Origin of the sequence: Klebsiella sp. 141161 (assembly GCF_050600815.1) — a bacterium.
GTDB lineage: Bacteria > Pseudomonadota > Gammaproteobacteria > Enterobacterales > Enterobacteriaceae > Klebsiella > Klebsiella aerogenes.
In genome coordinates, this window is sequence record NZ_JAQIRN010000003.1 from 632,199 (window position 1) to 733,428 (window position 101,230).

At 53.4% G+C, this 101,230-nt stretch carries 92 protein-coding genes and 5 pseudogenes (1 of these 97 running past the window's edge); 52 read left to right on the forward strand and 45 right to left on the reverse strand.

Features of this window, described 5'->3' with window-relative positions:
• The 3 genes from PGR79_RS11355 to moeA all read right to left on the reverse strand — a co-directional run.
• Nucleotides 1-37, reverse strand: partial view of a glycyl-radical enzyme activating protein gene (locus PGR79_RS11355; protein WP_430921687.1) — the 5' end (the start) only. It extends 863 nt beyond the left edge of the window; 37 of the gene's 900 nt are visible here — the first part of the coding sequence; its start codon is at nucleotides 35-37; its stop codon lies beyond the left edge, outside the window.
• Nucleotides 38-193: 156 nt separating this feature from the next.
• Entirely contained in the window at nucleotides 194-949 is a 756-nt protein-coding gene (moeB, locus tag PGR79_RS11360) for a molybdopterin-synthase adenylyltransferase MoeB (RefSeq protein ID WP_430917228.1), read from the reverse strand.
• Complete coding sequence (moeA, locus tag PGR79_RS11365; RefSeq protein ID WP_213794643.1) at nucleotides 949-2,184, reverse strand: molybdopterin molybdotransferase MoeA; 1,236 nt, start codon at nucleotides 2,182-2,184, stop codon at nucleotides 949-951. The genes moeB and moeA overlap by 1 nt, the downstream gene beginning before the upstream one ends.
• A 179-nt stretch (nucleotides 2,185-2,363) precedes the next feature.
• On the opposite strand from moeA, the gene iaaA reads away from it, so the two are divergent.
• From iaaA to gsiD, 5 genes are read left to right on the forward strand one after another with little or no spacing between them, the layout of a single operon-like run.
• Entirely contained in the window at nucleotides 2,364-3,305 is a 942-nt protein-coding gene (iaaA, locus tag PGR79_RS11370; protein ID WP_430921689.1) for a beta-aspartyl-peptidase, read from the forward strand.
• A 14-nt stretch (nucleotides 3,306-3,319) separates the two neighbouring features.
• A complete protein-coding gene (gene gsiA, locus PGR79_RS11375; protein WP_430921691.1) occupies nucleotides 3,320-5,173 on the forward strand; it encodes a glutathione ABC transporter ATP-binding protein GsiA in 1,854 nt (617 codons plus the stop codon).
• Nucleotides 5,174-5,206: 33 nt separating this feature from the next.
• Complete coding sequence (gsiB, locus tag PGR79_RS11380; RefSeq protein WP_430921693.1) at nucleotides 5,207-6,748, forward strand: glutathione ABC transporter substrate-binding protein GsiB; 1,542 nt, start codon at nucleotides 5,207-5,209, stop codon at nucleotides 6,746-6,748.
• A 46-nt stretch (nucleotides 6,749-6,794) separates the two neighbouring features.
• Entirely contained in the window at nucleotides 6,795-7,715 is a 921-nt protein-coding gene (gsiC, locus tag PGR79_RS11385; protein WP_020079290.1) for a glutathione ABC transporter permease GsiC, read from the forward strand.
• 1 nt (nucleotide 7,716) lies between these two features.
• Nucleotides 7,717-8,628 carry a glutathione ABC transporter permease GsiD gene (gsiD, locus tag PGR79_RS11390; protein WP_087860000.1) on the forward strand — a complete coding sequence of 304 codons (912 nt, stop codon included), beginning with the start codon at nucleotides 7,717-7,719 and terminating at the stop codon, nucleotides 8,626-8,628.
• Between the two features lie 121 nt (nucleotides 8,629-8,749).
• Here gsiD and rimO read toward each other — a convergent pair whose 3' ends face one another.
• The 4 genes and pseudogenes from rimO to PGR79_RS11410 all read right to left on the reverse strand — a co-directional run bounded on the left by rimO (nucleotide 8,750) and on the right by PGR79_RS11410 (nucleotide 13,207).
• Complete coding sequence (gene rimO / locus PGR79_RS11395; RefSeq protein ID WP_047049075.1) at nucleotides 8,750-10,075, reverse strand: 30S ribosomal protein S12 methylthiotransferase RimO; 1,326 nt, start codon at nucleotides 10,073-10,075, stop codon at nucleotides 8,750-8,752.
• A gap of 422 nt (nucleotides 10,076-10,497) precedes the next feature.
• A complete protein-coding gene (locus PGR79_RS11400; RefSeq protein ID WP_430921695.1) occupies nucleotides 10,498-11,202 on the reverse strand; it encodes a hypothetical protein in 705 nt (234 codons plus the stop codon).
• 171 nt (nucleotides 11,203-11,373) lie between these two features.
• The gene (locus tag PGR79_RS11405; RefSeq protein WP_113374845.1) at nucleotides 11,374-11,829 is read right to left on the reverse strand and encodes a hypothetical protein; all 456 of its coding nucleotides are present in this window, start codon (nucleotides 11,827-11,829) and stop codon (nucleotides 11,374-11,376) included.
• Nucleotides 11,830-12,096: 267 nt separating this feature from the next.
• Nucleotides 12,097-13,207 (reverse strand): annotated as a pseudogene (locus PGR79_RS11410) (IS3 family transposase).
• Nucleotides 13,208-13,557: 350 nt separating this feature from the next.
• Here PGR79_RS11410 and PGR79_RS11415 point away from each other — a divergent pair.
• From PGR79_RS11415 to PGR79_RS11435, 5 genes are all read left to right on the forward strand, one after another.
• Nucleotides 13,558-14,616 (forward strand): RelA/SpoT domain-containing protein, encoded by a 1,059-nt coding sequence (locus PGR79_RS11415; protein ID WP_113374846.1) that lies wholly within the window; start codon nucleotides 13,558-13,560, stop codon nucleotides 14,614-14,616.
• Nucleotides 14,617-14,927: 311 nt separating this feature from the next.
• The gene (locus PGR79_RS11420; RefSeq protein WP_113374847.1) at nucleotides 14,928-15,149 is read left to right on the forward strand and encodes a DUF2188 domain-containing protein; all 222 of its coding nucleotides are present in this window, start codon (nucleotides 14,928-14,930) and stop codon (nucleotides 15,147-15,149) included.
• Nucleotides 15,150-15,539: 390 nt separating this feature from the next.
• A complete protein-coding gene (locus PGR79_RS11425) occupies nucleotides 15,540-16,430 on the forward strand; it encodes a Kdo hydroxylase family protein (RefSeq protein ID WP_087859999.1) in 891 nt (296 codons plus the stop codon).
• Nucleotides 16,431-16,566: 136 nt separating this feature from the next.
• Nucleotides 16,567-16,950: a biofilm formation regulator BssR gene (gene bssR / locus PGR79_RS11430; RefSeq protein WP_045364588.1), complete on the forward strand. Its 384-nt coding sequence runs from the start codon at nucleotides 16,567-16,569 to the stop codon at nucleotides 16,948-16,950.
• A gap of 104 nt (nucleotides 16,951-17,054) precedes the next feature.
• Nucleotides 17,055-18,158 carry a PQQ-dependent sugar dehydrogenase gene (locus tag PGR79_RS11435; RefSeq protein ID WP_271032240.1) on the forward strand — a complete coding sequence of 368 codons (1,104 nt, stop codon included), beginning with the start codon at nucleotides 17,055-17,057 and terminating at the stop codon, nucleotides 18,156-18,158.
• A gap of 5 nt (nucleotides 18,159-18,163) precedes the next feature.
• On the opposite strand, the gene PGR79_RS11440 is transcribed toward PGR79_RS11435, so the two are convergent.
• Nucleotides 18,164-18,790 (reverse strand): glutathione S-transferase family protein, encoded by a 627-nt coding sequence (locus PGR79_RS11440; RefSeq protein WP_087859996.1) that lies wholly within the window; start codon nucleotides 18,788-18,790, stop codon nucleotides 18,164-18,166.
• A gap of 256 nt (nucleotides 18,791-19,046) precedes the next feature.
• On the opposite strand from PGR79_RS11440, the gene dacC reads away from it, so the two are divergent.
• Nucleotides 19,047-20,249, forward strand: a complete 1,203-nt coding sequence (gene dacC / locus PGR79_RS11445) for a serine-type D-Ala-D-Ala carboxypeptidase (protein WP_271032343.1) — start codon at nucleotides 19,047-19,049, stop codon at nucleotides 20,247-20,249.
• A 28-nt stretch (nucleotides 20,250-20,277) separates the two neighbouring features.
• Here dacC and deoR read toward each other — a convergent pair whose 3' ends face one another.
• Complete coding sequence (deoR, locus tag PGR79_RS11450; RefSeq protein ID WP_015367546.1) at nucleotides 20,278-21,036, reverse strand: DNA-binding transcriptional repressor DeoR; 759 nt, start codon at nucleotides 21,034-21,036, stop codon at nucleotides 20,278-20,280.
• An 86-nt stretch (nucleotides 21,037-21,122) separates the two neighbouring features.
• Complete coding sequence (ybjG, locus tag PGR79_RS11455; protein WP_271032241.1) at nucleotides 21,123-21,716, reverse strand: undecaprenyl-diphosphate phosphatase; 594 nt, start codon at nucleotides 21,714-21,716, stop codon at nucleotides 21,123-21,125.
• A gap of 303 nt (nucleotides 21,717-22,019) precedes the next feature.
• Between ybjG and kdeA the strand changes: the two genes are divergently transcribed.
• Complete coding sequence (gene kdeA, locus PGR79_RS11460; protein ID WP_015367543.1) at nucleotides 22,020-23,252, forward strand: multidrug efflux MFS transporter KdeA; 1,233 nt, start codon at nucleotides 22,020-22,022, stop codon at nucleotides 23,250-23,252.
• A gap of 40 nt (nucleotides 23,253-23,292) precedes the next feature.
• On the opposite strand, the gene PGR79_RS11465 is transcribed toward kdeA, so the two are convergent.
• Both PGR79_RS11465 and PGR79_RS11470 read right to left on the reverse strand, forming a co-directional pair.
• Nucleotides 23,293-24,105, reverse strand: a complete 813-nt coding sequence (locus PGR79_RS11465) for a Cof-type HAD-IIB family hydrolase (RefSeq protein ID WP_271032242.1) — start codon at nucleotides 24,103-24,105, stop codon at nucleotides 23,293-23,295.
• Nucleotides 24,105-25,307 carry an MFS transporter gene (locus PGR79_RS11470; RefSeq protein WP_271032243.1) on the reverse strand — a complete coding sequence of 401 codons (1,203 nt, stop codon included), beginning with the start codon at nucleotides 25,305-25,307 and terminating at the stop codon, nucleotides 24,105-24,107. The genes PGR79_RS11465 and PGR79_RS11470 overlap by 1 nt, the downstream gene beginning before the upstream one ends.
• Before the next feature lie 113 nt (nucleotides 25,308-25,420).
• Here PGR79_RS11470 and PGR79_RS11475 point away from each other — a divergent pair, with 113 nt between their 5' ends.
• Nucleotides 25,421-25,975, forward strand: coding sequence for a TetR/AcrR family transcriptional regulator (locus PGR79_RS11475; protein WP_271032244.1), 555 nt, complete (start codon nucleotides 25,421-25,423; stop codon nucleotides 25,973-25,975).
• On the opposite strand, the gene PGR79_RS11480 is transcribed toward PGR79_RS11475, so the two are convergent.
• Entirely contained in the window at nucleotides 25,968-26,765 is a 798-nt protein-coding gene (locus PGR79_RS11480; RefSeq protein WP_271032245.1) for an SDR family NAD(P)-dependent oxidoreductase, read from the reverse strand. The two genes, PGR79_RS11475 and PGR79_RS11480, sit on opposite strands and share 8 nt — an antisense overlap.
• A 210-nt stretch (nucleotides 26,766-26,975) precedes the next feature.
• On the opposite strand from PGR79_RS11480, the gene PGR79_RS11485 reads away from it, so the two are divergent.
• Nucleotides 26,976-27,197: a hypothetical protein gene (locus PGR79_RS11485; RefSeq protein WP_271032246.1), complete on the forward strand. Its 222-nt coding sequence runs from the start codon at nucleotides 26,976-26,978 to the stop codon at nucleotides 27,195-27,197.
• A gap of 75 nt (nucleotides 27,198-27,272) precedes the next feature.
• Here PGR79_RS11485 and PGR79_RS11490 read toward each other — a convergent pair whose 3' ends face one another.
• The 6 genes and pseudogenes from PGR79_RS11490 to PGR79_RS11515 all read right to left on the reverse strand — a co-directional run bounded on the left by PGR79_RS11490 (nucleotide 27,273) and on the right by PGR79_RS11515 (nucleotide 32,393).
• Complete coding sequence (locus PGR79_RS11490; protein WP_271032247.1) at nucleotides 27,273-27,608, reverse strand: hypothetical protein; 336 nt, start codon at nucleotides 27,606-27,608, stop codon at nucleotides 27,273-27,275.
• Nucleotides 27,609-27,781: 173 nt separating this feature from the next.
• A complete protein-coding gene (locus PGR79_RS11495; protein WP_430921700.1) occupies nucleotides 27,782-28,480 on the reverse strand; it encodes a DUF6216 family protein in 699 nt (232 codons plus the stop codon).
• Nucleotides 28,481-28,856: 376 nt separating this feature from the next.
• Nucleotides 28,857-29,126 carry a hypothetical protein gene (locus PGR79_RS11500; RefSeq protein WP_024554048.1) on the reverse strand — a complete coding sequence of 90 codons (270 nt, stop codon included), beginning with the start codon at nucleotides 29,124-29,126 and terminating at the stop codon, nucleotides 28,857-28,859.
• Between the two features lie 49 nt (nucleotides 29,127-29,175).
• Nucleotides 29,176-30,209 (reverse strand): annotated as a pseudogene (locus PGR79_RS11505) (phage integrase).
• 84 nt (nucleotides 30,210-30,293) lie between these two features.
• The gene (locus PGR79_RS11510) at nucleotides 30,294-31,808 is read right to left on the reverse strand and encodes a P-loop NTPase fold protein (RefSeq protein WP_113374855.1); all 1,515 of its coding nucleotides are present in this window, start codon (nucleotides 31,806-31,808) and stop codon (nucleotides 30,294-30,296) included.
• A gap of 24 nt (nucleotides 31,809-31,832) precedes the next feature.
• Nucleotides 31,833-32,393: a phage repressor protein CI gene (locus PGR79_RS11515; RefSeq protein WP_113374878.1), complete on the reverse strand. Its 561-nt coding sequence runs from the start codon at nucleotides 32,391-32,393 to the stop codon at nucleotides 31,833-31,835.
• 146 nt (nucleotides 32,394-32,539) lie between these two features.
• Here PGR79_RS11515 and PGR79_RS11520 point away from each other — a divergent pair, with 146 nt between their 5' ends.
• The 4 genes and pseudogenes from PGR79_RS11520 to PGR79_RS11535 all read left to right on the forward strand — a co-directional run bounded on the left by PGR79_RS11520 (nucleotide 32,540) and on the right by PGR79_RS11535 (nucleotide 35,517).
• Nucleotides 32,540-32,743, forward strand: a complete 204-nt coding sequence (locus PGR79_RS11520) for a regulator (RefSeq protein ID WP_105659529.1) — start codon at nucleotides 32,540-32,542, stop codon at nucleotides 32,741-32,743.
• Between the two features lie 65 nt (nucleotides 32,744-32,808).
• Nucleotides 32,809-33,156 (forward strand): annotated as a pseudogene (locus PGR79_RS11525) (phage regulatory CII family protein); the annotation flags it as partial.
• 160 nt (nucleotides 33,157-33,316) lie between these two features.
• Nucleotides 33,317-33,501, forward strand: a pseudogene (locus PGR79_RS11530) (hypothetical protein).
• A 276-nt stretch (nucleotides 33,502-33,777) separates the two neighbouring features.
• Nucleotides 33,778-35,517, forward strand: coding sequence for a DUF262 domain-containing HNH endonuclease family protein (locus PGR79_RS11535; protein WP_162750239.1), 1,740 nt, complete (start codon nucleotides 33,778-33,780; stop codon nucleotides 35,515-35,517).
• A gap of 45 nt (nucleotides 35,518-35,562) precedes the next feature.
• On the opposite strand, the gene PGR79_RS11540 is transcribed toward PGR79_RS11535, so the two are convergent.
• Nucleotides 35,563-36,597, reverse strand: a complete 1,035-nt coding sequence (locus tag PGR79_RS11540; protein WP_113374857.1) for a phage portal protein — start codon at nucleotides 36,595-36,597, stop codon at nucleotides 35,563-35,565.
• Between the two features lie 356 nt (nucleotides 36,598-36,953).
• Between PGR79_RS11540 and PGR79_RS11545 the strand changes: the two genes are divergently transcribed.
• From PGR79_RS11545 to PGR79_RS11565, 5 genes and pseudogenes are all read left to right on the forward strand, one after another.
• Entirely contained in the window at nucleotides 36,954-37,157 is a 204-nt protein-coding gene (locus PGR79_RS11545) for a hypothetical protein (RefSeq protein WP_162750240.1), read from the forward strand.
• A gap of 32 nt (nucleotides 37,158-37,189) precedes the next feature.
• Entirely contained in the window at nucleotides 37,190-38,185 is a 996-nt protein-coding gene (locus tag PGR79_RS11550; protein WP_113374879.1) for a hypothetical protein, read from the forward strand.
• Between the two features lie 272 nt (nucleotides 38,186-38,457).
• Nucleotides 38,458-38,862: pseudogene (locus PGR79_RS11555) on the forward strand (phage tail protein); the annotation flags it as partial.
• Nucleotides 38,859-39,956 (forward strand): phage late control D family protein, encoded by a 1,098-nt coding sequence (locus PGR79_RS11560; RefSeq protein ID WP_113374859.1) that lies wholly within the window; start codon nucleotides 38,859-38,861, stop codon nucleotides 39,954-39,956. The pseudogene PGR79_RS11555 and the gene PGR79_RS11560, both read left to right, overlap by 4 nt.
• Nucleotides 39,957-40,023: 67 nt before the next feature.
• The gene (locus PGR79_RS11565) at nucleotides 40,024-40,239 is read left to right on the forward strand and encodes an ogr/Delta-like zinc finger family protein (protein ID WP_113374860.1); all 216 of its coding nucleotides are present in this window, start codon (nucleotides 40,024-40,026) and stop codon (nucleotides 40,237-40,239) included.
• Between the two features lie 104 nt (nucleotides 40,240-40,343).
• Here PGR79_RS11565 and PGR79_RS11570 read toward each other — a convergent pair whose 3' ends face one another.
• Both PGR79_RS11570 and PGR79_RS11575 read right to left on the reverse strand, forming a co-directional pair.
• Nucleotides 40,344-40,865: a hypothetical protein gene (locus tag PGR79_RS11570; RefSeq protein WP_162750241.1), complete on the reverse strand. Its 522-nt coding sequence runs from the start codon at nucleotides 40,863-40,865 to the stop codon at nucleotides 40,344-40,346.
• A 254-nt stretch (nucleotides 40,866-41,119) separates the two neighbouring features.
• Nucleotides 41,120-42,805, reverse strand: a complete 1,686-nt coding sequence (locus PGR79_RS11575; protein WP_101704156.1) for an aspartate:alanine antiporter — start codon at nucleotides 42,803-42,805, stop codon at nucleotides 41,120-41,122.
• Nucleotides 42,806-43,071: 266 nt separating this feature from the next.
• Here PGR79_RS11575 and PGR79_RS11580 point away from each other — a divergent pair, with 266 nt between their 5' ends.
• Nucleotides 43,072-43,455 (forward strand): inner membrane protein YbjM, encoded by a 384-nt coding sequence (locus tag PGR79_RS11580; RefSeq protein WP_047065001.1) that lies wholly within the window; start codon nucleotides 43,072-43,074, stop codon nucleotides 43,453-43,455.
• Nucleotides 43,456-43,461: 6 nt separating this feature from the next.
• Here the strand turns inward: PGR79_RS11580 and PGR79_RS11585 are convergent, their stop codons facing one another.
• Nucleotides 43,462-43,725: a GrxA family glutaredoxin gene (locus PGR79_RS11585; RefSeq protein WP_015367533.1), complete on the reverse strand. Its 264-nt coding sequence runs from the start codon at nucleotides 43,723-43,725 to the stop codon at nucleotides 43,462-43,464.
• A 186-nt stretch (nucleotides 43,726-43,911) separates the two neighbouring features.
• Between PGR79_RS11585 and PGR79_RS11590 the strand changes: the two genes are divergently transcribed.
• The 12 genes from PGR79_RS11590 (at nucleotide 43,912) to PGR79_RS11645 (ending at nucleotide 54,937) form a co-directional block, all read left to right on the forward strand.
• Nucleotides 43,912-44,202, forward strand: coding sequence for a YbjC family protein (locus tag PGR79_RS11590; RefSeq protein ID WP_047065002.1), 291 nt, complete (start codon nucleotides 43,912-43,914; stop codon nucleotides 44,200-44,202).
• Nucleotides 44,186-44,908: a nitroreductase NfsA gene (gene nfsA / locus PGR79_RS11595; RefSeq protein WP_087859984.1), complete on the forward strand. Its 723-nt coding sequence runs from the start codon at nucleotides 44,186-44,188 to the stop codon at nucleotides 44,906-44,908. The genes PGR79_RS11590 and nfsA overlap by 17 nt, the downstream gene beginning before the upstream one ends.
• A 66-nt stretch (nucleotides 44,909-44,974) precedes the next feature.
• Entirely contained in the window at nucleotides 44,975-45,877 is a 903-nt protein-coding gene (gene rimK / locus PGR79_RS11600; protein ID WP_015367529.1) for a 30S ribosomal protein S6--L-glutamate ligase, read from the forward strand.
• Between the two features lie 88 nt (nucleotides 45,878-45,965).
• Complete coding sequence (locus PGR79_RS11605) at nucleotides 45,966-46,451, forward strand: YbjN domain-containing protein (RefSeq protein WP_015367528.1); 486 nt, start codon at nucleotides 45,966-45,968, stop codon at nucleotides 46,449-46,451.
• A gap of 330 nt (nucleotides 46,452-46,781) precedes the next feature.
• Nucleotides 46,782-47,894 (forward strand): spermidine/putrescine ABC transporter substrate-binding protein PotF, encoded by a 1,113-nt coding sequence (gene potF / locus PGR79_RS11610; protein ID WP_032711260.1) that lies wholly within the window; start codon nucleotides 46,782-46,784, stop codon nucleotides 47,892-47,894.
• 123 nt (nucleotides 47,895-48,017) lie between these two features.
• Nucleotides 48,018-49,151, forward strand: a complete 1,134-nt coding sequence (gene potG / locus PGR79_RS11615; protein WP_015367526.1) for a putrescine ABC transporter ATP-binding subunit PotG — start codon at nucleotides 48,018-48,020, stop codon at nucleotides 49,149-49,151.
• Between the two features lie 10 nt (nucleotides 49,152-49,161).
• Nucleotides 49,162-50,115 (forward strand): putrescine ABC transporter permease PotH, encoded by a 954-nt coding sequence (gene potH, locus PGR79_RS11620; protein ID WP_430921706.1) that lies wholly within the window; start codon nucleotides 49,162-49,164, stop codon nucleotides 50,113-50,115.
• Nucleotides 50,112-50,957 carry a putrescine ABC transporter permease PotI gene (potI, locus tag PGR79_RS11625; protein WP_015367524.1) on the forward strand — a complete coding sequence of 282 codons (846 nt, stop codon included), beginning with the start codon at nucleotides 50,112-50,114 and terminating at the stop codon, nucleotides 50,955-50,957. The genes potH and potI overlap by 4 nt, the downstream gene beginning before the upstream one ends.
• Before the next feature lie 58 nt (nucleotides 50,958-51,015).
• Nucleotides 51,016-51,504, forward strand: coding sequence for a YbjO family protein (locus tag PGR79_RS11630; protein WP_430921708.1), 489 nt, complete (start codon nucleotides 51,016-51,018; stop codon nucleotides 51,502-51,504).
• 42 nt (nucleotides 51,505-51,546) lie between these two features.
• A complete protein-coding gene (gene rlmC / locus PGR79_RS11635; RefSeq protein ID WP_430921710.1) occupies nucleotides 51,547-52,674 on the forward strand; it encodes a 23S rRNA (uracil(747)-C(5))-methyltransferase RlmC in 1,128 nt (375 codons plus the stop codon).
• A gap of 77 nt (nucleotides 52,675-52,751) precedes the next feature.
• A complete protein-coding gene (locus PGR79_RS11640) occupies nucleotides 52,752-53,468 on the forward strand; it encodes a response regulator transcription factor (protein ID WP_430921712.1) in 717 nt (238 codons plus the stop codon).
• A complete protein-coding gene (locus tag PGR79_RS11645; RefSeq protein WP_113374863.1) occupies nucleotides 53,465-54,937 on the forward strand; it encodes a sensor histidine kinase in 1,473 nt (490 codons plus the stop codon). The genes PGR79_RS11640 and PGR79_RS11645 overlap by 4 nt, the downstream gene beginning before the upstream one ends.
• A 62-nt stretch (nucleotides 54,938-54,999) precedes the next feature.
• Here PGR79_RS11645 and artJ read toward each other — a convergent pair whose 3' ends face one another.
• From artJ to yahO, 8 genes are all read right to left on the reverse strand, one after another.
• Nucleotides 55,000-55,731, reverse strand: a complete 732-nt coding sequence (gene artJ / locus PGR79_RS11650) for an arginine ABC transporter substrate-binding protein ArtJ (protein ID WP_015367519.1) — start codon at nucleotides 55,729-55,731, stop codon at nucleotides 55,000-55,002.
• A gap of 179 nt (nucleotides 55,732-55,910) precedes the next feature.
• On the reverse strand, nucleotides 55,911-56,579 hold the full coding sequence (artM, locus tag PGR79_RS11655; RefSeq protein ID WP_015704859.1) for an arginine ABC transporter permease ArtM: 669 nt from the start codon (nucleotides 56,577-56,579) through the stop codon (nucleotides 55,911-55,913).
• Nucleotides 56,579-57,295, reverse strand: a complete 717-nt coding sequence (artQ, locus tag PGR79_RS11660; protein WP_015367517.1) for an arginine ABC transporter permease ArtQ — start codon at nucleotides 57,293-57,295, stop codon at nucleotides 56,579-56,581. Before artQ ends, artM begins: the two co-directional genes overlap by 1 nt.
• A gap of 6 nt (nucleotides 57,296-57,301) precedes the next feature.
• Nucleotides 57,302-58,033 (reverse strand): arginine ABC transporter substrate-binding protein ArtI, encoded by a 732-nt coding sequence (gene artI, locus PGR79_RS11665; RefSeq protein WP_015367516.1) that lies wholly within the window; start codon nucleotides 58,031-58,033, stop codon nucleotides 57,302-57,304.
• A gap of 19 nt (nucleotides 58,034-58,052) precedes the next feature.
• Entirely contained in the window at nucleotides 58,053-58,781 is a 729-nt protein-coding gene (artP, locus tag PGR79_RS11670) for an arginine ABC transporter ATP-binding protein ArtP (RefSeq protein ID WP_015367515.1), read from the reverse strand.
• A gap of 226 nt (nucleotides 58,782-59,007) precedes the next feature.
• Nucleotides 59,008-59,523, reverse strand: a complete 516-nt coding sequence (locus tag PGR79_RS11675; protein ID WP_015367514.1) for a lipoprotein — start codon at nucleotides 59,521-59,523, stop codon at nucleotides 59,008-59,010.
• A 145-nt stretch (nucleotides 59,524-59,668) separates the two neighbouring features.
• Nucleotides 59,669-60,856, reverse strand: coding sequence for an outer membrane protein transport protein (locus PGR79_RS11680; protein ID WP_113374864.1), 1,188 nt, complete (start codon nucleotides 60,854-60,856; stop codon nucleotides 59,669-59,671).
• Between the two features lie 302 nt (nucleotides 60,857-61,158).
• The gene (yahO, locus tag PGR79_RS11685; RefSeq protein ID WP_045396302.1) at nucleotides 61,159-61,431 is read right to left on the reverse strand and encodes a DUF1471 family periplasmic protein YahO; all 273 of its coding nucleotides are present in this window, start codon (nucleotides 61,429-61,431) and stop codon (nucleotides 61,159-61,161) included.
• Nucleotides 61,432-61,795: 364 nt separating this feature from the next.
• Here yahO and PGR79_RS11690 point away from each other — a divergent pair, with 364 nt between their 5' ends.
• Nucleotides 61,796-62,935, forward strand: coding sequence for a sensor domain-containing diguanylate cyclase (locus PGR79_RS11690; protein ID WP_113374865.1), 1,140 nt, complete (start codon nucleotides 61,796-61,798; stop codon nucleotides 62,933-62,935).
• A complete protein-coding gene (locus PGR79_RS11695) occupies nucleotides 62,923-63,765 on the forward strand; it encodes an N-acetylmuramoyl-L-alanine amidase (protein ID WP_087859979.1) in 843 nt (280 codons plus the stop codon). Before PGR79_RS11690 ends, PGR79_RS11695 begins: the two co-directional genes overlap by 13 nt.
• 45 nt (nucleotides 63,766-63,810) lie before the next feature.
• Here the strand turns inward: PGR79_RS11695 and PGR79_RS11700 are convergent, their stop codons facing one another.
• From PGR79_RS11700 to poxB, 4 genes are all read right to left on the reverse strand, one after another.
• Nucleotides 63,811-64,824: an NAD-dependent epimerase/dehydratase family protein gene (locus tag PGR79_RS11700; protein WP_015367508.1), complete on the reverse strand. Its 1,014-nt coding sequence runs from the start codon at nucleotides 64,822-64,824 to the stop codon at nucleotides 63,811-63,813.
• An 87-nt stretch (nucleotides 64,825-64,911) separates the two neighbouring features.
• On the reverse strand, nucleotides 64,912-66,354 hold the full coding sequence (locus PGR79_RS11705; protein ID WP_113374866.1) for an SDR family oxidoreductase: 1,443 nt from the start codon (nucleotides 66,352-66,354) through the stop codon (nucleotides 64,912-64,914).
• A 10-nt stretch (nucleotides 66,355-66,364) separates the two neighbouring features.
• Complete coding sequence (gene ltaE / locus PGR79_RS11710; RefSeq protein WP_087859976.1) at nucleotides 66,365-67,366, reverse strand: low-specificity L-threonine aldolase; 1,002 nt, start codon at nucleotides 67,364-67,366, stop codon at nucleotides 66,365-66,367.
• 38 nt (nucleotides 67,367-67,404) lie between these two features.
• Nucleotides 67,405-69,123 (reverse strand): ubiquinone-dependent pyruvate dehydrogenase, encoded by a 1,719-nt coding sequence (gene poxB / locus PGR79_RS11715; protein WP_113374867.1) that lies wholly within the window; start codon nucleotides 69,121-69,123, stop codon nucleotides 67,405-67,407.
• 152 nt (nucleotides 69,124-69,275) lie between these two features.
• On the opposite strand from poxB, the gene PGR79_RS11720 reads away from it, so the two are divergent.
• Entirely contained in the window at nucleotides 69,276-69,710 is a 435-nt protein-coding gene (locus PGR79_RS11720) for a DoxX family protein (RefSeq protein ID WP_113374868.1), read from the forward strand.
• Between the two features lie 467 nt (nucleotides 69,711-70,177).
• On the opposite strand, the gene hcr is transcribed toward PGR79_RS11720, so the two are convergent.
• The 4 genes from hcr to aqpZ form a co-directional block, all read right to left on the reverse strand.
• Nucleotides 70,178-71,146, reverse strand: coding sequence for an NADH oxidoreductase (hcr, locus tag PGR79_RS11725; RefSeq protein ID WP_087859972.1), 969 nt, complete (start codon nucleotides 71,144-71,146; stop codon nucleotides 70,178-70,180).
• 11 nt (nucleotides 71,147-71,157) lie between these two features.
• Nucleotides 71,158-72,810, reverse strand: coding sequence for a hydroxylamine reductase (gene hcp, locus PGR79_RS11730; protein WP_087859971.1), 1,653 nt, complete (start codon nucleotides 72,808-72,810; stop codon nucleotides 71,158-71,160).
• Nucleotides 72,811-72,954: 144 nt separating this feature from the next.
• Complete coding sequence (locus PGR79_RS11735) at nucleotides 72,955-73,854, reverse strand: lysine exporter LysO family protein (RefSeq protein ID WP_047065549.1); 900 nt, start codon at nucleotides 73,852-73,854, stop codon at nucleotides 72,955-72,957.
• A gap of 117 nt (nucleotides 73,855-73,971) precedes the next feature.
• Complete coding sequence (aqpZ, locus tag PGR79_RS11740) at nucleotides 73,972-74,667, reverse strand: aquaporin Z (protein ID WP_015367500.1); 696 nt, start codon at nucleotides 74,665-74,667, stop codon at nucleotides 73,972-73,974.
• A 395-nt stretch (nucleotides 74,668-75,062) separates the two neighbouring features.
• On the opposite strand from aqpZ, the gene PGR79_RS11745 reads away from it, so the two are divergent.
• The 3 genes from PGR79_RS11745 to macB all read left to right on the forward strand — a co-directional run bounded on the left by PGR79_RS11745 (nucleotide 75,063) and on the right by macB (nucleotide 79,934).
• Nucleotides 75,063-76,721: an ATP-dependent endonuclease gene (locus PGR79_RS11745; protein ID WP_087859969.1), complete on the forward strand. Its 1,659-nt coding sequence runs from the start codon at nucleotides 75,063-75,065 to the stop codon at nucleotides 76,719-76,721.
• Between the two features lie 154 nt (nucleotides 76,722-76,875).
• The gene (gene macA, locus PGR79_RS11750; protein ID WP_087859968.1) at nucleotides 76,876-77,991 is read left to right on the forward strand and encodes a macrolide transporter subunit MacA; all 1,116 of its coding nucleotides are present in this window, start codon (nucleotides 76,876-76,878) and stop codon (nucleotides 77,989-77,991) included.
• Nucleotides 77,988-79,934: a macrolide ABC transporter ATP-binding protein/permease MacB gene (gene macB / locus PGR79_RS11755; protein ID WP_213317966.1), complete on the forward strand. Its 1,947-nt coding sequence runs from the start codon at nucleotides 77,988-77,990 to the stop codon at nucleotides 79,932-79,934. The genes macA and macB overlap by 4 nt, the downstream gene beginning before the upstream one ends.
• 68 nt (nucleotides 79,935-80,002) lie before the next feature.
• On the opposite strand, the gene cspD is transcribed toward macB, so the two are convergent.
• Complete coding sequence (cspD, locus tag PGR79_RS11760; RefSeq protein ID WP_015367495.1) at nucleotides 80,003-80,224, reverse strand: cold shock-like protein CspD; 222 nt, start codon at nucleotides 80,222-80,224, stop codon at nucleotides 80,003-80,005.
• 325 nt (nucleotides 80,225-80,549) lie between these two features.
• Here cspD and clpS point away from each other — a divergent pair, with 325 nt between their 5' ends.
• The 3 genes from clpS (at nucleotide 80,550) to PGR79_RS11775 (ending at nucleotide 83,756) form a co-directional block, all read left to right on the forward strand.
• Entirely contained in the window at nucleotides 80,550-80,867 is a 318-nt protein-coding gene (gene clpS / locus PGR79_RS11765) for an ATP-dependent Clp protease adapter ClpS (RefSeq protein WP_015367494.1), read from the forward strand.
• A gap of 30 nt (nucleotides 80,868-80,897) precedes the next feature.
• Nucleotides 80,898-83,177, forward strand: coding sequence for an ATP-dependent Clp protease ATP-binding subunit ClpA (clpA, locus tag PGR79_RS11770; protein WP_015367493.1), 2,280 nt, complete (start codon nucleotides 80,898-80,900; stop codon nucleotides 83,175-83,177).
• 99 nt (nucleotides 83,178-83,276) lie between these two features.
• Nucleotides 83,277-83,756, forward strand: a complete 480-nt coding sequence (locus PGR79_RS11775; protein WP_087859966.1) for a hypothetical protein — start codon at nucleotides 83,277-83,279, stop codon at nucleotides 83,754-83,756.
• A gap of 78 nt (nucleotides 83,757-83,834) precedes the next feature.
• Here PGR79_RS11775 and infA read toward each other — a convergent pair whose 3' ends face one another.
• The 5 genes from infA to trxB all read right to left on the reverse strand — a co-directional run bounded on the left by infA (nucleotide 83,835) and on the right by trxB (nucleotide 89,731).
• Nucleotides 83,835-84,053: a translation initiation factor IF-1 gene (infA, locus tag PGR79_RS11780; protein ID WP_001040187.1), complete on the reverse strand. Its 219-nt coding sequence runs from the start codon at nucleotides 84,051-84,053 to the stop codon at nucleotides 83,835-83,837.
• A gap of 359 nt (nucleotides 84,054-84,412) precedes the next feature.
• Complete coding sequence (aat, locus tag PGR79_RS11785) at nucleotides 84,413-85,117, reverse strand: leucyl/phenylalanyl-tRNA--protein transferase (RefSeq protein ID WP_045396250.1); 705 nt, start codon at nucleotides 85,115-85,117, stop codon at nucleotides 84,413-84,415.
• A gap of 42 nt (nucleotides 85,118-85,159) precedes the next feature.
• The gene (cydC, locus tag PGR79_RS11790) at nucleotides 85,160-86,881 is read right to left on the reverse strand and encodes a heme ABC transporter ATP-binding protein/permease CydC (RefSeq protein WP_113374872.1); all 1,722 of its coding nucleotides are present in this window, start codon (nucleotides 86,879-86,881) and stop codon (nucleotides 85,160-85,162) included.
• Nucleotides 86,882-88,648: a heme ABC transporter permease/ATP-binding protein CydD gene (cydD, locus tag PGR79_RS11795; RefSeq protein WP_087859963.1), complete on the reverse strand. Its 1,767-nt coding sequence runs from the start codon at nucleotides 88,646-88,648 to the stop codon at nucleotides 86,882-86,884.
• A 114-nt stretch (nucleotides 88,649-88,762) separates the two neighbouring features.
• Entirely contained in the window at nucleotides 88,763-89,731 is a 969-nt protein-coding gene (trxB, locus tag PGR79_RS11800) for a thioredoxin-disulfide reductase (protein WP_045374041.1), read from the reverse strand.
• Nucleotides 89,732-90,263: 532 nt separating this feature from the next.
• On the opposite strand from trxB, the gene lrp reads away from it, so the two are divergent.
• The 7 genes from lrp to PGR79_RS11835 all read left to right on the forward strand — a co-directional run.
• Nucleotides 90,264-90,758, forward strand: coding sequence for a leucine-responsive transcriptional regulator Lrp (gene lrp, locus PGR79_RS11805; protein WP_000228469.1), 495 nt, complete (start codon nucleotides 90,264-90,266; stop codon nucleotides 90,756-90,758).
• A gap of 135 nt (nucleotides 90,759-90,893) precedes the next feature.
• A complete protein-coding gene (gene ftsK, locus PGR79_RS11810; RefSeq protein WP_430921716.1) occupies nucleotides 90,894-94,973 on the forward strand; it encodes a DNA translocase FtsK in 4,080 nt (1,359 codons plus the stop codon).
• A 122-nt stretch (nucleotides 94,974-95,095) separates the two neighbouring features.
• The gene (gene lolA, locus PGR79_RS11815; protein WP_430921718.1) at nucleotides 95,096-95,707 is read left to right on the forward strand and encodes an outer membrane lipoprotein chaperone LolA; all 612 of its coding nucleotides are present in this window, start codon (nucleotides 95,096-95,098) and stop codon (nucleotides 95,705-95,707) included.
• An 8-nt stretch (nucleotides 95,708-95,715) separates the two neighbouring features.
• Complete coding sequence (gene rarA, locus PGR79_RS11820; protein WP_113374875.1) at nucleotides 95,716-97,059, forward strand: replication-associated recombination protein RarA; 1,344 nt, start codon at nucleotides 95,716-95,718, stop codon at nucleotides 97,057-97,059.
• A 92-nt stretch (nucleotides 97,060-97,151) separates the two neighbouring features.
• On the forward strand, nucleotides 97,152-98,444 hold the full coding sequence (gene serS, locus PGR79_RS11825) for a serine--tRNA ligase (RefSeq protein WP_015704878.1): 1,293 nt from the start codon (nucleotides 97,152-97,154) through the stop codon (nucleotides 98,442-98,444).
• A 194-nt stretch (nucleotides 98,445-98,638) separates the two neighbouring features.
• Complete coding sequence (dmsA, locus tag PGR79_RS11830; protein ID WP_271032262.1) at nucleotides 98,639-101,077, forward strand: dimethylsulfoxide reductase subunit A; 2,439 nt, start codon at nucleotides 98,639-98,641, stop codon at nucleotides 101,075-101,077.
• Between the two features lie 10 nt (nucleotides 101,078-101,087).
• Nucleotides 101,088-101,230: 4Fe-4S binding protein (locus PGR79_RS11835; RefSeq protein ID WP_048481461.1), on the forward strand; the 143-nt coding region annotated here is incomplete at its 3' end.

Below are 101,230 nucleotides of genomic sequence, written 5' to 3' on the forward strand. Positions count from 1 at the left end.
CGTCATGGGTGGAGTAGCGCTGGATGTTGAAGATCATGTTTTACCCTCTTATTTGCATATGAAGATTAAATAACTTTCGAATGAAAGTTATATTGATGCAAATCAACAATCAGAGTGGGTAAAAGAGACGGGAAGAAAAAGAACGGCGTGGTTCACAAAATAACCGGCGACCTGGCTCGCCGGCGGCGGGAAATTAGCGCGAACCGCACACCTCGCACTGCGGGTGGCGCATCAGCTTCATTTCGCGAAACTGGCAGCTCATCGCGTCATACATCACGATTTTGCCCCTGGCGGGGGTGCCGTAACCGGTCAGCAGTTTAATCGCCTCCATGGCCTGCAGTGAACCGATAGTGCCGACCAGCGGCGCCATCACCCCGGCTTCGACGCAGGTGAGGGCGTTTTCGCCGAACAGGCGGCTCAGGCAGCGATAGCAGGGCTCGCCGTCCTGATAGGTAAAGACGCTGATTTGCCCTTCCATACGAATCGCCGCGCCGGAGACCAGCGGGGTTTTGTGCTGGAAGCAGCCGGCGTTAAGCTGATTGCGAACAGCAACGTTGTCGGTACAGTCCAGCACCAGATGGTGGTCGGCAATCTGCGTTGCCAGCGCCGCGTCATCCAGCATTGCATCGATGGTGACCAGCCGGACGTGCGGGTTAATGCGCGCCAGCGCATCGCGGGCAGAATCGACCTTCGGCTGGCCGATGGTCGCGTCGCTGTGCAGCGTCTGACGTTGTAGATTGGATAACGAAACGGTATCGAAATCCAGCAGGGTGAGCTGACCCACCCCGGCTGCCGCCAGGTATTGAGCGGCGGCGCAGCCGAGCCCGCCGAGGCCGACGACCAGTACGCGAGCGGCTTTTAACCGCTCCTGACCGTCGAAATCAAACCCTCGCAGTACGATCTGCCGGTTATAACGCAGCATCTCCTCGTCGCTCAGCTCAACGGCCATTACAGCCCCCCAAACAGGTGATTAAAGGGCTCGACTTCGACCCATTCGCCCGCTTCGACGTTGCCGCGTTCGCGCTCCAGTACGATAAAGCAGTTACCGAGGCTGAATGAGCTGAAAATGTGCGAGCCCTGATGGCCGGTGGTGCTCACCACCAGTTCGCCTTCCGGATTGCGCTGCAGCACGCCGCGCTGGAAGTCGAGGCGGCCCGGCGATTTTTTCAGCCGGCTGGCGGCGCGCACGCGCAGACGCATCGGCTGGGTTTGACCGCGGTTGCCGGAGAGCTTGGCCAGCAGCGGCTGTACCAGTTGATAGAAGGTTAAGGTGGCGGAAACCGGATTGCCCGGCAGGCCGCAGAACCAGCTGTTGCTGAGCTTGCCGAAGGCGAACGGTTTACCCGGCTTAATCGCCAGCTTCCAGAAGCCGATCTCGCCCAGTTCTTCGAGGATAGTTTTGGTGTAATCGGCTTCGCCCACGGAGACGCCGCCGGAACTAATCACTACATCGGCCTGCTGGTCGGCGGCGATAAAGGCGTCGCGCAGCTTCGCCGGATCGTCAGGAATAATACCGAGGTTGATGACCTCGCAGCCCAGCTGTTCGAGCATCAGATGTACCGCCAGGCGGTTAGTGTCATAAATCTGGCCGTCGCCGAGCGGTTGGCCCGGCAACTGGAGTTCATCCCCGGTCGAGAAGACCGCGACGCGCACTTTACGGACTACCTCGACGTCGGCAATACCCAGCGATGCCAGCACCGGCAGTTCCGCAACGGTAAGACGAGTCCCTGCCGGGAATACTACCGCGCCGTTGGCGATATCTTCGCCGCGACGGCGTATATTTTGCCCGGCTTTCACCGGCGCGATGAAGCGCACGCCCGCATCGCTTTGTTCCGTTTCTTCCTGCATGACCACCGCGTCGCAGCCTTCAGGCACCGGCGCGCCGGTCATGATGCGGATACAGGTGCCCGCCGGCCAGGCGTCGTGGAACGGTTGGCCGGCAAAGGCCTTACCGGCAACCGGCAGCGACGCGCCGTCGGTGAGGTCGGCCAGGCGCACGGCATAGCCGTCCATCGCTGAGTTATCAAAACCGGGGACGTCCAGCGGCGAAACGACATCATGGGCGGTCACGCGCGAAAAGGCCTGCAGCAGCGGCAGGGTTTCCGTAGCCTGCAGCGGCGAAATACGGTCGAGCATCTGAGTCAGGGCTGTGTCGAGCGGCATCAGTCCGGCGGTAAAATCCATGGGTTACTCCTGCTGGCAAAACGTCGAAAACGCCTATTATGGCAGAAAAGCGCCGGCGACTGTATGCCACTGCGGTACGAGGCTTTACATCACCGGATGCTCTTTCTATATTCAAAAAATGTATAAAAGGTTAGTCAGTATAATGATATCTATACAGTTTATGGCAAAGGAAAGATCGAATGGGTAAGGCGGTAATAGCAATCCACGGCGGCGCCGGCGCGATTAGCCGAGCGCAGATGTCGCCGGAGCGCGAACGCGAGTTTGTAGCCGCGCTGTCGGCCATCGTCGACAGTGGGCAAAAAATGTTGGCAGCAGGCGCCAGCGCGCTGGATGCGGTGACAGAAGCGGTACGTCTGCTGGAAGAGTGCCCGCTGTTTAACGCCGGGATAGGCTCGGTATTTACCCACGATCAAACGCACGAACTGGATGCCTGCGTGATGGATGGCTATAGCCTGCAGGCCGGCGCGGTGGCTGGCGTAAAGCATCTGCGTAACCCGGTGCTGGCGGCGCGTCTGGTGCTGGAAGAGAGCCCGCACGTGCTGCTCATCGGCGAAGGGGCGGAAAAGTTTGCCGCCTCGCGCGGGATGACGCTTGTTGAAAACGAGTTATTTTCTACCACCGAGCGGCTTCTGCAGTTACAGCAGGCGAAAGAGGGCGGCGAGATTATTCTCGACCACCATGCCGCGCCGCTCGACGAACGCCACAAAATGGGCACCGTTGGCGCGGTGGCGCTGGATCTGGCCGGTAATCTGGCGGCAGCGACCTCCACCGGCGGAATGACTAATAAACTGCCCGGTCGCGTCGGCGATAGCCCGCTGCCGGGCGCCGGCTGCTATGCCAATAATGCCAGCGTCGCGGTCTCCTGCACTGGCACTGGCGAAGTGTTCATGCGCACGCTCGCCGCTTACGACATTTCGGCGTTGATGGAGTACGGCAATCTCAGCCTGTTTGAGGCCTGCGAGCGGGTGGTGCAGGAAAAACTGCCGGCGGTGGGCGGCAGCGGGGGTCTTATCGCCGTGGACCGCGAGGGGAATGTCGTGCTGCCTTTCAATAGCGAAGGTATGTACCGGGCGTGGTGTTATGCGGGCGATACGCCGACGATTGGAATTTATCGCGAATAAAAGGAGAAGCGAGCTTGCCGCAAAGTCATGAAATTGATGAAGACGATGTGCTGGTGGTACGCGATCTTAACGTCGCCTTTAGCCAGCAGCGGCAGCGCGTTTCCGCGGTGCGTAACCTGTCGTTCAGCCTTCGCCGCGGCGAGACGCTAGCTATCGTCGGCGAGTCCGGTTCCGGAAAATCAGTGACCGCCCTGGCGCTGATGCGCCTGCTCGACGAGGCGGTCAGCGAGGTCAGCAGCGAGGCGTTGCTGCTACGTCGACGCAACCGTCAGGTGATTGATATTAATGCACAAACGGCGGGGCAGATGCGTCAGGTTCGCGGCGCGGACGTGGCGATGATTTTTCAGGAGCCGATGACCTCGCTGAATCCGGTATTCACCATCGGCGAACAGATTGCCGAATCTATCCGTCTCCATCAGGGACTGCGCCATGACGAGGCGCTGCGGGAAGCTAAAAAGATGCTCGAACGGGTGCGTATTCCGGAAGCGGAAGCGATGCTTTCACGTTACCCGCATCAGCTTTCCGGCGGCATGCGCCAGCGGGTGATGATCGCCATGGCGTTATCGTGTCGACCGGCGGTACTGATTGCCGATGAACCTACCACCGCGCTGGACGTCACTATTCAGGCGCAGATCCTGCAGCTTATCGCCGCATTGCAAAAAGAGATGGCGATGGGGGTGATGTTTATCACTCACGATATGGGCGTGGTGGCGGAGATCGCCGATCGTGTGCTGGTGATGTATCGCGGCGAAGCGGTTGAAAGCGGGCGCGTCGACGATATTTTTCGCGCCCCGCAGCACCCTTATACCCAGGCGCTACTGGCGGCGGTACCGAAGCTCGGCTCAATGCGCGGCAGCGATTTACCGCGGCGCTTCCCGCTGCTCAACGACGGTGTGACCCAGCAGCCGGAACAGAATACCGTGGTCGCCGGCAAACCGATTTTACAGGTGCGCGATTTGGTCGCGCGTTTCCCGATCCGCGGCGGTATTCTCAACCGCGTCACCCGCGAAGTGCACGCGGTGGAAAAAGTGAGTTTCGATCTGTGGCCGGGCGAAACGCTGTCGCTGGTCGGCGAATCAGGCTGCGGTAAATCGACTACCGGGCGGGCGCTGCTGCGGCTGGTGGAAGCGCAGGGCGGCAGTATCACCTTTAACGGCCAGCGTATTGATGCGCTGTCCGGCGGCAAGCTGCAGACGCTGCGCCGTGACATTCAGTTTATTTTTCAGGATCCTTACGCCTCGCTCGATCCGCGGCAGACGGTCGGTTATTCCATTATGGAGCCGCTGCGCGTGCATGGTTTGCTGGAAGGGGATGCGGCTCGCGAACGCGTCGCCTGGCTGTTGCAGCGCGTGGGGCTGGAGGCGGAACACGCGTGGCGTTATCCGCATGAGTTTTCCGGCGGCCAGCGGCAGCGTATCTGTATCGCCCGCGCACTGGCGCTCAATCCGAAAGTGGTGATTGCCGATGAGTCGGTGTCGGCGCTGGACGTGTCGATTCGCGCGCAGATTATTAATCTGCTGCTCGATTTACAGCGTGAAATGGGCATCGCATTTCTGTTTATTTCCCATGACATGGCGGTGGTGGAGCGCATCAGCCACCGCGTGGCGGTAATGTATCGCGGGCGGATCGTGGAGATTGGCCCGCGTCGCGCCGTGTTTGAAAACCCGCAGCATCCTTACACCCGTAAACTGATGGCGGCGGTGCCGGTCGCCGACCCGGCGCATCGTCAACCGCAGCGCGTATTACTCTCTGACGAGCTGCCGGGGAATATCTATAAACCGGGAGAAGAAATCGACAGCGCGCCGTTACAGCTGGTAGCGCCGGGACATTATGTCGCCCGCGAGCCCGCCGATGTACTGAGCCGATAACAACCTAACGCACTCTTGCAGGAGCATAACAACATGACTCAACCTGTTACACGCAAATGGCTACTGGCGCTTGGCATCGCCTCGGCGCTGGCGGCGACGCCGGCCTTCGCCGCGAAAGATGTGGTGGTCGCGGTCGGTTCCAACTTCACGACCCTCGATCCCTATGACGCGAACGATACCTTATCGCAGGCGGTGGCGAAGTCGTTTTATCAAGGCCTGTTCGGCCTTGATAAAGAGATGAAGCTGCAAAACGTACTGGCGGAGAGCTATACCGTCTCGGCGGATGGGCTGGTGTATACCATCAAGCTACACAGCGGGGTGAAATTCCAGGATGGCACCGATTTTAACGCCGAAGCGGTGAAAGCGAATCTCGACCGCGCCAGCAATCCGGATAACCATCTCAAACGCTATAACCTGTATAAGGATATCGCCAGCACCGAGGCGGTGGATCCGACGACGGTCAAAATCACGCTCAAACAACCGTTCTCGGCGTTTATCAATATTCTTGCCCATCCGGCGACGGCGATGATTTCGCCGGCGGCGCTGAAAAAATATGGCAAGGAGATCGGCTTCCACCCGGTAGGTACCGGGCCGTATAAGCTCGACACCTGGAATCAGACCGATTTCGTCAAGGTCAGCAAGTTTGATGGTTACTGGCAGCCGGGGCTGCCGAAGCTGGATTCCATTACCTGGCGCCCGGTGGTCGATAACAACACCCGTGCGGCGATGCTGCAAACCGGCGAGGCGCAGTTCGCTTTCCCGATCCCTTACGAGCAGGCGCCGCTGCTGGCGAAAAACAGCAAGCTGGAGCTGGTGGCCAGCCCGTCGATTATGCAGCGCTATATCAGCATGAACGTAACGCAGAAGCCGTTCGATAATCCGAAGGTGCGGGAAGCCATCAACTACGCGATTAACCGTCAGGCGCTGGTTAAGGTCGCGTTTGCCGGATACGCCACCCCGGCGACCGGCGTCGTGCCGCCTTCTATTGCCTACGCCCAGACCTACAGCGCATGGCCTTACGACCCGGCGAAGGCCCGTCAGTTGCTGAAAGAAGCCGGTTTCCCTAACGGCTTCAGCACCACGCTGTGGTCATCGCATAATCACAGCACCGCGCAGAAGGTGCTGCAGTTTACCCAGCAGCAGCTGGCGCAGGTGGGTATTAAAGCGCAGGTGACGGCGATGGATGCCGGACAGCGTGCGGCGCAGGTTGAAGGCAAGGGGCAGAAAGAGAGCGGGGTACGGATGTTCTACACCGGCTGGTCAGCGTCGACTGGCGAAGCCGACTGGGCGCTGTCGCCGCTATTCGCCTCACAAAACTGGCCGCCGACCCTGTTTAACACCGCCTTTTACAGCAACCCTCAGGTCGATAAAGACCTGAGCGAGGCGCTGAAAACGACCGATGCGCAACAGAAGACCAAACTCTATAAAGATGCGCAGGACATTATCTGGAAAGAGTCGCCGTGGGTGCCGCTGGTGGTTGAAAAGCTGGTATCGGCGCATAGCAAAAACCTGACCGGGTTTTATATTCAGCCGGATACCGGTTTTAGCTTCGAGCAGGCGGAATTAACGCAGTGATAATGCTTATGCTCACGCGTTCCCTCTGCCGAAATAGGAGGGGGCGATGCTGAATTACGTTCTGAAGCGCCTGCTGGGGCTCATTCCGACGCTGTTTATCGTCGCCGTGCTGGTGTTCCTGTTTGTGCATATGCTGCCGGGCGATCCGGCGCGGCTGATTGCCGGGCCGGAAGCCGATGCGCAGGTGGTGGCAATGGTACGCCAGCAGCTGGGGCTCGACCAGCCGCTGCATGTCCAGTTCTGGCACTACATCACCAATGTATTGCAGGGTGATTTCGGTATCTCGATGGCTTCGCGCCGCCCGGTGACCAGCGAAATCGCCAGCCGCTTCATGCCGACGCTATGGTTAACGCTTGCCAGCATGAGCTGGGCGGTGCTGTTCGGCATGGCGGCGGGGATTGCCGCGGCGGTGTGGCGCAATCGCTGGCCGGATCGGCTGGGGATGGCGCTGGCGGTAACCGGTATCTCCTTCCCGGCGTTCGCTCTCGGTATGCTGCTGATGCAGGTCTTTTCCGTGGAGCTTGGCTGGCTGCCGACGGTCGGCGCCGACAGCTGGCGGCACTATATTCTGCCGTCGTTGACCCTTGGCGCCGCGGTGGCATCGGTGATGGCGCGCTTCACCCGCGCGTCGTTCGTTGACGTGCTCCATGAGGATTACATGCGTACCGCGCGGGCCAAAGGGGTGAGCGAAACGCTGGTGGTGTTGAAGCACGGCCTGCGCAACGCGATGATCCCGGTAGTGACCATGATGGGGCTACAGTTCGGTTTTTTGCTCGGCGGCTCCATTGTGGTGGAGAAGGTCTTCAACTGGCCGGGGCTTGGGCGACTGCTGGTGGACTCCGTGGAGATGCGCGATTACCCGGTGATTCAGGCGGAAGTGCTGCTGTTTTCGCTGGAGTTCATTCTTATCAACTTAGTGGTGGACGTGCTGTATGCCGCCATTAACCCGGCTATCAGGTACAAGTAAGGTGAGATTGCTCAACTGGAGAAGGGAAGCGGTTATCAACGCCATGCCGGGCGTTAAGCCCGGACAGATCCGCACGCCGTGGCATGAGTTCTGGCGGCGTTTTCGTCGCCAGCCGGTGGCGATGGCGGCGGGCATATTTGTGCTGTTGCTGATTGTTGTCGCGATTATCGCGCCGTGGATAGCGCCGTATGACGCGGAAAACTATTTCGATTACGACCGCCTGAACGAAGGGCCGTCAATGGTGCACTGGTTCGGCGTTGATTCGCTGGGGCGCGATATCTTCAGTAGGGTGCTGGTCGGCGCGCAGATTTCGCTGGCCGCTGGGGTACTGGCGGTACTGATTGGCGCGCTGATTGGCACCGTGCTCGGCCTGCTGGCCGGGTACTACGAAGGCTGGTGGGACCGTATCACCATGCGCATCTGCGACGTGCTGTTTGCCTTCCCCGGCATTCTGCTGGCGATTGCGGTGGTGGCGGTGATGGGCAGCGGGATGGCCAACGTGATTATCGCGGTGGCGATTTTTTCAATTCCGGCGTTCGCCCGCCTGGTGCGTGGCAATACGCTGGTTCTGAAGCAGCAGACGTTTATTGAGTCGGCGCGCAGTATTGGCGCCAGCGATTCGACTATTCTGTTCAACCATATTTTGCCCGGTACGGTGTCGTCGATAGTGGTCTATTTTACCATGCGCATCGGCGTGTCGATTATCTCCGCCGCCAGCCTGTCGTTCCTTGGCCTTGGCGCGCAGCCGCCGACGCCGGAATGGGGGGCGATGTTGAACGAAGCGCGCGCGGATATGGTGATGGCGCCGCATGTGGCGTTATTCCCGGCGATCGCCATTTTCCTGACGGTGCTGGCGTTTAATCTGTTGGGCGACGGCCTGCGCGATGCGCTGGATCCGAAGATAAAGGGATAGGAGACAAGTACGGCGGTAGCAAAGTTGGTAGGTTAGCCCAGCCTGCGCTACGCCTGGCTGGGCTACGGGGTTGAGCGGTGGTAGCCCGGATAAGGCGCAAGCCGCTATCCGGGAAGCGGGATTAGACCCGGGTACCCCACAGGTCGTATTCGTCGGCGTGCTCGACTTTCACCCGCAGCACGTCGCCCGGTTTAACGTTGGTTTCACCGTTCAGATAGACCGCGCCGTCGATTTCCGGAGCATCGGCCATACTGCGGCCAATCGCGCCTTCTTCATCGACTTCATCGACCAGCACCATAATTTCGCGGCCCACTTTTTCCTGCAGACGCTCGGCGGAAATCTGCTGTTGCAGTTGCATAAAGCGGTTCCAGCGCTCTTCTTTCACCTCTTCCGGTACCTGATCCGCCAGTTCGTTGGCGGTGGCGCCTTCAACCGGGCTGTACTTGAAGCAGCCAACGCGGTCCAGACGCGCCTCTTTCAGGAAGTCGAGCAGCATCTGGAAGTCTTCTTCCGTTTCGCCCGGGAAACCGACAATAAAGGTGGAACGCAGAGTCAGATCCGGGCAGATCTCGCGCCACTGTTTAATACGCGCCAACTGACGGTCTGCGGAACCTGGGCGCTTCATCAGTTTCAGGATGCGCGGGCTGGCGTGCTGCAGCGGAATGTCGAGATACGGCAGGATTTTGCCTTCCGCCATCAGCGGGATCACATCGTCAACGTGAGGATACGGGTAGACGTAGTGCAGACGTACCCAAATACCGAGTTTCGCCAGCTCTTCACACAGGCTGACCATACTGGTTTTCACCGGCATGCCGTTGTGGAAACCGGTGCGGTGCTTGACGTCAACGCCATAGGCGGAGGTGTCCTGCGAAATCACCAGCAGTTCTTTCACCCCGGCATCGGCCAGGCGTTTGGCTTCCGCCAGCACTTCGCCAATTGGGCGGCTCACCAGATCGCCGCGCATTGACGGGATAATGCAGAAGGTGCAGCGATGGTTGCAGCCTTCCGAGATTTTCAAGTACGCGTAGTGACGCGGCGTCAGCTTGACGCCCTGTTCCGGCACCAGGCTGAGGAACGGGTTATGCTTCGGCTTCGGCGTATAGTGGTGAACGTGCTCCAGCACCTGCTCGTAGCTATGCGGACCGGTAATTTCCAGCACCTTCGGATGCACCTCGCGGATTTGATCTTCTTTCGCGCCGAGGCAGCCGGTAACGATCACTTTTCCGTTTTCTTTTAAGGCTTCGCCGATCGCTTCAAGCGATTCCTGCACGGCGCTGTCGATAAAGCCGCAGGTGTTGACGATAACCATATCGGCGTTGTCGTAGCTGGGAACCACGTCATACCCTTCGGTACGCAGTTCGGTGAGGATACGTTCTGAGTCTACCAGGTTTTTCGGGCAGCCCAGGGAGACGAAGCCGATTTTCGGCTGGTGCGTGACATTGCTCATAGCTTAAAAAATGTTCATTTATTGGAATGGTCAGGGCAGGAATTCTACAGATCTTTGCGAAAAAGAGTATAGCCAGGGGACGATGAATGATGAAAAAGCGTTAGCGCAGCGGAGGGTTTAAGCCGCGTTGTTGGCCGTCGAAGCTAGAACGCTCTCTGCCGGGATTGACGATGAATATTCATATTTTGGATAACACAGCGCCAATTGCCCACGCCTGAATCCAGGGGGGAGGCGACTCCCCTTGTTAAAGTTTTGCAGTGGAATGGCGAAACGGGAAATATGAAGAAAAACTTGACCTTCCTCCTGTAAACGGTATCAGTCTAATCTTGGGGCAGATCAAGGTGACTAAGGAGGCGATTATTCGAACGAGGAAGCCGATCCCCATTCAAGTCCAACCCACAACTAGCAGTAGTTTTGACTTCTTAATTTTGGGCGTTTTTCCATAGTATATTTTTATTTTCTTGCACGGATCTTTGAATTTGTGGATTTAATCGTTCTTCTAACAATTTAATATCTTTAAGATATTTCTCAATGTCTTTAAAATATAATGATTTGATTGTGCTAATTTCTTTTTTTAATTCAAATGCTTCTAGATTACTGTCTATACAGTCTAAATTGTTAACACTATCTATGCTTGAAAAAGCATCTTTCATTACTTTCAAAAATTTGTAAAGTCTATTGAAGTCATTATCAAGGTTTAATCTTATATTGTATCTTTCATCATTATCTCTTGTTAAGTTTTTAATATTATTTAAAAGTATTTGCTCTTTGTTTTTGAGGTTTTTTAATCTTAACTCTTTTCTATGCTTTATTAATTCGATAGCTGTATTATGTCTAACTTCCTTTATTGCCCTATCAATTTCATATTGGCGCTCAAGTAATTTAAGGCCATTAATGCTAGCAACACGTTCTTTATCACGTTTTGATGAAAGATAGCAATGAAAACGATCTGAGAGTAAATGGCACCATTCGATACCACGAGATAGGAACGGCATAGCTATAGTCATACCTATTCCACAGAGTATAGGTTCCCAAAAGTGAATGCCTTCCATCTGTACTATAGACATGCGGGTATCTATCGTTCCCTCACCAAACGCTACATACAAGATTTTATCCCAGTTTTCCACGCAGAATGCGGTGATAACATATAGATACAATGGAGTACTGAACCGTTGGATTAAATTACTCTTAATATTGTCGAAGAATGATTCTTCTGATGCGGTTTCGTTGCTCATATATTTTGGTGTATATACTCAGTTTAAGGATTGACGTTATAAAATCTAAGCATTAAGAACAAACTATAACTTATCATGAAATTTCAACCTTGTGAGATAACGATAGAAATCCCCTATCTGATTATTAATCTCAGCACTATAACTTTCATCTTTTGCGTTAACCCATACCTTTAAACAACACGTTTTGAACGCTATATATCGTTTCGTCAATTCTTCCTGAACTGCATCGTTAAGGAAAAATTTTATTACTGCAATCTGATTACCTTCCGGATAAAATAAAGGAACATAAAGAGCGAGTTCTCCATAGCTATAACCATTATCAACAATGTCTCTACATAATTCAGTATTAACCCTTGTCATAATTTTGAAGAAGTTCTTCACCTCTTCATGATTTGATTTAGATAGCCACTCTGGTAATGAACGGTATACTTTGAATGCAATATATAATGTAGATAAACTGCAGGTTGGCCCTATATAATCAGTTATAGCACTAAGAATAGTAATCCAAATATTACTCATATATTATTGCTTAATCATAAGAAAATCCTGAGATTATACACTCTTGAACATAATAGCGGTAAACCTTAAGTGTTATTGATTTGTGCAATGAAATGAATTACTTGTATTTATTAAATGTATGCTCAACTATGAGGTAAAAATGGAGATCTACTCAAATGCGGCACTCTATGATCTCACTTTTTATAACTGGAAGAAATTCACCGGTCTGGGCGTAACGAACCTGCGGCGTCTGTGTAAGTATTCCTGCTTTATGTAAGCACCCCAGCTTTAGTTCCACGCACTTTTTGAGAGTTCCGGTTTTTCAGCCATCAGCCGGTACTCTTCCGGCATCAGGTTGTTCAGGGATTCATGAGGCCGCTCGTTGTTATATTCCATCAGCCAGCGCTCTGTAATTTCCCGTACTTCATTCAGTGTTCTGAACAGGTAAAAACCCAGGATTTCTGTCCGGTATGTCCGGTTGAACCGTTCGATAAAAGCATTTTGTGTAGGCTTCCCCGGCTTGATAAATTCGAGCATCATGCCGTGTTCTTCGGCCCATTGTGCCAGCGCCAGCGAGACCAGTTCTGGCCCGTTGTCCATCCGCATTTTCAGCGGGTAGCCGCGGTTTGCCACGATCCTGTCCAGCACCCGGATGACTCGCTGAGCCGGGATATTCAGGTCGATTTCTATCGCCAGTGCTTCACGGTTAAAATCATCCGCCACATTGAAGGTCCGGAATCGTCTGCCGCAGACCAGGGGGTCGTGCATAAAATCGATGGACCAGCTCTGGTTTAACGCTTGCGGCGTCGCCAGTGGCGCTGGATTACGCACTGGCAGTCGCTGTTTTCCCTTACGACGAAAATTCAGTTTCAGCAGGCAGTAAATCCGATGAACGCGTTTGTGGTTCCAGGTATTGCCCTGCCTGCCAGCAGTTGGAACAGCTTCTTAAAACCGTAGCGCGGATAGTGTTCTGCCAGTTCAGTCAGCGCATGGATCACCAGTTCATCACGCCGGGTATCGGGCTGATAAAAATAGACCGTCCTGCTCAGCGATACTGTCCTGCAGGCTTGGCGTAAACTCATGGCAAATTGTGCCGTCAGATAGCTGACGAGTTCACGCTTTATCGCTGGTTTTAAAGCTTTTTTTCGATAACGTCTTTAAGTGCCCGGTTCTCAAGGCTCAGGCCGGCAAACATCTGTTTCAAACGTCGATTCTCATCCTCAAGGTCTTTGATTTTTTTTATATCGGCCGCGTCCATCCCGCCATATTTCGCTTTCCAGTTGTAATAGCTGGCTTCAGAAATAGCGGCCTCACAGCACACATTCTTGACGGTACGTCCGGCTTCAACGGACTTCAGAACGGCGATGATCTGGTGTTCAGTGAATCGGGTTTTACGCATGGCGATCTCCTCAGGGGACATAATCAGTATGTCGGAAGATCTCTAAAAGTGAATGGGCCGTTTTGCCGGGATACTTACAGTTTTCTTCCAGTAAAAAGAACATCGTAAAAATGGATTAAATATTCAGAATTGCGAGAGACTAAATAAGATCACGATGGAGGAAAACCAGCAAAAATTCACTTGGCGTCATGGGTTGGGGTGGGTATTAACGATTGTAGTGTTATGGAATTTTCTTATCATTCCTGTGTTGGCAGCATTTGGCGTCATGTTGCCACCATTATCTCTTGATGAAGTATGGAAACTGCTGGTAATCTTGATAGGAGGTACATCTTAGAAAATAGGAAAATGAAATGGATGAAATCAACGATTCTTGGTTAACGGAATACTTGCCCAAGTATGAACTTTTAGGTAAATATATTACCTTTATATTGGAAAATCTATTGCAACAAAAAGGAATAGATTACTTGTCTGTATCTTATCGAACTAAAACAAAAGATGGGGTTTACGAAAAAATAGAGAGAAAAAAATATAAAAAGCCAAAAGCCGAGTTAATGGATTTTTCAGGAGTGAGAGTTATTTTATATTTTGAATCGGATATAGATAAAGTCTGTGCTCTGATAGCGGATGCTTTCAATATAGATTCGGAAAATAGCGTTGATAACGAGAAAAGGTTATCAAAGGATAAAATTGGGTATAGATCTATACATTATGTTTGCGACATCGGTTCTAAGCGAGAAGACTTAGCAGAATATGAATACATATCTGGTTTGAAATGTGAGATTCAGGTTAGAACAATGTTGCAACATGCTTGGGCTGAATTAACTCACGATAGAAATTATAAATTAGGTGTGAATCTGCCATTAGCAATTGAAAGAAAGATAAATCTCTACTCAGGAATGCTTGAACTCGCCGACCAAGGATTTTCAGAAATAATAAATTCGATTGTGAGGTATCAAGCAGATCTTAAGGGTGAAGATTTGATTAATTCTGCATCCAATCAAATTGATACTTTATCTATTGTAGAGTTTTCACGACAAATTGCATCAGAGTTGGGGATAGATCTTATAGAGTTAAATTCTAATAAATATAAATTCTTAGATGATCTCATTGATGAGATTAAATTCTTAGGAATTAAAAACTTCCAAGAGTTGAAGTCTATTATCCCTGATAATTATTCTAAGGTTTTTTTAGAAAGTGAAGAGGAAAGCAATGTATTAGGATTTGTGAGAGATTTACTTCTCATAAAAGATTTTAGGCGACTTGCTCAATTTCCGGGATTATCTTGGGGATTATTGAATGATGATTATGATCAGAATGAGCGTAGAGACAGAATCGAATACTTTGCAAATTTCATGAGCTTAGATGATGCTGAGAAATTAGTTGCCACTTTCAGTGAGAACGTAGACTGATTGAATAAATTAACCAACCCGTATATTTTTAAAACATACGGGTTTAATTTTTATAAGTGTTACTTAATGAATTCTAATGATTTATGAGATGGCTTATTCGGATTTTTAAAATTTGTGTGGTGATTTTTTTCTCTTAATATAAGTATTGGTATGCTCATTATTATATAAAAAATTTAAGTGACATTACCCAGTTTGAGATGCTGTGACATTTAATATGTTGAAAATGTGATTTTAAGCAAGCGTAACGCAACATATAGTGTCTATACTTACTTATTACACCACATGGTGTATCTCACACACCAGGTACTGATATGGGTAAGACCCAACACGTAGTAACGCATCCTGATGGATGGGCTGTAAAAGGTGAAGGCAATGAACGAGCAACTTCTGTACATTCAACGCAAGCGGAAGCTATAGAAGCTGCTCGTGAGATAGCTCGACATCAACAAAGTGAATTGTTAATTCATGGACGTGATGGGCAGATTCGTTCTCGTGACTCTTATGGCAACGATCCATATCCGCCTAAGGGATAAATTTTTGGAAAACAAAAGAGGCCAATGGCCTATTTTTTCGTCTTTTCAATAGATAACGTTGAATGAATATTTATTAGGCAGATTTTATTTCTTGATTCTTAGGGCAGCTCAGGGAGACGAAGCCGATTTTCGGCTGGTGCGTGACATTGCTCATAGATTAAAAAATGTTCATTTATTGGAATGGTCAGGGCAGGAATTCTACAGATCTTTGCGAAAAAGAGTATAGCCAGGGGACGATGAATGATGAAAAAGCTTTACGGCAAAAAAACTCAGCTATGGTATTTAAAACCATTATCTCCTTTACATTGACCTTACGTTTAATAACATTCTGTTAACCTTGCCTATGGCCGGAGCCAAAACTGATAAACCCATGCGGCAAGGAGCATAACAATGACCACGAGCAGTCCGCTGGCCCTTACTACATTACCCTTTACCCATCTGGATATTCCGCCGCAGCCATCGTCAATTCAGCACTCGCTGGAAGAGGGCAACGTCCTCTATTTACCGAATCTGGATTTTTCGCTGACTGCCGAAGAGCGCGAATTACTCAATACCGATTTAGTATCGCCGAAGCGTAAGAACATTAGCTATCAGCCACAAAAGCGTGAAATTAAAGGCGTAGCGGACGCGGCGAAAGCCCCGGCGGTACTGCAGCTGACCGAACGTTACTATCAATCCACGTTGCGCCTGATTGATGCACTGCTGCCCGGATACCGCGAAGCGCTTTATCGCCCGCAAACCAGTCTGCGGCTGCATCCGATAACCGCCTGGCGCGACACGACCTCGTGGCGTAAAGATGATACCCGCCTGCACGTCGACGCTTTCCCGTCGCGCCCGGTTTATGGCGATCGCATTCTGCGCGTATTTTGCAACATCAATCCGCACGGTGAACCGCGTTTGTGGCGCACCGGCGAACATTTTGAAACGCTCGCTGCGCGTTTTCTGCCGACGCTGAAACCGTGGTCGCCGTTCGCCAGCTGGCTGCAATCGGCGGTGGGGATCACCAAAAGCAAACGCAGCCATTACGATCATCTGATGCTGGCGTTGCACGACAAAATGAAAAGTACGCCGGAATATCAACAGCACGGCGTACAGCAGGCGGTAGAGTTTGCCGCGGGGAGTACCTGGATCTGCTTTTCCGATCAAACGCCGCACGCGGCGATGGGCGGCCAGTTTATGCTGGAACAGACTTTCCAACTGCCGGTGAGCGCGATGCATAATCCGCATTATTCACCGCTGAAGGTGCTGGAAAAGTTGATGAACCAGCCGCTGGTAAGTTGAACAACGCGGCGTGACCTCTGAAGTTGTAACATTGTAAATAATGTTAATTGCTGTGGGATTATTGACCTTGCTCATGATTCCGCGCAAAAAATGACCATACTATGATTATGGTAATGGACGACAGAGGAGGACCGTGATGAGCGTTGACAGACGTTACACTAACCTTTTGAATAAGCTGATTAATGCCAATATCGATCTGGCGGCTTATCTCCAGCTTCGTAAAGCGAAAGGCTATATGTCAGTCAGCGAAAATGACCATCTGCGTGATAACTTGTTTGAGCTATGCCATGAACTGCGCGTACACGCGCCGCGTTTGCAGCACGCCATCGCGCCGGAAGAGATGGAAGCCTTCCGCCTTGCCGGCGAGTCCGTCGCTTCGGCGGCGGTTTGCCTGATGAGCGGGCATCATGATTGCCCGGCTTATATTGCCGTTAACGTAGAGAAGCTAGAACGCTGTCTGTCGGGATTGACGATGAATATTCACATTCTGAATAAATCCGCGCCAATTGCCCACGCCTGAATCCAGGGGGAGGCGACTCCCCCTGTTTAAGTTTATGTAAAAATCCCCGCCTGACTGGCCACGCTGGCTACCCTTATCAGCAATGCTGACGAAAGGAGTGCGCCATGCGCCGATATCTCAAAATAACTCTCATGACTGTGCTGCTGCCCATGGCGGCGATGGCCGCGCCGCGCGTTGAGGTGCTGCAGGATAACCTCGACCACCCCTGGTCACTGGCGTTCCTGCCGGACAATGAAGGCGTGCTGATTACCCTGCGCGGCGGCGAACTTAAACGCTGGCAGCTCGATAAAGGGTTATCGGCGCCTATTCGCGGCGTGCCGAAGGTGTGGGCCAACGGCCAGGGCGGCCTGCTGGATGTGGTTCTGGCTCCGGACTTTGCTCAGTCGCGCCGGGTATGGCTGAGCTATGCCGAAGCGGGCGATGACGGCAAAGCGGGTACCGCGGTGGGGTACGGCCGCCTCAGCGCCGACCTGCAAAACCTGGACGATTTTAAAACCGTTTTCCGCCAGCAGCCGAAGCTCTCTACTGGCAATCATTTCGGCGGGCGGATGGTCTTCGATGGCAAAGGGCATCTGTTTATCGGTTTAGGCGAAAATAATCAGCGCCCGACGGCGCAGGATCTCGATAAACTGCAGGGGAAAGTGGTACGCCTGACTGACCAGGGGGAAATCCCCAAAGATAATCCTTTCGTCGGCCGTACTGGCATCAGACCGGAAATTTGGGCTTATGGTATTCGCAACCCGCAGGGGATGGCGATGAATCCGTGGAGCGATACGCTGTGGCTGAACGAACATGGCCCGCGCGGCGGCGATGAGATCAATATTCCTCTGGCCGGAAAAAACTACGGCTGGCCGCTGGCGACGCACGGCATTAACTATAGCGGTCAACCTATCCCGGAAGCTAAAGGAAAGAGCGCGCCGGGTACCGAACCGCCGCTGCACGTCTGGCCGGTCTCCCCGGCGCTGAGTGGGATGGCGTTTTACAACGCGTCAACTTTCCCGCAGTGGCGGCACAAGTTGTTTATCGGCGCGCTGAAGGATGAGTCTTTGATTGTGCTCTCGGTGGACGGCAATACCCTCAGCGAGGAGACGCGGCTGTTAAAAGATCGCGGCAAACGCATTCGTGATGTGCGTGTCGGGCCCGACGGTTATCTGTATCTGTTAACCGACGAGCCTGACGGTGAACTGCTCAAGGTCAGCCCGGAGTAATCACCTCAGGTGACCGGGATCATGACCACGTCGCGGAAGGCCTGACGCTGCTGGATTTGCTGGTACCAGCGCTGCAGATGGGGCCGCGGCTGCCAGCTGTCGAGGATGGACAGCAGGTTATAAACGAACGGCGCCACCGCCACATCGCCAAGGCCGAACTCATCGCCGGAAAGCCAGGCATGCTTCGCCAGTTCATCGTCGAGCATGGCGAACAGCCCTTCACAGGCGTGAATACCTGCCTCAATGGCCGCCGGATCGCGCTGGTCCGGCGGCGTTCTGACCAGCCCCATTAATACCGGACGGTGCGCCGGCGATAGCGTGGCGTTGGCCCAGTCCATCCATTTTTCACCCTGCGCGCGCTGCGCAGGCGACTCTACCCACAGCCGGTTTTGCCCGTACTGAGCGGCAAGATAGCGAATAATGGCGTTGGATTCCCACAGCACCAGCCCATTGGTATCGTCTTTAAGTAGCGGCACCAGGCCGTTCGGGTTCATCGCCAGATACTCCGGGTCGTGATTGAGACCATACTCCAGCCCCGCCAGAATCTGCTGATAAGGAAGATCCAGTTCCGCCAGCACCCAGCGTACTTTCTTCACGTTGGTCGAATTATTTCTGCCCCATAACGTAATCATATCCGCTCCTGCATGTTATTTAATCGCCGTTGCAACATGGTGAGCAATCATGTTGGAATAAAGTTAATATTAAGGCAATCACGATCAAAAAAATTGCCTTGTTTTCAGCAGGCAGCGTCGTTATTGCGTAAACTTTAAAAACTTTACCAACTCGCTGTTTCTTTAAGGTCATTTGTACGCTTTACTCACCGCCTTGTGCTGTGCGGCAAGAGTGTTGCGGCATATTTTGTTTGGAAAGGATACTTGGGTGGCTCTTATGACGCATGATGCTTTTTCCCTTCGCGGCCTCGCGGCAGGCTGCGCGCTTTTACTTCTCGTGGCCCCTGCTGTGCAGGCGGCGGATCAACTTCCGGATGCGCCATCGATTGATGCGCGAGCCTGGATCCTGATGGACTATGCCAGCGGCAAAGTATTGAGTGAAGGCAATGCCGACGAGAAACTCGACCCGGCCAGCCTGACCAAAATCATGACCAGCTACGTGGTAGGCCAGGCGCTGAAAGCAGGCAAAATCAAACTGACCGATACGGTCACCGTCGGCCGCGATGCGTGGGCCACCGGTAACCCGGCGCTGCGCGGCTCCTCGGTGATGTTCCTGAAGCCAGGCATGCAGGTATCGGTTGAAGACCTCAATAAGGGCGTGATAATTCAGTCCGGTAACGATGCCAGCATCGCCATTGCGGATTATGTCGCCGGTAGCCAGGATTCGTTTGTCAACCTGATGAACGGCTATGCGCAGAAAATCGGCCTGACTAACACCACCTTTAAAACCGTCCATGGCCTGGACGCGCCGGGGCAGTTCAGCACCGCTCGCGATATGGCGCTGCTGACCAAAGCGATGATCCATGATGTGCCGGAAGAGTACGCGGTACACAAAGAAAAAGAGTTCACCTTCAATAAAATCCGCCAGCCAAACCGCAACCGTCTGCTGTGGAGCACCAACCTCAATGCCGATGGTGTGAAAACCGGCACCACCGCCGGCGCGGGCTACAACCTGGTCTCTTCCGCCACCCAGGGCGATATGCGCCTTATCGCGGTAGTACTGGGCACTAAAACCGACCGTATCCGCTTTAATGAGTCCGAAAAACTGCTGACCTGGGGCTTCCGTTTCTATGAAACCGTTACCCCAATCAAACCGGATGCCACCTTTATTTCTCAGCGCGTGTGGTTCGGTGACAGTAATGAAGTCAAACTGGGCGCCGGCGAATCCGGATCGGTGACTATTCCACGCGGGCAGTTGAAAAACCTGAAAGCGAGCTACAGCCTGACTGAGCCGCAGCTCACCGCGCCGCTGGCGAAAGGGCAGGTGGTGGGCACCATCGACTTTAAACTCAATGACAAAACCATTGAACAGCGCCCGCTGATCGTCATGGAAGAAGTGAAAGAGGGCGGCTTCTTCAGCCGCATGGTCGACTTCGTGCTGATGAAACTGCACGGCTGGTTCGGCAGTTGGTTCTCTTAAGCGACAGGCCGCGCCCTATGGGGCGCGGTTAGTACAGCAGTGAAATTTGCTTTTCTTTCGCCAGCGCCAGCAGATCGTCATCCGGGCGAACGTCGCTGGCGATGACGTCAAAACGCGATAACTCCCCCATCCGCGCCGGCCGCACTTTGCCAAACTTACTGTGATCGACCACCAGCACATGGTAGCGAGCATTATTCATGGCCCAGTGTTTCACCGGCAGCTCTTCCAGGTTATAGCAGGTCGCGCCTTGTTCGCAGTCGATCCCGGCGGCGGAGTAGTAGGCGATATCCGGGCTGAGGTGGCTCAGGGTATCCTGCAGGCTAAGCGGCAGAAAGATGGCGTTGCTGGCGTGGAATTCGCCGCCGCAAAGAATAGCGCGGCACAGCGGTTTTTCCTGCAAGGCGAGAAAGGTATTTAACGAGTAGCACACGCCGGTAAACGGCAGCTCGTTATCGATAGCGTCGATTATCCATGGCGTCGTGGTGCCGCAGTCAAAAAAGGCCATCTGATGCGCTTCAAGCAGCCCGGCGGCGTGGCGCGCGGCGCGGCGTTTTTCATCCACCAGACGGGTTTTCTGATCGCTCAGCAGGTAGTGCGTGGCGCTACGCGGCTCCAGCACAATATACCCGCCCAACAGCACCACCGGGCCGCTGTGGCCGTTCAAATCGCGACGAATGGTCATTTCCGACACGCCAAGCAGCGAGGCTGCTTCTTTCAGGTGAAGTTTATCGCTGCGCTTGAGTGCCTGAATGAGCTGGTTAATGCGTTCGTCACGACGAGTTTCCATATACCCTCTGAGCTAAAATCGCCCTGCAAGGGCAGGGCGTCAGCTTGATTTTACCCGGCAGCGAGGGGTTCGTCACCTGTCAGACGTTAGCCGCGTACCCAGCCTTTACGAATCGGCAGCGAGAAGCAGAGACGATACAAACGTTGCAGCCATTGGTAGAGGCCATGACCGCCGCTCTGCCACAGCAGTTGCGCCCCAAGGCAGCCGCACATGCCGGCCAGCAGCCCGCCCAGCATATCCAATGGCCAGTGTACTCCGAGATAGACGCGCGACCATGCAATCGCCGAGGCGATGACCAGCAGCAGCGCCCCGGACCACACCCGGTGCCAGAATAAAAACGCCAGCGCGAAGGTAAAGATGACGGTGCCGTGATCGCTTGGGAACGAGTCATCCGCCGCATGATGCAGGAAGTTATAGCCGACGCCGTCAACAAACGGCCGGTCATGCGGAAACAGATGACCGATAACCCACGAAATAGACAGGCTCAGGGCCAGGGCCAGTATGACCTTGAATACCAACTGACGCTGGTTTGGCCCCCATAGCCACAGCGCCACCACCAGCAGCGGCACAATGATAATTAAGTCTTTGGCAATAAAGGTGGCGACCTCAATCGCCCACCACGAGGAGGCCGGGGTGGCGTTAATCAGGGCAAACAGCGCGTAGTTGATATTTTCCAGCATGCTTCCAGTCTCTGGTTACGATGGCAATAAGCCGCTCACCTTATTGAAAGGAAACGATAAGGTAAAGCAGCATTGTCTTAATTATCAGTTTGTTACGAAATATACCTGTCAGATGCCCTTGCCAGCATGTCGACCGAGAAAGTATATCGGCTGTAATCTCATTGAAACATAAACGAAATATAAATATTCGTTTCATGCCGGAATGTGGGCTGGCGATATTTTTCATTGTCACTCACAATTCACTATCTCCACGGGTCGACTTTCATTAAACTTTGCGCGATTTTTTTTTAATTAAGAGATTGCATGCAGAATTATTCGCTATCAGGTAAACGCCTCGGTCGTCAGGCGTTGCTGTTCCCGCTGTGCCTTGTGTTATATGAATTCTCCACCTATATCGGCAACGATATGATCCAACCGGGTATGCTCGCGGTGGTGCAGGAGTTTCAGGTCGGCAATGAGTGGGTTCCTACCTCTATGACCGCCTATCTGGCGGGGGGGATGTTTTTGCAGTGGCTGCTGGGGCCGCTGTCGGATCGTATTGGCCGCCGTCCGGTGATGCTGACCGGGGTGGTGTGGTTTATCGTCACCTGTCTGGCGACGCTGCTGGCGCAAACCATTGAACAATTTACCCTGCTGCGTTTCCTGCAGGGCATCAGCCTGTGCTTTATCGGCGCGGTGGGCTATGCGGCTATACAGGAGTCATTTGAGGAGGCGGTATGCATCAAAATTACCGCCCTGATGGCTAACGTCGCGCTAATTGCCCCGCTGCTCGGGCCGCTGGTCGGCGCTGCCTGGGTGCATATGCTGCCGTGGGAGATGATGTTTGTGCTGTTCGCCGTGCTGGCGGCCATCTCCTTTGTCGGGCTGCAGCGGGCGATGCCGGAAACGGCGACGCGGATGGGGGAAAAGCTGTCGGTAAAAGAGCTGGGGCGCGACTATCGTCTGGTGCTGAAAAACCTGCGCTTTGTCGCCGGGGCGCTGGCGACCGGTTTTGTTAGCCTGCCGCTGCTGGCGTGGATTGCGCAATCACCGGTCATTATTATCAGCGGCGAGCAGGCCACCAGCTATGAGTACGGCATGCTGCAGGTGCCGATTTTCGGCGCGCTGATCGCCGGCAACCTGGTACTGGCGCGTCTGACCTCGCGCCGCTCGGTACGCTCGTTGATTATTATGGGCGGCTGGCCGATTATGTTTGGCCTGCTCCTGTCGGCGGCGGCCACGGTCGTTTCGTCCCATGCTTATCTGTGGATGACCGCTGGTTTGAGCTTCTACGCTTTCGGAATTGGCCTGGCTAACGCCGGGCTGGTGCGCTTAACGCTGTTCGCCAGCGAGATGAGTAAAGGGACGGTTTCGGCGGCGATGGGTATGCTGCAGATGCTGATCTTTACCGTAGGCATTGAGCTTAGCAAGCATGCTTATGAGCTTGGCGGCAACGGCCTGTTCAGCCTGTTTAACCTGTTGGGCGGGGTGCTATGGCTGGGGCTGATTATTTACTTCCTGAAAGATAAAAGCGTCGGCAGTTCGCAGCAGGCGTGATACTTAGCAACCCGGATGCCCAAAGGCATCCGGGGTTTCATCAGGCGAACGGCGCTTCGCGATTCAATACCTTATCGATAATCTGCAATACGCCTTCTTCGTTATTATGCGGCGCATGATGACTGGCGACGGCTTTGACCTCCGCTTTGGCATTCGCCATGGCGAAACCAAAACCGGCATGCTGCAGCATTTCAATATCATTACCGCTATCGCCGAAGGCCACCACTTCATGGTTCTCAATGCCCCAGCGCTCTTGCAAAATGCGCAGGCCGTTGGCTTTATGCACGCCAGGGATGATTAAATCGATACTGCCGTAGCCGGTGGCTACAGCGGTAACCATATCGCCCAGCGCCGCGTGCAGCTTCGGTTGAATTTGCGCAATCAGATGATCCGGCACGTTCAGGCCGAATTTGAGGATCGCGTCATCGAGATGGTTAAAATCATCCACCAGTTCGAGACGGTGATAGTACTTCGCCGCCACCGCTTTTAACTCGTCGTTATAGCTATTGAGCGTATAGGCGCTGTGTTTGCCGCAGGCGATAATTTCGATATGGGGCAGCGTTTGCAGGTGGTCGACGACGGCGTTGAAATGCGTCGTCGGCAGCTGACAGTTAAAGATATCCTCTTTACCGCTCACCACCCAACCGCCGTTTTCGGCGACGAAGGCGATTTCATCGACCAGCTCCGGGAAAAACGATATCAGCTGGTAATACTGGTTGCCGCTGGCGACCACAAAGCGAATACCCTGTTCACGCATGCGCTGATACTGCGCCAGAAAACGTGGGCGATTATAGGTCTTGGCATCGCTTAAAAAGGTGCCGTCCATGTCTACCGCAATTAGTTTGATGCTCATTAGCTATTCTCCATCACAGGTTCAGGCTGCGGTTTGGCTACCGCGCGGGCTACCAGCGCCGCCACCATCACCAGGCCAAGTACCACCATCATGGCGCTACGCAGGCCAAAGTGTTCGCCAAGGAAGCCCAGCAGCGGTGGCCCGACGAGGAAAGCCAGGTAGCCGGTAATCGCCACGACGCTTACACGTTTAGGCGCATCCGGGCCGGTATCGCTGGCGGCGGAAATCGTCAACGGGAAACCAAGCGAAGCGCCGAGTCCCCACAGCAGTACTGATACCCCGGCAACCCAGGTGCTGTCGACAAAAATAATCAGCCCGATACCCAGCGCGCCCATTACCGCGCTGGCGCGTACGACGGTGACGCGGCTGTAGCGGTCGATAAACCAGCCGCCGGTGAAGCGGCCGAGGGTCATGCCGAGGGTGAAACCGGCGTAAATCAGCGAACCGGAAGTAGGGCTAAAGCCATGGCCGTCGACCATCAGCAGGGGCAGCCAGTCGTTAGCGGAACCTTCGGCAAAGGCCATTGCCAGCACGATCACCCCGATCAGCAACAGCTGCACGTCGCGCCAGACCGGTAGGCCTTTGGCCTCGCTATGGGCGGATTCGGCGGCGTTTTTGCCGGTACCGTCGGGGATGGCGCGAATAGCGATAACGATGGGGGCAATCGCTACCAGCGCGGCGATCAGAATATGCGGCGCGGCGGGCAGGCCAAAACCGGTCACCGCCATACCGATGCCGGCGCCCACCAGGGTGCCGAAGCTGTAAAAACCGTGCATCATCGGCAGCACGGTTTTATTCATTTCCCGTTCAACGGCGGCGCCTTCGACGTTAATCGCCACTTCCGCCGAGCCGAAGCTGGCGCCGAAGATAGCCAGCCCGAAGGCGAACAGCGGCGCGGAGGCGAGCCACAGCGCGAAGCTTAGCACCAGCATGCCCGCCACGGCGCACAGCATGGTGGTGCGGATGACTTTACGGGTACCGAAGCGCTTCACCAGCCATGCTGAACAGAGAATGCCGCTCATCGAACCAATCGACAGGCCAAATAGCACCATTCCCATTTCAGCAGTGGAAAGGATCAGTAAATCGCGAATCGCGGGCGTACGGGTGGCCCAGGAGGCCATCAATAAGCCGGGAATAAAGAAGAACATAAATAGCGCCCACAGCCGAAGCTGGAGGGCTTTGCGAGAAGTTTGCGCCGTCATCCATAAACGCCCGAGAAAGAAGAATTGCAGACAACAGTAACAAGGTTGTGTACATTTGTACACATTCCGCTATCGCTTGATTTGCATAGCGCACAGAGGGGAAAAACACATCGATGACCCGCAGACCGAACGATCCGCAGCGGCGCGAGCGCATCCTGCAGGCGACGCTGGATACCATCGCCGCACACGGTATTCATGCGGTAACACACCGTAAAATCGCCAGCTGCGCCGGGGTACCGCTGGGCTCGTTGACCTATTATTTTAGCGGTATTGAGGCGCTGATTGAGGAAGCGTTTCGTAACTTCACCGTCGAAATGTCGGCGCAGTATCAGCAATTTTTCGACGGCGTCGGCAGCCGCCAGCAGGCCTGCGACGCTATCGCCGAGCTTATCTTCAGCGCTCAGGTGACCACTGCGCGTAATATGGAGTTAATGTACCAGCTGTACGCGTTTTGCAGCAGCCGTCCAGCGCTGAAAGCGGTCATGCAGAGCTGGATGCTACGCAGCCAGCAAACGCTGGAGCAGTGGTTTGAACCGACGACGGCGCGTGGGCTGGATGCGTTTATCGAGGGGATGACGCTGCACTTCGTTACCGATAGCGCGCCGCTGTCGAAAGCGGCGATTCGCCTGATGGTCGCGCGGCTGGCAGGGGAGAATGGCGCTAGCTAAGCGTCGCCCCCGCGGTGACGTTAACCACCGTGGCGGTCATCGCCGCCGCCGACGGTGAGGCGAGAAAGGTGATGACCCCGGCTATCTGCGCAAGCGTTGGCAACCGCTGCAGCATCGTGCCGTGCGCCGCACCACCCAGCCACTGTTCAACGCTCAAGCCCAGCGCCTGTGCTTTAGGCGCAAACACCTCGGCAGTATAAGAACCCGCCAGCACCGCATCCGCTATTGCGTGCGACCGCACGCCGAGCACGCGGATATTTTTCGCCCCCAGTTCGCTGGCCAATGCTTTGATAAAGGCTTCCATTGCGGCGCAGCCGACGATATGGCCAAGGTGTCCAGGAACGGCCATCGTCGCGGAAGGAGGAATAGTGGTAATTATGACGCCCTCGCGTTCGCCACCCATCCACGGCGCTACTGCCTTAGCAATAGTAAATTGGGCATCAAGAAAGGGGACAAAACCTTGGTGATACTCGGCAAGGGATAATTGTTCCAGCGTTTTCCCCTGATCGTGGAGAAAACCCGTGGCATTAACTACGATATCAATCCCGCCGGTTCTCCCGGCCAGGTTGGCCACCTGCGCGCCAGTTTGCTCGCCATCCAGCACATCCAGTTGCAGAGTCTCGACGATACCTCCAGCGGCGCGAATCTCAGCCGCCGCCTTTTCCAGCTTATCCGCCCGCCGGGCGGCCAGAAAGATCCGCGCGCCTTCTTTCGCCATGGCAAGCGCCGCCGCGCGGCCAATCGCGCCGCTGCCGCCGAAAATTACCACGGTCTTATCTTTAAGCAACATGAAGAGCGCCTTATGTGGGACTGGATCAGCAAAGTATGGGTGAAAAAATAGACTGTGCAAGGAGGGGGTACTTACGTTTAGTGATTGATTTTCTTATTGGGTGTTCGTTTAACTTGTTGATTTAATAAGGAAATATTTTAATTATCACTGGCTAATAGACGCGCTTTTGATTAGCCTTGGGTTACCTGATGCAGGGATAAGAGAGAGCCAATGAAACCAAAAAGATTTTCTTCAAGCTATGTATGTAAAAAGATCTGTATTCATGCAATCAATATATTTGAAGCTGTCGGAACAGGCAGCTTCTCTATCGCCGCTGTGGTTTGTTTTATTGCTCTGGATGGCTGGTTATTCAAGCTGGGTGGTTTCGCCATCTGTTTTGCGCTGGTGTGCTTGATAAGCTTTATCGCCGATTATTTAAGAGGGGATATTTAAGTGGCATGTTGAGGATATATCAGTTATACAATATAGGGAGAACGTATCGTACTGATGAAAAAATTGCGTGTTAAATTAATTTGGGTAGAGTTTCTTTCTTAAGAATGTTATCGCTTTCCATGAAAGCGGATAAGGGGTAGCTATTAGTGCAAAGGTGCAGCAAACTGCAGTCACAGCAAAGTAAGCCAGCCCATTACCGGTATCATTAGTCAGCATCGCGTAGCTACAAAAGATAAGCAGGGCAATGATAATAATACAGGACATGTAAAAACGACGTCTCAGTTCTTTCAACAAGGCCTGCAGGCTTTGATCTTTACGTTGTGGACTCTCAAGTCCTTTTCGCAGCATATTAATCTCTTTGCTGGTAAAACCGTGCTCCTGAAGTTTTTGTTCCTGCTGTACATCAATCATATTTTTACCTTCAACCGAAACACCTCTTAATCGTTGCGGACAATAATATCAACAATTATTGCAGGATGATAGGCTCTGCAGTTCCAGTAACAATATTACCGGAACTGGTAATATACGTCGTGCAAATGACAAATGTAACAGAGTTCTCACCCCCTAAGCTAAAGGCTGGAGTGCTATGTTAGATAGTCATAGGCTTTTTCATGCTCCCGGATAATAAATTTTTTAAGTCTGAGAGTATATATTAACGTCAATGTTAAGCTGGTTATGAACCATAGACAGCCAACGGTAATGATCGAGATGAGAAAGGTGATGACAGGTTTATTGTGAGTGGTATCTTTAATGGATTTCATTATGTTCTCTTTGTCATCCGTATTGGTGAAGGAATCACAAATAAACCTCCTCAGTTGTGGTGTTATTATTTTGTCATTTGCCAGTTGCGTGGCCTCGCCAGAGATACAGCTTTTTTCTGTGAGATGCCAGGAGGGATGGAATGCGTGTTCTGATGCTTCTGTTTCCGAGATTAAAAACCACTCATCCGTTTCTTTAAGAATTAAAGATGTCCAGCCCGGACGTACTTGTAATAGCTTTACGCCATAATATGAACTGGTTGCTAAGCTGCCAAAAAGAAATAATAAGACGATGGAAAACAATATCACATTTGCGCGAGTCAGCCTGGGTATCTCTTTTGTCGATATTTTGATCATGAAAAAGCGAATTCGCCATGTGCTTAATTTGGCTTTTATATATATATCATCGATGTCATCTAAAGGTTTGTTTAAGTAATTTAAGATGGCTTTTATGATGGGCAGGGCGGTGATAACTGTCCCTATCATTTCTTTGCTGAATATATTAATAAGACTTTGCGTTAACATCTGAATTCCTTATCAGTAGAAGTAAAGTATCAACACTACGTTTTTACATAGCAGGATAAGTACGTCAATTCAATAGCAGTAACTATCGGACGTTGAGGAAGCGCTTTTCTGCGAGGAGAAAGCAAGACCAGAGACTGCTGTTAAGACGGGGGCGGTTTTCACGGGAGGGTCATTGCATGCAGAAACGAGTTGTCTGCTAAGAGGTTGATTCTAAGGAACTTGAACTTCAGAAAACAAAAAAACCATTTATGTAAATGGGTTAGTAAAAACAATGAGTTGTAAGGTAATCAATAAGTTAGGTTAGTGGTAAGGAGTGGCGATTACGGGGCAATGTCAACCGCTGCCGCCACTTTGTCGCCACTTGGATCATCGTGACTTACTTCAAACGCCAAGGTCCTTTCTCTTCGACTTGCTCCACAGTTCCTTCCGACTCAAGTTCGCGGAGAAGGGCTACTGCCCAGTATTGTTGCTGCGTACTTGGTGCTTTAGGGTAATCTCCCCAGTCCAGACCACAGAGGCGAAATACTTCTGCTTGCTTGACTCCCTTACCATTAATGCGTCCATCTGGGTGCTTTGCCAAAGCAGCAAGAGCCAGTTCTTTTGCTTTAGTACGAAGCTCTAACCCCTGTTTTTGTAACTCATTCATAATCAATCTCCCTGATAATCAAGACCGTCCTAATGATACTCCGCGAATGTCAGGCGCGCACGTGAGCTGCATCTAAGGATGATTGACCCATGGTTGCGAGAGAATTAAAGCGTAGGGCCGTTTCCAGGTGATCGGGCGCGAGGTGAGCATAGCGCATGGTCATTTTTATGTCGTGGTGGCCGAGGATTTTCTGGAGGGCAAGGATGTTCCCACCTGACATCATAAAGTGTGCTGCAAACGTATGGCGCAGAACGTGGGTAAGTTGACCGCGCGGGAGCACAATAGAGGTTTTATCCATCACGGATAAAAACTGAAAGTAGCAGTCGGTGAAGAATCTGAAGCCATTCAGGGCAATGATTTCTTCATACAGCTCTTTGCTGATCGGAATGCTGCGGTTCTTTTTACCTTTTGTCCTGACGAACGTGATTCGATACTTTGTGACTTGGGAGCGAGTGAGGTTCACTGCTTCCCGCCATCGTGCACCGGTGCTCAGACAGATCTTAACCACCAGAGCGAGCAGGGCGCTTTGGCGTTGGCAGTCATAAAGTAGCTCTGTGATTTGTTCATGCGTCAGCTAGGCCATTTCTTTTTCGGCAATCGTGAACTTGCGCATGCTTTCCAGTGGGTTTGGTGCTGCCCATTCTCCGAGCCGGGCCAGCTCGCTAAAAACACTGCTCAGATAGCTTTGCTCCAGATTGATAGTTACCGGGCTGGCACCTTTCTTCCACTTCTCGCTAAAGTAGATTTCACCTGTCAGGCGCTTGTCACGGTAATGCGCGAATAATTTCGAACTGAGATCAGTAGCGAGAGGGTTTCCGAGTGCATCCACTATTAGAACCAACTTGTCGTAAACATGCTCGCCAGCGGTCAGGGATTTGCCGTGCAGTTTGAACCAGAGTTCGACAACGTCTTTCAGAGTCCGGCGATCTACCGATTCACCCAACCAGGGCTTAGCCTCTGCCTCATCCATCGTGTGACGCTCAAAGGCCAATGCTTCGCCTTTGGTGGCACACGACGCCCACTGCGTCCGGCGGGGTAGCATTCGCAAATCCATTTTCCTGTGTCGAGTTTTCGTACTGCCATAAAAAAGCCCTCATGTCTGAGGGCTAAATTTAACTGTATGTTTGAACAGTGGTTAATGTGTGATTTGCAATAATCAAACATCAATTACTCAAAAGATGTAGCTAATTCGATCAACTCAACGTAATTACTTAGGGTATAGAAATTAGCATCTTGCTGTGTTTCTAGGATTACTCCTTGAAGATACTTTATAGTCGTATCAGAAGGTGGAGGAACTTGTTGCATTATCATCAAAGGATTCTCACATCTTTTTTGACGTGCATCCTTGTAATCATTTGCATTGTTTACAAAGTGAAGTGCAGTTTCTAAGTATTTTATCAATGAAATGTATATATTGGAGTCGAGTTGTGATATATGCATTCGACTATCTATTGTTCTATATATGTAGTTTACACCAAGTTTGTTTTGATTTGTTTCCAGTATTAAATTTAAATGAGACTGTGGTGCTCCCTTTATATTCTTACTTTCATTTAATGAGTTTTTAAAATTAGATTTAACACTTCGCCGCCCAATTTGACTATCGATAATTGACCGATCCTTATCATAAATGATCATTAAACTCATCAGGAGAAGATAATCTAATTTTTTCTTAATTGTTTTGGATTTCAATAGGTCAATTAATCTTTCTGTATTACGAAGAGAATCTCTTAAATTAAGGTCAAAGGCTTCAAATATGCTGGATATATTCCTACAAAAAGTATCCGATGTGGTAGTTAGTGGATAAATTTCTTTTGTTAATTCAGTGTAGTTTTCGCCGAGTGAATCGTTAATAACCCCATTGATTAGCACGTGGAGTTCAGGTGATTTTAATGTGAATCTTCTATGAAAAAATCTGCCTAAGTAATCATTAGCCGAAAAATCATTGCCATAAACATTTTTTATTGAGTGTTGCAATTGTTCTGTGTCAGTAGCAATGACGAAAACAAAATTCGGGATATCGAATATATGTTTAACAATTTCTAGTAGGGAAATAGCATAATCAGGTCGGCATCTATCTAACTCATCAATGAAAATAAATATTGGCGCTGAAAACTCTTTTTCAAATGCCAATCTAGACCATTTGGCAAGCTCCTTTTTAAGCTTTTGAATTCCTTTTAATTTTTCTAAGTGTTCTTTCAGCATTAATTGAGATGCTTCTTTTGCAATATCTCCAACGCTGTCAATTCCCGTGTAATTTTTGACCAGCCCTGAAAGTACGGCAGGAATGACTCCTTTTGTAAATCTTCCGATAGCTTCTCCGCAATTAATCAGTTGAGCATCAATATTTCCGGCATAGCTTTGCAACTGCTGGGATAATGAGGAGAATAGAGTTAAAAATGCATCGTCAGAAAAATCTTGTTTCCAGGCATCTATATAAACACATGGATGAACACCTTTTATTGAGTTGTAAAACCTTTTTATAAAGTAGCTTTTACCTGCCCCCCACTCAGCGTTTAAATTAATAACTGTGTTGCTAGTTGTACCTCTATCCTCAAGATAGAAGTATAAATATTCAGCATATCTGCGTCGGCTAAGTTTATCCTCTGAAAGTGTTTCGATTTCATCATTCAATGAGAATGAGCACTGTTCTTCCCAATTCCAATTAAAATCTCCGCGCTTCAAAATTAATGCTCCTATGATCTATAATCAACGAAGACAACTGAGCGTTATCTTAGCAATAACCTCAATATCGGTTAATGCACACTCGAAAGAGTGATTTTGGGATGAGACATGAACTCTGCTTCCCGGTAACCGAGTTAAAGTTCTAAATGATATTTCACCATCAATGTTAACTAGCCATTTCCCATCGCGTACGTCATCAAATTCCATTTCACAGACAAAATCTGAATTTTCCGCTGAAACAACTACTGCTTTGTTTAAGGCTTTAGGCAAGAATAATTTATCAAAAATATAATATCCATCATCTTCTAGTTTCCCGTCGTTAAGTACTTTTTTTGGCAGAATATGATAATCTAATTTAGCTATATCCTTTGGAATTCCTTCACCAAATGATAGCCACTCTAGCGAACTTCCTGTCTCTATTGCGCATTGCAAAACCCAATCGGCAGGAAAAATGTCCCGCATGTAGCGAGTAGCCATAGTGCTCTTGGACACGCCCAGGTGGTCACAAAGTGCCTGTCTCGTACTGAATCCGTACGCCTCAACCAAGCGCTCAATGACCCTCTTACCGCCGCTACTGAAATCCATAAGACCTCCAAAGAAATCTAAAATGCATTGATAGATTCCAAAAGCGATCTTAAAGTTGAACTCGAAGTGTTCTTTTGGAGCCTTCACTACTAATCACGATAAACAATGGCTCGCCACAAGCCGCACTGAAAGAGGAATGTTGCACCATGACCCCAAACATTTCAATCACTCTGAATACGCCACATGTAACAATTGAACGTTATAGCGAACTCACGGGGCTTCCTGTTGATACGATCAATGACATGTTGGCTGATGGTCGCCTTCCACGGCATCGACTCCGCAAAGATAAGAAGCGCGAAAAAGTCATGATTAATATGGCTGCTTTGACAGTAGATGCACTTTCGGTGTGAAAAACCTTTGCTTATCACTTTCAGCTTTATGGTTCGATTTTGCGATAAGTTCGGATATGAAAACTATGTTTGATTATAAAGTTTCCAAACAAAATTATTTTGATGAAGCTTGCCGCACTTTCGCATTGCATCACAACATGGCGAAAGTGGCGGAACGCGCTGGCATGAATGTTCAAACCCTGCGTAACAAGCTGAATCCAGAGCAGCCTCACCAGCTCACAGCCCCCGATATATGGTTGCTGACCGACCTCACAGAAGATTCAACATTGGTTGATGGGTTTCTGGCTCAGATCCATTGCCTGCCATGTGTACCAATCAATGAAGTTGCGCGGGAGAAAATGCCGCAGTACGTCCTGAAAGCCACCGCCGAGATCGGTCGTGTCGCTGCCAGTGCGGTTTCTGGTGTTCAACTGAACCAGCGTCTACAGGAGGATGACAAATGGCGTCAGTGGTACTGAAAAATGCAGGAATGAGGTTATAGATTAATCAAAGGGTTAGCTGAGTAAAAAAGTATTTCAGCTTTGAAATTATATGGTATGCTGTATATATGTACAGTAATATTGGGAGGGAGTTGTGAACGATTTGTTCATGGAGTCACTTGCACTGCAGCGGATAGAACTTATGGCCCGGCTGGTCGCCAACTCAGATTGTAGCGATGACGATAAGGAGGTGCCATTTCGTGGTTGTCAGAACTGACAAGCGAACTGGTGAACAGGTTAAATCAGTACGGGGTAGGCCAGGATGAATGTAAGCATTAATCGTTTTGTTCTCTGTGAAATTCCCTCCCCCAGATCGTACCTGAGCTTGAGAAGAGAGTGCATGTCTATGGTGCATGGATTCGCATGATCCAAAAAGGATCGCAAGGGGCCAGAGCTGCCAATGCTGGCGGGCTTTCTGGCCTATCATGCACCTGCATGAAAACCACTCCACAAAGCGGGCAGGCGTGGCGGGGATACTAGCGCGCGCAAGCAGTACCACATGCATTACAATTGATGTAAGCTGATATGAAAATATACTCCATCAAAGGTATGGCTATGGAATTGCATGCATATACAAGAACTATTTCGGAACTGCTTTCAGTAAATAGAAAGTACGTCGTACCTAGGTTTCAACGGGAATACTCTTGGGTAAAAGAGCAAATAAACGAGCTTTGGTATGATGTAATATCTAATGTGAAAATCGAGCAGGATTTTACTTATACTAACAATGAGTATTTTATTGGGTCTTTAGTTTTAGTAGGTGATGAGACTGGTAGAGAAATGCAGATTGTAGATGGTCAGCAAAGGCTTACGACTCTGACAATTTTTCTTTCAGTATTATGTGAGTGCTTCAAATCTAACAATCAAGCTGATCTGGCTGAAGCTTTGTTTGAAAACTATATTGAAGGGCGTGATGATGATGGGAAGAAGTTTTTTAAATTAATAAATGAAACGCCTAAGCCATTCTTTCAAAAGAACATTCAGCATATAAATAAGACTGATGAAGCCCCAGAAACTCAAGAAGAAAAAAATCTGTTATCAGCGTATAAAGAAATATCCTCTTTAGCTTCGCGGGAAAAGTTGGGGAAACATTTTTCGCTAGATATACAATCGGATGAGCAATATGCCAGTCTATTAAAGGCGATTAGAGACCAAGTATTAAGGTTTCTAAAAATAATTTTTATTACTGTTAATGATGAAGATGAAGCATATACCATCTTCGAAACTCTTAATGCTAGAGGTATGAATTTAAGTTTTGTTGACCTTATCAAAAATAAATTATTTAAAGCCTTAAATGATCCTCATCCTAATGATGATGCTAAAGATAATTGGAAGGCCATACGTTCAATTTTGATGCAACGAAATGGGGTTGGTACGATCGAAACCTTTATGAGACATTGGTGGGTCTCGAAATATGCCTATGTGAGCAATGAAAATCTCTATAAGTCCTTTATTGGGAAATGGCGTAAAGGTGAGATTGACCCTGCTGCTCTCATAAATGAACTTAAACAAGATGCCGAATTATATGTATGTTTATCATCTCCTGTAGAAGGTGATTTTCCACAGATGGAAGATAAACCAATTTTCCACTCCCTCAATGCAATAAGGTTATTTGGTATTACGCAATGCAGGCCTTTTCTACTTGCTTTGTTGAAAGCGAAACGACAAGGGAAGTTACGGCATCGTGATTTAATAAAAGCTCTTCAGGTTGTTGAAAATTTCCATTTTGTGTTTAACGCAGTTTGCTCATTGAGGCCTTCTGGTATTGAGGGAGCATATTCAAAGGCGGCTCGTTTAATAAACTCTCCTGATTCCACAAAGGTAAGTAACGGAACTACCATTGAACAACTTTGTTCATTGTTGAGTAACCGTAAGCCAGAAATTACAGTGTTTATTGAAAATTTTAGAAATATTGTATTTACTGATGATAATTCCAAGCAGAAGAGATTGGTTCAATATATTATAACTAAGTTCGAAGTGAGGCGGCAGAATGGTGGTGAATATCGACCTAGCTCTATTTCTTTAGAGCATGTTTTGTCACAAAGTTCAGGGGATGATAAGGAAATAGGTATGGTGGGTAATATTATTCCTTTATCGAAGGAGTTGAATGAGCAAGCTGGGAATAAACCTTTGTTAGAGAAGGTTGCAATATATGAAAAGTCAGAGTTTAAAATGGTCAAGGAGTTCTTGGGTGAACTCAAAAATGTTCATGGTGGTCACTGGGATGAGCACGCAATACTTTACAACACTGATAGACTAGCAGATGAGGCGTATACAACTATCTGGGATCACTAAGATTTAGCTCACCCGGTATTCCTTAAAATATCGGGTGGTTTTTTCTTAATCAAGATTATAGTCGATGAAATTAATAATAGATTCCCCTAGCCAGTTGTTTAATTCGCTAATTCGTTTTTGTAGGGGAATAAGTTCGTTACGCACAAATACAAGACTTGCCTTCTCCACATCACCAAACCCCCCAACATTACTCGGCATAATCCCCATCATCTGCGGCGGCACGCGGTGCGCTGCCATCATGTCATCCCGGCTGACGTTTTTGATATTCAGAAACTCATCCTTTGCTGCCACCTCTGACAATGGGATGATCTGGATACCGTCCTTCTTACCGTTGGGTGAGTACATAAACAGGTTACGGAAGTTGCCCGGGCCTTTGGCGCTTTTCATCGCATGGCGAATGTTGTTCACGTCCTCTTGGTTCTGCGCCGCATCGGTCATGTACATGATGAAGCCTGCGTGGCTGCCGTTGATATAATACTTCCGGCGGAATAACGTGGCGGACTCGTTCAGCAAGGCGGATGGGATGGCTGACAGGTATTCCGGCAGGCCGTAAATCTCCTGGTTTAGGTCCGGCTCCATCAGGTGAAAGATGCTGCCTTTGGTGAACTCGTAGGGCTGCGTGGTCATGCCATATTGCAAAAACCAGTAGGTGTCGAGATCGATCCCGCGGCGGGTATATTTCGCCAGCGATGGCTCCAGCGACAGGATGCCGCCCAGTCGGTTCGTTCGTTTCTCAAGATAGGCGTTACCAAACACCAGATAGTCCTGCACAAAGCGGTTGAATGCCTGCTGGCTCAATAGCGGGTGCGGGATAAACGTGCTGCTCAGGATGTTGCGCTTAACGGCAATCGGCGAGCTGTGGTGCACGGCGGCACGATAGGTGCGGGCCAGGCCGTCAAAGCTCACGGGCGGCTCGTACCACTTATCCATCTGCACGCATTCCACGTAATCAAGCAGTTCGCGGCGGTCCAGTACCGGGATCGGATCGCCACAGCTGAACGCTTCAGCGTGAGTTGTGTTCTTCTGCTGCGCGGCTTGCTGGGCGTTAGTGAAGAGGTGAATATCTGTGTCAAAGATCATTTGCTCAGGTGGCTTCAAGTTTGAAAATAAATGAGTGAATACTTATTTATTTAACCTTTATTGAACATTCATTTGGGTAAACCACTGGCAACTTTATGATTTTTAATGTATTAAGTGATTGGAGTTGTCTTGCTATAAAGAAAAAATATTTAATGTTTTTTCTGAATTTACTTAAAAATTAATTGGTTATGTTTCTTTTGGCTGGTGAGTGTGTTTTGACGTCTTACTTGAAAAAAATAAAAGCTCAATTACTCTTGATTTGTAGTGTGCTTATTTAGATTACTACCGTTTCTTCAAAATACGATAGTTCCTGAAGTCAATGCGACTTTAATACTACATAAACTCAGGGGGTTGAAATGTCTAATGAATTGAATATTCAAGTTCCAAAAGGCGTAAAAGTAAACATAGAAGAGGTTGAGGATTTGTTGGATGATGATCCTCGCGTACCCAATGATAGGAATATAATAATTTCTACAAATAAGAATTTAAAATTAGCTATCAAAAAATCAGATGGCGATGATCCAGATTCAAAATCTTCAGTAGTACTTATGTGTGGTTAATATTAAGACATTATGCAATGTCGGGGGGGGGGATGAGTAATCTATTAATGCCAAGACTTCGGCATTGCACTTTAATTGATGATATTGAAAACGACAAAACAACAATTGTTGTTGGTAAGGAATATTTTTCTATTGAGCGTTTGGCCGGTGGAAGAGATGATTTTTTGATAATTAAAAGCTTAATGGATGGAAGACATACAGTTAAACAGATATCAAGTTTGAGCGGTATCGATTTATCGAATGTAATCGATGTTGTAGAGATGTTTGATTCTAACGGTTTGTTACAGCAAAGAAATGCAAGTGATACAATAAGCTGTGATGAGTTTTTAATGAAAATAGAAGATACAACATGTATGTGGAGGAGACAAATAGGGCTTCACAATTTATTTCATGGTCTGTTGTTGAAAAAATATAGGGTTGAGGTTTTTTTAGGGTTGTTAATTGAAACATTCCATTATATGAAATTGCTACCTAGTATGTTGTCACGCGTTGCTGTCTATATTAATGATGAAGAGCACAAAGAACTTATACTTAAGTATGCAAACGAAGAGATGTTTCATTACTTACCTTGTTTAAAGGCTCTTAGTAAAATCGAACGCATCGGTGATTCTGTTAAGGATTCTCATCCTACCATGGGAACGTTATCACTTATCAGGAACTTTGAATCGATTGCGATAAAAAACAGCCTGTCATTGATTTGCTGTATTCAATTCGTTGAAGCCAGAGTTTCTGAAATGGAAAGTGCAGAGAAAAATCTTAGGGCAATAGCAAATGTCTATGGCTTATTAGATGCGGTTGAGCCATATATTAGTCATATGAAATATGATATAAATATGGAGCATTCAAATCTGCTTTCTCAATCTTTGTCTTCAAGAAAAAGTTTATCGATGGCAGATGTTCATCATTGTATTAATGATATGCATGATATAAAGCATTGCTTTGATCTCTTTCACGATGATGTGATTAAATATTATGGAGATATCTCAAACTATATCCCAAGGCTTTCAGTTGACTACTTTTCATTGTGATTATATTGCAGTTAAATAATGCTTGGTGTTTCTAAGCGACAAGCATTTCTTCTAAATTTTTTCATCCCATTCCTTAGATTGATAATTACAACATAAAAGTAATTGATCTCATTTTGTGTACATGAAATTTCTAAGACCAGTAAATTGTATAATTGACCGTACAATGTCGGACATACATCAAAAAATTAGCTTCTATGCCAACTTATAAGCATGAACGCACAACTCACAGAAATCATGCGCCTTATCACCAACCTGATTCCACACCGGAACTGTATGCGACCAACAGCCGGGTGAGCCGTCGTCCTTCCACGCAGTTTCTTGGGCCGGATAACGACCCGCTCACCCTTTCCGGCGTCCTGCTGCCTGAAATAACAGGCGGCAGGCTGTCCCTGCTGGCGCTGGAACAGATGGCGGAGCTGGGCAAGTCGTGGCCCCTGATTGAGGGCAGCGGCACGATCTACGGCATGTTTGTGATTGAGAGCCTGAGCCAGACTAAAACGGAGTTTTTCGCCGGAGGTGAGGCGCGCCGGATTGAGTTTTCACTGACCCTCAAACGAGCGGATGAGTCCCTGTCTGTTATGTTCGGCAACCTCAGCGACCAGCTGAGCAACCTGCAGGACTCTGCCGCATCCGCTATCGGTAACATCACCAGCACCGTCGGAGGGCTGCTGCAATGAATATCAGCTCTGATCTGCTGGACCTTAACAGCAAAACACCTGCTTTCAGCATCGTGATTGAGGGTAAGAACGTGACGGAGGTGCTGGATAAGCACCTGATGAGCCTGACCCTGACGGATAATAGAGGTTTCGACGCTGACCAGCTCGATCTGGAACTGGATGACGCGGACGGGCAGATTGTGCTGCCACGACGCGGGGCGGTTATTACCCTGGCGCTGGGCTGGAAAGGCCAGCCACTTTTTCCAAAGGGCAGTTTCACGGTGGATGAAATTGAACACGCTGGCGCACCGGACAGACTGACCATCCGTGCCCGCAGCGCCGACTTTCGGGAAGCCCTGAACACTCGGCGGGAGAAGTCATGGCACCAGACGACGGTGGGCGACGTGGTGAAAGAGATTGCCGCCCGCCACAACCTGACAATGGCCCTGGGCAAAGACCTGATCGATAAGCCACTGGATCACCTAGACCAGACTAACGAAAGCGACGCGAGTTTCCTGATGAAGCTGGCTCGGCAGTTTGGGGCCATTGCCTCTGTAAAAGACGGGCATTTGCTGTTTATCCGCCAGGGGCAGGGCAGATCTGCCAGCGGAAAGCCACAGCCGGTAATCACTATCACCCGCAAGGCCGGAGACAGCCACCGTTTCAGCCTGGCAGATCGTGGGGCCTATACGGGCGTGATTGCCAGCTGGCTGCATACGCGGGAGCCAGCAAAGAAGGAAACCACAAGCGTTAAGCGCCGCAAGAAAACCACGACAGCAAAGGAGCCGGAGGCAAAACAGGGTGATTATCTGGTCGGCACGGATGAAAACGTGCTGGTACTGAACAGGACCTATGCAAACCGGTACAATGCTGAACGGACTGCCAAAATGCAATGGGAGTGGCTGCAGCGCGGTGTGGCCTCATTCTCCCTGCAACTGGCGGAAGGCCGGGCCGATCTCTACACAGAAATGCCCGTGAAGGTGAGCGGCTTTAAGCAGCCCATAGACGAAGCGGAATGGACGATCACCACGCTCACGCATACGGTCAGCGCTGACAGTGGTTTTACAACCAGCATTGAGTTTGAGGTGAAAATAGATGAGTTCCTAATGGAATGATTAGTTCCAAAATGCGAACAATGATGTATCATGATTGTGAACTGGTTAATAATGAGGGCTGATTATTATGATGAATTGTCCTATGTGCGGACAGGCGGCACATACCCGAAGCAGCTTCCAGGTTTCCAACGAAACCAAAGAACGCTACAACCAGTGCACTAACATCGAATGCGGACATACCTTTGTGACGCATGAGACATTTGTACGATCCGTATGCCGTCCGCAAAAAATCAGCGCAGCACCACCTCACCCCAAAGATATGCAGGAACAATTTGCTTACTGACTCTGACCCGCCGCTGGCGGGTTTTTACTGCTTTAATTCAGCGAATGGGATATGCAGCCAGTTACTCTTTTTGGTTCTTACTAGCATGAACCGTTTGCAAAAAATCAGCAGCCAACTAGTCCGTAGGTAGTAAACCGAGGAAGGCTGAGTTCCCATGACATGGTTGGATTGAATTTATGATCATGCAGATAGAAGAAATCTAGAGTGTCATCTTTTTCGCGATAACGTAATTTTGCAACTCCTACTGGTACTTGACGCCATCCGATAGCAGTGCATAGCGTTATTGATGCAGTTCCTTTATCGGTTAGCTTACCCATGATATGGAATGTTATTTTATCTAAATCCATAACATTACTTTGGCAGTTGATAATCTCACCTTCAAGTCTACCTGCGTTATCTACGGTGTTAATTCGTATGTCCAGCGATGGCTCAGGAAATCCATGGTTAACTCCAAGGTTATTCCAATTTTTACCTTTTAGAATTTGTGCATATCTTTCCCTACGTAATCTTTTTGCCTCTTTCCACTGTGGGATTAATGTTAAAAGTGTGGGCAGCCCCAAAACAATACTCAAAATTCCTACAATGATTCCAACGATTGTTACTGAGTCACTAAATGATAAGGACACGCTCTTTCTCGCTCTCTGTCGCCACTTTGTCGCCATTGCAGGGCGATAGGGCTAGTAAGTGATTATTTTATCGAGAGTAATCTATCAGGCAACAAAAAACCCATCAACCTTGAACCTAAACGGCGGGGTTGATGGGCTCCACAAAATGGGGACATCAAAGAAAAGCAGTGGCACTAGTTATGACTGACATCCTGGGAAAAAGTTCTGTTCATCACCGATTTTTTTGCGAAAAAGTTAAAAATTTTCGGCCAGGGCTAGCCAAGGCCCGGCCAGATGATGACGATCAGCGTACCGGCAAGGGTGAGCAGCACGTTGGCGATAGCGTAGGTGCCAGCGTAGCCGAGCGCGGGAATATTGCTTCGCGCGGTATCGCTGATAATTTCCATCGCCGGGGCGCAGGTACGCGCGCCCATCATCGCGCCGAACAGCATCGCGCGGTTCATGCGTAGCACATAGGCGCCGAACAGGAAGCAGATCACCACCGGCACCAGGCTGACAATAAGACCGGCGGCCAGCATTTGCCCGCCAATGGCGCCCAGACCGTTATTAATACCCGCGCCGGCGCTCAGGCCGACCCCGGCCATAAACACCATCAGGCCGAACTCCTTCACCATATTCAACGCCCCCTGCGGGATATAGCCGAAGGTCGGATGGTTGGCGCGCAGGAAACCGAGCATAATGCCGGCGAATAGCAGGCCGGCAGCGTTACCGATACCGAAGCTGAACGAGCTGAACTGGAAGGTGATCATGCCGATCATCAGGCCGACGATAAAGAAGGCGCAGAAAGCCAGCAGGTCGGTCACCTGGCTGTGAATCGAAATAAAGCCGATGCGGTCAGCGACGGTTTTTACGCGGCGGGCGTCGCCGCTCACCTGCAGCACGTCGCCTTTATTAAGCACCACGTTATCGTCGATTGGCATTTCAATCTGGCTGCGGATCACCCGGTTTAAGAAGCAGCCGTGATCGGTCAGCTTCAGCTGCGCCAGGCGGCGGCCGACGGCGTTATGATTCTTCACCACAATCTCTTCGGTGACGATACGCATATCGAGCAGGTCGCGGTCAAACACCTCTTTACCGTTACGGAAGCTTGGGTCGAGGCGGGCATGGGCGTCCGGGTAGCCAACCAGCGCGATATCGTCGCCCATCTGCAGTACCGCGTCGCCATCCGGGTTCGCCAGGATACCGTTACGGCGAATACGTTCGATATAGCAGCCAGTCTGGCGGTAAATCCCCAGCTCACGAAGATTTTTGCCGTCCGCCCACGCGACCAATTCCGGGCCGACGCGGTAGGCGCGGATAACCGGCAGATAGACTTTACGCTTGGAGTCGGTATCCAGACCGCGCTCGCGGGCGATCTGTTGGGCGCTGGTCTGCAGATCCTGATGCTGCAGCTTCGGCATATAGCGCGCGCCGACGATCAGGCTCACTAGGCCAACCAGGTAGGTCAGGGCGTAACCGAGGCTCAGGTGGTCAAGCGACTGCGCCAGCCGATCGCTGGGCATGCCGAAGTGGCGCAGGGTATCGCCAGCGCCCACCAGCACCGGGGTGGAAGTCATGGCGCCCGCCAGCATCCCGGCGGTCAGGCCGATGTCCCAGCCAAACAATTTGCCCAGCCCCATAGCGATTAACATCGCGCTAGCCACCATCACCAGCGCCAGCATCAGATAGTTTTTGCCGTCGCGGAAAAAAATCGAAAAAAAGTTGGGGCCAGCTTCGACGCCGACGCAGAAAATAAACAGCATAAAGCCAAGATTTAGCGCATCTGTGTTAATGGCGAAGTGCTGCTGACCTAATAATAAAGAAACGACTAAAACGCCAATGGAATTACCAAGTTGTACTGACCCGAGGCGAAGTTTCCCCAGGCAAAGACCCAGTGCGAGTACAACAAACAATAACAGGATGTAATTCCCGTTTAACAAATCTGCGACGTTTATATTCACGAAAGCCAACTTCTCGTTTACTAGTAAGTTGTTGAAGGAAATGGTTTTTTGGTCTAAGGTTGCTCAAGCGTTCGCACTATGCCGAACGTTATTCTGGCATCCCGTTAATACCGATAAAACAGTGCCGCTAGTTTAATCTTTCCTGGTTGCTGCGGCTAGTCACAATCGTTTTACTCTGACGGGAGCGTTATAAGCATGGACTGCCAGAATGCTATTTCTGACTGGATGAAGTGAAAGATAGTTAGAGGCGAAATCAGGAGGATGTCGTGAAATCTGAGCGCGCGTGGGCCGGTATAATTTGTGGGTTCTTTCTGTTTATTGTGGTCTGTTTATCGCTGTTGCTGCATATGAAAGGGGCTTTTCGGCAAACGGGCAACCCCGAGCTTGGGCTGCTGTTCTTTGTGCTGCCTGGCGCGGTGGCGAGCTGTTTATCCCCAGGCCGGCGCGTCATACGTCCACTGATTGGCGCCATGCTGGCGGCACCGGTTTGTCTGGTGGTGATGCGGATGTTCTTTATTACTCATCGATCGTTTTGGCAGGAACTGGCGTGGCTTTTTAGCGCGGTGTTCTGGTGCGCGCTCGGGGCGCTATGCTTTTTATTTATTAGCGTCTGGCTGGACGCCAGACGCAGGCACTCAATGGAAGAGTGAAGTCTCTCAAGCAAACAGGCCGAGATTTTCTTTCGCCCAGGCTTCGAAATCCGTGCAGCCGCCGATGTGTTTCTGATCGACGAAAATCTGCGGTACGGTTTCTACCGGCTTACCGACGGTTTTTTCCAGATCGGCTTTGCTGATGCCTTCCGCGTGGATATCAATGTAGCGATAGCTGAAGTCATCGCGCTCGGTGCTCAGTTTTTCAGCCAGCTCTTTGGCGCGAACGCAATATGGGCAACCTGGGCGACCAAAAATAACGGTAAACATGCTTCTCTCCTTAAATCTCAGCCGGATGGCGAATGTGGCTATGATGCCGCGTTCCGTTAGCAAGGGGAAGAAGGTTTTACCTTTTATAGCGATGGTTGCGGGTTATGCTTGATAAATATCATCTGCTGCAAGACCCTATACAGACCCGCCAGCGATGTGCGCGGCATGAGTATATTGAGGAGCGTTATGCGATCGCCTGCCGCATTACCCAAAAGTATTCTGATTGTTGAGCTCGTCGGCATGGCGCTGCTGACGCTGGCCTGGCTGTCATTGAACCAGTATGTTCAGCTGCCGGCGCCGTTTGCCAGCCCGACGGCGGCGCTCATCATGATCTTTGCCGGGATCCTGCTGATGATCCCGGCGGCGATAGCCTTAATGTGGCGAATAGCGAAAATTGTCGCGCCGCAGTTGACCGATAATAAGACCTCATCTTCTACCCCGTCCGAAAGAGAAAAACGCCATGACGCCGACCATTGATCTGCTGCGCAACCACCGTTCCATCCGCCATTTTACCGACGCGCCGATTAGCGACCAACAGCGTGAGGCTATCATCGCCGGGGCGCAAGGGGCATCCAGCTCCAGCTTTTTACAATGTACCTCGATTATTCGCATTACCGACCCGCAGATGCGTGAGCAGCTGGTTCCGTTGACCGGCGGCCAGCAGCACGTGGCGCAGGCGGCGGAGTTTTGGGTATTCTGCGCCGATTTCAACCGCCACCTGCAAATTTGCCCACAAGCGCAGTTGGGGCTGGCTGAACAGCTGCTGCTGGGCGTCGTCGACACCGCGCTAATGGCGCAGAATGCCTTAATCGCCGCGGAATCCCTGGGATTAGGCGGCGTCTATATTGGCGGCCTGCGCAATAACATTGATGCGGTAACCGAACTGCTGCAACTGCCGAAACACGTGTTGCCGCTGTTTGGCCTGTGCCTTGGCTGGCCTGCCGACGACCCGCAGGTTAAGCCGCGTATTCCGCCTGCGATGCTGGTGCATGAGAATCACTACCAGCCGCTTGATCAACAGGTGCTGGCGCAGTACGACGAACAGCTGGCGGACTATTATCTGTCGCGCGGCAGCAATACCCGCCGCGATACCTGGAGCGACCATATCCGCCGCACCATCATCAAAGAGAGCCGGCCGTTTATTCTCGACTATTTGCATAAACAGGGCTGGGCAACGCGCTGATTCCCTATACACTTCACCCTGCAAACGCAGAGTGCTGGCTGCCAGTTATTTTCTAAGAGGTGTTGGGTGAAAATCGCTATATTATCCCGGGATGGAACGCTTTATTCTTGCCGCCGCTTGCGTGAAGCCGCGCAAAAACGCGGGCATCAGGTCGAGATCCTCGATCCGCTCTCCTGCTATATGAGCGTCAGCCCGGTTGCCTCCTCGATTCACTACAAAGGGCGGCAGTTGCCCCATTTTGATGCAGTCATTCCGCGCATCGGCACGGCAATCACCTATTACGGCACCGCCGCGCTGCGGCAGTTCGAACTGCTGGGCAGCTATCCGCTAAACGAGTCGGTGGCGATTACCCGCGCCCGCGATAAGCTGCGCTCGCTGCAGTTGCTGGCGCGTCAGGGAATCGATCTACCGGTCACCGGCATTGCCCATTCCCCGGACGACACAAGCGATCTGATCGCGATGGTCGGCGGCGCGCCGCTGGTGGTTAAACTGGTGGAGGGGACGCAGGGGATCGGCGTGGTGCTGGCGGAAACGCGGCAGGCGGCGGAAAGCGTGATTGACGCCTTCCGGGGCCTTAATGCGCACATTCTGGTGCAAGAATATATCGCTGAGGCAAAAGGGTGCGATATCCGCTGCCTGGTGGTTGGCGATGAAGTAGTGGCGGCGATTGAGCGGCGGGCGAAGGAGGGCGATTTTCGCTCTAACCTGCACCGCGGCGGCGTCGCCACTACGGCCACGCTTAGCGATCAGGAGCGGGAGATGGCGATTAAAGCAGCGCAAACGCTGGGTCTGGACGTGGCTGGCGTGGATATCCTGCGCGCCCATCGCGGTCCGCTGGTGATGGAAGTTAACGCGTCACCGGGGCTGGAAGGGATTGAAACCACCACTCACGTCGATATTGCCGGGCGAATGATCGCGTGGATCGAGCGTCAGGCCACGCCTGGATATTGTCTAAAAATGGGAGGGTAGCGTCACTTCGTTATCCTTTCATGGAATGCGACGCATTTTTTGCGTAAGCTATGCGTCGTTTTTTATCCAGCAAGAGGTCACAGGCACTATGGATTCACTGGTCGTTCCGGGTCTTGATACGTTACGTCATTGGCTCGACGAGTTAGGCATCAGTTTTTTTGAGTGCGACTCCTGCCAGGCGTTGCACCTGCCGCATATGCAGAATTTCGACGGTATTTTCGATGCCAAAATCGACCTGCTGGACAACGTGGTGCTGTTTTCGGCGCTGGCGGAAGTGAAGCCTTCGGCGCTACTGCCGCTATCGGCGGACCTGTCGGCGATTAACGCCAGTTCGCTGACCGTAAAAGCGTTCCTTGATATTCAGGATGATAATCTGCCGAAGCTGGTGGTTTGCCAGGCGCTGCCCGTTGGCGCGGGCGTCACGCTTGAACAGTTTGCCTGGTTCTTCCGCCAGAGCGAAGAGCAGGTCTCGATGGTCATTCTGGAAGCCGGCGCCAATCAACTGCTGTATAAAGCGGAAGAGCAGGAAGAAGAGGCCGCAGCCGAAGAAGTGCAATACCATTTTCTGCACTAATTAATAAAAGCAGCCGCTGCGATGGCGGTTGCTTATTTATTCTGTCACAAACCCTCATTTAAAGAATTATTCACTGCTGTTTTACCGCTTCGCTTTTATCTCGTAGACCTTTATTGGCTGGAAATATGATCCAGGGCGTTTTTTTGCCTGGGCTATATCCTCTTATTCTGGCTACAGTTATTCTGGCGAGGCGTCCATTTGCGGGCAGCCAATCAGGGAGAGGTTTCCTCTCCTTATCTCAGGCAATGAAAAATATGCATGATTCTTGCATGCGTTCAGGTTCGTCTATTGCGTCCGTGAATTAACGGGCCTTGAGAAGGAAACAGAGATATGACCGCCTTGGGTAAAAAATGGTTAACAGGTGTGATTACGGGTGCGCTGATGGCCGTTTCTGCCGGCTCGCTCGCAGCGGAACAAAAAACGCTGCACGTCTATAACTGGTCTGATTATATTGCGCCGGACACGGTCGCCAATTTTGAAAAAGAGACCGGAATTAAAGTGGTGTATGACGTATTTGATTCCAACGAGGTGCTGGAAGGTAAATTAATGGCCGGCAGCACCGGGTTCGATCTGGTGGTGCCGTCGGCAAGCTTCCTTGAACGCCAGCTGGCGGCCGGAGTGTTCCAGCCGCTTGATAAAAGTAAACTGCCGAACTGGAAAAACCTCGACCCGAAAGTTTTACAACTGGTGGCGCGTCACGATCCCGATAACAAATATGCGATGCCGTACATGTGGGCGACCACTGGTATCGGCTATAACGTCGATAAAGTGAAAGCGGCGCTGGGTAAAGACGTGCCGTTAAACAGCTGGGATCTGGTGCTGAAACCGGAAAACCTTGAGAAGCTGAAAAGCTGCGGCGTCTCCTTCCTTGATGCCCCGGAAGAGATTTTCTCGACGGTGCTGAACTATCTAGGCAAAGATCCAAACAGCACCAAAGCCGATGATTACACCGGACCGGCAACCGATCTGCTGCTGAAGCTGCGGCCCAATATCCGTTACTTCCACTCTTCGCAATATATTAATGACCTGGCAAACGGCGATATCTGCGTTGCGATTGGCTGGGCGGGCGATGTCTGGCAGGCGGCGAATCGGGCCAAAGAGGCGAAGAACGGCGTCAATATCTCCTACTTCATTCCGAAAGAGGGGGCGCTGGCCTTCTTTGATGTCTTCGCCATGCCGGCGGATGCCAAAAATAAAGACGAAGCCTATCAGTTCCTGAACTATCTGCTGCGCCCGGAGGTCATCGCCCACATCAGCGATCACGTCTACTACGCTAACGGCAACAAAGAGGCGACGCCGCTGGTCAGCGCCGATATCCGTAACAACCCGGCGATTTACCCGCCGGAGGATGTCTTCGCCAAGCTGTTCACCCTCAAGGTGCAGGATCCGAAGATTGATCGCGTGCGCACCCGCGCATGGACCAAAGTGAAAAGCGGGAAATAACGCCATCAGGCCCGGTACGCCGGGCCTGTAAAGGTCTGACCTGCTGTTCGCTGGCGGACATAGAACTGAAGAATGTATGGCAACCGGGCCATACGGTGATTGTATTTGCCGGAGAGCACCCGAGTGAATGACGCAATGCCCCGCCCACAGGCGAAAGCCCCCAAAGCGCTGACCCCGCTGCTGGAAATCCGTAATTTAACCAAATCCTTCGATGGGCAACACGCCGTCGATGATGTCAATCTCACCATTTATAAAGGCGAAATATTTGCCTTACTGGGCGCGTCCGGCTGCGGGAAATCGACGTTGCTACGCATGCTGGCAGGTTTTGAGTTGCCCACCGCCGGGCAGATTGTGCTGGATGGCGTCGACCTGGCGCGCGTGCCGCCGTATCAACGGCCGATCAATATGATGTTCCAGTCTTACGCGCTATTTCCGCACATGACTGTTGAGCAAAATATCGCCTTTGGTCTCAAGCAGGACAAGCTGCCGAAGGCGGAGATTAACGCCCGCGTCCAGGAGATGCTGGCGTTGGTGCATATGCAGGAGTTCGCCAAACGCAAGCCGCACCAGCTTTCCGGTGGCCAGCGTCAGCGCGTGGCGCTGGCGCGTAGTCTGGCGAAGCGGCCGAAACTGCTGCTGCTCGATGAACCGATGGGCGCGTTAGATAAAAAACTGCGCGACCGGATGCAGCTTGAGGTGGTGGATATTCTTGAGCGCGTCGGCGTCACCTGCGTGATGGTCACCCATGACCAGGAAGAGGCGATGACCATGGCGGGTCGTATCGCCATCATGAACCGCGGCAAGTTCGTGCAGATAGGCGAGCCGGAGGAGATCTATGAACATCCGACGACTCGCTATAGCGCCGAGTTTATCGGTTCGGTAAACGTCTTCGAAGGGCTGGTCAAAGAGCGGCTGGAAGATGGTCTGGTACTGAATGCGCCGGGGCTGGTACATCCGCTGAAGGTCGATCCGGATGCCTCGGTGGTGGATAACGTGCCGGTCTGGGTGGCGCTGCGTCCGGAGAAAATCATGCTCTGCGACGAACCGCCGGCGGACGGCTTTAACTTTGCGGTAGGCGAGGTTATCCATATTGCCTACCTCGGCGATCTGTCTATCTATCATGTCCGTCTCAAAAGCGGGCAGATGATAAGCGCCCAGCTGCAAAACGAACATCGCCATCGCAAAGGCATGCCGACCTGGGGTGATGAAGTTCGCTTGTGCTGGGACGCCGATAGCTGCGTTGTTCTGACGGTGTAAGGAGAGGGCGATGAGCACATTAGAATCTCCAGCCGGCGGCAAAAAGCCCGGCGGTTTTGCCCTGTGGCTGGCGCGCCAGCAGATGGCCCACGGGCGTAAGCTGGTGATTGCGCTGCCGTATCTGTGGTTAATCCTGCTGTTTTTACTGCCATTCCTGATCGTTTTTAAAATCAGTCTGGCCGAAATGGCGCGGGCGATCCCGCCCTATACCGAGTTACTGTCGTGGGCCGACGGTCAACTGACGTTGACGCTCAACCTCGGCAACTTCCTGCAACTGACCGACGATCCGCTGTACTTTGAGGCTTATCTGCAGTCGCTGCAGGTGGCGGCCATTTCCACCTTTTGCTGTCTGCTATTGGGCTATCCGCTGGCGTGGGCGGTGGCGCATAGTAAACCATCGACGCGAAATATCCTGCTACTGTTGGTGATATTACCTTCGTGGACCTCGTTCCTCATTCGCGTTTACGCCTGGATGGGGCTGCTGAAAAGCAACGGGGTGCTCAATAATTTCCTGTTGTGGCTTGGAGTTATCGATCAGCCGCTGGAGATTTTGCATACCAACCTGGCGGTGTACATCGGTATCGTTTACGCCTACCTGCCGTTCATGGTGCTGCCGATTTATACCGCGCTGACGCGTATCGACTATTCGCTGGTGGAAGCGTCGCTGGATCTCGGCGCCCGGCCGTTAAAGACCTTCTTCCAGGTGATTGTTCCGTTAACGAAAGGCGGCATTATCGCCGGTTCGATGCTGGTGTTTATTCCGGCGGTGGGCGAGTTCGTGATCCCGGAACTGCTCGGCGGCCCCGACAGCATTATGATTGGCCGCGTGCTGTGGCAGGAGTTCTTTAATAACCGCGACTGGCCGGTAGCATCGGCGGTGGCGATTGTGATGCTATTGCTACTGATCGTGCCGATCATGTGGTTCCACAAGCATCAGCAAAAACAGATGGGGGATCATGGATGAATGACTTACCGGTAGTACGTTCGCCGTGGCGGATTCTGATCCTCGTGCTCGGTTTTACCTTCCTGTATGCGCCGATGCTGATGCTGGTTATCTATTCATTTAACAGTTCGAAGCTGGTGACGGTATGGGCAGGGTGGTCGACGCGCTGGTATAGCGAGCTGTTTCATGATGACGCGATGATGAGCGCGGTGGGGTTAAGCCTGACCATTGCCGCCTGCGCGGCGACGGCGGCGGCGATCCTCGGCACGATTGCCGCGGTGGTGCTGGTGCGTTTTGGCCGTTTTCGCGGTTCCAACGGTTTTGCTTTTATGATCACCGCGCCGCTGGTGATGCCCGATGTGATTACCGGGCTGTCGCTGCTGCTGCTGTTCGTCGCGCTGGGGCATTCCATCGGCTGGCCATCGGATCGCGGCATGTTGACGATATGGCTGGCGCATGTCACCTTCTGTACCGCCTATGTGGCGGTGGTTATCTCTTCACGTCTGCGCGAGCTGGACAGGTCAATCGAAGAGGCGGCGATGGATCTCGGCGCCGCGCCGCTGAAGGTTTTCTTTGTGATAACCTTGCCGATGATTATGCCCGCGGTCATTTCCGGCTGGCTGCTGGCATTTACCTTGTCTCTTGATGACCTAGTCATTGCCAGTTTCGTTTCCGGGCCAGGGGCGACGACGCTACCGATGCTGGTTTTCTCCAGCGTGCGGATGGGCGTTAACCCGGAAATTAACGCCCTGGCGACCTTAATCCTCGGCGTGGTGGGAATTGTCGGTTTTATCGCCTGGTATTTAATGGCTCGCGCAGAAAAGCAGCGCGTGCGCGATATCCAGCGTGCAAGAAGGGGCTGAACCCACTAAAATCGCTAACAGAGCCTATTATCGGCGCCGCACTCGTGGCGCCGTTTTCATGGATGACTTTACGTTGGGATTGTTTACAAAAACTCGATCGTCTCATGCTCGTCTTAACGTCCCTGTGCTGGTACAGGTGGCGGCCTTCACTATTATCTTAATTCGCGGTCTCGATCTGTTAATGATCCTCAATCAGCTCGGCGTGCAGGGGATTGCCGATTTTATTCATCGTAGTGTGCAAACCTGGGCCCTGACGCTGGTGTTTCTGGCGAGCCTGGCGCTGGTGTTTATCGAGATCTGGTGCGCCTTTTCGCTGGTGAAAGGCCGCAACTGGGCGCGCTGGCTCTACCTGCTGACGCAAATCATCGTCATCTCTTATCTGTGGGCGGCCTCGATTGGCTACGGCTATCCGGAACTGTTCAGCGTGGCCGGCGAGTCGAAGCGGGAAATTCTCCATGCGCTGTTTCTGCAAAAGCTGCCGGATCTGCTGGTGCTGGCGCTATTGTTTATCCCGGCGTCGTGCCGACGGTTTTTCCGCTTGCAATAACGGTGATACAATCCCCGCCCCGGTTTTCTTGAAGGTCTTCTTATGCATTGCGCACTTTACGACGCGGGCCGCTGCCGTTCCTGTCAGTGGCTGGAATTGCCATTGACGCAACAGCTCGCCGATAAAATGGCGAACCTGCGCGAACTGCTGGCGAGTCATCCGGTGGCGACATGGCTTGCTCCGGTCTCAGGTCCGGAGACGGCGTTTCGCAACAAAGCGAAAATGGTCGTAAGCGGTAGCGTAGAGCGCCCGCTGCTCGGCATGCTGCATCGCGATGGCACGCCGGAAGATCTCACCGATTGCCCGCTGTACCCGCCGAGTTTTGAACCGGTTTTCGCCGCGCTGAAGCCGTTTATCGCCCGCGCCGGACTCACCCCCTATAACGTTGCCCGCAAGCGCGGCGAACTGAAGTATTTGCTGCTGACCGAAAGCCAGCAGGGCGGCATGATGTTGCGTTTCGTCCTGCGCTCTGCGGCTAAGCTTGAACAGCTGCGCGCCGCGCTGCCGTGGTTACAGCAGCAGTTGCCGCAGCTTAAGGTGATTACCGCCAATATTCAGCCCGTGCACATGGCTATCATGGAAGGGGAGGAGGAGATTTTCCTCAGCGATCAACAGGCGCTGGCGGAGAACTTTAACGGCGTACCGCTGTGGATCCGCCCGCAAAGCTTTTTCCAGACCAACCCGACGGTGGCGAGCCAGCTCTATGCGACCGCCCGCGACTGGGTACGCGCGCTGCCGGTCAACCACATGTGGGATCTATTTTGCGGCGTCGGCGGTTTCGGCTTGCACTGCGCCACCCCGCAGATGCGTCTTACCGGGATCGAAATCGCCCCGGAAGCCATCGCCTGCGCGAAGCAATCCGCGGCCCAGTTGGGATTAACCAATCTTCATTTTCAGGCGCTGGATTCCACGCAATTCGCGACGCATGAAGACGATATTCCACAGCTGGTGCTGGTCAACCCGCCGCGGCGCGGCATCGGCGCCGAACTGTGCGATTATCTAAGCCGCATGGCGCCGCCGTATATCATTTATTCGAGTTGTAACGCCCAGACAATGGCCGCAGATATTGATCTTCTGCAGGGCTATCGCCTTGAGCGAGTGCAGTTGTTCGATATGTTTCCACATACCGCGCATTATGAAGTGCTGACGCTGCTGGTTCGTGAAGTTTAAACAAAATGTGAACTCTTTAAGCGGCTGAAATCGGGTAAGCTTTATGAAACGAGCGTGAAATTCGTGGAGCGAATCTGATGAGTAAAAAAATCCTGCTGGTGGAAGATGATGATGATATCGCGGCTTTGTTGCGCCTGAATCTGCAGGATGAAGGGTATCAAATCGTGCATGAAACGGACGGCGCGCAGGCGCTGCGCCAGCTGGATAACGGCGTCTGGGATGCGGTGATTCTTGACCTGATGTTGCCCAACGTCGACGGGCTGGAGATTTGCCGTCGCATCCGTCAGCAAACGCGGTATCTGCCGGTGATTATTATTAGCGCCCGTTCCAGCGAAACCCAACGCGTGCAGGGGTTGGAGATGGGTGCCGATGATTATCTGGCGAAACCTTTTTCTCTGCTGGAGCTGATTGCCCGGGTGAAGGCGGTGTTCCGCCGTCAGGAAGCGATGGGACAAAATCTCTTGATGGATGCCGGACGTATCGCCTGCCACGGCCTGAATATCGACCCGCTGTCCCGGGAGGTCAGGCTACGCGGTGAACTGGTAGACCTCACGCCGCGCGAATTCGATCTGCTGTATTACTTTGCCCGCCATCCCGGCGAAGTTTTTTCGCGCCTGGCGCTGCTGGATAGTGTCTGGGGCTATCAGCACGAAGGCTACGAACATACGGTCAACACGCATATCAATCGCCTGCGTACGAAAATAGAGCGCGACCCGGCAGAGCCGGACATTATTCTTACCGTCTGGGGGAAGGGCTATAAATTTGCGCCCTATAGCGCCGGGGCGCAGTCATGATCCGCCGACTCAGCCTCAGCCAGCGGCTGTCGTTGGTGTTTATCGCCTTGCTGCTGCTGTGCGCGCTGTCCGTTTGTCTGCTCCAGCTCTATAGCAGCGCGCAGTACGGTAACGTCATGGTGCAACGGCTTTCCGCCGGTCTGGCGCAGCAGATTGCCACCCGCGAGCCGCTGCTCAACGCGCGCGGCGAGGTGGATCGCGCGGCGTTGAAACCACTCTTCGACCGTCTGATGGTGTTTAACCCAAGCGTCGAGCTGTACCTCGTTTCGCCGGATGGCGAGCTGCTGGCGGATGCCGCGCCGCCGGGGCACATTAAACGCCAGCGCATTGCCATGGCGCCGGTGCAGACGTTTCTCTCCGGCGGCGCGTGGCCGATTTATGGCGACGATCCGCGCAGCGTGGACCAGCAAAAAGTATTTAGCGCCGCGCCGCTACGCCTTGACGGCCAGCTACGTGGCTATCTTTATATTATTCTGCAGGGCGAAACGTTTAATGAACTGGCACAGAGCGCCTGGCAGAAGACGTTGTGGAGCCTGCTGCTATGGACCCTGCTGCTGGTGGCGTTGTTTGGCCTGTTGGCCGGCGGCCTGGCGTGGTACTGGGTGACACGCCCGGTACGCCAGCTGACGGCGCTGGTGGCGGCGGGTGATAGCGACAGCATTCGCGCGATTAAGGCGCTGGCGGCGCAGGCGCCGGACCCGCATCCCGGAAATGAAGTGGCGCTGCTGCATAACCGGTTTATCGAACTGGCGCAGCAGATCGCCGGGCAATGGGATCGGCTGGCTGATAGCGATCGTCAGCGCCGGGAATTCATTGCCAATATTTCGCATGACCTGCGCACGCCGCTGACTTCGCTGCTGGGATATCTGGAGACGTTATCGCTTAAGGATGATCGCCTGACGGCGCAGGAGCGCAAGCAGTATCTGAATATCGCGCTACGCCAGGGAAATAAAGTCCGTCATCTGTCGCAGCAGCTATTTGAGCTGGCTCGCCTGGAACATGGCGGTATTAAGCCGCAGCCGGAAAAGTTTATCCTTGCTGAGCTGATTCAGGACGTGGCGCAAAAATTCGATCTGGCGATTGCCACCCGCGAAATCCGTCTGCGCCTGGAATTGGCGTCAGGCTTGCCTTTGGTTGAGGCTGACCTTTCGATGATGGAGCGGGTATTAACCAATCTGCTGGATAACGCCATCCGCCACACTCCGCATGGGGGCGAAATTCGTCTGTCGTCGCGCCTGCAGGGGGCGCAGGTGGTGGTCGAGGTGGCCGATAGCGGCCCGGGCGTCGCCGGTGAATTACGGGCCAATCTGTTTGAGCGGCCATCGGTACTGGAACCGGGGCAGCAGAGCGCATCACGGGGCGGGCTGGGGTTGATGATTGTTCGCCGGATGCTGCAACTGCACGGGGGCGATATTCGCCTGCTGGAAGTACCGGCAGGGGCCTGTTTCCAGTTTACCCTGCCGTTGTGAGGGAGAGCGCTGCCGATAGGCCCGGCTCAGACGGTTGCGCCATAAGCCGGGAAGCGCAGGTCTTACTCCGGGAACCACTGGTTGCTAATTTTCTGGTAGGTTCCGTCAGCTTTAATCGCTTTCAGCGCGGCATTGAGTTTTTCCAGCAGCGCTTTATTATCCGGGCGCACCGCAATGCCGAGGCCGGTACCGAAGTACTGCGGGTCGGTTACTTTCGGCGTCGCCGCGCCTAACTGCGGGTTGGTCTTCAGCCATTCGTTGACCACCGCGGTATCGCCGAAGACGCCGTCGATACGGCCGTTTTTCAGGTCGATAATGGCATTCTGGTAGCTATCGTAAGCGACGGTTTTGACTTCCGGGTGCTTATCCTGCAGGTATTTCTGGTGCGTGGTGCCGTTTTCCATGCCGATACGCTTACCCTTTAGGTCATCAAAAGAGTGGTACGCGTCTTTTTTGGCGATCACCAGCGCCGAGTTGGCATAATACGGGTCGGTAAACGCGACCTGTTTGCTACGCTCAGGCGTGATGTCCATGCCGGAAATCACCGCATCATACTTTTTAAATTTTAGCGCCGGGATCAGGCTGTCGAAAGCGTGGTTGGTAAAAGTACAGTCGGCCTGCATTTGCTTACACAGCGCTTTGGCCAGATCGAGATCGAAACCGACAATCTGGTTATTCGCATCCATGGATTCAAATGGCGGATAGGTCGCGGAAACGCCAAAGCTGATTTTCTCCGCGGCAGCGGCGCCAAAGGCGAAAGAGCTAAGCAGTGCGGCCAGAACTAACTTTTTCATAGTGGGACTCCCGTCGGTCAATCTTATGATGTTGTGCCGGTTTACAGCTGAAGTTCACAATGCCACTAAATGAATTTATATGCAATAAAGTTGTATGTTTATTTTATTGGTTATAAAAAAAACGGGTAAGCATTAGTACTTACCCGTTTCATTATTTACTGTTTATGCATTTCGTGATGTTAGTTACGGCGCTCGAAGGCCAGCGCTTTTCTTTCCACCAGACGCATCAAGAGCGTCAGCAGGCCGTTCACTACCAGATAAATGATGCCGGCTGCGCCGAAGACCATCACGTCATAGGTGCGCCCGTAAAGCAGCTGGCCATGGCCCATCACTTCCATCAGCGTGATGGTGTAAGCCAGCGAGGTGCTCTTAAAGACCAACACCACTTCGTTAGAGTACGAGGAGAGGGCGCGTTTAAAAGCATACGGTAGCAGAATCGCCAGCGTATCCTTCTTGCTCATCCCCAGCGCGCTGCAGGACTGCCACTGGCCGTCCGGAATGGCGCGGATGGCGCCATAGAACAGCTGGGTAGTATAAGCCGCGCTGTTTAACGACAAGGCGATCAGCGCGCACAGCCAGGGCTCAGAGATGAGATGCCACAGCACCGGGTAATTCTGTAATGACGGGAACTGTCCTGGTCCATAGTAGATCAGGAAGATCTGTACCAGCAGCGGCGTACCGGTAAACAGCGTGATATAGCCGCGGACGATCCATACCACCACCGGCGTTTTTAACGTCAGGACGATGGTAAAGATCAGCGCCAGGATCAGCGCCACGACGATCGATGCCGCCGTCAGCGTCAGGCTAGTATGCAGCCCTTTCAGCAGTTCGGGTAAGTAATCGAGCATCAACCTGGTCTCCGTTCGAAGCGCGTCGCACGCTGGTCAATACGCTTGAGGATGTATTGACTCAACAGGGTGATGACGAGATAAATCGCTGCTGCAATGATGTACCAGTTAAACGGCTCCTGAGTACGGGTAGCAATACTTTTGGTTTGCAGCATCAGGTCGTTGACGCTGATAAGGCTGACCAGCGCGGTATCTTTCAGCAATACGAGCCACTGGTTGCCCAGGCCCGGCAGGGCATGGCGCCACATTTGCGGCATCACAAGGCGAAAGAATATCGCCGCCTTTGACAAACCCAGCGCTTGTCCGGACTCCCACTGCCCCTGCGGCACCGCTTTCAAGGCGCCGCGCAGGGTCTGCGAGGCATAGGCGGCATAGAGCAGGGAAAGCGCAATGGCGCCACAGAGGAACGGGCTGACGTCGAAGTTTTCAATTTGCATCTGTACCGGAATCTGCACAAACCCAAGATTGAGAGTAAAACCGTCAGACAGCGTCAGCAGCAGCTGCGAGGAACCAAAGTAGATAAACAGCACCACCAGGATTTCCGGTAGGCCGCGTAAAATCGTCACGATGCCGGTCGCCAGCCATGCCACAGGGCGCCATTTCACCGACTCCAGCACGGCGAAAAGCATCGCCAGCACCAGGCCGATGACCAGCGCGCAAACGGCAAGGCCGACGGTCATCCCGGCGGCGCTTGCTAATGGAAAAAATTCGTTCATTCAGCGTTACTTCTGGAACCATTTGCTATAGATGGTCTGGTACGTCCCATCTTTCTTCACTTTTTCCAGCGCAGCGTTAAATTTCTGCTGCAGCTCGGTATTGCCCTGACGAACCGCAATGCCGAGGCCGGTACCGAAGTAGTCTTTATCCGTCACTTTATCACCCACCGGGGCCAGCTTCGGATTGCTCTTCAGCCATTCGGTCACTACCGCCGTGTCGCCGAAGACGGCGTCAATGCGGCCGTTTTGCAGATCCAGTTTGGCATTCTGGTAGCTGTCATAAGGAACGGTGGTGATTTCCGGATGTTTATCAGTAATAAATTTCTGATGGGTAGTACCGTTCTGCACGCCAACTTTTTTGCCTTTCAGCTGGTCAATGCCGGTGAACTTGCCCTGCTGGCCGACAAACAGCGCCGAGTTTTCATAATACGGGGTGCTGAACAGCACCTGTTTTTCACGCTCAGGGGTGATATCCATACCGGCCATGACGGCGTCGAAACGGCGGAATTTCAGCCCTGGGATCAGGCTATCGAAAGCCTGGTTAGTAAAGGTGCAGGTCGCGTCCATCTCTTTACACAGCGCGTTAGCCAGATCGACGTCAAAGCCGACGATTTTGTTGTTGGCGTCTACCAGCTCAAACGGAGGGTAGGAGGCCTCGGTGGCGAAACGGATAGTCTGGGCTGCGGTAGCGGAAAGGCTCATGCCCGCGAGCAGAGCGGCAATCAGTACTTTTTTCATCGTTATTTCCCCGAAAACATCAATGTGAAAGATAGTTTTTAAAGGCGTCGGTTTGCGGATGCGCGAAGCAGTTAGCATCCCCTTGCTCAACGATATGCCCGTTTTCCATATACACCACGCGGCTGGCGGTTTTACGCGCCACTTCCACTTCGTGGGTAACGATAACCTGGGTGATTCCGGTTTCCGCCAGTTCGCGAATGATGCTGACGATCTGGGCGGTAATTTCCGGATCCAACGCGGCGGTGGGTTCATCAAACAGCAGCACCTGCGGCTCCATCATCAGCGCGCGGGCTATCGCTACGCGCTGCTGTTGACCACCTGACAGATGCAGCGGATAGCGGTCGCTGTAAGGTTTAAGGCGTAAACGCTCAAGTAGTTTTTCGGCGCGCGCCAGCGCCTGATCTTTGGTTAAGCCCAGCACGCGGCACGGGGCTTCGATCAGGTTTTGCACCACGGTCAGGTGTGGCCACAGGTTGTACTGCTGGAAGACCATCCCGACATTCTGGCGCAGCTCGCGAATAGCTTTGTCAGACGGCGCTTTGGTGAAGTCGAATTGATTACCGGCGATGTTTAAGGTACCGGAACGCGGCATCTCCAGCAGGTTGAGTACGCGAAGCAGCGAGCTTTTACCGGCGCCGCTTGGGCCGAGGAGCACCAGCGTTTCCCCCTGCGGGCAATCCAGCGTGATGTCGAACAGCGCCTGGTGCGCGCCGTAGAAGCAATTAATGCCGTTTAGTTTAATACTCATCTGGGCAGTCTGATACAAATAGCTATTGAGGCCGCAAATAGTACCTTTGACAGAATAGTTATGCAATATTTATGCGTTAAAAGTTAAATGTAAACCACATTTATCACTAAAGTTAGCACAAAATATGGGTTCGTGTGGTAGGGGGGAACAAATGTCGGCATTACCGCACGGAATACCGACATTTTACCGGGGTTATCGTTTCAGCGGGGTGGCTTTAACGCCGAAATTAGCGTTTCTCAAGACTCTGACGCAGCGAGCCGGCCGGAGCGTGGCTGTTTATGCCAAGGTAGCGGACATCGTCAACCGCCCAGCACTGGCCTTCCTGAATCATCAGCACTTCATCTTTCCAGCTCTGAGTACCCTGTTTCAATTCGACGCGCAGCGGAATATTGCGCGCATCGCGGTTCGGGATGGTTGAGGCGCTGGCGACGTCGGCGCTATCCGCCGGGGTGGAACTGCTGGAGAATGGATTCGATTGCAGCAGCGCGTTGCGCGACGGGTCCTGACGGGCGTCGTTCAGCAGTTTTGCCAGATCGTCGCTCAGATACGGGCGCAGCGCGGTGAGATCGTTATTACGGTGCTGGATTTGATAATCATAGAACTGCTGCGCTACCTCGTCCGGGCCGCCCTCGATACAGGACCCGCTGCGGGTGCCGTTGTCTTTATAAGCCGGGGTCACGGTGGTACAGGCGCTCAGCGCCAGTGCGCAAGGCAAAACAAGTGCAAGAATGTTGTAGCGCATGATGATTTCCTTATGAACTCACTACGTTGTTAGATTCTGCTAAAGCATAGCGTAAGCGCGCCAATTGTACTTGACGCAAAGAGCTAAGACCTTGATGTGACAACGACCATCGGTGCCCGCGCCTCTTGCGCGGGCAGCCGGCGCATCAGAACTGATAACTATAGTTGACGCTGGCGAACCACAGGTAAGGGTGATCGTAGCTGCCGGCGATAATTTCCGGAGATTTTACGTGGGAAGATTGCATATGTAGATAAGATACCGCGACGCCGATATTGCTGGCGGGGGTTATCTGGTATTGCGCGCCGGTAGCGAAGCGCCACTCATCGCCGGTTGGCAGGGAGAGCGCCGTGTCGCTTTGCGAATCATAAACCGTACTGTCGAAACCGACACCGGCGTTCAGACGCCATTGCTCGGTCGGCCGGTACTGCACGCCGACGGCGCTATGCCAGGAATCCTTCAGGCGGTTATTTTTATGACTTTCGTGACCGGCAACGGTGATTTGCGGGCTGCCGAACTGGCTCCAGTCCTGCCAGCCGAGATCGCCCATCACCGACCACTGTTTATTAATATCGTGGACCATGCTGAGCATGATCTGCTGCGGTGCGCGGACCTGGGCGGAGAGTGGCAAATCATACGCAACGTTCGGTAAATTGGGGAAACGCGCTTTGCCCTTAACGTTAAAGTCATAATCGGTTTTACTGTTCCAGGTGATGCCAGCGCGGGTCTGTTCGGTTAACTGCATCAGCAGACCCAGACGGTAGCTCATCGCCCAGTCATGATCTTTATCTTTCTCATCATTACCGTCGACGTTGCGCGTCAGCGATAAATAACCGTAGTTCAGGTTGGCCGATGCGCCGACAGAGAGCCGATCGTTAAGTTTCCACGCCAGCGACGGGCTCAGCGTCATCGCCACCATGGTACTTTTCTTGATAAGACGGTCGCCGGCCCAGTTGCCAAAATCAATGCCTAAACCGTAGTTGCCGTACAGACCGATCCCGGCATAAATATCATCACTAATCTTCTGTGCATAAAAGCCGCTGGCGTTCGGGAACAGATTCATCACGTTACCAGGGCTATTGCCGCCGTGGTCGTTATTCATCTGGTACGGGATATCGCCGCCCATGACCTGTGCGCCACCGGTAAACATATGGTCAGGCAGCCGGGTCATGCCGGCAGGGTTGGTGACGATGGTGGAGGCGTCCTGCGCGCGGGCGGCCTGGCCTGCGCCTGCCAGGCCGACGTCTTCGGTGCCGATTTCATAAAAATAGAGTGCGCTGGCATGGCTGAAGCCTGAGCAGAGCAACCCAGAAATAAGGAATGCGATTTTTTTCATTTGCCACCTGCGGTAATGTAAAACGCGAGCATATTCTTATGCCACAAAAGTATAGTGGGCATATCTGTTATAGCATCGGATTTATATTGATAGTCCGGGGGATGTATTGCGAGTCCGATAACGGAGTGGTTTAGCTATTTTTAAACGTTATGCGAATGACCATCCTGATGATGGCGCATATTTGATATGACTATTAACGAGGGGTAAATGGAAAAAGAGTATAAAAATAAACGTTCGCCGAGTAATCAGTAAGAAACATTATCACCATGCGATGATAATGTTTCTATATCAGTAATAACTAATTATTTCTTCTTATAGATATTCGCGGATACGTGCAGTTTCTTATCGGTATTGCCGGAAGAGAGAACCACAACGTCAGCGCCTTTTTCATCGGCTTTTTTGATCAGTTCTTCGCGCGCATCGCTCGGCGCAGTTTGTCCGGTAGAGGAGATGGTACCAATTTTGTGGTATTGACCCTGTACTTTAGCGAAATCTTCTTTGCTCAGAATTTCTGCAGAAAATGCGTTCGCGGTTAAAAACAATGCTGCACCTGCCACTAAAGCTGCATATTTCATATTATTAATCTCCATTGTTTATCTTGCTATCATCATGCCCTTGTTTTAACTAACCAATGAGCGCCCTCAGAGTGAATCAAGCCCGTCTTTTTTTCAAGCGAAATGCTGCATTTTTATGACCTTTAATTAACGATTTTTTAAAGAAAAGATGACGTGGTTCTCATTGATAACGCTTGCTTTTTATTGCGCAATAGACTGTATCGGGTCGTAAGACCTTTTTTATCTGTCGTTAGCTGAAAATGACGTTAAGCAGCGAGTGGCTGAAGCGGCCGGCAACAGACATTCCCGGGCTGATGGTTTATCATATAGAAAAGTCACCGCAGGCAGCTTAACGCATTGTCCGGAAGCTGAAAAAGGAGTAGCTATGCCGACAGAACAACGGCTGGATCCGCGCGAAAATCGAACGATGCTGTGGGCCAATCGCGAAAATGTACAAAAGCACGCGCTGTCGCGCAGCATGCCGTGGCTGGCGTTCGTCAATATCTCCTTTGCCTTGATGGTCATCTTCCGCAACGTTCTGTTCACCGAGTTCGATCACCAAAGGTTGTCTAACCATTATATTATTCCTTATCTGGAGATGGCGCTTGGGGCCATTATTGTTTTCTCGCTGGCGCTTTGCCTGATGGTTATCTCCGGGCGGATATTAAGTGGTACCTATGCTACAAAAGTGATTTCCGCTATCTTGTTGATCCTCAGTTTATGTTGGTCGATGAGTAGTTACTGCTTCATCATTTTCTGGTCATTGCCGTTCGCGTGGCCGCTGCTGGTTATTTTAATGACCACCGGTCTTGCCGCGCTCTATTATTTCCCGGTGGGCATTGCGGCTTATCTTGTTCCTTTATGGGTTACCTCGTTGCTTGCAGGGGTGCAAATACATCACGGCGTCGATTTACGTTTTTTAATCCTTTGGGGAATATGTACCGCTATTATGGTATACGGCCGTCAGATCTTGCAGCGCTGGTATGACGAGGCCTGGAACACCCATCAGGAGAATATTCAGCTGATTAACCGGCTGGAAAACATGGCTAATCAGGATGCGTTGACGGCGACGGCGAACCGCCGGGCGTTGGACAATTTTTTAGCTCAGGCGTGGGAAGGTAAAGAGCCGCTGGCGCTTATTATTCTCGATGTCGATTTCTTTAAACGTTATAACGATCACTACGGGCACCAGGCGGGAGATTATTGCCTTTCCTGTATCGCCTCGGTATTGAAAATGTCGGTGCGCGCGCAGGATGATATGGTGGCGCGCTATGGCGGCGAGGAGTTTGTGATTGTTCTGCCGCTGCAATCATTAGATAACGCTACGGCGGTGGCGCAGCGGATCCAACAGAAGATTCGCGAAGCGGCGCTGCCGCATGCCAAATCCGATGCCGGGCCGCTGGTGACGGTCAGTATGGGAATTGTTGCCTCAGAGGGAAGCACTCCACCTTCAGAGTTGATCGCGCAGGCGGATGCTGCGCTGTATAAAGCTAAGCAGGAAGGGCGTAATCGATGGTCTTATTAGGAAAGCGTATTCTCCAGCTTGCGCTTGCCGCTTTGCTACTGGCAGGCTGTGCGCAGGAGCAGGGTATTGTCGACAAACAGGGTTATCAGTTGGATACCCGCCATCCGGCACAGGCGGCCTATCCGCGTATTAAAGTCCTGGTCATTCACTATACCGCCGATAACTTTGATGTCTCGCTGGCGACCCTGACCGACAAAGAGGTCAGTTCACACTATTTAATTCCCGAGCAGCCGCCGCTGCACCACGGTAAACCGCGTATCTGGCAACTGGTGCCGGAGGAAGATTTAGCCTGGCATGCCGGCATCAGCTTCTGGCGCGGCAGCACGCGCATCAATGATACCTCGATCGGTATTGAGCTGGAAAATCGCGGCTGGCAAAAAAATGGCGATATAAAACGTTTTACCCCATTCAATCCGGCGCAAATTGAAGCGCTTATCCCGCTGGCGAAAGATATCATTGCCCGCTATCACATTCAGCCGCAAAACGTCGTCGCTCATGCCGATATCGCGCCGCAGCGCAAGGATGACCCTGGCCCGCTGTTCCCGTGGCGAGCGCTGGCGCAGCAGGGGATTGGCGCCTGGCCTGATGATTCACGTGTCGCCTTTTATCTGCAAGGGCGTCCGAGTTGGCAACCGGTTGATAGCGGAGAATTGTTAGACCTGCTGTCGCGCTACGGCTATCAGGTCACCCCAGAGATGACTCCGGCGCAGCAAAAACGGGTGATTATGGCCTTCCAGATGCACTTCAGGCCGGCACGCTGGGACGGCGTGGCCGATGCGCAAACGCAGGCCATCGCCGAGGCGTTGCTGGAAAAATATGGGCAAGGGTAAACCTTTGGCAGCAAACAGGATGGTTTGCTGCCGTAAGCGACGGTTTTAATCGTGCAGTTTGCCGTGGTCCTTTAACCACGCGGCGGTACGGGTAACCCCCTCATCCAGGGTTACGATCGGCTGATAGCCAAGTTCCTGCTGAGCGCGGGAGATATCGAGGGTAAAGTCGAAATTGAGCTTCGAAACGCCGTAATGGGTGAAAGCCGGTTCTTTTGCCGATTTATTACCGAAATGCTCCATGCTGCGGGCAATAATATCCAACATCGGATAGGGCACCGAGCGGATTCGGCACTTGATGCCCAGCTCGTCGATGAGCTTCTGCACGATACTGCGCAGCGTCCGCGGCTCGCCGTTGCTGATATTCCACGCCCGCGCGGAAGGTAAGTGGTCGCACTGCGGCTGACTGGCAAGCCACATCGCATGCACCGCGTTTTCGTAGTAGGTCATGTCCACCAGCGCGTTACCGCCGCGCGGCAAGAGCACGCTGCCGTAGTGGCGCATCATCTGCACCATGCGCGGAATAAAGACTTTATCATGCGGCCCGAACAAGCTTTGCGGGCGCAATATCGTAAAGCGGGTGTGCGGGTTCGCCTGCGCCAGCAGGTTGATAACCTCTTCGCTGGCCGCCTTGCTGCGGGCGAACTCATTGGCGAAGCGGTGCGGGCGGAAATCTTCCTGAATATCGCGATGGTGGTGATAATCAAAATAGAGCGAAGGCGATGAAATATGGACGAAATTGCGTACGCCCCAGGCAACGGACCATTCGCCAAGACGACGAGTCGCACGAACGTTGGCTAAATCGAAGGCTTGCTGGGTACCCCACGGCGAGGTAAAGCTGGAACAGTGCCAAAGCGTATCAATACCGGCGAGCATCACTTTAGCCTGCGAAGAGACCAGTTCGGTTAGATCAGCGGGAATAAATTCCGCGCCCATTTTGCTCAGAAGCTTACCCATCGCTTCGTTGCGCCCGGTCGCTCGCACGCTGATGCCCTTGTTGCGCAGATATTCCACCGCATTACGGCCTAATCCGCTGGTCGCACCGGTAACCAGTACCTTCATATCAATCTACTGTCCCAGAAAAGAATTTCGTGCGCATTTTTCCGTGATTCTCCCGAGTATGCAATGAGAATCATGAAAGAATAACGCTTAATCTTCGTTTTTGCCTGTGATTTGCTCGGCCTGGCGGGCGATGCGTCGCGCCATGCCGCGAAAAATAAACAGATGCGCCGGGATCATCAGTAGCCAGTAGAACAGGCCGGGCATGCCGTGTGGATGCCACCAGGCGCGAACGTCGAGTTCGCGATGGTCGCCTTTATCGCTAATAGTAAAGCTTAAACGACCCAGACCGGGAGCTTTCATGCCAAACAATAGGGTTAACTGTTGTTCTTCTTCCACAATAATCACCTTCCAGCTATCTACCGTATCGCCGGTTTGCAGATAATCATGCTGCGGCCGCCCTTTGGCTAAACGATGGCCGACCAGCAGATCCATGGCGCCGCGGATTTTCCACAGAATGTTGCCGAAGAAATAACCCTCTTTGCCGCCGATTTGGTTCACCACTCGCCATAGCGCCTTACGGCTTGCCTGGGTGCTAATGGTGCAGCCAGCCTGCTTTGGGTAGTAGCCATACTCCGGCCGCCAGCGGGCGAAAGCCTGAGCGTCGTAGCCCCAGTCGCTGGAGTTCACCAGCTGTTCTTCCTCTTTCAGGGTACGACGCACCGCCTGATCGAAGGGAATCAACGTTTGCGGGATCAGCGCGCGTAGCGAACGATCGTCGGCGATCAGATCGTGTTTTAGCCCCTGAATCAGCGCTTTAGCGATGGTGGGGGGGACCGAGGTGATAACGTTCAGGAACCACACCGAAATCCAGCGGGTCGGAAAGGGGATAGGGATCAACAGGCGATGCTTGCCGCTGACCGCCATAAAATGGGTGAACTGCTGCTGATAGCTCAGGACATCCGGACCGGCAGCCTCGAAGACGCGGTGCTCGCGAGCCGGATGGTTAAGTAACTCCACCAGATAGTAGAGCAGGTTTTCCAGCGCGATGGGCGTGGTGCGCGATCGTACCCAGCGCGGCGGCGTCAGCACCGGCAGGTTGTAAACCATGTCGCGCATCACTTCAAAAGCGGCGGATCCGGCGCCGACGATGATACCCGCCCGTAACTCGGTAACGGGGATCCCTGACTCGCGTAGGACATCGGCCGTCACCTGGCGGGCGCGCAGATGGTCGGACTGCTCCTGGGCTGGCGCCTGCAGAGAGCTGAGAAAGATGACCTGACGCACCGGCGTCTGACGCAAGGCATCTCGCACGTTAACGGCGACGCGGCGTTCATGGGCGATGAAATCGCCGCCTTCGCCCATGCCATGCACCAGGTAGTAAAGGGTATCAACCCCGCGAAGCAGAGCAGGGAGATCCTGCGGTTGATTGAGGTCGATAGCGTGGCAGGTGACGCCGGGAAGATCGAGCTTCTGCAACCTGTCGATATGGCGTGCCGCCGCCAACACCGGATAACCTCGCGCGCTTAATTCGCGCACCAGATGCTGGCCAATATAGCCGCTGGCGCCGAGCACCAGAATAGATTGCGACACGCCTGACTCCTTAGCGTTGTAAAAAGGCTTGCCAGTGACCGACCACTTCCGTCAACTGCTGGCGGTTAACATCGAGATGCATGACCAGACGCACGACTGGCGAGGCGTTGATCAACACGCCGCGAGCCTGCATGAATTCGCCGAGGGCGCGCGCCTGCTCCTCACCGACGCGCACGAACAGCATGTTGGTGTCGTGGCGCATCACGTCAGCGCCGACGGCGCGTAGCTGTTCCGCCATCCACGCGGCGTTGTCGTGATCTTCCTGCAGACGGGTAACGTTATTTCGCAGAGCGTACAGACCGGCGGCGGCCAGAATGCCAGCCTGACGCATCCCGCCGCCGACCATTTTACGCCAGCGAATGGCGCGTCGGATGTACGCTTCGCTGCCCAGCAGCAGAGACCCGACCGGCGCGCCGAGCCCTTTTGACAGGCAGATGGTGAACGAATCACAGTATTGCGCGATATCGCGCAGCTCGCAGCCGTACGCTACAACGGCGTTGAAGATACGCGCGCCATCGACGTGCAGCGCCAGATTACGCTGGCGGGTGAACGCCCAGGCCTCTTGCAGATAGCCCCGCGGCAACACCTTACCGTTGTGCGTATTCTCCAGACTTAACAGGCGGGTGGGGGCGAAATGGATATCGTCGGGCTTAATTTTGGCCGCGACTTTATCCAGCGGCAGCGAACCGTCCGCCGCGGCATCGATCGGCTGCGGCTGAATACTGCCCAGCACCGCTGCGCCGCCGGCTTCATACAGATAGTTATGCGCGCCCTGGCCGACGATGTACTCTTCGCCGCGCTGGCAGTGGCTAAGCAGGCCAACGAGGTTGGCCTGGGTGCCGGTAGGCAGAAACAGCGCCGCCTCTTTACCAGCGAGCTCAGCGGCATAGCGCTGGAGTTCATTGACGGTTGGGTCGTCGCCATACACATCGTCCCCGACCGGGGCGGCCATCATGGCCTCCATCATGGCGCGCCCGGGGCGAGTTACGGTATCACTGCGAAGATCTATCACGGCATATCCTTGTTCTGATTCAGGGTGATAGCATTGTTTTACCTGAGCCAGTTAGTTTTCGCCAGTTCGATCACTTCATCGCCGCGTCCGCTGATAATCGCCCGCAGCATATACAGGCTAAATCCTTTGGCCTGCTCCAGCTTAATTTGCGGCGGGATCGCCAGTTCTTCCTTGGCTACCACCACATCGACTAACACCGGGCCGTCGGTGCTAAAGGCCGTTTGCAGCGCCTCATCAACCTCCGAGGCTTTCTCGACGCGTATCCCTTTGATCCCGCAGGCTTCGGCAATGCGGGCGAAGTTGGTGTCGTGCAGCTCGGTACCGTCGGTCAGATAGCCGCCGGCTTTCATCTCCATCGCCACGAAGCCGAGAATGCTGTTATTAAAAATGACGATTTTCACCGGCAGCTTCATCTGCGCCAGCGATAAAAAATCCCCCATTAGCATGCTGAAACCGCCATCGCCGCACATCGCGATGACCTGGCGATTCGGCGCGGTCGCTTTGGCGCCAATAGCCTGCGGCATGGCGTTGGCCATCGAGCCGTGGTTAAACGAACCCAGCAGGCGGCGTTTGCCGTTCATTTTCAGATAGCGCGCCGCCCAGACGGTGGGGGTACCGACGTCGCAGGTAAAGATCGCGTCGTCGTCGGCAAAGCGGCTAATCTGCTGCGCCAGATACTGGGGATGGAGCGCTTTTTCGCTGGGTTTGGCGAGATCGTCAAGCCCTTTACGCGCTTCGCGATAATCCTCCAGCGCTTTATCGAGGAAGCGGCGATCGGTTTTCTCTTCCAGCATCGGCAGCAGCGCTTTCAGGGTCGATTTGATATCGCCCACCAGCGCCATATCTACCTTACTGTGCGCGCCGATGCTACCGGGGTTGATGTCGATCTGGATAATTTTGGCGTCGGTGGGATAGAACGCGCGATAGGGGAACTGGGTGCCGAGCAGGATCAGCGTGTCGGCGTTCATCATGGTATGGAAACCGGAAGAGAAGCCGATAAGCCCGGTCATGCCAACATCGTAAGGATTGTCGTATTCGACGTGCTCTTTCCCGCGCAGGGCATGGACGATAGGGGCCTTAATTTTCGCCGCAAAATCCACCAGCTCCTGGTGCGCGCCGGCACAGCCGCTGCCGCACATCAGGGCAATATTACTCGAGTAGCGGATAAGCTGCGCCAGCTTGTGCAGCTCTTCGTCCGCCGGAGTGACCGTGGGAAGCGGGGCATGATACCAGTGGCTGCTGGCGCTTTCCGGAGCCGGTTTTAGCGCCACGTCGCCGGGCAGGACCACCACCGATACGCCGCGGTTAATCACCGCCTTACGCATGGCGATAGCCAGCACCTGCGGAATTTGCTCAGGAGTGGAGACCAGCTCGCAGTAGTGGCTACATTCGCGGAACAGCTCCTGCGGATGCGTTTCCTGGAAATAGCCGCTACCGATTTCGCTCGACGGAATATGGGCCGCAATGGCCAGCACTGGTACGTGGTTACGATGGCAATCAAACAGACCGTTAATCAGATGAAGGTTGCCAGGCCCGCAGGAACCGGCGCACACCGCCAGTTCGCCGGTGAGCTGTGCTTCCGCGCCGGCGGCAAAGGCGGCAACCTCTTCATGGCGGGTCGGCATCCATTCGATGGTACCCATGCGGTTTAAACTGTCGCTCAAGCCGTTGAGGGAATCCCCGGTCACTCCCCAAATACGTTTCACGCCCGCTTGTTCAAGCGTTTTTGCAATGTATGACGCCACGGTCTGTTTCATGGTTTTCCATCTCCTTTTTGTGATAACGCTATCAAGCTTAGATGAAACTGCAGGTTGTGTTGCCGATTGCCCCTTATTTTTCGCTGGTTTTATTGATGGAATATTGCGCATACTCTGGGAGCACACAGGGTGTAAAACAGGAAGAACATCAAATGGTTAAGGGATTGTTAAATACAGTAAATAAAACGCTATCGCATGAAGACGCCGGTAAACTCTTGTTACGACTTGCCGTTGGCGGCTTAATGTTATTTCACGGTCTGCATAAGCTAATCGACGGTGTGGATGGCATCAGCGGTATGCTGGTCGCGAAAGGGCTGCCGGGATTTATTGCCTACGGCGTGCTGGTGGGGGAAGTCGTCGCGCCTTGTTTGCTTATTCTTGGCGTATTGACGCGCCCGGCGGCGCTGGTGCTGGCGTTTACCATGGTGGTGGCCTGGCTGATGGTTGGGACAGGTAAGACATTCGCGCTGGATGCCGTCGGCGCATGGGCGATTGAAAGCCTGGTCTATTTCTTTATCGGCGCGCTGGCGATTGCGCTATTAGGGGCAGGTCGTTATTCGTTGGCCGGTCAGTCGGTCTGGCGGTAAAAAAGTGCCGGATGGCGGCATTAATGCCTTATCCGGCCTACGGTCCGTGCGGCCTGCCTTTAATTTATTCACCACGCTGGCTGACACTACTGGTGCTGGTGATCTCAAAATCCCCCGGTGGCGCTGCAGCTTACCGGGGCTACAGTACGATGCGATTTGGTAGCCCGGAGAAGGCGCAACGCGCCGCGTCCGGGAAAACCCTTAAAAAAGTTGCAAACCGATAACAGTGTGGCCTGCCTTTAATTTATTCACCATGCTGGCTGAAACTGTCGGTGGTGGCGGCGACTGGCCGCCCCTGTGCGCTCCCTGCGCCATGAGGGGCATAACGCAGAAGAAATATCGGAGCGCAATGTGCTCAGAATTAACACAAAGCACATGTTTTCCCCGACCAAAACCGTTGCAAACCGATAACAGTATCTACGGTCCTGTAGCCCCGGTAAGCGGTAGCGCCACCGGGGATTTTGACCTCAGGCGAGAACCAGATCGCTCTGCGGGTGGCAGGAGCAGGCCAGCACGTAGCCGTCGGCGATTTCCGCATCGGTCAGCGTCATGGTGCTGGTTACGCTGTATTCGCCGGCAACCACTTTGGTTTTGCAGCAGCCACAGACGCCAGCGCGGCAGGCGACGGTCACTGGTACTTTATTGCTCTCCAGCGCGTCCAGCAACGTGGTGCCGACCGGCGCGTAGAACGTTTTCGCCGGCTGCAGCTTGGTGAATTTCAATCCGTCGGTAGCGGCTTCCGCCACCGGGGTAAAGAACTTTTCTTTAAAGAAATGCGTCACGCCAAGCGCCGTCACTTCTTGTTCCACCATCTCCATATAAGGCGCCGGGCCGCAGGTCATCACGGTACGGCTGGAGAGATCCGGCACGCTTTGCAACAGCTCGCGGGTGAGGCGCCCGGCGATAAAGCCCGGCGTCGCGTCGTTTTCCGCCACCAGCGTTACCGGGTATTGACGCCACTCTTCGGCGAAAATGACATCCTTCGGCGAACGCACGTTAAAGATAACCTGCACATCCGCCTGCGGGCGGTACTTCGCCAACCAGCGGCGCATCGACATAATAGGCGTCACGCCGCAGCCTGCGGCCAGCATCAGAAAACGATCGCTTGTTTTATCTTCGCAGGTAAACTCGCCCATCGCATCCGACAGCCAGATATAGTCGCCGCGTTTTACATCGCGGGTTAACCACTGTGAGCCTGCGCCATCGTCAATACGACGAACGGTCAGCGTAATGTACTCACTGACCCCCGGCGTTGAGGAGAGCGTGTAGGCGCGCAGCGTATCCGCCGAATGGCGCACGCTAACCAGCGCGTACTGCCCGGCGCGATAGGGATAGTAGTCATGGCACAGCAACGAAATCGTCCATACGTCCGGCGTTTCCTGCTGAATATGATGAACCTGCATTCGCCACGGGCACTGTTGAGTTGGCATTGTCATGCGGTGACTCCTTATGCGCTCAGCAACTGCTGCATATCTTGTTCTACGGTAGTGACGGAACGCAGACCGAACTTCTCGTTGAGGACAGCCAGCAGGTCTGGCGTGAAGAAGCCAGGCGCGGTCGGGCCGGTGACGATGTTTTTCACCCCGAGCGACAGCAGCGTCAGCAGGATGACGATGGCTTTTTGTTCGAACCAGGAGAGCACCAACGACAGCGGCAGATCGTTTACGCCACAGCCCAGTTTTTCCGCCAGCGTTACTGCGAGAATAATCGCCGAGTAGGCATCGTTACACTGACCGGCGTCGACCAGACGCGGCAGGCCTTCGATATCGCCGAAATCCAGTTTGTTGAAGCGGTATTTACCGCATGCGAGAGTCAAAATCAGGCAGTCGTCCGGTACGCTGGTAGCGAAATCAGTGAAGTAGTTACGTTCGCCGCGCGCGCCGTCGCAGCCGCCGACGAGGAAGATGTGGCGCAGTTTTTCACGGCTGACCAGATCAATCAGCGTATCCGCCGCGCCGAGCAGCGTCTGGCGGCCGAAACCAACGGTGATCAGATGCGGGATTTCGCTATACGGGAAGCCGGCCATTTGCTGCGCCTGGGTGATAACCGGGGAGAAATCTTCGCCTTCCAGATGATTGACGCCCGGCCAGCCGACGATGCTGCGAGTCCAGATGCGGTCGTCGTAGGCGCCGACGGTTGGGTCGATGATGCAGTTCGAGGTCATCACGATGGGCCCCGGGAAGCGGGCGAATTCAACCTGCTGGTTTTGCCAACCACTGCCGTAGTTACCGATCAGATGTTTAAACTTACGCAGCTCCGGGTAACCGTGAGCCGGTAACATTTCACCGTGGGTATAGACGTTAACGCCGGTGCCTTCAGTCTGCTCTAACAGGTTATACAGATCTTTCAGATCGTGCCCGGAGATCAGGATGCACTTACCTTCGGTCGCTTTAACGTTGACCTGGGTCGGCGTCGGGTGGCCATATTTCGTGGTTTCACCGGCGTCGAGGATGCTCATCACTTTGAAGTTCATCTGGCCGATTTCCATCGAACATTCCAGCAGAGCGTTCATATCGGCAGGCCAGGTACCCAGCCACGCCATGATTTTATGGTACTGGGCGTAAATGTCGTTGTCGTACTGACCGAGCACGTGCGCGTGTTCCATATAGGCCGCGGCGCCTTTCAGGCCGTACAGGCACAGCAGGCGCAGGCCGAGGATATTCTCACCGATCGCGGCCTTGTCTTTATTTGGCGTATAGTCCGCCGCCTGACGTTGCAGCTCGCCCAGATCATCGCTAACCAACTGCAGATCGGCTACCGGGCTGTCGACCGAGGCCTTGGCATCAATATTCAGGCATTGCGCTTTCAGCGCCTCGCGCATCGCGATGGCCTGACGGGCGTAGCCGACGATACGCGGCGAGTCGAAGTTCACGTTGGTTAGAGTAGAGAAGAACGCCCGCGGGGCGAAATTATCCACCTCATGATCGATGATGCCGTATTCACGTGCCTTAACGGCCCATGCGGATAGGCCCTGCAGCGAAGCAATCAGCAGATCCTGTAAATCGGAGGTTTCAGCGGTTTTACCGCACATACCCTGCGCGTAAGAACAGCCATTTCCTGCCGGCGTACGGATAGTTTGTTCACATTGCACACAAAACATGATCACACCTTTTAAAGTTATATTTTAGATACATGTTTAAGGTTATGCCTGTCGCCGTATGGAGAAAAGGTATTTCTGACACAAATTAAAGGGAGATTGATTTAGCGCAATTTTGGCGGTAGGGAGCCTACCGCCATAGGGGGATCAGGCTGAGAAGAACGCCATCAGCACCGGCACCAGCAGGCTGAGGATAAAACCGTGGACGATGGCTGCAGGCACGATTTCCACGCCGCCGGAGCGCTGTAGCACCGGCAGAGTAAAGTCCATCGAGGTTGCGCCGCACAGCCCAAGCGCGGTAGAGCGGCTGCGCATTACCATGCCGGGGATTAACATTATCGCCAGCAGTTCGCGGGCCAGATCGTTAAAGAATGTCGCGCTGCCAATGACCGGGCCGTAGGATTCGGTCATTAGAATTCCGGAAAGGGAGTACCAGCCGAAGCCGGATGCCATCGCCAGACCGGTTTTAATGGGCAGACCAAGAATAAGGGCATTAATCACTCCGCCAAATAATGAGCTGGCCGCGACCACCACCGCGACAATCATTCCGCGGCGATTAAGCACAATTTGGCGTAAAGTCATTCCATTATTACGTAGCTGAATACCGATGAGGAATAATAAGAAAATTAAAGTATATTCGCTGGCTTCAGTCGCATGCTGTAAAAAAGAGAGGCCGCTTAATCCCAGCAGGAAACCAATTAGCACTACGCCAAGCAGCTGTAGTGACTCGAGAGCCATCGCCAGGCGCGAGGGTAATTTTTCCGGACGATGCTTGACTCGCCACGGCATTTTTTTATCCAGCCATAGCAGTGCTGCAATATTGCACAGAATAATAACCACAATGCTGACCGCGGAGTAATGCAGTATTGATAACAGATTGCTGCTGAGATTATCGAGGAAGGCAAGGCTAATCCCCATGAAAAAGAGGATAACGTAAACAATCCAGCTAAGCAGCCGGGTAATCAGTTTCAGTGCGGAAGGGTGACGCAGAGGAATAAGGTAGCCGACAATCAACGGCAGCAGAATGATTAATAGTCCCGAAAACATGAACGGCAAGGTCCTTGCAAAATAAGAATAGCGCCACTGACACTACCCAATTCGCCAGGCCGAGTAAAGCTGTCGACAAAAAGAAAAAGCCCGGCGTCGCCGGGCTTTTTGCGAGGGTTAGTCGCGTTTTTCGAGCAGGGTGCGGTACAGCACGCCGCCGAGGATACCGCCGATGATTGGCATCACCCAGAACAGCCACAGCTGTTGCAGCGCCCAGCCGCCCTGGAAGATAGCGACCGCGGTGCTACGCGCCGGGTTTACGGAGGTGTTGGTGACCGGAATGCTAATCAGGTGAATGAGGGTCAGCGCCAGGCCGATGGCGATCGGCGCAAAGCCCGCCGGGGCGTTTTTATCGGTCGCACCGTGAATAACCAGCAGGAATCCGCAGGTCAGCACGATTTCGATAACGATAGCGGACAGCATGGAGTAGCCACCCGGAGAGTGTTCGCCGAAACCGTTTGAAGCGAAGCCGCTCGCGGCAGCGTCGAAACCGGCTTTACCGCTGGCGACGACGTACAGCACTGCGGCAGCAATAATACCGCCGACAACCTGGGCGATAATATAACCAATTACGTCTTTAGCCGGGAAACGACCGCCAGCCCACAGGCCTAAAGTGACCGCTGGGTTAAAGTGCCCGCCGGAAATATGACCCACGGCAAAAGCCATGGTTAATACGGTTAAACCGAAGGCCAGGGCGACGCCGGCAAAACCAATTCCCAATTCCGGGAAAGCCGCTGCCAGCACTGCGCTGCCGCAGCCGCCGAATACAAGCCAGAATGTGCCAAAGCACTCTGCTGCTAATTTTCTGAACATAACCACCTCAAATAATAATGTAAACGAACACGTTTTGACGTGCCGGTCTTTATTTATCGACGCAAAGGATGACGATAAAAATAAAGCGTCGCTATTCTAGGGACGAACGCCACCCTCGGACTAGTTAAATAAATTGATGTAATTTGATTTAGAGCAATGAGATGATTTTCCTTTCACCATGCATGATTTATGCAAGTGTAGAACACAACGCTGAAAAATAAACTACTACCGAAGATGAATTAATTTATTAATTATATGAAATCAAGAGCTGATACCTTACAAACTCATTTGCTTCTGAGTTCAATTGTCGGTGCGGGAAGCAGGGGGTGCCATGTTGTCTGCGCCTCGCTATACTACTGATTACTGAAGGAGAATGTGGGCCAGGCGGAGGGGATATGCATCTTGAGCGTGTAGAGATCGTCGGATTTCGCGGTATCAACCGTTTATCGTTGATGCTCGAGCAAAACAATGTGCTAATCGGCGAAAACGCATGGGGTAAATCCAGCCTGCTGGACGCTCTGACGCTGCTTTTATCGCCTGAGTTTGACCTGTACCATTTCGTACGCGATGACTTCTGGTTTCCCCCCGGCGATATTCAGGGGCGGGAGCATCATCTGCATATCATTTTAACTTTCCGCGAAAATGAACCCGGGCGCCATCGCGTGCGCCGTTTTCGACCGCTTAGCGATTGCTGGGTGCCCTGTGATGACGGCTATCAGCGCATTTTCTATCGCCTTGAGGGGGAGCTGGCGGACGACGGCAGCGTGATGACCCTGCGTAGTTTTATTAACTGCCAGGGAGAGGCGCTGGAGATGCAAGATATCGACGATCTGGCGCGCCATCTGGTGCGCTTAATGCCGGTATTGCGCCTGCGCGACGCCCGCTTTATGCGCCGAATTCACAACGGAACCGTGCCGCATTCGCCGCAAATTGAGATTACCGCCCGGCAGCTGGATTTTCTCTCCCGCGAACTGGTCAATCATCCGCAAAATCTCACCGATGGGCAAATCCGCGAAGGGCTGTCGGCGATGGTGCAACTGCTAGAACATTACTTCGCCGAGCAGAGCAGCGCGCAAAGCCGCAATCGCCTGATGCGCCGACGTTCTCATGATGAACAACGCAGCTGGCGCTATCTCGATATTATTAACCGAATGATTGATAAACCCGGCGGACGCAGTCATCGGGTGATCCTGCTTGGGTTGTTCTCCACTTTATTGCAGGCGAAAGGGACCGTCCGCCTCGATCGCGATGCGCGGCCGCTGCTGCTGATTGAAGATCCAGAAACGCGGTTGCATCCGATCATGCTTTCGGTCGCCTGGCATTTACTGAATCTCCTGCCGCTGCAGCGAGTCACTACAACCAATTCCGGCGAACTTTTGTCGTTGACGCCGGTCGAGCAGGTGTGTCGGCTGGTGCGTGAATCGTCCCGCGTTTCGGCGTGGCGGCTCGGTCCCGGCGGGATGAATGCGGAAGATAGCCGTCGCATTGCGTTTCACATTCGCTTCAACCGCGCGTCATCGCTGTTTGCCCGCTGCTGGTTGCTGGTGGAAGGCGAAACGGAAACCTGGGTTATCAACGAACTGGCGCGCCAGTGCGGGCATCATTTCGACGCTGAAGGGGTGAAGGTGATTGAATTCGCCCAATCCGGGCTCAAGCCGCTGATTAAATTTGCCCGCCGGATGGGGATTGAATGGCATGTGCTGGTTGACGGCGATGAGGCAGGAAAGAAGTACGCCGCTACGGTGCGCGGACTACTCAACAATGATAACGAACTGGAACGCGTACACTTAACCATGCTTCCGGCGATGGACATGGAACACTTTATGTATCGTCAGGGGTTCGATGATGTTTACCATCGGGTGGCGCAGATCCCGGATAATATGCCGATGAACATGCGCCGAGTGATCACCAAAGCCATTCACCGTTCATCGAAACCCGACCTGGCGATAGAGGTCGCGATGGAGGCTGGACGGCGGGGAATCGACGCCGTCCCGACGTTGCTGAAAAAGATGTTTTCCCGGGTGTTGTGGCTGGCGCGCGGGCGCGCTGATTAGCCCAGCAGCGAAAACCGTGCCATGTCTCGCCGCAAGACATCGCGGCAGCCCAACATCAATAAACATTAAGCATTGCTAAAATTCTGGCTTCTGTTCGCCGCCGCTTCCGTTAGAATCATCATCCGAGCTGCGGGGAATAGATCAGGAATTTTTTATGACATTGAATGGAAAACGCAGGAAAGTCTGGTGGCTGTTGGCGCTGGTGGTGGTTATTGCGGCCGTTTGGGGATGGCGCGTTCTGAACGCGCCGTTGCCGCAGTATCAAACGCTGGTGGCGCGTAAAGGCGATCTGCAGCAGAGCGTACTGGCGACGGGCAAGTTAGATGCGCTGCGTAAAGTCGACGTCGGCGCGCAGGTCAGCGGCCAGTTGAAGACGCTGCGCGTCAATATTGGCGATAAAGTACAGAAGGACCAGCTGCTGGGAGTTATCGACCCGGAGCAGGCTGAAAACCAGATTAAAGAAGTCGAAGCGACGCTCATGGAGCTGCGCGCTCAGTTAAAACAGGCGCAGGCCGAACGTAAGCTCGCGCAGGTAACCTTAGCGCGCCAGCAGCAGTTGGCGCAGCGCCAACTGGTCTCACGCCAGGATCTGGATACCGCCGCCACCGATGTGGCGGTGAAAGAGGCGCAAATCGGCACCATCGAGGCGCAGATTAAACGCAACCAGGCGACCCTCGACACCGCGAAAACCAACCTCGACTATACGCGTATCCTGGCGCCGATGTCCGGCGAAGTGACGCAAATCACTACCCTACAGGGACAGACGGTGATTGCCGCCCAGCAGGCGCCAAACATCCTGACGCTGGCGGACCTCAGTACCATGCTGGTCAAAGCGCAGGTTTCGGAAGCGGACGTGATCCATCTTAAGCCGGGGCAAAAGGCCTGGTTTACGGTACTCGGCGACCCTCTGACCCGTTACGAAGGTACGCTGAAGGATATTCTGCCGACGCCGGAAAAGGTCAATGACGCCATATTTTATTATGCGCGGTTTGAAGTTCCCAACCCGCAGGGGATCCTGCGTCTTGAAATGACGGCGCAGGTGCATATCCAGCTGGCGGAAGTGAAAAACGTGATTACTATTCCGCTCAGCGCGCTGGGCGACGCCATCGGCGATAACCGCTACAACGTGCGCTTGCTGCGCAACGGGGAAGTGAAAGAGCGTGAAATCGTTATCGGTGCGCGTAACGATACCGATGTGGCGGTGGCGAAAGGGCTGGAAGAGGGTGATGAGGTCATTATCAGCGAAAGCACGCCCGGAGCGGCAAAATGACGGCGCTGCTCGAACTGCGTGATATTCGCCGCAGTTACCCCTCGGGCGACGGTGAAGTTGAAGTCCTAAAGGGCATCACCCTCAGTATTGCCGCCGGGGAAATGGTGGCGATCGTTGGGGCTTCAGGTTCCGGCAAATCAACGCTGATGAACATCCTTGGCTGCCTTGATAAACCCACCAGCGGTACCTATCAGGTTGCCGGGGTCGATGTGTCGCATCTGAGCGGCGATGAACTGGCCAGGCTACGCCGTGAGCACTTTGGCTTTATTTTCCAGCGTTACCATCTGTTATCGCACCTGACGGCGGCGCAAAACGTCGAGGTACCTGCTATCTATGCCGGCAAAGAGCGCCGGATTCGCCTTGAACGGGCGCGGGATTTACTCACCCGATTAGGTTTGGGCGAGCGGGCGGAATACTTCCCGTCGCAGCTATCCGGTGGGCAGCAGCAGCGCGTGAGTATCGCCCGCGCCCTGATGAACGGCGGCGAGGTGATCCTTGCCGATGAACCGACCGGGGCGCTGGATAGCCACTCAGGTGAAGAGGTCATGGCCATCCTGCATCAGCTTAAGGCGCAAGGGCATACGGTGATTATCGTCACGCACGACCCGCAGGTCGCGGCGCAGGCGGAAAGAATTATCGAACTGCGCGACGGTGAAATTGTGCGTAACCCACCGCCGTCGTCGCTGGAAAAAGGCGGCGTGCTTCGCGCCGAAGACCGCGCGGAGCCTACCATCTGGCGTCAGTTCAGCAGTGGTTTTCGTGAGGCGCTGGTGATGGCCTGGCGGGCGATGGCGGCGAATAAAATGCGCACGCTGTTAACTATGCTTGGCATCATTATTGGTATCGCTTCGGTCGTCTCTATCGTGGTCGTCGGCGATGCCGCGAAACAGTTGGTTTTAGCCGATATTCGCGCCATCGGCACCAATACCATTGATGTTTATCCCGGTAAAGATTTTGGCGATGACGATCCGCGTTATCAGCAGGCGTTAAAATATGACGATCTGCTGGCGATTCAAAAACAACCATGGGTGAGCTCCGCGACGCCGGCGGTATCGAAAAGCCTGCGCCTGCGCGCTAATAACATCGATGTGGCCGCCAGCGCCGAAGGCGTTGGCGCGCAATATTTCAACGTTTATGGCATGACGTTCAGCGAGGGAAATACGTTCAATGAGCTGCAGCTGAATAGCCGGGCGCAAGTGGTGGTGCTGGATAGCAATGCCCGTCGCCAGCTATTCCCCCACAAGGCGAAAGTGGTTGGCGAGGTGATTTTGGTCGGTAATATGCCGGCGACGATTGTCGGCGTGGCCGATGAGAAACAATCGATGTTCGGCAGCAGCAAAATCCTCCGCGTCTGGCTGCCCTATTCCACGATGGCCGGGCGGGTGATGGGGCAATCGTGGCTTAACTCGATAACCGTCCGCGTGCAGGAGGGCTACGATAGCGCCACCGCTGAGCAGCAACTGGTGCGGTTGCTGGAGCTCCGCCATGGCAAAAAAGATGTTTTCACCTGGAATATGGACAGTGTCTTGAAAACGGCGGAAAGGACCACACATACTTTACAGCTGTTCCTGACCCTGGTGGCGGTGATCGCGCTGGTCGTCGGCGGGATTGGGGTGATGAATATCATGCTGGTGTCAGTCACGGAGCGCACCCGTGAAATCGGCATCAGAATGGCGGTTGGCGCCCGGGCCAGGGATGTTCTGCAGCAGTTTCTTATTGAAGCGGTGCTGGTTTGTCTGGTGGGCGGCGCCATCGGCGTGAGTTTGTCGTTGATGATCGCGTTCATTTTGCAACTGTTCTTACCCGGTTGGGAAATCGGTTTTTCGCCGCTGGCGCTGTTGACCGCATTTTTGTGTTCGACGTTAACCGGAGTGCTGTTTGGCTGGTTGCCGGCGCGTAATGCCGCGCGATTAGACCCGGTTGATGCGTTGGCGCGTGAGTAAGGAGATAAAAATGCCAGTCAGAAGGACTGGCATTTTATTAGCAGGATGTACACAATGAAGCAAAAGAGTTATGCAGCCGTTTCTGCTTCCACAGGAACAATCACGCTGGCGTGATTGCCTTTCGGCCCCTGGTGAACATCAAACCGAACGGATTGCCCGGCTTTTAGCGTTCTGTAACCATCCATCTGGATGGTGGAGTAATGGGCGAAAATGTCTTCGCCGCCGCCCTCAGGGCAAATAAAACCGAACCCTTTGGCATTGTTGAACCACTTAACAGTACCCATTTCCATACTTCGACATCCTTCGTAAATCTTTATAAGTAAGATGGAATGAACCGGTAGGGGAGTTACGAGTTGTACAATTGCTCGCCAACTCTCGCCAGTACAATTTAGAGAAATACGGAAATGCGTCAAGCAATTGACGAGGGTGGACGGTGAAAAATGCGTCAAAATTTGAAGCAGTTAACGCTATTGCTGGGGAATGTGACAGGCGTCGCGGATGGAAGCAATAGATGATAGTTATCTATGATCTATTGTAGATTTGTAACGTGCATAACCTCAGATCATCGACAGGCCGCGGCCTGTTGGCAACAGCAACCGATGACGAACATTGACGATGAGTAAGAGAGATTGGCTGGACTTCGATCAACTGGTAGAAGATGAAGTTCGTGATGCGCTTAAACCACCATCTATGTATAAAGTGATATTAGTCAATGATGACTACACTCCAATGGAGTTTGTTATTGACGTGTTACAAAAATTCTTTTCTTATGATGTAGAACGTGCAACGCAACTGATGCTCACGGTTCACTATGAAGGTAAGGCGATTTGCGGCGTTTTTACCGCCGAAGTTGCGGAAACCAAAGTCGCTATGGTGAACCAGTACGCCAAGGAGAACGAGCATCCATTGCTGTGTACGCTAGAGAAAGCCTGATTACAGGCATGAAAATTGGGGGAGGTGCCTATGCTCAATCAAGAACTGGAACTCAGTTTAAACATGGCTTTCGCCAGAGCGCGCGAGCACCGTCATGAATTTATGACCGTCGAGCACTTGTTGCTGGCTTTGCTCAGCAACCCCTCGGCACGCGAAGCGCTGGAAGCCTGTTCCGTGGACCTGGTCGCTTTGCGTCAGGAACTTGAAGCCTTCATCGAACAGACCACTCCCGTCCTTCCGGCTACGGAAGAAGAGCGAGACACCCAGCCGACGCTAAGTTTTCAGCGCGTGCTGCAGCGTGCGGTTTTTCACGTCCAATCCTCCGGTCGCAGCGAAGTCACCGGCGCCAACGTCCTGGTCGCGATTTTCAGCGAGCAGGAGTCGCAGGCCGCCTATCTGCTGCGTAAACATGAAGTCAGCCGCCTTGATGTGGTGAATTTCATCTCTCACGGCACGCGCAAAGACGAGCCCAGCCAGCCTTCGGAAAATAACGCGAGCCAGCCGGGTAACGAAGAGCAAGCAGGCGGGGAGGATCGTATGGAAAACTTCACCACCAATCTCAACCAGCTTGCGCGCGTGGGCGGTATCGATCCGCTGATCGGCCGTGATAAAGAGCTGGAGCGTGCTATTCAGGTATTGTGTCGCCGCCGTAAAAACAACCCGCTGCTGGTGGGTGAGTCCGGCGTCGGCAAGACCGCGATTGCGGAAGGGCTCGCCTGGCGTATCGTCCAGGGCGACGTACCGGAAGTGATGGCGGATTGCACCATTTACTCGCTGGATATCGGTTCGCTGCTGGCGGGCACCAAATATCGCGGCGATTTTGAAAAACGCTTTAAAGCGCTGCTGAAACAGCTTGAGCAGGATACCAATAGCATCCTGTTTATCGATGAGATCCATACTATCATCGGCGCAGGCGCGGCCTCCGGCGGTCAGGTTGATGCGGCTAACCTGATTAAACCGCTGCTTTCCGGCGGCAAGATCAGGGTGATTGGCTCCACGACCTACCAGGAGTTCAGCAACATTTTTGAAAAAGATCGCGCGCTGGCGCGTCGTTTCCAGAAAATCGACGTGACCGAGCCTTCTGTCGAAGAGACGGTGCAGATCATCAACGGCCTGAAACCGAAATACGAAGCGCACCACGATGTGCGTTATACCGCCAAAGCGGTTCGTGCGGCGGTCGAGCTGGCGGTGAAATACATCAACGATCGTCATCTGCCGGATAAGGCGATTGACGTGATCGACGAAGCGGGGGCGCGGGCGCGGCTGATGCCGGTCAGTAAGCGCAAGAAAACGGTCAATGTGGCGGATATCGAATCTGTGGTTGCGCGCATTGCGCGTATTCCGGAGAAGAGCGTCTCCCGCAGCGATCGCGATACGCTGAAAAACCTTGGCGACCGTCTGAAAATGTTGGTCTTCGGTCAGGATAAAGCGATTGAAGCGCTGACTGAAGCTATCAAGATGGCGCGTGCCGGGCTTGGACATGAGCATAAGCCGGTTGGGTCTTTCCTGTTTGCCGGGCCGACCGGGGTCGGGAAAACCGAAGTCACCGTGCAGCTGGCGAAAGCGCTGGGCATTGAGCTGCTGCGCTTTGATATGTCCGAGTATATGGAACGTCATACCGTTAGCCGCTTGATTGGCGCGCCTCCGGGATACGTCGGTTTCGATCAGGGCGGGCTGTTGACCGATGCGGTTATCAAACATCCGCACGCGGTGCTGCTGCTTGATGAGATCGAAAAAGCGCATCCGGATGTCTTCAATATCCTGCTGCAGGTAATGGATAACGGTACGCTGACCGATAACAACGGCCGTAAAGCGGACTTCCGCAACGTGGTGCTGGTGATGACCACCAACGCCGGGGTGCGTGAAACCGAGCGTAAATCGATTGGTCTTATCCAGCAGGATAACAGCACCGATGCGATGGAAGAGATCAAAAAGATCTTTACGCCGGAGTTCCGTAACCGTCTCGACAATATCATCTGGTTCGATCACCTCTCTACGACCGTGATCCATCAGGTGGTCGATAAGTTTATCGTCGAGCTGCAGGTACAGCTGGATCAGAAAGGCGTGTCGCTGGAAGTGAGCCAGGAAGCGCGTGACTGGCTGGCAGAGAAGGGCTATGACCGGGCAATGGGCGCGCGTCCAATGGCGCGGGTGATTCAGGACAACCTGAAGAAACCGTTGGCGAATGAGCTGCTGTTTGGTTCGCTGGTGGACGGCGGCCAGGTCACCGTTGAGTTGGATAAAGCCAACAACGTGCTGACCTACGGCTTCCACAGCGCGCAAAAGCACAAACCGGAAGCGGCGCATTAAATAAATTCTGAATTGTTCAATGATCAAGACCGGGCTGGTGACAGCCCGGTCTTTTTTTATTAGCGTGGGACGGGACGGATAAAATCACAAGGATGAACCATGAAACCCGGCAAATTTTTGCTCTGCGCCTCGCTGGCGCTGTTCTCCATTGCCGCTCAGGCGCAATGTCCGGATATGACAGGAAGTTATCGGTTTAGCGGCGCTGAAAATCCCTTCTATCTGGTTAAGGCTGCCGGGGGGCCAACCTATAAGGCGTTTTTCCCCACCGGATCAGGTAAGTATGTGAGCACATACACCATTGATATCCCCGAGGAAAAACGGTTAGAGGAGCAAATCCCGCAATGTGCCTTGCTAATCAAAGGCGCTGGAATGTTGGTGAAAACGGAGAAGGGAAAGAAAATTACCACCACGAGTCAGTCGCAAAATTATATGACTGAGAAAACCATTACTACCGATTATGGTTTAATGGTTTATTCCGGCTTCGCTTCAGAGCTTATTGGTATCGACAAATTGAGCGCTCATGTGCCGAAAGAAGCGCTAAATAATACCCTGCCGATAGATAAAGAGATGACAGAGTAAATCAGCGCGGGAAGCGGAAATGAAAAGACCGGGCATGAGCCCGGCCTTCAGCATCTGACGCCTTAGCGGCGGAAACAATTAGCGACTACGGAAGACAATGCGGCCTTTGCTCAGGTCGTACGGGGTCAGCTCAACAGTCACTTTGTCGCCCGTCAGAATGCGGATGTAGTTTTTACGCATTTTACCGGAAATATGCGCAGTTACCACGTGACCGTTTTCCAGTTCTACGCGGAACATAGTGTTAGGCAACGTTTCAAGTACGGTGCCCTGCATTTCAATATTGTCTTCTTTGGCCATCTAGTCCTCTGGGGTATCACTACCGTAGTTTTGAACCGGCAAGATAATGCCGAAGTTCAGCAAGTATGTAAAGTTTTACGTATACCCAAAACAGTTCGCGTCGCAGGCTGGCGATAAATAATTGCGCGCAGCCAGCGCCTGTAGCTTAAAACATGACGGGTATAAATCGCCGAAGTAGTTTTGGCGCATTGCCCGGAATACACGCGGTGAAACCGCATGACAGGCGCAAACGTAAAGGGCAGTGACAGAACGATGGGCGTTATCTGACTCTTATTATTCCCAAACGGCGGCGGGGCAACAGGCAGAAGCTACTCTACCGCGCAATTATACCACCACGCTAAGAAATGTGCTGAAAACATTTATCCATTACCGGTAAATAGCACCCTTGGTACCCAAAATCGCTCCGGTAAGCGGTAGGTGCGTAATACGGAAAGGTAATCGAGATAATCGCGGCGCGGGATTTCAATCGCCCCTAAAGAGGCGGTGTGCGCGTTAAGTACCTGACAGTCAATTAATCTACCGCCATCCTGGGCAAAAGCCTGACAGAAGATCATCAGCGCGGTTTTAGAGGCATTTTCCGCCCGGCTGAACATCGATTCGCCGCAAAACAGCGCCCCCTGCGCCACGCCGTACATGCCGCCGACCAGGGTCTCCTCATCCCACACTTCTATTGAATGAGCATGACCGAGTTCATGTAACTGGTGATAGGCCTGAACGATGCTGGGAGTGATCCAGGTGCCTTCATCACGATGGCTGGCGCAGCCCTCGATAACCTGGCCGAAGGCGTGGTTAAGCGTCACCCGATAGGGAGAGCGTTGATGAAAGCGCTTCATGCTGCGGCTAAAGTGGAATTGCTCCGGCCACAGTACGGCGCGTGGGTCGGGCGACCACCACAAAATAGGGTCGCCGGGAGAAAACCATGGAAAGATACCGCGCTGATAGGCCATGAGCAGGCGAGCGGGGCTCAGATCGCCGCCCAGCGCCAGCAGGCCATTTGGTTCACGCAGGGCGCCTTCCGGGGAAGGGAAGGCGATAGAGTCACGAGAGAGCTGAACCAGACGCATTTTTGACCTCAATACGCACCAGCAATTGTTGACAATAATAGCTTACAGACGTTGCTTAAACTGGTAATAGCGGCCCTGTTTCGCCAGCAGCTCTGCGTGACTACCTTGCTCAATAATTTGTCCGTTGTCCATGACTATTATCTGATTAAACCGCGCCAGTCCACGCAGGCGGTGGGTGACCATCAGTACGGTTTTTTCGTGCATCACTTCGCTTAGTAAATCAAGGATCTGGCTTTCCGTTGTCGCATCCAGACCTTCGGTGGGCTCATCAAGCAGCATTAGCGGCGCATCGTGCAATAGCGCGCGGGCGATGGCCAGTCGACGTAGCTCGCCGCCGGAAAGCTGACGTCCGCCTTCACCAAGCCAGCTATTCAGACCGCTATCTTCCAGCAGTTTCTCCAGGCCGACGCGCTCCAGGATATTGGCAAGCTCGCCGTCGCTGGCCTGCGGCGCGGCAAGCAGCAGATTATCGCGCAGCGTCGCGCTGAAGAGATGTACCCGCTGCGGCACGACGCTCATCGCCTGGCGCAGGGTCGTTTCAGACAGTGCGCTAAGCGGCTGGCCATTTAGTTGAATCTGACCGTTGGCCGGATCCCAGGCGCGGGTCAATAGCTGTAGCAGAGTCGATTTACCGCAGCCGGTACGGCCAAGAATGGCGATATGCTCGCCTGCCGCGACCTGCAGAGAAATATCTTTTAGCGCCGGGGCCGACTGCTGCGGGTAGCTGAAGGTTACCTCATTCAGGGTAAGCGCTACCTGGGAGAAGCTTTGCGGTGTCTGCTGGCTGAACGTCACCTCGGGCTGCTGCTCGGTAATCTGCGTAATGCGGCGAGCGGACGCGATGACCTGGCCGAGATGTTGGAAGGCGCCGGTGACCGGCGCCAGCGCCTCAAATGCCGCTAAGGCGCAGAACACGAAGAGGGCGATGAGCGCCCCCGGCTGGCTATTACCGCCAACGCCTTCGGAGGCCATCCACAGCATGGCGATCACTGCGATACCGCCAATCAGCAGCATCAGCGCCTGCGACAGGGCGGTGAGCTCAGCCTGGCGGCGCTGCGCCTCCTGCCAGCGCTGTTCCGTTTTTTCCATCTGTTCGCGGTAGCGATCGCTGGCATTAAAAAGCATCAACTCGGCCTGCCCCTGTAGCCAGGAGGTGAGTTGCTGGCGATATTGCCCGCGAAGCTGGGTGATATGCTCCCCGGTCGGCTTACCGGCACGGTAAAACAGCGGTGGCAGCAGGAGTAGCGTCGCCAGCATAATACCGCCAAGCGTGAGCGCCAGGGTGACATCGAGTACGCTTAAGCCGATGGTTACCACCAGAATGACCACCAGCGCGCCAACCAGCGGCGAAATCACGCGTAGATAGAGGTGATCCAGCGTGTCGACATCAGCCACGATGCGGTTGAGTAACTCGCCCTGGCGAAAACGCGCCAGCCCGGCGGGGGAGAGCGGCAGCAGTTTGCTAAACGTGGCGACGCGCAGGTGCTGCAATACCCGGAAAGTCGCGTCGTGGCTTACCAGACGCTCAAAATAGCGGCCTGCAGTACGAATAATCGCTGCGCCGCGAACGCCTGCGGCGGGCAGCATGTAGTTAAAACTGTAGATACCGGCGACGCCGACGACCGCCGAGGCGGAAAGGAACCAACCGGAAAGCGTTAACAGCCCGATACTTGCCAGCAGCGTAACAATAGCCAGCACCACGCCGAGGGTCAGCAGCCATTTGTGGCGTTTGTATAGCGCCAGATAGGGTAACAGTGCGCGCATTTAAATTTCCTCCTGGCGATGGGCTAACAGTGAGGCAAACGCGCCTCCAGCGGCAGAAAGCTGCGCATAGTCGCCTTGCTCGACAATCTGACCATCCTGCATTACCCAGATAGCATCCCACTCGGCGAGTCCTGCCAGTTGGTGGGTGACCATCAGGGTGGTCTGCTGGGTGGAGGCGTGAGACAGCGCCTGCATGACGCGCTGTTCGCTATGGGCGTCAAGGCTGGCCGCTGGTTCATCAAGCAGCAAAAGCCGGCACGGCACCAGCAGCGCGCGCGCTACGGCAATGCGCTGAGCCTGGCCGACAGAGAGGCCAGCAGCCTGATCGCCGACCGGGGTATTAATACCTTGTGGCAGTTGGGAGATAAACTCGCTGACCCAGGCCTTATCCAGAGCTAGCTGCAGTTGCGCTTCCGTGGCTTCTGGCCACGCCAGCAGCACGTTTTCACGCAGAGTGGCAGCGGGCAGCTGCGGGTTCTGACCGACCCAGCTAATTAGCCGACGCCAGCGTTCAGCATCGAGATCGCGCAACTCCACGCCGTTAACCTGTAGCGAACCTTCATAGGGAAGAAAACCTGTCAGCGTATTCAGCAGCGAGCTTTTACCGGAGCCGCTCTGGCCAACCAGTACCACACGTTCTCCGGCGTTCAGGATAAAACTAAGCGGGCCTGCCAGCGTTTTGCCATCCGGTGATTTGACTATCAGATCGCGGGCTTCGAGGCGAATCAGTTCATGATCGCTTAGCGTTTTCTCGCCCCGTTCGGCCTGCGCCAGCGGAGTTTCCATAAAGGACTTCAGGCTATCTGCTGCGCCAATGGCCTGAGCCTTAGCATGGTAAAATGTACCTAAATCACGCAGCGGCTGGAAAAACTCCGGCGCCAGTATCAGGGTTAAAAAACCTGACATCAGCGTGACGCCGACGCCGTAGTGGCCGAAGTCGAGCTCGCCGAGGTAGGAAAAACCGAAATAGACCGCCACCAGCGCGATAGAGAGCGAGGTAAAGAACTCCAGTACGCCGGAGGAGAGAAAAGCCAGACGCAGGACTTCCATCGTCCGCTGGCGGAAATCCTGCGACGCGTCGCGGATATTATTGATTTCCGCTTCGCCGCGGTTGAACAGGCGCAGTGTTTCCATGCCGCGTAGGCGGTCGAGGAAGTGGCCGCTAAGGCGACCGAGCGCAAGGAAATTGCGCCGGTTGGCATCGGCGGCGCCCATCCCGACCAGCGCCATAAAGAGCGGGATCAGCGGAGCGGTGCCGAGTAAAATTAGCGCGGCTGCCCAGTTGCTGGGGAAGATAGTGATAACAATCAGCAGCGGCACGCAGGCGGCCAGCGTCATCTGCGGCAGATAGCGCGCGTAGTAATCATGCATATCGTCGATTTGCTCGAGGATGAGCGTCGCCCAACTGCCGGCGGGTTTTCCCTGAATCCAGGCCGGGCCCGCCTGCTGAAGGCGATCCAGCACCTGGCGGCGAATTTCATAACGGATATGCTGGCCGGCGTGGAAGCCGACGCGTTCGCGTAGCCATACCACCCAGGCGCGCAGGATCAGCACCAGCGCCAGCAAGGTAAATGGCAGCAGCAGCGCCGTCGCCGGGATATTTTCCATAATCATTCGGTGAAGGATACGCGCCAGGAACCACGCCTGAGCGACGATCAACAGACCGCTCACGACGCCCAGCAGGCGAGAAATCATCAACCAGCGACGGGAGATAATGCTTTTTTCTTTTAACCAGCGGGTTAACTCTTGTTGACGGGTTTTATTCATTGCGCGCTTAGCAGGTGTCGTTATGAGATTTTTGGGCACGGCAATGTTACAACGCGGCAAAAATAAAGGCGACTTTTCGTCGCCTTCTTTACCTTTGTTACTGACTTGTAAAGATTATTTGCAAGCGTCAGCTAAACCGTCGAGGTAGCGTTCCGCGTCCAGCGCCGCCATACAGCCGGTGCCGGCGGAGGTAATTGCCTGACGATAGATATGGTCCATCACGTCGCCTGCCGCGAACACGCCAGGGATACTGGTTTGCGTGGCGTTACCGTGGATGCCGGACTGCACTTTGATATAACCGTTTTCCAGCGCTAACTGACCTTCAAATATAGCGGTGTTCGGGCTGTGTCCAATGGCGACAAACAGACCGGCGACGTCCAGGGTTTCAACGTTATCGCTATTTTTGGTATCGCGCAGACGCAGGCCGCTGACGCCCATCTGATCGCCGGTAACTTCTTCCAGGGTGCGATCGGTGTGCAGTACGATATTGCCGCTTTCCACTTTATCCATCAGGCGCTTGATCAGAATTTTTTCCGCACGGAAGGAGTCGCGACGGTGGATCAGATGCACTTCGGCCGCGATGTTGGACAGATACAGCGCTTCTTCAACCGCCGTGTTGCCGCCGCCGATGACCGCGACTTTCTGGTTACGATAGAAGAAACCGTCGCAGGTGGCGCAGGCAGAAACGCCGCGGCCTTTGAAAGCCTCTTCAGAAGGCAGACCCAGGTAACGGGCGGAAGCGCCGGTTGCGATAATCAGCGCGTCACAGGTGTACTCGCCGCTGTCGCCGACCAGGCGGAACGGACGGTTCTGCAGATCGACGCTGCTGATGTGATCGAAAATAATTTCAGTTTCGAACTTGGTGGCATGCTCGTGCATGCGTTCCATGAGCAGCGGACCGGTCAGATCGTTTGGGTCGCCTGGCCAGTTTTCCACTTCAGTGGTGGTGGTCAGCTGACCGCCTTTTTCCATGCCGGTGATCAGCACCGGCTGCAGGTTTGCGCGCGCAGCATAGACCGCCGCGGTATATCCTGCAGGTCCAGAACCTAGAATAAGCAGTTTACTGTGTTTGGCTGTGCCCATGAGATCCCCATATTTTATTGGCATACATTGGGCTGGATTGTAGGGAATTTGCGGGCGTAAAAAAAGAGCGTAGCGATTTTGTTAACGATATGTGCAATAGAACCCGCCGATGGATTGGCGATTTAACGAGCGGAAAATATAATTAATTCTACTGTTAGCGCCCTGATTATAAGATGAAAACATGAGATTCAGAGGGGGTTGATGATGAATATCTGGCATCTTGTACTAAAAATCGATGTTTTGCTTTGACAATCCCCTGTGCTTTTGCGAAAACATTCATGGAAGAAGAAAAGCAGTGTTTCGCGTGTGGCGAATGTTCATGCACGCAAATGCCATTTTTATCCGGGTCAGCGAAATCTACGCATGGTGTGGACAGACGCCATGCGTGATGTCGGTGACTGCCATCAGGCAACGGACTTCTCACGTACCCCTGGGTTACTCAACGTCGTACGGGTAATAACGGGATGGGCTCTGGCAGTGAAGGCGCAGAGTCAGAACAGGAGTAGGGAAGGAATACAGAGAGACAATAATAATGGTAGATAGCAAGAAACGCCCTGGCAAAGATCTCGACCGCATCGATCGTAACATTCTGAATGAACTGCAAAAAGACGGGCGTATTTCCAACGTCGAGCTTTCCAAACGGGTGGGACTTTCTCCGACGCCATGCCTTGAGCGCGTGCGTCGACTGGAAAGACAGGGTTTTATTCAGGGCTATACGGCGCTGCTCAACCCGCATTATCTGGATGCATCACTTCTGGTATTTGTTGAGATTACTCTGAATCGTGGTGCGCCGGATGTGTTTGAGCAATTTAACGCCGCAGTGCAAAAACTTGAAGAAATTCAAGAGTGTCATCTGGTATCCGGTGATTTTGACTATCTGTTGAAAACCCGCGTACCGGACATGTCAGCGTATCGTAAATTGCTGGGCGAAACCCTGCTGCGCCTGCCGGGCGTAAACGACACCCGTACCTACGTGGTTATGGAAGAAGTCAAGCAGAGTAATCGTCTGGTAATCAAGACGCGCTAACACGGAACAGGTGCAAAATCGACGTAGTTTGATTACACTCCTGTTAATCCATACAGCAACAGTGCCGGGGAGACCCGGCGCTGTTGTCCGTTTTAGCAGCAGGCAGGAAATTGCCTGATACCTGGAGAGCCTTTCTTGAGCCAGGAATACACCGAAGACAAAGAAGTCAAACTAACGAAGCTAAGCAGCGGGCGCCGCGTTCTTGAGGCGTTACTCATCCTTTGCTCTCTTTTTGCCATCTGGCTGATGGCGGCATTACTGAGCTTTAATCCATCCGATCCCAGTTGGTCACAGACCGCCTGGCATGAGCCTATCCATAATCTGGGCGGCATGCCCGGAGCGTGGCTGGCGGACACGCTATTTTTCATCTTTGGCGTAATGGCGTACACCATCCCCGTGATTATCATCGGCGGCTGCTGGTTTGCATGGCGTCATCAGGAAAATGACGAGTATGTCGACTACTTCGCCGTTTCGCTGCGCCTGATCGGCGCGCTGGCGCTCATTCTCACTTCCTGCGGTCTGGCGGCAATCAATGCCGACGATATCTGGTACTTTGCCTCCGGCGGCGTCATTGGCAGCCTGCTTAGCACCACCTTACAACCCTTGCTGCACAGCAGCGGCGGCACTATCGCCTTGCTTTGTATCTGGGCTGCAGGTTTAACGCTGTTTACCGGCTGGTCATGGGTCAGCATTGCCGAGAAACTCGGCGGCGCCATCCTTTCTATTTTGACCTTTGCCAGTAATCGTACCCGTCGGGACGATACCTGGGTTGATGAAGGCGAATATGAAGATGATGAATATGAAGATGATGAAGACGACGATAACGCGCAGCCGCGGGAATCGCGTCGCGCCCGCATCTTACGCAGCGCGCTAGCGCGTCGTAAGCGTCTGGCGGAAAAGTTCGCCAACCCGATGGGGCGTAAAACCGATGCCGCGCTGTTCTCCGGTAAACGTATGGATGATGCGGAAGCCGTACAATACAGCGCCAGCGGCGCGCCTGTCGCCGCTGATGATGTCCTGTTCTCAGGCGCCAGCGCCGCACGTCCTGGCGATTTAGACCCTTACGATCCGCTGCTGAATGGCCATACGGTGGCCGACCCGATCGGCGCCGCTTCCGCCGCTGCAGCTGTGCCGCAGGCATGGGCGGAGCAGGGGGCAGGGCAGGCATACCAACCGGAGGCTGCTCACCTGCAACCACCGGTGCATCAGCCTGAGTATGCGCCGCAGCAGCCGCCGGTTTACCAGCCGGCAGCCGCGCATCCGCAACAGCCGGTGTATCAGCCTGAATACGCGCCGCAGCAGCCGCCGGTTTACCAGCCGGAAGCCGCGCATCCGCAACAGCCGGTGTACCAGCCTGAGTACGCGCCGCAGCAGCCGCCGGTTTACCAGCCGGAAGCCGCGCATCCGCAGCCGCCGGTGTATCAGCCTGAGTACGCGCCGCAGCAGCCGCCGGTTTACCAGCCGGAAGCCGCGCATCCGCAGCAGCCGGTGTATCAGCCTGAGTACGCGCCGCAGCAGCCGCCGGTTTACCAGCCGGCAGCCGCGCATCCGCAGCAGCCGGTGTATCAGCCTGAATACGCGCCGCAGCAGCCGCCTGCTTACCAGCCGGAAGCCGCGCATCCACAGCCGCCGATTTATCAGCCTGAAGCGGCTGTTCAGCAGCCTGTTTACCATCAGGAACCGGCGCCTGCCGCTGAGCCTGAAGCGCCGCAGGAAGAAACTAAACGTCCGCCGATGTATTACTTCGAGGAAGTTGAAGAGAAACGCGCGCGCGAACGCGAGTTGCTGGAGTCCTGGTACCAGCCAATCCCTGAACCAGCGAGTCCGGTGGCGGCCAAACCGATAACCACTCCGACTGCTCCATCCATGCCGTCCGTTGAGGCCGCCGCCGTGACAGCCGTCGCCGCTGGCGTTCATCAGGCCACGACTTCTGGAAGCGCAGCCGCGGCCGCCTCAGTGGCGTCAACCGTCGCTGACGCAGCGCCCGTTTTCAGCCCGGCATCCAGCGGCCCGCGGGTACAGGTAAAAGAGGGCATCGGTCCGAAATTGCCGCGTCCGAATCGCGTCCGCGTACCGACTCGTCGGGAACTGGCTTCCTATGGCATTAAGCTGCCGTCTCAGCGTATTGCTGAAGAGCGCGCGCGTCGGGCCGAGCTTGAACATCATTACGATAATGAACCGTTGAGCGACGAAGAAGCCGATGCGCTGGAACAGGACGAGCTGGCTCGTCAGTTTGCCGCAACCCAGCAACAGCGCTATGGCGAGTCCTATGAGTCAGAAAGCGATGAGCAGGACGAAGACGCTGCCGCTGAAGCGGAACTGGCGCGCCAGTTTGCCGCCACTCAGCAACAGCGCTATGCCAGCGAGCAGCCGCCGGGAGCTAATCCCTTCTCACCGTCGGACTATGAGTTCTCGCCGATGAAAACGCTGGTCAATGATGGTCCGAGCGAGCCGCTGTTTACGCCGACGCCGGAAGTACAGCCCCAGCAACCGGCTCAGCATTATCAACAACCGGCAGCCGCGCCGCAGCAGGGTTATCAACCTGCGCAGCAGCCCGTACACCATCAGCCGGTAGCGCCGCAGCCGCAGGCTTATCAGACGGCTCAACAGCCAATGCAGCAGCAACAGCCGGTTGCGCCGCAGGGTTATCAGCCGCCCGCGCCGCAGCCGCAGGAGAGCCTTATTCATCCATTGCTGATGCGTAATGGCGACAGCCGTCCGCTACAAAGACCAACAACGCCGTTGCCGTCGCTGGATCTCCTGACGCCGCCGCCGAGCGAAGTTGAACCTGTCGATACCTTTGCGCTTGAGCAGATGGCGCGCCTGGTCGAAGCGCGCCTCGCCGATTTCCGCATTAAAGCGGATGTGGTGAACTACTCGCCGGGCCCGGTGATCACCCGTTTTGAGCTGAATCTTGCGCCGGGGGTGAAGGCCGCGCGTATCTCTAACCTGTCGCGCGACCTTGCGCGTTCGCTGTCGACCGTGGCGGTGCGCGTGGTAGAAGTCATTCCGGGTAAACCTTACGTTGGCCTGGAATTACCGAACAAAAAACGCCAGACCGTATACCTGCGCGAAGTGCTCGATTGTCCGAAATTCCGCGAGAACCCATCGCCGCTTACCGTGGTGCTGGGTAAAGATATCGCCGGCGATCCGGTGGTGGCCGATCTGGCGAAAATGCCGCATCTGCTGGTTGCCGGTACCACCGGTTCTGGTAAATCGGTTGGCGTGAACGCCATGATCCTCAGCATGCTCTACAAGGCGCAGCCGGAAGACGTGCGTTTCATCATGATCGACCCGAAAATGCTTGAGCTGTCGGTGTACGAAGGTATCCCGCATCTGCTGACGGAAGTGGTCACCGACATGAAAGACGCTGCCAATGCGCTGCGCTGGAGCGTCAATGAAATGGAGCGCCGTTATAAGCTGATGTCGGCGCTGGGCGTGCGTAACCTGGCGGGCTACAACGAGAAGATCGCTGAGGCCGCGCGCATGGGACGTCCGATCCCGGATCCGTACTGGAAACCGGGCGACAGCATGGATGCCGTACATCCGGTGCTGGAAAAACTGCCGTATATCGTGGTGCTGGTGGATGAATTCGCCGATCTGATGATGACCGTCGGTAAGAAGGTAGAAGAGCTGATTGCGCGTCTGGCGCAGAAAGCGCGCGCGGCGGGCATTCACCTGGTGCTGGCGACCCAGCGTCCGTCGGTTGACGTGATTACCGGTCTTATCAAGGCCAACATCCCGACGCGTATCGCCTTTACCGTATCAAGCAAGATTGACTCGCGCACCATCCTTGACCAGGGCGGCGCAGAATCGCTGCTGGGCATGGGTGATATGCTCTATTCCGGGCCAAACTCCACGATGCCGGTTCGTGTGCATGGCGCGTTTGTCCGTGACCAGGAAGTACACGCCGTGGTGCAGGACTGGAAAGCGCGCGGTCGTCCGCAGTATGTTGACGGCATTACCTCCGACAGCGAAAGCGAAGGCGGTAGTGGCGGCTTTGATGGCGGCGAAGAGCTGGATCCGCTGTTCGACCAGGCGGTCAACTTCGTGACCGAGAAGCGCAAAGCCTCGATCTCCGGGGTGCAGCGTCAGTTCCGCATCGGCTATAACCGCGCGGCGCGCATCATTGAGCAGATGGAAGCTCAGGGGATCGTCAGCGAGCAGGGCCATAACGGTAACCGTGAAGTCCTGGCGCCGCCGCCCTTCGAGTAAGTGCAAAGTTCGGTAAATAAGCGCAAAATCAGCCTGTTCTGCTATTCCGTTGCTATCAACGGCTCTACAGTAGAGACAGAACAGGCTCCCGCGTCGGGAGTGACGCACAATAAGGATCAACAATGAAGAAACTTGCCATCACCTGTGCATTATTGTCTGGCTTCGTGGTAAGCCAGGTTTGGGCAGACGCTGCCGGCGACTTAAAAAGCCGTCTGGATAAAGTCAGCAGCTTCCATGCCAGCTTCACTCAGAAAGTGACCGACGCAAGCGGTAATGCCGTGCAGGACGGGCAGGGCGATTTGTGGGTGAAACGCCCGAATCTGTTCAACTGGCATATGACCCAGCCGGATGAAAGCATTCTGGTGTCGGATGGGAAAACGCTGTGGTTCTACAACCCATTTGTCGAGCAGGCAACCGCGACCTGGCTGAAAAACGCGACCAGCAACACGCCGTTCATGCTGATCGCCCGCAACCAGTCAGCGGACTGGCAGCAATATAATATCAAGCAAAACGGCGATGATTTTGTGCTGACGCCAAAAAGCGGTAACGGCAATCTGAAGCAGTTCACAATCAATGTCGGTCGTGACGGTACTATCCATCAGTTCAGCGCCGTTGAGCAGGACGACCAGCGCAGCAGCTATCAGCTGAAGTCGCAGCAGAATGGCGCCGTCGATGTATCTAAGTTCACTTTTACGCCGCCGCAAGGGGTGACGGTGGACGATCAACGTAAGTAGAGGCGAATGTGAGCAACTTTTCGCTCGATTTTTCCGATAATGCATTTCAACCTCTGGCCGCCCGTATGCGGCCAGAAAATTTAGCGCAGTACATTGGCCAGCAGCACCTGCTGGCGCCGGGCAAACCGCTGCCGCGGGCGATTGAGGCCGGGCATCTGCACTCGATGATCCTGTGGGGGCCGCCGGGCACCGGTAAAACTACCCTTGCGGAAGTGATCGCCCGCTATGCTAATGCCGATGTCGAACGTATCTCGGCTGTCACCTCTGGCGTCAAAGAGATCCGCGAAGCTATCGAGCGCGCGCGGCAAAACCGCAACGCCGGCCGACGCACTATCCTGTTTGTTGATGAAGTGCATCGTTTCAATAAAAGTCAGCAGGACGCCTTTCTGCCGCACATCGAAGACGGCACTATTACTTTTATTGGCGCGACGACCGAAAATCCGTCATTTGAACTTAATTCCGCTTTGCTCTCCCGCGCTCGCGTCTATTTGCTCAAATCACTGACCACGGACGATATCGAGCAGGTGCTCAACCAGGCGATGAGCGACAAAGCGCGAGGTTACGGCGGGCAGGATATTGTCCTGCCGGATGAAACCCGCAAGGCGATTGCCGAACTGGTTAACGGCGACGCGCGCCGGGCGTTGAATACGCTGGAAATGATGGCCGATATGGCTGAAAACGATGATTCGGGCAAGCGAGTGCTGAAGGCAGAGCTGCTTACCGAAATCGCCGGCGAGCGTAGCGCGCGTTTTGATAATAAAGGCGACCGTTTTTACGATCTTATCTCCGCGCTACATAAGTCCGTGCGCGGAAGCGCGCCGGATGCGGCGCTGTACTGGTACGCACGGATCATTACCGCGGGCGGCGACCCGCTGTATGTTGCGCGCCGTTGTCTGGCTATCGCGTCTGAGGATGTCGGTAACGCCGATCCTCGCGCCATGCAGGTGGCCATTTCCGCGTGGGATTGTTTTACCCGCGTCGGGCCGGCGGAAGGCGAACGGGCTATCGCTCAGGCGATTGTTTATCTGGCCTGCGCGCCGAAGAGTAATGCTGTGTACACCGCCTTTAAGGCCGCGCTTGCCGACGCCCGCGATCGCCCTGATTACGACGTGCCGGTTCATTTACGCAATGCGCCGACCAAACTCATGAAAGAGATGGGCTATGGTCAGGAATACCGCTACGCGCACGATGAGCCTAACGCCTACGCCGCCGGCGAGCAGTATTTCCCGCAGGAAATGGCGCAAACGCGCTATTATCAGCCAACAAACAGGGGGCTCGAGGGCAAAATCGCTGAAAAGCTCGCCTGGCTTGCCGAACTGGATCAAAATAGCCAGATAAAACGCTACCGCTAATTGTGGCGTTGCGGTAAGGTTATTACCTATATTTCCGTGGCCGTAGTTTGCGGCCACTTTTCCTATTTAAATTCGATAAGCACAGGATAAGCATGCTCGATCCCAATCTGCTGCGTACCGAGCCAGACGCAGTCGCAGAAAAACTGGCACGCCGGGGCTTTAAGCTGGATGTAGATAAACTGCGCGCTCTTGAAGAGCGTCGTAAAGTTCTGCAGGTTCAAACCGAAAACCTGCAGGCGGAGCGTAACTCCCGATCGAAATCCATTGGCCAGGCGAAAGCGCGCGGGGAAGATATCGAGCCATTACGCCTGGAAGTGAACAAACTTGGCGAACAGCTGGATGCCGCAAAGTCCGAGCTGGAAACGCTGCTGGCGGAAATTCGCGATATCGCGCTGGCGATCCCGAATATTCCTCACGATGACGTGCCGGTTGGCCGCGACGAAAACGACAACGTTGAAGTCAGCCGCTGGGGTACGCCGCGCCAGTTCGATTTCGAGGTGCGCGACCACGTTACGCTGGGCGAAATGCATGGCGGGCTGGACTTCGCCGCCGCCGTTAAGCTGACCGGTTCCCGTTTCGTGGTGATGAAAGGCCAACTGGCCCGCCTGCACCGCGCACTGGCGCAGTTCATGCTGGATCTGCACACCGAACAGCACGGCTATAGCGAGAACTATGTTCCGTATCTGGTGAACCAGGACACGCTGTATGGTACTGGCCAGTTGCCGAAATTCGCCGGCGACCTGTTCCATACTCGTCCGCTGGAAGAAGAAGCCGATAGCAGCAACTACGCGTTGATTCCGACCGCCGAAGTGCCGCTGACCAACCTGGTCCGCGACGAAATCATCGACGAAGACGATCTGCCGATCAAAATGACCGCCCATACGCCGTGCTTCCGTTCTGAAGCGGGTTCCTATGGTCGTGATACTCGCGGTCTGATCCGTATGCACCAGTTCGACAAAGTTGAAATGGTGCAGATCGTACGTCCGGAAGACTCCATGGCGGCGCTGGAAGAGATGACCGGCCACGCTGAGAAGGTTCTGCAACTGCTGGGTCTGCCGTACCGTAAGGTAGCGCTGTGCACCGGCGATATGGGCTTCAGCGCCTGTAAAACCTATGACCTCGAAGTGTGGGTTCCGGCGCAGGATACCTATCGCGAAATTTCTTCCTGCTCCAACGTCTGGGATTTCCAGGCGCGTCGTATGCAGGCGCGTTGCCGCAGCAAGTCTGACAAAAAGACTCGTCTCGTTCATACTCTGAATGGTTCTGGTCTGGCGGTTGGCCGTACGCTGGTTGCGGTGATGGAAAACTATCAGCAGGCCGATGGCCGTATCGAGATCCCGGAAGTCCTGCGCCCGTATATGCGCGGCCTCGAATATATCGGTTAATCTTTTCTACTCTTTCCTTAAAAGCGCCTGTGGGCGCTTTTTTTATATCCTTATTGATACCGGGCAATAATCCATTCAGTGAATCCGGTGATACTCCCTTTGGATTAATACAGCATAAAAAGCCAATAAAATCCGATATATATAAAATTATATAACGATTGTCAGCTTATTGTGAGCAACCAAAGCGAGTATCTATGAAAATCAAAGCCCCCGATGCTTTACTGGCTGCCGAAGTTAGCCGACGTGGTTTAATGAAAACCACGGCGATAGGCGGCCTGGCGATGGCCAGCAACGCATTGACCTTGCCCTTTACGCGTATTGCGCACGCCGCTGATACGTTGGCCCCGGAAAATGAGAAGGTCGTCTGGAGCGCCTGCACCGTAAACTGCGGAAGTCGTTGTCCGCTGCGTATGCACGTGGTTGACGGCGCGATTAAGTACGTAGAAACCGATAATACCGGTGACGATAACTACGACGGCCTGCATCAGGTCCGCGCCTGTCTGCGCGGCCGCTCTATGCGCCGCCGCGTCTATAACCCTGACCGGCTGAAATATCCGATGAAGCGGGTTGGCAAACGCGGTGAAGGAAAATTCGAACAAATTAGCTGGGAAGAGGCGTTCGATACTATCGCCAGCAATATGCAGCGCCTGATTAAAGATTATGGCAACGAATCTATCTATCTGAACTACGGAACCGGGACGCTCGGCGGGACTCTGACTCGTTCCTGGCCGCCGGGTAAAACCCTGATTGCACGTCTGATGAACTGCTGCGGCGGCTATCTGAATCATTATGGCGACTATTCATCGGCGCAGATTGCGGCAGGGTTGAATTACACCTATGGCGGTTGGGCAGACGGTAACAGTCCGTCAGATATCGAAAACAGTCAGCTGGTGGTGCTGTTCGGCAATAACCCTGGCGAAACGCGAATGAGCGGCGGCGGGGTCACTTACTACCTTGAGCAGGCGCGGCAGAAATCCAACGCCCGCATGATCATTATCGATCCGCGCTATACCGACACCGGCGCCGGGCGTGAAGATGAATGGATCCCGATTCGTCCGGGAACCGACGCGGCGCTCATTTCAGCGCTGGCATGGGTGATGATTACTGAAAATCTGGTCGATCAACCCTTCCTCGATAAATACTGCGTCGGCTACGACGAGAAAACCTTACCTGCCGATGCGCCGGCTAATGGGCATTATAAAGCTTATATTCTTGGTCAGGGCTCCGACGGTATCGCTAAAACGCCGGAGTGGGCATCCACCATTACCGGGATCCCGCGTGAGCGCATTGTGAAGCTGGCCCGTGAGATTGCGACGGCGAAACCGGCGTATATCAGCCAGGGCTGGGGACCTCAGCGTCACGCAAACGGCGAAATCGCCACCCGCGCCATCTCTATGCTCGCCATTCTGACCGGCAACGTTGGCATCAATGGCGGTAATAGCGGCGCGCGTGAAGGTTCATATAGCCTGCCTTTCGAACGCATGCCGACGCTGGAAAACCCGGTAGAGACCAGCATCTCCATGTTTATGTGGACCGACGCGATTGAACGTGGTCCGGAAATGACCGCGCTGCGTGATGGAGTACGCGGCAAAGATAAGCTCGACGTGCCGATCAAAATGATCTGGAACTACGCGGGTAACTGCCTGATCAACCAACACTCTGAGATCAACCGCACCCACGAAATTCTGCAGGACGACAAGAAGTGCGAAATGATCGTGGTCATCGACTGCCACATGACGTCGTCTGCGAAATACGCCGATATTCTGCTACCGGACTGTACCGCCTCGGAGCAGATGGACTTCGCGCTGGATGCCTCCTGCGGCAATATGTCTTACGTCATCTTTGCCGACCAGGCTATTAAACCGCGTTTCGAATGCAAAACTATCTATGAGATGACCACCGAGTTGGCGAAACGTATGGGGGTGGCGGAGAAGTTTACCGAAGGGCGCACTCAGGAAGGCTGGATGCGCTATTTGTATGAGCAGTCGCGTAAAGCGATTCCCGAACTGCCGGATTTTGATACTTTCCGCCAGCAGGGCATCTTCAAGCAGCGTGACCCGCAAGGTCATCATGTGGCGTATAAAGCCTTCCGTGACGATCCGCAGGCCAATCCGCTGACCACGCCATCGGGCAAAATCGAAATCTACTCCCAGGAGCTTGCCAAAATCGCCGCGACCTGGGAACTGCCTGAAGGCGATGTGATCGATCCGCTGCCGATCTACACCCCAGGTTTTGAAAACTACAACGATCCGTTGACCGCTAAATATCCGCTACAACTGACGGGGTTCCACTATAAATCTCGCGTCCACTCAACTTATGGCAACGTTGATGTCCTGCAGGCCGCCTGCCGTCAGGAGATGTGGATTAACCCGATCGATGCGCAGAGGCGCGGCATCGCCAACGGCGATCGCATACGCATTTTCAACGACCGCGGTGAAGTGCATATCGAAGCGAAAGTGACGCCGCGAATGATGCCTGGCGTCGTCGCGCTGGGCGAGGGCGCCTGGTATAACCCGGATGCCTCACGCGTGGATCAGGCCGGCAGCATTAACGTGCTGACCACCCAACGACCGTCGCCGTTGGCGAAAGGCAACCCATCGCATACCAACCTCGTCCAGGTTGAAAAGCTGTAAGGAGTAACCGATGACAACTCAGTATGGATTTTTTATCGATTCCGCCCGTTGCACCGGTTGCAAAACCTGCGAGCTGGCCTGTAAAGACTACAAGAACCTGACGCCGGACGTCAGCTTCCGTCGTATCTACGAGTATGCCGGCGGCGACTGGCA

What these genes read in the sequence shown, in the direction of transcription:
- moeB (WP_430917228.1), bottom strand. Translation starts at nt 949, where the DNA reads ATGGCCGTTGAGCTGAGCGACGAGGAGATGCTGCGTTATAACCGGCAG.
- moeA (WP_213794643.1), bottom strand. Translation starts at nt 2,184, where the DNA reads ATGGATTTTACCGCCGGACTGATGCCGCTCGACACAGCCCTGACTCAG.
- iaaA (WP_430921689.1), top strand. Translation starts at nt 2,364, where the DNA reads ATGGGTAAGGCGGTAATAGCAATCCACGGCGGCGCCGGCGCGATTAGC.
- gsiB (WP_430921693.1), top strand. Translation starts at nt 5,207, where the DNA reads ATGACTCAACCTGTTACACGCAAATGGCTACTGGCGCTTGGCATCGCC.
- gsiC (WP_020079290.1), top strand. Translation starts at nt 6,795, where the DNA reads ATGCTGAATTACGTTCTGAAGCGCCTGCTGGGGCTCATTCCGACGCTG.
- rimO (WP_047049075.1), bottom strand. Translation starts at nt 10,075, where the DNA reads ATGAGCAATGTCACGCACCAGCCGAAAATCGGCTTCGTCTCCCTGGGC.
- PGR79_RS11405 (WP_113374845.1), bottom strand. Translation starts at nt 11,829, where the DNA reads ATGAGTAATATTTGGATTACTATTCTTAGTGCTATAACTGATTATATA.
- PGR79_RS11415 (WP_113374846.1), top strand. Translation starts at nt 13,558, where the DNA reads ATGGATGAAATCAACGATTCTTGGTTAACGGAATACTTGCCCAAGTAT.
- PGR79_RS11420 (WP_113374847.1), top strand. Translation starts at nt 14,928, where the DNA reads ATGGGTAAGACCCAACACGTAGTAACGCATCCTGATGGATGGGCTGTA.
- PGR79_RS11425 (WP_087859999.1), top strand. Translation starts at nt 15,540, where the DNA reads ATGACCACGAGCAGTCCGCTGGCCCTTACTACATTACCCTTTACCCAT.
- bssR (WP_045364588.1), top strand. Translation starts at nt 16,567, where the DNA reads ATGAGCGTTGACAGACGTTACACTAACCTTTTGAATAAGCTGATTAAT.
- PGR79_RS11435 (WP_271032240.1), top strand. Translation starts at nt 17,055, where the DNA reads ATGCGCCGATATCTCAAAATAACTCTCATGACTGTGCTGCTGCCCATG.
- PGR79_RS11440 (WP_087859996.1), bottom strand. Translation starts at nt 18,790, where the DNA reads ATGATTACGTTATGGGGCAGAAATAATTCGACCAACGTGAAGAAAGTA.
- dacC (WP_271032343.1), top strand. Translation starts at nt 19,047, where the DNA reads ATGACGCATGATGCTTTTTCCCTTCGCGGCCTCGCGGCAGGCTGCGCG.
- deoR (WP_015367546.1), bottom strand. Translation starts at nt 21,036, where the DNA reads ATGGAAACTCGTCGTGACGAACGCATTAACCAGCTCATTCAGGCACTC.
- ybjG (WP_271032241.1), bottom strand. Translation starts at nt 21,716, where the DNA reads ATGCTGGAAAATATCAACTACGCGCTGTTTGCCCTGATTAACGCCACC.
- kdeA (WP_015367543.1), top strand. Translation starts at nt 22,020, where the DNA reads ATGCAGAATTATTCGCTATCAGGTAAACGCCTCGGTCGTCAGGCGTTG.
- PGR79_RS11465 (WP_271032242.1), bottom strand. Translation starts at nt 24,105, where the DNA reads ATGAGCATCAAACTAATTGCGGTAGACATGGACGGCACCTTTTTAAGC.
- PGR79_RS11470 (WP_271032243.1), bottom strand. Translation starts at nt 25,307, where the DNA reads ATGACGGCGCAAACTTCTCGCAAAGCCCTCCAGCTTCGGCTGTGGGCG.
- PGR79_RS11475 (WP_271032244.1), top strand. Translation starts at nt 25,421, where the DNA reads ATGACCCGCAGACCGAACGATCCGCAGCGGCGCGAGCGCATCCTGCAG.
- PGR79_RS11480 (WP_271032245.1), bottom strand. Translation starts at nt 26,765, where the DNA reads ATGTTGCTTAAAGATAAGACCGTGGTAATTTTCGGCGGCAGCGGCGCG.
- PGR79_RS11485 (WP_271032246.1), top strand. Translation starts at nt 26,976, where the DNA reads ATGAAACCAAAAAGATTTTCTTCAAGCTATGTATGTAAAAAGATCTGT.
- PGR79_RS11490 (WP_271032247.1), bottom strand. Translation starts at nt 27,608, where the DNA reads ATGATTGATGTACAGCAGGAACAAAAACTTCAGGAGCACGGTTTTACC.
- PGR79_RS11495 (WP_430921700.1), bottom strand. Translation starts at nt 28,480, where the DNA reads ATGTTAACGCAAAGTCTTATTAATATATTCAGCAAAGAAATGATAGGG.
- PGR79_RS11500 (WP_024554048.1), bottom strand. Translation starts at nt 29,126, where the DNA reads ATGAATGAGTTACAAAAACAGGGGTTAGAGCTTCGTACTAAAGCAAAA.
- PGR79_RS11515 (WP_113374878.1), bottom strand. Translation starts at nt 32,393, where the DNA reads ATGGATTTCAGTAGCGGCGGTAAGAGGGTCATTGAGCGCTTGGTTGAG.
- PGR79_RS11520 (WP_105659529.1), top strand. Translation starts at nt 32,540, where the DNA reads ATGACCCCAAACATTTCAATCACTCTGAATACGCCACATGTAACAATT.
- PGR79_RS11535 (WP_162750239.1), top strand. Translation starts at nt 33,778, where the DNA reads ATGGAATTGCATGCATATACAAGAACTATTTCGGAACTGCTTTCAGTA.
- PGR79_RS11540 (WP_113374857.1), bottom strand. Translation starts at nt 36,597, where the DNA reads ATGATCTTTGACACAGATATTCACCTCTTCACTAACGCCCAGCAAGCC.
- PGR79_RS11545 (WP_162750240.1), top strand. Translation starts at nt 36,954, where the DNA reads ATGTCTAATGAATTGAATATTCAAGTTCCAAAAGGCGTAAAAGTAAAC.
- PGR79_RS11550 (WP_113374879.1), top strand. Translation starts at nt 37,190, where the DNA reads ATGAGTAATCTATTAATGCCAAGACTTCGGCATTGCACTTTAATTGAT.
- PGR79_RS11560 (WP_113374859.1), top strand. Translation starts at nt 38,859, where the DNA reads ATGAATATCAGCTCTGATCTGCTGGACCTTAACAGCAAAACACCTGCT.
- PGR79_RS11565 (WP_113374860.1), top strand. Translation starts at nt 40,024, where the DNA reads ATGATGAATTGTCCTATGTGCGGACAGGCGGCACATACCCGAAGCAGC.
- PGR79_RS11585 (WP_015367533.1), bottom strand. Translation starts at nt 43,725, where the DNA reads ATGTTTACCGTTATTTTTGGTCGCCCAGGTTGCCCATATTGCGTTCGC.
- PGR79_RS11590 (WP_047065002.1), top strand. Translation starts at nt 43,912, where the DNA reads ATGCGATCGCCTGCCGCATTACCCAAAAGTATTCTGATTGTTGAGCTC.
- nfsA (WP_087859984.1), top strand. Translation starts at nt 44,186, where the DNA reads ATGACGCCGACCATTGATCTGCTGCGCAACCACCGTTCCATCCGCCAT.
- PGR79_RS11605 (WP_015367528.1), top strand. Translation starts at nt 45,966, where the DNA reads ATGGATTCACTGGTCGTTCCGGGTCTTGATACGTTACGTCATTGGCTC.
- potF (WP_032711260.1), top strand. Translation starts at nt 46,782, where the DNA reads ATGACCGCCTTGGGTAAAAAATGGTTAACAGGTGTGATTACGGGTGCG.
- potH (WP_430921706.1), top strand. Translation starts at nt 49,162, where the DNA reads ATGAGCACATTAGAATCTCCAGCCGGCGGCAAAAAGCCCGGCGGTTTT.
- potI (WP_015367524.1), top strand. Translation starts at nt 50,112, where the DNA reads ATGAATGACTTACCGGTAGTACGTTCGCCGTGGCGGATTCTGATCCTC.
- PGR79_RS11630 (WP_430921708.1), top strand. Translation starts at nt 51,016, where the DNA reads ATGGATGACTTTACGTTGGGATTGTTTACAAAAACTCGATCGTCTCAT.
- rlmC (WP_430921710.1), top strand. Translation starts at nt 51,547, where the DNA reads ATGCATTGCGCACTTTACGACGCGGGCCGCTGCCGTTCCTGTCAGTGG.
- PGR79_RS11640 (WP_430921712.1), top strand. Translation starts at nt 52,752, where the DNA reads ATGAGTAAAAAAATCCTGCTGGTGGAAGATGATGATGATATCGCGGCT.
- PGR79_RS11645 (WP_113374863.1), top strand. Translation starts at nt 53,465, where the DNA reads ATGATCCGCCGACTCAGCCTCAGCCAGCGGCTGTCGTTGGTGTTTATC.
- artJ (WP_015367519.1), bottom strand. Translation starts at nt 55,731, where the DNA reads ATGAAAAAGTTAGTTCTGGCCGCACTGCTTAGCTCTTTCGCCTTTGGC.
- artM (WP_015704859.1), bottom strand. Translation starts at nt 56,579, where the DNA reads ATGCTCGATTACTTACCCGAACTGCTGAAAGGGCTGCATACTAGCCTG.
- artQ (WP_015367517.1), bottom strand. Translation starts at nt 57,295, where the DNA reads ATGAACGAATTTTTTCCATTAGCAAGCGCCGCCGGGATGACCGTCGGC.
- artI (WP_015367516.1), bottom strand. Translation starts at nt 58,033, where the DNA reads ATGAAAAAAGTACTGATTGCCGCTCTGCTCGCGGGCATGAGCCTTTCC.
- artP (WP_015367515.1), bottom strand. Translation starts at nt 58,781, where the DNA reads ATGAGTATTAAACTAAACGGCATTAATTGCTTCTACGGCGCGCACCAG.
- PGR79_RS11675 (WP_015367514.1), bottom strand. Translation starts at nt 59,523, where the DNA reads ATGCGCTACAACATTCTTGCACTTGTTTTGCCTTGCGCACTGGCGCTG.
- PGR79_RS11680 (WP_113374864.1), bottom strand. Translation starts at nt 60,856, where the DNA reads ATGAAAAAAATCGCATTCCTTATTTCTGGGTTGCTCTGCTCAGGCTTC.
- yahO (WP_045396302.1), bottom strand. Translation starts at nt 61,431, where the DNA reads ATGAAATATGCAGCTTTAGTGGCAGGTGCAGCATTGTTTTTAACCGCG.
- PGR79_RS11690 (WP_113374865.1), top strand. Translation starts at nt 61,796, where the DNA reads ATGCCGACAGAACAACGGCTGGATCCGCGCGAAAATCGAACGATGCTG.
- PGR79_RS11695 (WP_087859979.1), top strand. Translation starts at nt 62,923, where the DNA reads ATGGTCTTATTAGGAAAGCGTATTCTCCAGCTTGCGCTTGCCGCTTTG.
- PGR79_RS11700 (WP_015367508.1), bottom strand. Translation starts at nt 64,824, where the DNA reads ATGAAGGTACTGGTTACCGGTGCGACCAGCGGATTAGGCCGTAATGCG.
- poxB (WP_113374867.1), bottom strand. Translation starts at nt 69,123, where the DNA reads ATGAAACAGACCGTGGCGTCATACATTGCAAAAACGCTTGAACAAGCG.
- PGR79_RS11720 (WP_113374868.1), top strand. Translation starts at nt 69,276, where the DNA reads ATGGTTAAGGGATTGTTAAATACAGTAAATAAAACGCTATCGCATGAA.
- hcr (WP_087859972.1), bottom strand. Translation starts at nt 71,146, where the DNA reads ATGACAATGCCAACTCAACAGTGCCCGTGGCGAATGCAGGTTCATCAT.
- hcp (WP_087859971.1), bottom strand. Translation starts at nt 72,810, where the DNA reads ATGTTTTGTGTGCAATGTGAACAAACTATCCGTACGCCGGCAGGAAAT.
- PGR79_RS11735 (WP_047065549.1), bottom strand. Translation starts at nt 73,854, where the DNA reads ATGTTTTCGGGACTATTAATCATTCTGCTGCCGTTGATTGTCGGCTAC.
- aqpZ (WP_015367500.1), bottom strand. Translation starts at nt 74,667, where the DNA reads ATGTTCAGAAAATTAGCAGCAGAGTGCTTTGGCACATTCTGGCTTGTA.
- PGR79_RS11745 (WP_087859969.1), top strand. Translation starts at nt 75,063, where the DNA reads ATGCATCTTGAGCGTGTAGAGATCGTCGGATTTCGCGGTATCAACCGT.
- macA (WP_087859968.1), top strand. Translation starts at nt 76,876, where the DNA reads ATGACATTGAATGGAAAACGCAGGAAAGTCTGGTGGCTGTTGGCGCTG.
- macB (WP_213317966.1), top strand. Translation starts at nt 77,988, where the DNA reads ATGACGGCGCTGCTCGAACTGCGTGATATTCGCCGCAGTTACCCCTCG.
- cspD (WP_015367495.1), bottom strand. Translation starts at nt 80,224, where the DNA reads ATGGAAATGGGTACTGTTAAGTGGTTCAACAATGCCAAAGGGTTCGGT.
- clpS (WP_015367494.1), top strand. Translation starts at nt 80,550, where the DNA reads ATGAGTAAGAGAGATTGGCTGGACTTCGATCAACTGGTAGAAGATGAA.
- clpA (WP_015367493.1), top strand. Translation starts at nt 80,898, where the DNA reads ATGCTCAATCAAGAACTGGAACTCAGTTTAAACATGGCTTTCGCCAGA.
- PGR79_RS11775 (WP_087859966.1), top strand. Translation starts at nt 83,277, where the DNA reads ATGAAACCCGGCAAATTTTTGCTCTGCGCCTCGCTGGCGCTGTTCTCC.
- infA (WP_001040187.1), bottom strand. Translation starts at nt 84,053, where the DNA reads ATGGCCAAAGAAGACAATATTGAAATGCAGGGCACCGTACTTGAAACG.
- aat (WP_045396250.1), bottom strand. Translation starts at nt 85,117, where the DNA reads ATGCGTCTGGTTCAGCTCTCTCGTGACTCTATCGCCTTCCCTTCCCCG.
- cydC (WP_113374872.1), bottom strand. Translation starts at nt 86,881, where the DNA reads ATGCGCGCACTGTTACCCTATCTGGCGCTATACAAACGCCACAAATGG.
- cydD (WP_087859963.1), bottom strand. Translation starts at nt 88,648, where the DNA reads ATGAATAAAACCCGTCAACAAGAGTTAACCCGCTGGTTAAAAGAAAAA.
- trxB (WP_045374041.1), bottom strand. Translation starts at nt 89,731, where the DNA reads ATGGGCACAGCCAAACACAGTAAACTGCTTATTCTAGGTTCTGGACCT.
- lrp (WP_000228469.1), top strand. Translation starts at nt 90,264, where the DNA reads ATGGTAGATAGCAAGAAACGCCCTGGCAAAGATCTCGACCGCATCGAT.
- lolA (WP_430921718.1), top strand. Translation starts at nt 95,096, where the DNA reads ATGAAGAAACTTGCCATCACCTGTGCATTATTGTCTGGCTTCGTGGTA.
- serS (WP_015704878.1), top strand. Translation starts at nt 97,152, where the DNA reads ATGCTCGATCCCAATCTGCTGCGTACCGAGCCAGACGCAGTCGCAGAA.
- dmsA (WP_271032262.1), top strand. Translation starts at nt 98,639, where the DNA reads ATGAAAATCAAAGCCCCCGATGCTTTACTGGCTGCCGAAGTTAGCCGA.